The organism is Arthrobacter sp. B055-34 (assembly GCF_059090425.1).
Window position 1 is genome coordinate 1 of record NZ_JBNHFQ010000012.1, and the last position, 115343, is coordinate 115343.

At 65.0% G+C, this 115343-nt stretch carries 97 protein-coding genes and 3 pseudogenes (1 of these 100 running past the window's edge); 51 read left to right on the forward strand and 49 right to left on the reverse strand.

Annotated elements, in window-relative coordinates; translation table 11 throughout:
- Positions 1–151: 151 nt before the first annotated feature.
- Positions 152–280: a hypothetical protein gene (locus AC5RWO_RS18880; RefSeq protein ID WP_498733090.1), complete on the reverse strand. Its 129-nt coding sequence runs from the start codon at positions 278–280 to the stop codon at positions 152–154.
- A 158-nt stretch (positions 281–438) separates the two neighbouring features.
- Between AC5RWO_RS18880 and AC5RWO_RS18885 the strand changes: the two genes are divergently transcribed.
- From AC5RWO_RS18885 to AC5RWO_RS18900, 4 genes are all read left to right on the forward strand, one after another.
- Positions 439–1023 (forward strand): TetR/AcrR family transcriptional regulator, encoded by a 585-nt coding sequence (locus AC5RWO_RS18885; protein ID WP_498733091.1) that lies wholly within the window; start codon positions 439–441, stop codon positions 1021–1023.
- 479 nt (positions 1024–1502) lie between these two features.
- On the forward strand, positions 1503–3710 hold the full coding sequence (betT, locus tag AC5RWO_RS18890; RefSeq protein ID WP_498733093.1) for a choline BCCT transporter BetT: 2208 nt from the start codon (positions 1503–1505) through the stop codon (positions 3708–3710).
- Positions 3707–5203: an aldehyde dehydrogenase family protein gene (locus AC5RWO_RS18895; protein WP_498733095.1), complete on the forward strand. Its 1497-nt coding sequence runs from the start codon at positions 3707–3709 to the stop codon at positions 5201–5203. Before betT ends, AC5RWO_RS18895 begins: the two co-directional genes overlap by 4 nt.
- The gene (locus AC5RWO_RS18900; RefSeq protein WP_498733097.1) at positions 5204–6844 is read left to right on the forward strand and encodes a GMC family oxidoreductase; all 1641 of its coding nucleotides are present in this window, start codon (positions 5204–5206) and stop codon (positions 6842–6844) included. It begins immediately after the preceding gene.
- Positions 6845–6921: 77 nt separating this feature from the next.
- On the opposite strand, the gene AC5RWO_RS18905 is transcribed toward AC5RWO_RS18900, so the two are convergent.
- The gene (locus AC5RWO_RS18905) at positions 6922–7698 is read right to left on the reverse strand and encodes a type 1 glutamine amidotransferase domain-containing protein (RefSeq protein ID WP_498733099.1); all 777 of its coding nucleotides are present in this window, start codon (positions 7696–7698) and stop codon (positions 6922–6924) included.
- A gap of 419 nt (positions 7699–8117) precedes the next feature.
- On the opposite strand from AC5RWO_RS18905, the pseudogene AC5RWO_RS18910 reads away from it, so the two are divergent.
- A pseudogene (locus AC5RWO_RS18910) lies at positions 8118–8282 on the forward strand (GMC oxidoreductase); the annotation flags it as partial.
- Between the two features lie 248 nt (positions 8283–8530).
- On the opposite strand, the gene AC5RWO_RS18915 reads toward AC5RWO_RS18910, so the two are convergent.
- Together AC5RWO_RS18915 and AC5RWO_RS18920 are read right to left on the reverse strand one after the other, a co-directional pair.
- Positions 8531–10333, reverse strand: coding sequence for an alpha/beta hydrolase family protein (locus AC5RWO_RS18915; RefSeq protein ID WP_498733101.1), 1803 nt, complete (start codon positions 10331–10333; stop codon positions 8531–8533).
- A gap of 163 nt (positions 10334–10496) precedes the next feature.
- The gene (locus AC5RWO_RS18920) at positions 10497–11387 is read right to left on the reverse strand and encodes a LysR family transcriptional regulator (RefSeq protein ID WP_498733103.1); all 891 of its coding nucleotides are present in this window, start codon (positions 11385–11387) and stop codon (positions 10497–10499) included.
- An 82-nt stretch (positions 11388–11469) separates the two neighbouring features.
- On the opposite strand from AC5RWO_RS18920, the gene AC5RWO_RS18925 reads away from it, so the two are divergent.
- From AC5RWO_RS18925 to AC5RWO_RS18940, 4 genes are all read left to right on the forward strand, one after another.
- Entirely contained in the window at positions 11470–12420 is a 951-nt protein-coding gene (locus AC5RWO_RS18925; RefSeq protein ID WP_498733105.1) for an EamA family transporter, read from the forward strand.
- Between the two features lie 45 nt (positions 12421–12465).
- Positions 12466–13038, forward strand: a complete 573-nt coding sequence (locus AC5RWO_RS18930) for an MOSC domain-containing protein (RefSeq protein ID WP_498733107.1) — start codon at positions 12466–12468, stop codon at positions 13036–13038.
- A 567-nt stretch (positions 13039–13605) separates the two neighbouring features.
- The gene (locus AC5RWO_RS18935; RefSeq protein WP_498733109.1) at positions 13606–14172 is read left to right on the forward strand and encodes a MarR family winged helix-turn-helix transcriptional regulator; all 567 of its coding nucleotides are present in this window, start codon (positions 13606–13608) and stop codon (positions 14170–14172) included.
- Positions 14173–14313: 141 nt separating this feature from the next.
- Positions 14314–15282, forward strand: a complete 969-nt coding sequence (locus tag AC5RWO_RS18940) for an IS481 family transposase (RefSeq protein ID WP_498733110.1) — start codon at positions 14314–14316, stop codon at positions 15280–15282.
- 54 nt (positions 15283–15336) lie between these two features.
- Here AC5RWO_RS18940 and AC5RWO_RS18945 read toward each other — a convergent pair.
- The 8 genes and pseudogenes from AC5RWO_RS18945 to AC5RWO_RS18980 form a co-directional block, all read right to left on the reverse strand.
- Positions 15337–16536, reverse strand: a pseudogene (locus AC5RWO_RS18945) (MFS transporter); the annotation flags it as partial.
- Complete coding sequence (locus AC5RWO_RS18950) at positions 16463–17701, reverse strand: 2-hydroxyacyl-CoA dehydratase (RefSeq protein ID WP_498733112.1); 1239 nt, start codon at positions 17699–17701, stop codon at positions 16463–16465. The gene AC5RWO_RS18950 and the pseudogene AC5RWO_RS18945, both read right to left, overlap by 74 nt.
- Complete coding sequence (locus AC5RWO_RS18955; protein WP_498733114.1) at positions 17698–18822, reverse strand: 2-hydroxyacyl-CoA dehydratase; 1125 nt, start codon at positions 18820–18822, stop codon at positions 17698–17700. Before AC5RWO_RS18955 ends, AC5RWO_RS18950 begins: the two co-directional genes overlap by 4 nt.
- Positions 18819–20060 carry a CaiB/BaiF CoA transferase family protein gene (locus AC5RWO_RS18960; RefSeq protein WP_498733116.1) on the reverse strand — a complete coding sequence of 414 codons (1242 nt, stop codon included), beginning with the start codon at positions 20058–20060 and terminating at the stop codon, positions 18819–18821. Before AC5RWO_RS18960 ends, AC5RWO_RS18955 begins: the two co-directional genes overlap by 4 nt.
- The gene (locus tag AC5RWO_RS18965; protein ID WP_498733118.1) at positions 20057–21202 is read right to left on the reverse strand and encodes a CapA family protein; all 1146 of its coding nucleotides are present in this window, start codon (positions 21200–21202) and stop codon (positions 20057–20059) included. Before AC5RWO_RS18965 ends, AC5RWO_RS18960 begins: the two co-directional genes overlap by 4 nt.
- The gene (locus AC5RWO_RS18970; RefSeq protein ID WP_498733120.1) at positions 21199–22068 is read right to left on the reverse strand and encodes an amino acid ABC transporter ATP-binding protein; all 870 of its coding nucleotides are present in this window, start codon (positions 22066–22068) and stop codon (positions 21199–21201) included. The genes AC5RWO_RS18965 and AC5RWO_RS18970 overlap by 4 nt, the downstream gene beginning before the upstream one ends.
- Positions 22065–23039, reverse strand: a complete 975-nt coding sequence (locus tag AC5RWO_RS18975; RefSeq protein WP_498733122.1) for an amino acid ABC transporter permease — start codon at positions 23037–23039, stop codon at positions 22065–22067. Before AC5RWO_RS18975 ends, AC5RWO_RS18970 begins: the two co-directional genes overlap by 4 nt.
- A gap of 17 nt (positions 23040–23056) precedes the next feature.
- Positions 23057–23992 carry a transporter substrate-binding domain-containing protein gene (locus AC5RWO_RS18980; RefSeq protein ID WP_498733124.1) on the reverse strand — a complete coding sequence of 312 codons (936 nt, stop codon included), beginning with the start codon at positions 23990–23992 and terminating at the stop codon, positions 23057–23059.
- A 401-nt stretch (positions 23993–24393) separates the two neighbouring features.
- Between AC5RWO_RS18980 and AC5RWO_RS18985 the strand changes: the two genes are divergently transcribed.
- Together AC5RWO_RS18985 and AC5RWO_RS18990 are read left to right on the forward strand one after the other, a co-directional pair.
- On the forward strand, positions 24394–25725 hold the full coding sequence (locus AC5RWO_RS18985) for an alpha/beta hydrolase (RefSeq protein WP_498733126.1): 1332 nt from the start codon (positions 24394–24396) through the stop codon (positions 25723–25725).
- The gene (locus AC5RWO_RS18990) at positions 25722–27869 is read left to right on the forward strand and encodes an alpha/beta hydrolase-fold protein (RefSeq protein WP_498733128.1); all 2148 of its coding nucleotides are present in this window, start codon (positions 25722–25724) and stop codon (positions 27867–27869) included. Before AC5RWO_RS18985 ends, AC5RWO_RS18990 begins: the two co-directional genes overlap by 4 nt.
- A gap of 846 nt (positions 27870–28715) precedes the next feature.
- On the opposite strand, the gene AC5RWO_RS18995 is transcribed toward AC5RWO_RS18990, so the two are convergent.
- The gene (locus AC5RWO_RS18995) at positions 28716–29750 is read right to left on the reverse strand and encodes an AAA family ATPase (protein WP_498733130.1); all 1035 of its coding nucleotides are present in this window, start codon (positions 29748–29750) and stop codon (positions 28716–28718) included.
- A 780-nt stretch (positions 29751–30530) separates the two neighbouring features.
- On the opposite strand from AC5RWO_RS18995, the gene AC5RWO_RS19000 reads away from it, so the two are divergent.
- Entirely contained in the window at positions 30531–31628 is a 1098-nt protein-coding gene (locus tag AC5RWO_RS19000; RefSeq protein WP_498733131.1) for an Lrp/AsnC family transcriptional regulator, read from the forward strand.
- A 260-nt stretch (positions 31629–31888) separates the two neighbouring features.
- A complete protein-coding gene (locus AC5RWO_RS19005; protein WP_498733133.1) occupies positions 31889–34243 on the forward strand; it encodes a hypothetical protein in 2355 nt (784 codons plus the stop codon).
- Positions 34244–34300: 57 nt separating this feature from the next.
- On the opposite strand, the gene AC5RWO_RS19010 is transcribed toward AC5RWO_RS19005, so the two are convergent.
- Positions 34301–34720: a hypothetical protein gene (locus AC5RWO_RS19010; RefSeq protein ID WP_498733135.1), complete on the reverse strand. Its 420-nt coding sequence runs from the start codon at positions 34718–34720 to the stop codon at positions 34301–34303.
- Positions 34721–35058: 338 nt separating this feature from the next.
- Here AC5RWO_RS19010 and AC5RWO_RS19015 point away from each other — a divergent pair, with 338 nt between their 5' ends.
- Positions 35059–35475 (forward strand): TerC family protein, encoded by a 417-nt coding sequence (locus tag AC5RWO_RS19015; protein WP_498733137.1) that lies wholly within the window; start codon positions 35059–35061, stop codon positions 35473–35475.
- Positions 35476–35635: 160 nt separating this feature from the next.
- Here the strand turns inward: AC5RWO_RS19015 and AC5RWO_RS19020 are convergent, their stop codons facing one another.
- Positions 35636–35812 carry a hypothetical protein gene (locus AC5RWO_RS19020; protein WP_498733139.1) on the reverse strand — a complete coding sequence of 59 codons (177 nt, stop codon included), beginning with the start codon at positions 35810–35812 and terminating at the stop codon, positions 35636–35638.
- A 419-nt stretch (positions 35813–36231) separates the two neighbouring features.
- On the opposite strand from AC5RWO_RS19020, the gene AC5RWO_RS19025 reads away from it, so the two are divergent.
- The 3 genes from AC5RWO_RS19025 to AC5RWO_RS19035 all read left to right on the forward strand — a co-directional run bounded on the left by AC5RWO_RS19025 (position 36232) and on the right by AC5RWO_RS19035 (position 39269).
- Complete coding sequence (locus tag AC5RWO_RS19025) at positions 36232–36801, forward strand: hypothetical protein (protein WP_498733141.1); 570 nt, start codon at positions 36232–36234, stop codon at positions 36799–36801.
- 247 nt (positions 36802–37048) lie between these two features.
- Positions 37049–37525, forward strand: a complete 477-nt coding sequence (locus AC5RWO_RS19030; protein WP_498733143.1) for a hypothetical protein — start codon at positions 37049–37051, stop codon at positions 37523–37525.
- Positions 37526–37601: 76 nt separating this feature from the next.
- Complete coding sequence (locus AC5RWO_RS19035) at positions 37602–39269, forward strand: esterase/lipase family protein (protein WP_498733145.1); 1668 nt, start codon at positions 37602–37604, stop codon at positions 39267–39269.
- A 215-nt stretch (positions 39270–39484) separates the two neighbouring features.
- Here AC5RWO_RS19035 and AC5RWO_RS19040 read toward each other — a convergent pair whose 3' ends face one another.
- Positions 39485–40159, reverse strand: a complete 675-nt coding sequence (locus tag AC5RWO_RS19040) for an integrase core domain-containing protein (protein ID WP_498733147.1) — start codon at positions 40157–40159, stop codon at positions 39485–39487.
- A gap of 131 nt (positions 40160–40290) precedes the next feature.
- Complete coding sequence (locus AC5RWO_RS19045) at positions 40291–41106, reverse strand: hypothetical protein (protein WP_498733149.1); 816 nt, start codon at positions 41104–41106, stop codon at positions 40291–40293.
- Positions 41107–41523: 417 nt separating this feature from the next.
- Here AC5RWO_RS19045 and AC5RWO_RS19050 point away from each other — a divergent pair, with 417 nt between their 5' ends.
- Positions 41524–41919 (forward strand): hypothetical protein, encoded by a 396-nt coding sequence (locus AC5RWO_RS19050; protein ID WP_498733151.1) that lies wholly within the window; start codon positions 41524–41526, stop codon positions 41917–41919.
- Positions 41920–42026: 107 nt separating this feature from the next.
- On the opposite strand, the gene pdxR (AC5RWO_RS19055) is transcribed toward AC5RWO_RS19050, so the two are convergent.
- Entirely contained in the window at positions 42027–43475 is a 1449-nt protein-coding gene (pdxR, locus tag AC5RWO_RS19055; RefSeq protein WP_498733271.1) for a MocR-like pyridoxine biosynthesis transcription factor PdxR, read from the reverse strand.
- Between the two features lie 89 nt (positions 43476–43564).
- Between pdxR (AC5RWO_RS19055) and AC5RWO_RS19060 the strand changes: the two genes are divergently transcribed.
- Both AC5RWO_RS19060 and AC5RWO_RS19065 read left to right on the forward strand, forming a co-directional pair.
- Positions 43565–43762, forward strand: a complete 198-nt coding sequence (locus tag AC5RWO_RS19060) for a GNAT family N-acetyltransferase (RefSeq protein ID WP_498733153.1) — start codon at positions 43565–43567, stop codon at positions 43760–43762.
- A gap of 419 nt (positions 43763–44181) precedes the next feature.
- Positions 44182–46356 (forward strand): amylo-alpha-1,6-glucosidase, encoded by a 2175-nt coding sequence (locus AC5RWO_RS19065; protein ID WP_498733155.1) that lies wholly within the window; start codon positions 44182–44184, stop codon positions 46354–46356.
- A 290-nt stretch (positions 46357–46646) separates the two neighbouring features.
- Here AC5RWO_RS19065 and AC5RWO_RS19070 read toward each other — a convergent pair whose 3' ends face one another.
- A complete protein-coding gene (locus AC5RWO_RS19070) occupies positions 46647–47594 on the reverse strand; it encodes a DUF368 domain-containing protein (RefSeq protein WP_498733157.1) in 948 nt (315 codons plus the stop codon).
- 303 nt (positions 47595–47897) lie between these two features.
- Positions 47898–49022 (reverse strand): YkvI family membrane protein, encoded by a 1125-nt coding sequence (locus AC5RWO_RS19075; protein ID WP_498733159.1) that lies wholly within the window; start codon positions 49020–49022, stop codon positions 47898–47900.
- A gap of 414 nt (positions 49023–49436) precedes the next feature.
- On the opposite strand from AC5RWO_RS19075, the gene AC5RWO_RS19080 reads away from it, so the two are divergent.
- From AC5RWO_RS19080 to AC5RWO_RS19100, 5 genes are all read left to right on the forward strand, one after another.
- Positions 49437–49559: a hypothetical protein gene (locus AC5RWO_RS19080; protein ID WP_498733161.1), complete on the forward strand. Its 123-nt coding sequence runs from the start codon at positions 49437–49439 to the stop codon at positions 49557–49559.
- 428 nt (positions 49560–49987) lie between these two features.
- Positions 49988–51541, forward strand: a complete 1554-nt coding sequence (locus AC5RWO_RS19085) for a sodium:solute symporter family protein (protein ID WP_498733163.1) — start codon at positions 49988–49990, stop codon at positions 51539–51541.
- A 131-nt stretch (positions 51542–51672) separates the two neighbouring features.
- Entirely contained in the window at positions 51673–53352 is a 1680-nt protein-coding gene (locus AC5RWO_RS19090; RefSeq protein ID WP_498733165.1) for an amidohydrolase, read from the forward strand.
- A complete protein-coding gene (locus AC5RWO_RS19095; protein WP_498733167.1) occupies positions 53349–54434 on the forward strand; it encodes a CobW family GTP-binding protein in 1086 nt (361 codons plus the stop codon). Before AC5RWO_RS19090 ends, AC5RWO_RS19095 begins: the two co-directional genes overlap by 4 nt.
- 21 nt (positions 54435–54455) lie before the next feature.
- On the forward strand, positions 54456–55736 hold the full coding sequence (locus AC5RWO_RS19100) for a M20 family metallo-hydrolase (RefSeq protein ID WP_498733169.1): 1281 nt from the start codon (positions 54456–54458) through the stop codon (positions 55734–55736).
- A gap of 174 nt (positions 55737–55910) precedes the next feature.
- Here the strand turns inward: AC5RWO_RS19100 and AC5RWO_RS19105 are convergent, their stop codons facing one another.
- From AC5RWO_RS19105 to xsc, 5 genes are all read right to left on the reverse strand, one after another.
- Positions 55911–56630, reverse strand: coding sequence for a class F sortase (locus AC5RWO_RS19105; RefSeq protein ID WP_498733170.1), 720 nt, complete (start codon positions 56628–56630; stop codon positions 55911–55913).
- 27 nt (positions 56631–56657) lie between these two features.
- On the reverse strand, positions 56658–57071 hold the full coding sequence (locus tag AC5RWO_RS19110; RefSeq protein WP_498733172.1) for an excalibur calcium-binding domain-containing protein: 414 nt from the start codon (positions 57069–57071) through the stop codon (positions 56658–56660).
- Positions 57072–57477: 406 nt separating this feature from the next.
- Complete coding sequence (locus tag AC5RWO_RS19115; protein ID WP_498733174.1) at positions 57478–57870, reverse strand: RidA family protein; 393 nt, start codon at positions 57868–57870, stop codon at positions 57478–57480.
- A gap of 96 nt (positions 57871–57966) precedes the next feature.
- The gene (locus AC5RWO_RS19120) at positions 57967–59358 is read right to left on the reverse strand and encodes an NAD(P)/FAD-dependent oxidoreductase (protein WP_498733176.1); all 1392 of its coding nucleotides are present in this window, start codon (positions 59356–59358) and stop codon (positions 57967–57969) included.
- Between the two features lie 142 nt (positions 59359–59500).
- A complete protein-coding gene (gene xsc / locus AC5RWO_RS19125) occupies positions 59501–61309 on the reverse strand; it encodes a sulfoacetaldehyde acetyltransferase (RefSeq protein WP_498733180.1) in 1809 nt (602 codons plus the stop codon).
- A 194-nt stretch (positions 61310–61503) separates the two neighbouring features.
- Here xsc and AC5RWO_RS19130 point away from each other — a divergent pair, with 194 nt between their 5' ends.
- The 3 genes from AC5RWO_RS19130 to AC5RWO_RS19140 are packed head-to-tail and all read left to right on the forward strand — an operon-like array spanning position 61504 to position 65055.
- Entirely contained in the window at positions 61504–62343 is an 840-nt protein-coding gene (locus AC5RWO_RS19130; protein ID WP_498733182.1) for an IclR family transcriptional regulator, read from the forward strand.
- A gap of 2 nt (positions 62344–62345) precedes the next feature.
- Complete coding sequence (locus tag AC5RWO_RS19135; RefSeq protein ID WP_498733184.1) at positions 62346–63314, forward strand: AAA family ATPase; 969 nt, start codon at positions 62346–62348, stop codon at positions 63312–63314.
- 4 nt (positions 63315–63318) lie between these two features.
- Entirely contained in the window at positions 63319–65055 is a 1737-nt protein-coding gene (locus AC5RWO_RS19140; protein WP_498733186.1) for a cobaltochelatase CobT-related protein, read from the forward strand.
- Between the two features lie 199 nt (positions 65056–65254).
- Here the strand turns inward: AC5RWO_RS19140 and AC5RWO_RS19145 are convergent, their stop codons facing one another.
- Complete coding sequence (locus tag AC5RWO_RS19145) at positions 65255–66967, reverse strand: BCCT family transporter (protein ID WP_498733188.1); 1713 nt, start codon at positions 66965–66967, stop codon at positions 65255–65257.
- A gap of 491 nt (positions 66968–67458) precedes the next feature.
- Here AC5RWO_RS19145 and AC5RWO_RS19150 point away from each other — a divergent pair, with 491 nt between their 5' ends.
- The 6 genes from AC5RWO_RS19150 (at position 67459) to AC5RWO_RS19175 (ending at position 73609) form a co-directional block, all read left to right on the forward strand.
- On the forward strand, positions 67459–68859 hold the full coding sequence (locus AC5RWO_RS19150) for an LLM class flavin-dependent oxidoreductase (RefSeq protein ID WP_498733190.1): 1401 nt from the start codon (positions 67459–67461) through the stop codon (positions 68857–68859).
- Between the two features lie 36 nt (positions 68860–68895).
- The gene (locus AC5RWO_RS19155) at positions 68896–70197 is read left to right on the forward strand and encodes a flavin monoamine oxidase family protein (protein ID WP_498733192.1); all 1302 of its coding nucleotides are present in this window, start codon (positions 68896–68898) and stop codon (positions 70195–70197) included.
- The gene (locus AC5RWO_RS19160) at positions 70194–70718 is read left to right on the forward strand and encodes a flavin reductase family protein (RefSeq protein WP_498733194.1); all 525 of its coding nucleotides are present in this window, start codon (positions 70194–70196) and stop codon (positions 70716–70718) included. Before AC5RWO_RS19155 ends, AC5RWO_RS19160 begins: the two co-directional genes overlap by 4 nt.
- Before the next feature lie 13 nt (positions 70719–70731).
- A complete protein-coding gene (locus AC5RWO_RS19165; protein WP_498733196.1) occupies positions 70732–71283 on the forward strand; it encodes a flavin reductase family protein in 552 nt (183 codons plus the stop codon).
- Positions 71280–71720, forward strand: a complete 441-nt coding sequence (locus tag AC5RWO_RS19170) for an ester cyclase (protein ID WP_498733198.1) — start codon at positions 71280–71282, stop codon at positions 71718–71720. Before AC5RWO_RS19165 ends, AC5RWO_RS19170 begins: the two co-directional genes overlap by 4 nt.
- A gap of 296 nt (positions 71721–72016) precedes the next feature.
- Positions 72017–73609 (forward strand): aldehyde dehydrogenase (NADP(+)), encoded by a 1593-nt coding sequence (locus tag AC5RWO_RS19175; protein WP_498733200.1) that lies wholly within the window; start codon positions 72017–72019, stop codon positions 73607–73609.
- 269 nt (positions 73610–73878) lie between these two features.
- Here the strand turns inward: AC5RWO_RS19175 and AC5RWO_RS19180 are convergent, their stop codons facing one another.
- Complete coding sequence (locus AC5RWO_RS19180) at positions 73879–74691, reverse strand: IclR family transcriptional regulator (protein ID WP_498733202.1); 813 nt, start codon at positions 74689–74691, stop codon at positions 73879–73881.
- 120 nt (positions 74692–74811) lie between these two features.
- Positions 74812–74970 (reverse strand): annotated as a pseudogene (locus AC5RWO_RS19185) (DinB/UmuC family translesion DNA polymerase); the annotation flags it as partial.
- 319 nt (positions 74971–75289) lie between these two features.
- On the opposite strand from AC5RWO_RS19185, the gene AC5RWO_RS19190 reads away from it, so the two are divergent.
- Complete coding sequence (locus AC5RWO_RS19190; protein WP_498733203.1) at positions 75290–76372, forward strand: thermonuclease family protein; 1083 nt, start codon at positions 75290–75292, stop codon at positions 76370–76372.
- Positions 76373–76425: 53 nt separating this feature from the next.
- Entirely contained in the window at positions 76426–76800 is a 375-nt protein-coding gene (locus tag AC5RWO_RS19195) for a PH domain-containing protein (RefSeq protein WP_498733205.1), read from the forward strand.
- Between the two features lie 2 nt (positions 76801–76802).
- Here the strand turns inward: AC5RWO_RS19195 and AC5RWO_RS19200 are convergent, their stop codons facing one another.
- The gene (locus AC5RWO_RS19200) at positions 76803–77876 is read right to left on the reverse strand and encodes a DNA polymerase IV (protein ID WP_498733207.1); all 1074 of its coding nucleotides are present in this window, start codon (positions 77874–77876) and stop codon (positions 76803–76805) included.
- Between the two features lie 114 nt (positions 77877–77990).
- Between AC5RWO_RS19200 and AC5RWO_RS19205 the strand changes: the two genes are divergently transcribed.
- The 5 genes from AC5RWO_RS19205 (at position 77991) to AC5RWO_RS19225 (ending at position 82338) form a co-directional block, all read left to right on the forward strand.
- Entirely contained in the window at positions 77991–79415 is a 1425-nt protein-coding gene (locus AC5RWO_RS19205) for a hypothetical protein (protein WP_498733209.1), read from the forward strand.
- 113 nt (positions 79416–79528) lie between these two features.
- A complete protein-coding gene (locus tag AC5RWO_RS19210; protein WP_498733210.1) occupies positions 79529–79948 on the forward strand; it encodes a Fur family transcriptional regulator in 420 nt (139 codons plus the stop codon).
- A 608-nt stretch (positions 79949–80556) separates the two neighbouring features.
- Positions 80557–80742, forward strand: coding sequence for a hypothetical protein (locus AC5RWO_RS19215; protein ID WP_498733212.1), 186 nt, complete (start codon positions 80557–80559; stop codon positions 80740–80742).
- Positions 80743–80891: 149 nt separating this feature from the next.
- Positions 80892–81587: a helix-turn-helix domain-containing protein gene (locus tag AC5RWO_RS19220; protein WP_498733214.1), complete on the forward strand. Its 696-nt coding sequence runs from the start codon at positions 80892–80894 to the stop codon at positions 81585–81587.
- Positions 81580–82338 carry a hypothetical protein gene (locus AC5RWO_RS19225; RefSeq protein ID WP_498733216.1) on the forward strand — a complete coding sequence of 253 codons (759 nt, stop codon included), beginning with the start codon at positions 81580–81582 and terminating at the stop codon, positions 82336–82338. Before AC5RWO_RS19220 ends, AC5RWO_RS19225 begins: the two co-directional genes overlap by 8 nt.
- Positions 82339–82561: 223 nt before the next feature.
- Here AC5RWO_RS19225 and AC5RWO_RS19230 read toward each other — a convergent pair whose 3' ends face one another.
- From AC5RWO_RS19230 to AC5RWO_RS19275, 10 genes are all read right to left on the reverse strand, one after another.
- Entirely contained in the window at positions 82562–83257 is a 696-nt protein-coding gene (locus AC5RWO_RS19230) for a DUF6994 family protein (protein WP_498733218.1), read from the reverse strand.
- Between the two features lie 224 nt (positions 83258–83481).
- Complete coding sequence (locus tag AC5RWO_RS19235; protein ID WP_498733220.1) at positions 83482–84609, reverse strand: PLP-dependent cysteine synthase family protein; 1128 nt, start codon at positions 84607–84609, stop codon at positions 83482–83484.
- Between the two features lie 35 nt (positions 84610–84644).
- Positions 84645–85718 (reverse strand): YeiH family protein, encoded by a 1074-nt coding sequence (locus tag AC5RWO_RS19240; RefSeq protein ID WP_498733221.1) that lies wholly within the window; start codon positions 85716–85718, stop codon positions 84645–84647.
- 76 nt (positions 85719–85794) lie between these two features.
- On the reverse strand, positions 85795–87372 hold the full coding sequence (locus AC5RWO_RS19245; protein WP_498733223.1) for an APC family permease: 1578 nt from the start codon (positions 87370–87372) through the stop codon (positions 85795–85797).
- 43 nt (positions 87373–87415) lie between these two features.
- The gene (gene pta / locus AC5RWO_RS19250) at positions 87416–88501 is read right to left on the reverse strand and encodes a phosphate acetyltransferase (RefSeq protein WP_498733224.1); all 1086 of its coding nucleotides are present in this window, start codon (positions 88499–88501) and stop codon (positions 87416–87418) included.
- Between the two features lie 50 nt (positions 88502–88551).
- Positions 88552–89922 (reverse strand): aspartate aminotransferase family protein, encoded by a 1371-nt coding sequence (locus tag AC5RWO_RS19255; RefSeq protein WP_498733226.1) that lies wholly within the window; start codon positions 89920–89922, stop codon positions 88552–88554.
- 134 nt (positions 89923–90056) lie between these two features.
- Positions 90057–91244 (reverse strand): alanine racemase, encoded by a 1188-nt coding sequence (alr, locus tag AC5RWO_RS19260; RefSeq protein WP_498733228.1) that lies wholly within the window; start codon positions 91242–91244, stop codon positions 90057–90059.
- 223 nt (positions 91245–91467) lie between these two features.
- Positions 91468–93051: a MocR-like pyridoxine biosynthesis transcription factor PdxR gene (pdxR, locus tag AC5RWO_RS19265; RefSeq protein WP_498733230.1), complete on the reverse strand. Its 1584-nt coding sequence runs from the start codon at positions 93049–93051 to the stop codon at positions 91468–91470.
- Positions 93005–93898, reverse strand: coding sequence for a universal stress protein (locus AC5RWO_RS19270; RefSeq protein ID WP_498733232.1), 894 nt, complete (start codon positions 93896–93898; stop codon positions 93005–93007). Before AC5RWO_RS19270 ends, pdxR (AC5RWO_RS19265) begins: the two co-directional genes overlap by 47 nt.
- 140 nt (positions 93899–94038) lie before the next feature.
- Entirely contained in the window at positions 94039–95556 is a 1518-nt protein-coding gene (locus AC5RWO_RS19275; protein ID WP_498733234.1) for a helix-turn-helix domain-containing protein, read from the reverse strand.
- A 131-nt stretch (positions 95557–95687) separates the two neighbouring features.
- Here AC5RWO_RS19275 and aceA point away from each other — a divergent pair, with 131 nt between their 5' ends.
- From aceA to AC5RWO_RS19290, 3 genes are all read left to right on the forward strand, one after another.
- Positions 95688–97004 (forward strand): isocitrate lyase, encoded by a 1317-nt coding sequence (gene aceA, locus AC5RWO_RS19280; RefSeq protein ID WP_498733236.1) that lies wholly within the window; start codon positions 95688–95690, stop codon positions 97002–97004.
- A 97-nt stretch (positions 97005–97101) separates the two neighbouring features.
- On the forward strand, positions 97102–98736 hold the full coding sequence (gene aceB / locus AC5RWO_RS19285) for a malate synthase A (protein WP_498733238.1): 1635 nt from the start codon (positions 97102–97104) through the stop codon (positions 98734–98736).
- 305 nt (positions 98737–99041) lie between these two features.
- Complete coding sequence (locus AC5RWO_RS19290; protein WP_498733240.1) at positions 99042–99968, forward strand: alpha/beta hydrolase; 927 nt, start codon at positions 99042–99044, stop codon at positions 99966–99968.
- A gap of 452 nt (positions 99969–100420) precedes the next feature.
- Here the strand turns inward: AC5RWO_RS19290 and AC5RWO_RS19295 are convergent, their stop codons facing one another.
- From AC5RWO_RS19295 to AC5RWO_RS19305, 3 genes are all read right to left on the reverse strand, one after another.
- Positions 100421–100918, reverse strand: a complete 498-nt coding sequence (locus AC5RWO_RS19295; protein ID WP_074700079.1) for an SRPBCC family protein — start codon at positions 100916–100918, stop codon at positions 100421–100423.
- Positions 100919–100931: 13 nt separating this feature from the next.
- Complete coding sequence (locus tag AC5RWO_RS19300) at positions 100932–101264, reverse strand: ArsR/SmtB family transcription factor (protein ID WP_498733242.1); 333 nt, start codon at positions 101262–101264, stop codon at positions 100932–100934.
- Positions 101265–101328: 64 nt separating this feature from the next.
- Positions 101329–101979, reverse strand: coding sequence for a CG0192-related protein (locus AC5RWO_RS19305; RefSeq protein ID WP_498733244.1), 651 nt, complete (start codon positions 101977–101979; stop codon positions 101329–101331).
- Between the two features lie 148 nt (positions 101980–102127).
- Here AC5RWO_RS19305 and AC5RWO_RS19310 point away from each other — a divergent pair, with 148 nt between their 5' ends.
- From AC5RWO_RS19310 to AC5RWO_RS19320, 3 genes are all read left to right on the forward strand, one after another.
- On the forward strand, positions 102128–103555 hold the full coding sequence (locus AC5RWO_RS19310; protein ID WP_498733246.1) for an amino acid permease: 1428 nt from the start codon (positions 102128–102130) through the stop codon (positions 103553–103555).
- Positions 103556–103571: 16 nt separating this feature from the next.
- Positions 103572–104273, forward strand: coding sequence for a DsbA family oxidoreductase (locus AC5RWO_RS19315; RefSeq protein WP_498733273.1), 702 nt, complete (start codon positions 103572–103574; stop codon positions 104271–104273).
- Between the two features lie 81 nt (positions 104274–104354).
- A complete protein-coding gene (locus AC5RWO_RS19320; protein WP_498733248.1) occupies positions 104355–105569 on the forward strand; it encodes an MFS transporter in 1215 nt (404 codons plus the stop codon).
- A gap of 2 nt (positions 105570–105571) precedes the next feature.
- Here the strand turns inward: AC5RWO_RS19320 and AC5RWO_RS19325 are convergent, their stop codons facing one another.
- The 5 genes from AC5RWO_RS19325 to AC5RWO_RS19345 form a co-directional block, all read right to left on the reverse strand.
- On the reverse strand, positions 105572–106246 hold the full coding sequence (locus AC5RWO_RS19325) for a LytR C-terminal domain-containing protein (RefSeq protein ID WP_498733250.1): 675 nt from the start codon (positions 106244–106246) through the stop codon (positions 105572–105574).
- Entirely contained in the window at positions 106239–106538 is a 300-nt protein-coding gene (locus AC5RWO_RS19330; RefSeq protein WP_498733252.1) for a type II toxin-antitoxin system VapB family antitoxin, read from the reverse strand. The genes AC5RWO_RS19325 and AC5RWO_RS19330 overlap by 8 nt, the downstream gene beginning before the upstream one ends.
- Positions 106539–106611: 73 nt before the next feature.
- A complete protein-coding gene (locus AC5RWO_RS19335) occupies positions 106612–108285 on the reverse strand; it encodes a cell envelope integrity TolA family protein (protein WP_498733254.1) in 1674 nt (557 codons plus the stop codon).
- Complete coding sequence (locus AC5RWO_RS19340; RefSeq protein WP_498733256.1) at positions 108282–109865, reverse strand: multicopper oxidase domain-containing protein; 1584 nt, start codon at positions 109863–109865, stop codon at positions 108282–108284. The genes AC5RWO_RS19335 and AC5RWO_RS19340 overlap by 4 nt, the downstream gene beginning before the upstream one ends.
- On the reverse strand, positions 109858–110421 hold the full coding sequence (locus tag AC5RWO_RS19345) for a hypothetical protein (RefSeq protein ID WP_498733258.1): 564 nt from the start codon (positions 110419–110421) through the stop codon (positions 109858–109860). Before AC5RWO_RS19345 ends, AC5RWO_RS19340 begins: the two co-directional genes overlap by 8 nt.
- Before the next feature lie 227 nt (positions 110422–110648).
- Here AC5RWO_RS19345 and AC5RWO_RS19350 point away from each other — a divergent pair, with 227 nt between their 5' ends.
- The 3 genes from AC5RWO_RS19350 (at position 110649) to AC5RWO_RS19360 (ending at position 113751) form a co-directional block, all read left to right on the forward strand.
- Positions 110649–111560 (forward strand): Cof-type HAD-IIB family hydrolase, encoded by a 912-nt coding sequence (locus AC5RWO_RS19350; protein ID WP_498733260.1) that lies wholly within the window; start codon positions 110649–110651, stop codon positions 111558–111560.
- A gap of 101 nt (positions 111561–111661) precedes the next feature.
- A complete protein-coding gene (locus tag AC5RWO_RS19355; RefSeq protein WP_498733262.1) occupies positions 111662–112690 on the forward strand; it encodes an isopenicillin N synthase family dioxygenase in 1029 nt (342 codons plus the stop codon).
- Between the two features lie 155 nt (positions 112691–112845).
- On the forward strand, positions 112846–113751 hold the full coding sequence (locus AC5RWO_RS19360) for an oxygenase MpaB family protein (RefSeq protein WP_498733264.1): 906 nt from the start codon (positions 112846–112848) through the stop codon (positions 113749–113751).
- A gap of 23 nt (positions 113752–113774) precedes the next feature.
- Here AC5RWO_RS19360 and AC5RWO_RS19365 read toward each other — a convergent pair whose 3' ends face one another.
- The gene (locus AC5RWO_RS19365) at positions 113775–114269 is read right to left on the reverse strand and encodes a DUF4188 domain-containing protein (protein ID WP_498733266.1); all 495 of its coding nucleotides are present in this window, start codon (positions 114267–114269) and stop codon (positions 113775–113777) included.
- A 76-nt stretch (positions 114270–114345) separates the two neighbouring features.
- On the opposite strand from AC5RWO_RS19365, the gene AC5RWO_RS19370 reads away from it, so the two are divergent.
- Positions 114346–114909, forward strand: a complete 564-nt coding sequence (locus AC5RWO_RS19370; RefSeq protein ID WP_498733268.1) for a TetR-like C-terminal domain-containing protein — start codon at positions 114346–114348, stop codon at positions 114907–114909.
- Here the strand turns inward: AC5RWO_RS19370 and AC5RWO_RS19375 are convergent.
- Positions 114897–115343, reverse strand: the final stretch of a protein-coding gene (locus AC5RWO_RS19375) for a GT-D fold domain-containing glycosyltransferase (RefSeq protein WP_498733269.1). Its footprint extends 549 nt past the window's final position; 447 of the gene's 996 nt are visible here — the last part of the coding sequence; its start codon lies beyond the right edge, outside the window — the gene reads right to left on this strand; the stop codon is at positions 114897–114899. The two genes, AC5RWO_RS19370 and AC5RWO_RS19375, sit on opposite strands and share 13 nt — an antisense overlap.

Sequence of the window (115343 nt, forward strand, 5' to 3'; positions counted from 1 at the left end):
GCCCTAGTCGCCGAAGAAGGACTCTGGATCCGCTCCGGATGGGCAGGCAGGCCATGAAACACGCCCGGGTCATACACACTTTTTTGCCTATAAGCCAGCATTGAAGCCCCGCAGTACCCTGCGGGGCTTCAATGCTCTGTACGGTATTCGGCTATGTGGCCCGGTCGCTGGCCGGCTCTTCAGACTTGTCGAGGAAAGCCTTCACTTCGGAGTCATCGGACTTCGTCCAGGTCTCGCCTCCGGCGTCCTGGTCTCCCTGGCGGGTTTCCGGCGTGCGCACGCTTTCCTTTCTGAAGCCCCAACCGAAATCCTTATTCGAGGCGTAGCACATCACGAACCTCCTCTATCTCGGTCCTTTAATCGTCCTCCGGTCAACGGCGGAAGCCAAGTGTCCGACATGCAATTCACTCCACGCGAGTTGCCCAATAGTCTGGTCAAATGAACCCAAGCACCGTGAACTCTGACCAGCAGGTTGATAGGCAGTCCCGCATTCTGGAAGCGGCACTGGACCTGCTGTCGCGGCATGGCATCTCTGGAGTCAACATGCGCGCCGTAGCTCGCGAAGCCGGCGTCGCCTTGGGGCTTGTGAACTATTACTACGAAGACAAGTCGAGTCTGATCCGTGCGGCTTTGCACCGGATCGACGAGGACGACCTTATGCTGGTCGCACCCGACTCGGCGATGACGCCGGACGAACAACTGCGCAAAGCCCTCAGACGCGTTGCCGGCCCGGAATTCCTGAACACGCCATACCTGTCCCTGCGTCTGCACCTTTGGGCGCTCGCGAAAGCCGATGAAGAGTTCGCACTGATCAATGCCGCGGCCTTTGACCGGTATATTGATGGGCTCGCGACTTTGATTGCGAATGCCAAACCAGAGCTTTCGCCCGATAAATGCAGGGAGCGGGCAGCCGACATTGTCGTCATACAAAACGGCATGTGGCTAACGGCGCTCCTCGCCCTGGACGAGGCATCCATCCAAAGGAGCCTCGCCCGCACGGAGGAGATCGCCTTCGCCGCATAGCAGGGCTGCCCTCTTGTAACGGTTGTTTCGCGCCATTATGCACCTTGAACACTTGTTCAAACAAGGTCTTGAACAGATGTTCAACCTCCGCTACTGTGCTACATATGAGTTGGATCACAGTACAAGAAACATTCGAACAAGATGCGGCCGCTACCGCTGCCCCGGGAACTTCGCGGCAGGGACGCGTCATCGGATGGAGCTCCGCAAGCATGCCTGCAGCGCTCTGGCGCCAAGCGGTAAGTAGCACGCCGTCGTGCTTCGGACTCTCGGTCTAGAGCGAGAACTCCACCCTTGCAGAAAACGCACGTACAAGTGATGCCGCTCCATCAAACAGGTATTTTGACCCCTTTTTGGATGTGCTAGGGGCGCGCCGGAACTGATTCCTACTGTTGCCAGCGTCAGGGTTCCGACCCTGATGGGCCATAGCTATCGGCGTGACGCGACCAGCACCAGCTACCGATGCGAGGTACGAGACCAATATGAGCACGCCTCCCGAAATTGTCGAATCCCAGCAGGACGACGCAGACAACAAGCGCCCAGCACCAGACACCGTCCTGCCTTCGTACAAAACCCCGCCCGATCCCGCACCGCGGACGCGGGTGAACAAGACCGTTTTTATCGGCTCGGCAGCAGGTGTCCTCGGCATTGCGCTGTGGGCCATCCTTGACCGTGAATCGGCAGATGCCGTGATCGGCACCGCCGTCACCTGGGTGGGCGAGACGTTCGGCTGGTGGTACTCGCTGATCGTCGTCGCGGTACTCGCGTTCGTCCTCTTTGTAGCTGTATCGAGAGTAGGAAAAACCCGCCTCGGGCCGGACCACTCGCGCCCGACGTTCAACATGTTCACTTGGACGGCGATGCTCTTCGCCGCCGGCATCGGGATCGACCTCATGTTCTTCTCGGTGTCGGAGCCCGTGACACAGTTCTTGGCCCCGCCGGGAGGCGAAGGTTCCACTGTTGAGGCCGCCCGGCAGGCCATGGTCTGGACGTTGTTCCATTACGGCATCCTCGGCTGGGGGCTTTATGCCCTGATGGGCCTGGCACTCGGCTACTTCGCTTACCGGCACAACCTGCCGCTCAGCATCCGCTCCGCGCTGTACCCCATCCTCGGCAAGCGGATCCACGGGCCGCTAGGGCACGCCGTCGATATTGCTGCCTTGCTGGGTGCGATCTTCGGCATCGCTACCAGCCTCGGCATCGGCGTCGCACAGCTCAACTACGGACTCAGCTTCCAGTTCGGCATCCCCGAGAACACCCTCGTGCAGATCGCGCTGATCGCCGTCGCCGTGGTGATGGCGACCGTTTCGGTGCTCACCGGAGTGGAGAAGGGCATCCGCCGGCTGTCGGAGCTCAACATCATCCTGGCCATCGCGCTGATGATCTTCATCCTCGTCACCGGGTCCACACGCTTCCTCTTCGACGGCATCGTGAACAACATCGGTGACACGCTGTCCCGCTTCCCGTCGATGGCGCTGAACACCTTCGCTTATGACCGGCCGGACGAGTGGCTCAACGGCTGGACACTGTTCTTCTGGGCCTGGTGGATCGCCTGGGCTCCCTTCGTGGGGCTGTTCCTGGCCCGCATTTCCCGCGGCCGCACGCTGCGCGAGTTCGTCTTCGGAGTGCTGGTGGTGCCGTTCGGCTTCATCCTGCTGTGGATCTCGATCTTCGGCAACAGCGCCCTCGAGATCGTAATGGGCGGCAACGCCGAGTTCGGCGAAATGGCGATGAGCAACCCGGAACGCGCCTTCTACGGACTGCTCGAGCAGTATCCGATGGCCCCGCTCAGCGCGGCCGTGGCCACCTTCACCGGGCTGCTGTTCTACGTCACGAGTGCAGATTCCGGCGCCCTCGTGATGGCCAACTTCAGCTCGCACCTGAAGGACGCAGACTCGGACAGCCCCAAGTGGCTGCGTGTCTTCTGGGCCGTAGCCACCGGCCTCCTGACGTTGGGAATGCTCCTGGTGGGTGGTGTCCCCACATTGCAGAGCGCCACCGTGATCATGGGGCTGCCGTTCTCCGTGGTGCTGGTCTTCATCATGTTGGGCCTCTACAAGGCGCTGCGACTGGAAACCGCACTGGTGGACAGCTACCAGACAAGCCTGCACTCCGTGCTCAATTCGCGAACGAACGTCCAGGGAGGCGCGGACAGCCGCCGAGGTTGGCGCCAGCGTCTGGCCCGGGCCATGAACTATCCCCGGCACCCTCAGGTCCAGAACTTCGTCTCCACGGTCGCGGTTCCCGCGCTGAACGAGGTGTGTGAGGACCTGCGTGCCCGCGGGCTGAAGGCAACTCTGGAGACCAGTACCGTGGAGGCCTTCGGAATCGATACCGCGGACCTGTGCGTGGAGCTCGACGGCGAGCGCACCTTCAAGTACCAGATCTACCCGGTCCAGCGGAACGTCCCGTCCCACGCCCTGTCCAGCGCCGCGGGCGGGCGGTACTACCGGATCGAAGTGTTCTCCCTTGAGGGCAGCCACGGCTACGACCTCATGGGCTACAGCAAGGACGAGGTCATCGCCGACGTCCTGGACCACTACGAAGTGCATCTCGAGTTCCTGCAGCAGCACTGCGACACCTTGCACTACAGCACCGTCGCCGAAAATGTCCCGCCCAAGGCGGACTGGGAAACCGACTACACCACGGTCGACGAATCCGTCGACGCACCTACAAAGGAGACAACATGACCGATACCGCCTCCACCCTGTTCATCAACGGCGCCTGGGAGCCGGCCGCATCCGGCGCAGTGCGGGAAATCCGCAACCCGGCCGACGGCGAACTGGTCGCCACCGTGTCCGAGGCCGGCAGGCAAGACGCCGAACGCGCCATCGCCGCGGCCCGTGCCGCCTTCGATTCCGGCGTCTGGGCCTCTGTCCCGGCGCCCGAGCGCGGCGCGTTCCTGCTCAAGGTTGCCGCCGGCCTGCGCGAAAGCCGCGAGAAGTTCGCCCGCGCCGAGTCGTTGGACACCGGCAAGCGCATGGCCGAAAGCCGCATCGACATGGACGACATTGCCGCCTGCTTCGAGTATTTCGGGAAGCTCGCCGGGCAGGACGCGGGCCGCGTAGTCGACGCCGGGGACCCCGCCGTCGTTAGCCGGATTGTCCACGAACCGGTGGGGGTTTGCGGCATGATCACGCCGTGGAACTATCCGCTGTTGCAGGCCGCGTGGAAGATCGCGCCCGCGCTGGCCGCCGGCTGCACGTTTGTGCTCAAGCCCTCCGAGCTCACCCCGTCCACGGCCATCCTGACCATGCAACTGCTCCAGGACCTCGGCCTGCCGGACGGCGTCGCCAACCTCGTCACCGGCCCCGGCGCGGAGGCAGGCGCACCGCTCTCGGAACATCCCGACGTCGACCTGGTCTCCTTCACCGGCGGCCTGGAGACCGGCAAGCGCATCGCAGCGGCCGCGGCCGGCACGGTCAAGAAAGTTGCCCTGGAGCTCGGCGGCAAGAACCCCAACGTGGTGTTCGCCGACGCGGACTTCGATGCCGCAGTCGATAATGCGTTGAACGGCGCCTTTGTGCACTCCGGGCAGGTTTGCTCCGCCGGGGCCCGGCTGGTGGTCGAGGAATCGATCGCCGAACGCTTCGTCGACGAGCTGGTCCGCCGCGCCGAAGGCATCCGCCTCGGCGGCCCCTTCGACGAGGCCGCGGAAACCGGGCCGCTGATTTCCGCGGCGCACCGCGAGAAGGTGGACGCGTACGTCCAGCGCGGCGTGCAGGAGGGCGCGCGGCTACGCTGCGGCGGCGCCGCCCCGGACGGTGACAAGTACGACGCCGGGTTCTACTACCAGCCGACAATCCTGGACCGCGTGGAAAGGGGAATGTCCGTCGTCGTCGATGAAGCCTTCGGCCCGGTGGTGACGGTCGAAACCTTCCGCACCGAGGACGAGGCCGTGGCCACCGCCAACGACACGATCTACGGCCTGGCCGGCGCGGTCTGGACCCAGGACGCCGGCAAGGCGCAGCGCGTGGCCGGCCGGCTGCGCCACGGCACCGTCTGGATCAACGACTTCCACCCCTACCTTCCGCAGGCCGAGTGGGGCGGCTTCGGCCAGTCCGGCGTCGGCCGCGAGCTGGGCCCCACCGGCCTGGCCGAGTACCAGGAAGCCAAGCACATCTACCAGAACATCAGCCCGCAGGTGACCGGCTGGTTCGCTGACCACGGCAAGGAGAACTAAATGCACCTCGACAACATCGACAACCTGATCGACCGGGAGTTCGACTACATCGTGATCGGCGGCGGATCCGCCGGCGCCGCCGTCGCGGCCCGGCTGAGCGAAGACCCTGAAGTGAGCGTGGCGCTGGTCGAGGCCGGCCCCGACGACCGCAGCATCCCCGAGGTCCTGCAGCTGGACCGCTGGATGGAGCTGCTCGAATCCGGCTACGACTGGGACTACCCCATCGAGCCGCAGGAGAACGGCAACTCCTTCATGCGGCACTCCCGCGCGAAGGTCATGGGCGGCTGCTCCAGCCACAACTCCTGCATCGCCTTCTGGGCCCCGCGCGAGGACCTGGACGAATGGGAAGCCAAGTACGGCGCCACCGGGTGGAACGCGGAGAACGCCTGGCCGCTGTATCAGCGGCTGGAAACCAACGAGGACGCCGGACCGGCGGCCCCGCACCACGGCGACTCAGGCCCGGTCCACGTCATGAACGTCCCGCCGGCTGACCCGGCCGGCGTCGCCCTCCTGGACGCCTGCGAACAGGCCGGCATCCCGCGGGCCAAGTTCAACAACGGCTCCACAGTGGTCAACGGCGCCAACTTCTTCCAGATAAACCGCCGTGCGGACGGCACCCGCTCCTCCAGCTCCGTCTCCTACATCCACCCGATTATGGAGCGCGAAAACTTCACCCTGCTGACCGGCCTGCGTGCCCGGCAGCTGGTGTTCGACGCCGAGAAGCGCTGCACCGGCGTCGATATTGTGGACTCCGCCTTCGGCCGTACACACCGGCTGACGGCCCGGCAGGAAGTCGTCGTCTCCACCGGCGCCATCGACACGCCGAAACTGCTGATGCTCTCCGGCATCGGCCCCGCCGCGCACCTCGCCGAGCACGGCATTGAGGTCCTGGTCGACTCCCCCGGCGTCGGCGAACACCTACAGGACCACCCCGAAGGCGTCGTCCAGTTCGAGGCCAAGCAGCCCATGGTCCAAACGTCCACCCAATGGTGGGAGATCGGCATCTTCACGCCCACCGAGGAGGGCTTGGACCGCCCTGACCTGATGATGCACTACGGCGCAGTCCCCTTCGACATGAACACCCTGCGGCACGGCTACCCCACCACGGAGAACGGATTCAGTCTCACCCCGAACGTCACGCACGCCCGCTCACGCGGCACCGTCCGCCTGCGCAGCCGCGACTTCCGCGACAAGCCCATGGTGGACCCGCGCTACTTCACCGACCCCGAAGGCCACGACATGCGCGTCATGGTCGCCGGCATCCGCAAGGCCCGCGAAATCGCCGCCCAGCCCGCCATGGCCGGATGGGCCGGCCGCGAGCTGTCCCCGGGCATCGAGGCCCAGACCGACGAGGAACTGCAGGACTACATCCGCAAGACGCACAACACCGTCTACCACCCCGTCGGCACCGTCCGCATGGGCCCGCCCGAGGACGCCATGTCGCCGCTCGACCCCGAGCTGCGCGTCAAGGGCGTCACCGGCCTGCGCGTCGCCGACGCCTCGGTCATGCCCGAACACGTGACGGTCAACCCCAACCTCACCGTCATGATGATCGGCGAGCGCTGCGCCGACCTCATCCGCACCAGCCAAACCCTTCAAACAACGACGGCGGACGCGAACCTCAGCGCGTCCCTCGTCTAAAAAGTTCCCGGCCTGCACGCCAACTGGCGGCCGCCTCCGTCGTCGGAGTGGCCGCCAGTTTCAGTGCGCTGTGGGTGTTAGTGCTCCGCTTCTGCGGCAGCCTTCTTGGCGTTTTTCTCGGCGTCCTTCTCGGCGCGCAGAGTCTCCGTCTCGTGCTGTTCCTCGGCTTTTTCCTGGTGGATGACCTCCGCAAGGAGCTTCTCCATCTCCTTGGCCACGCCGGCGGCTGAAGCCGGGTTCTGGCCGGTCACCAACCGGTCGTCGACCACGACCTTCTCCTCAAAGACATCAGCGGAGACGTGGGTGGCCCCCTGTTCCTCAAGTCGGTCTGCCAAAAAGAACGGGATGACCTTGTCTTTCCCTGCGGCAACCTCCTCCTCGTTGGTGAAGGCGGCCACCCTCCGGCCCTCGACGAGGCGAAGCCCGTTCTCCAATTCCACGTTCAGCAGGCCGGCCGGCCCGTGGCAGACCGCGCCCACCACGCCGCCGGCGTTGTAGACGCTGGCCACCAGATTCTGCAAGCCTTCGCTATCCGGGAAATCCCACATGGTGCCGTGACCTCCCACGAGGTAGACGGCGTCGTACTGACCGGGATCAACAACGTCGACGCGGGCAGTGTTGTAAAGCCCAGCGCGCGTGACCTCGTCCTTCGTGAAGGCAACCTGGATAGGATCTTCCGAGTCCACCTCATCGCGCGGGGGCTGGCCGCCCTGGATGGACGCGAAGTCGACGAAATGCCCGGAATCCTTGAAGACCTTCCAGGGATGTGCCGCCTCGGCCACGTTGTAGCCGGTCTTCTCGCCCGTATCGCCGATCTCGGAAACGCTGGTCAGTACCATGAGGATTTTCTTCATGAAGTGCTCCTATCGTCTAGATTCCACCCTACGCCTAGCCCAGATTCCGGTCCTCCCCGTTTCCTGGAATCGTACCAATTCGTCCGAGTGGAAGCCCACGGCTGGTAGCTGGCACTCGTTCCTCGCGACGGCGGGGAGGGCTCTACCCGCTCCCGGTTCGAGGCGAACAAGAACGTGGCGCAACGACGGCCACGTGGTGCGCCCTGTCCTCGTACGGGTATAGGCGCAAAGCCGGACTTCGGGCTGGGGGAGCGGGAGAATTACGACGCCGGGTGGCGGCTTCCTGTCCGCGGGCAGCAACCGACGCCCATGCCAGCAAGGATGAGGTCTTCGACAAGATCGAGGCTGTCGGCTTCATGGCGCAGGCGGGGTTCGAAGCCTGCGAGAGAGCCTATGGACCGCACCACGACCTCGTCAGCACCGGCCTGCGCATCGCCGACGCCTCGGTCGTGCCCGAGCACGTGACGGTCAACCCCAACCTCACCGTCATGATGATCGGCGAGCGCTGCGCCTACCTCATCCGCGCCAGCCAAACCATTCAAACAACGACGGCGGACGCGAACCTCAGCGCGTCCCTCGTCTAATCGTGTGTGGCGGAAGCGAAGCGTGTCTGTGCCGCGATCTGCATCTACTCGAGCGAGGTGTGTATATTTCAACTCTTAGTGGCGCCCTTTGTGGCGGCTCGGTGTCGCAACCCTCAGGCTGTGATCTTTGAGTTGTCCGTAAAGCGGATTGTGCAGCGGAACAGACCTGCCAGGTTGAGCATGCGTTCTGTCTCAGCCGGGCGGCCTAAGAGAAACTCCTGACGGTGATGCGACCGCTGCTTGCAACTTCAATCCGTCTCGCCAGTATTGCCAAGCGGGACGCCCGGCTCTAGACCGTTCTCTCTCAGATACTCCAGCGCACGCTCGATGGCATCAATCTTCCGCTTCAGCTCTTTGAGGGCCGGCGCTGATTCATCAGAGAACTCATCGAGCCGCTCGTGCTCACGCCGCACCTCGATCTCGGTCTCAACCAGCGTTCTCCAAAGGGCTGTATCTGGCTCTAGGTGTTGCCGTTGCCGCAGAATTGCCGCAGCCAGCCTACGCTCAACAACGGCTTCGAGGGTTTCCGCAGTCGTTCCGGGACTGGCTAGGCTGAATGCGATGCCGCCCCCACCGGCGGTGACGAGGGTGCCCGCAGTTATCAGACCCCCAATCATTCCGCCAGGCCCAAAGCTCGCCAGGGCGCTGGTGATCACTGCGGCTCCGGCAAGACCGGCGCCAGCAGCAAGCGCAAGGCCACCGGTCGCCACGACAATCGCCGCCGTTCCGGCACCTAATGCGCCCCACTTGATCCAGTTCACTCCGCGACCACCGCTCAATGTCTCCTGCGCGCGTTTGGCTGCGAAAAACACATCGGCGCCATACTGGCTTCCCAGTCCCATCTCGGCGGTGAGATTTTTCATGGCATCCTGCCACTTGTCCTTCGAGAGCGAGATCTCGAAGGGTCGAATGACGTTCTCTGCCGCGAGGATCGTTAACAGGACGACGGCCTCGTCCTTCGCGATATGGCTGCTCGGAAGTGGCTCGGGAACAGTCGCGTGTGGATCGGAGAGGTCGAATGCGAGGCGTGCAACCGCTGACGGCATCGCTCTGCCCTCGCAGGCATTTCTCCTCCTAATGTCGTCGACAACCGCCGCTTGCACTTGCCTAAGCGCGCCAGTGAAACGATCCAGTTGATCGCCTTCCAGACTCATCTTCATAAGGTATGCGTACCTCAGCGCCAGAAGAGCGAAGTGTTCCGGGGCGTCCAAAGGGATGTCGAGGCCCGTATTGATATCAGCGAGCTCCGTAGACCTGGACCCGAACAGTGCAAAACCGATGGCCGCGGCCACCGCCTCGTTGGTTAGATACTCGGCCGCATCGTGGACCCGGGGACTTACTTTCGTCTGGATACGAAAATCGATCATCCAAGGGAAGACAGATGACACACCGCGGTGGGCGGCCACAGGGTCGTGGATGTTCCAAAAATTTACCCACCAGGCCAGGTTCGTCGGCGGCTCCTTCAACGTCTCCCGGAGTTTGTCGACGTCGAAGTTTCCGTTCGCCAGGGGGCTCCCGATGGTCAACATGCCGGCAACGTCGAGGCCAACCGGCAAGCGGCGCACGAGGTCGGCAGCGATTACGGAGCCAAGGCTATGACCGACGATCACAAGCCTCCCTGACTCGGGCAGCATCTTAAGGATGCGGTTTAGGACTTGGGCGCGAATTTGAGGATTTTTCATGTAGTTGCGCGCTTGGATGAAGAGAGGCAGCCCGACGACAAAATTGATGACGGCATCTCCGCCGAGGCGTCCATTGCCTTGATCATGACGTCCCAATCTGAACTCCACGGATCCAATGCGACGCTCGAAGTCTCGGCGGTTCTTCTTGGCCGCATCGCGGAGTGGCTGTTTGATCGTCAAGCCTGGCACTGGCTCGTTGTCATCCGAACCCTTTAATGCGTGCGCGTACTTGGGCGCGATAACTCGCACGCCATCCAGATCAGGGTAACCAAGGCGGAGCAGGCTGTCTGTGAGCCCGACTTTCCAGTCGTCATCTCGGTCGCCGTCTCCAACGCCATGCAAAAACAGCAAGATCGGCTCGTTCGACACAAAAACTCCATTCGTCATTGCCCCGTGGGCATGCAGGGCTAAATGCCCGAGGATTCCTGGCAAGCTTAGCGATTCAACTTGGAACTACCTGCGGTGGACTTCCGATGTGTCGGCGAGTCGACGCAGAAGTACCCGTTCGTCTCGACAGGTGGCAAATGTCGACCTAACTCTGTTCTGAGGAGAGGCGGGCTAACACATAACGCAAGGGCGGCCACATGGTGCGCCCTTTCCTTGTATGGGCGTAGGCGCGTAGCCGGACTTCGGGCTCGTCAAGCGGGATGATCACGACGCCGGGGGGCGGCTTCCTATCCGCGGGCAGCAGCCCGACGCCCATGCCGGCAAGGATGAGGTCTTCGACGAGATCAAGGCTGTCGGCTTCGTGGCGCAGACGGGGTTCGAAGCCGGCGAGGGAACCGATGGACCGCACAACGACCTCGTCCGCCCGGTTGCGCGAATTGCCAACCCAGTCCCGGTCACGAAACGCGCTGAAAACCTCCGGGGCGCTGTCGTGGACCGCCTGCATGTCTTGCTCGGGGACGCCCAAGCCCCAAGGCGTGGACCAGAGCGGAAGCCTGTCCAACCGCGGATCCTCCAGCTCCGGGGCGAGGTTGTAGTCGTAGGTCAGCGCGAGGTCCGTCCTGTCTGCCAGGAGCATTTCGAGCGCCTCGGCGGGCTCATGTTCTTGTACGGCGATCCTGAGTGCCGGATGGCTGACCGCGGCCTCCTTGACCGCGGGGATGATGTTCCTGCGGATCGCGGTGGCGAAACCAGCCACGCGGAGGGTGCCCGAGGGCGCGGCCTCCGGGTCAAGATCGGCCCGCGCGGCCTCGACCGCGGCGAGGATAGTGGCGGCGTGCTCGGACAAGCGCCGTCCGGCTGGCGTGAGGCGCACTCCCCTGCCCTCAGGCTCCAGCAGAACCGTGTCCGTCTCGCGGGCGAGCAGCGCGATCTGTTGCGAGACCGTCGAGGTCGTAGTGCCGAGTAGGTCGGCCACTTCCCGCATCGACCCGCTGCGCGAGAGCTCAAGCAGCGTTCGGAGCCGTCGAATATCCACCCCTTAATTGTCCATGTTTTGTGAACGGTATGCACGTGATCATCACGTGGACGTGAATAGAGATTGCGGTTCTACTAGTGGGATGACAACTGCGCTCCGCATCTCCGGCACGACTTCCGGCAGCGCCATGGCGTTCGCCGCCATGTGCTGCGTTCAGATAGGTCTGGCCGTTTCCGTGGGACTCGTCGACCGGCTCGGCGCTGGAGGCGTCGCGTGGCTTCGCCTTGCGTGGGCGGCTGTGATCCTGGTTGCCATCGCACGTCCCTGGCGGATCCGCTTCAGCCCGGTCGCGTTGCGCACCTGCGTCCTGCTCGGCGTCGCCACAGCCGGCATGACCATCCTGTTCATGGCCGCGGCCGAACGGCTGCCCTTGGGCACCGCCGTCGCACTGGAGTTCCTCGGCCCGCTGGGCGTGGCCTTGGTGCGCGGCCGAGGGGTGTCGCGGCTGTGGGCACTCGTAGCCGGAGCAGGCGTCGTCGCGTTGACCGAGCCTTGGCATGGCCAGACCGACGGCGTGGGCGTGCTCTTCGCGCTGGGCGCGGCCCTTTGCTGGGCCGCCTACATCCTGCTGACCCAGTGGGCGGGCGACGCCGCCGAGGGACTGGGCGCTCTGGCAGTGTCCATGCCGGTCGCGGCGCTCGTCGCGACATTCACGGTGGGACCGGAAGCTTTCGCCCACCTCGACTGGCGCCTGCTGCTGGCCGGCGTCGGCCTTGCACTGCTGCTGCCGGTGGTGCCGTTCAGCCTCGAGCTGCTGGCCCTGCGCAGGCTCACCGCCGCGGCCTTTGGCACACTGATGTGCCTGGAACCGGCCATCGGCATGGTCGTCGGCCTCGCCTTCCTAGGCCAGGTTCCCAGTCTCTTCGCGATCCTCGGGATCGCCCTGGTCATCGCCGCCGGCATCGGCGCCACCCGCACAGGAAACCGCCCTCCGGTTGCCTCCAGGCCCGAACCCTGCCCGTCACATAGCCGACTACACCCACCGAATCCGCAGCAGCACACGCCGTATACACAACGCGCTCCCGCCCGATAGGGTCGCCCTAAAGGCACGCGGACCAGTCCGGGAGAGCGCGGTGAAATGACGACGACGTACAGGTACAACGTGGAGATCCTGCACCTGCTGGTGTCGTCGGGCCATGCGTACTTCGGCAGAGCTAACGACGGCGCCGCCAGCGTCCCCACGTCGGACCTCGACCGGGTCGAGGTGGTGGCGGGCAAAGGCATCGTCGGTGACAGGTTCTTCGGCAAGGCAGCGCATATGGATGCAGCCGTCACGCTGATGGCCGTCGAATCCCTCGAAGCCATCGCTGCCGAGCTCGACGTCCCGCCGTTTGACCCGCTTTTGGCTCGCCGCAACGTAGTCCTGCGGGGCGCCCACTTGGCTCCGCTGATCGGCACGGAATTCGCGCTGGAATCCCGTGGGGAAGTGTTACGGCTCCGCGGCGGACGGCATGCCCACCCCTGTGTCTGGATGGACCGGATGCTGGCTCCCGGCACCCACGCCGCTATGCGCGGAAGAGGAGGCCTGCGCTGCCAGCCCTTGTCGGACGGTGCCCTCCACCGCGGGCCTGCGGTTCTGCTCAGCCCAGTGCCGCTCCAGCCTGAACAGGCCGGAAGATCTGCCCGGCTCAGACCCGGGCGACTGCCCTAATGCGCGCTTGCGAGACAGCAGAGCGACCGGTCGCAATTTCAGATGTTCCGTCTCGTGAACCGTGTCCACGATCCATGTATCGGAAGCAGCGTCGTTACACCGGTGAGTGGCTTCAGCTACCGCTGCTCCCGTGAATGGTAACTGAGGGAAACAGCTGCGAAAGCCGGTCCTCCAACGCATCACTCCAAGTGAGAAATGGGACGCTGCAGTTTCCCGCGTTTCCCTGGTTTCCCGATGCGCGGTTACCCCGCCCGCAAAAAAGCCCGTCCAGGTAGCTCAAGTGCTGCATTTGATAGGCCACCTCGTTTACGGGGCACATTGACGATTACTGTGTCCTGGCCCGGTTCGGACATACTCACGGTTAAGGCGAGTGTGTAGGACGAGTTGAAACAGACGAGAGACGTCGTCGAGTTGTGTTTTCGGGTGTTCTTGCAGGTCAGAATCGGGCTGCGACAGATAGGCCCCAGGCATCGGCGGTGAGGTCGGGAGTACACATGGCCGTCCTGGGAGAAAGGCGCAGAACCGAGCCCAAGCAGAGAATCGCAAAGAACTTGATATTCTCGGACGATGGAGCTCGAACGGGACCCGCGCGGTGAACCGGCCACGGACCGCCTGAATTACACGGCCTACCGCTTGGGGCGGGCCCTGGACCGGTTCACGGAGAACCTGGCCCTGGCCCACGGTGTCACGCTGTCCCAGTTCCTCCTGCTCCAGGTCCTCGGGGAGGGCCTGCCGCTGTCCAATGCGCAACTGGGCCGCCGGACTTTCGTCAGTGCCCAGGCGGCGCACCTGGTGGCCAACGAACTCCTGGAGCTGGGTCTGGTGGAACGCGGCAGCCACCCGACGAACCGTAGGATCCGCCTGGTCCAGCTGACCGAGAAGGGCTGGCAGCTGGTCCAGGCCTGCACGGACGAACTCCGCGCGCACGAGAGGCGGCTCACCGATGCGGTGGGGGACGATCTCGGCAACTCGATCGTCGGGGTCCTGGACCGTGCGGCCCGTGAGCTCGCCGGCGGCTACTTTGGTGATGACGAGGCGGAGACGGAAGCAATCTCGCGGCGCCAGATCACCAGCCGCCCGCGTCATGTCCCGTCCCGCCTGGCCGCCGGCCGGCTGCGGTCTCTGGAGAAGTAGTCCTCAGCCGCACCAGCACCGTGCAGGCTAGGTGTATTCCCCACGGACGTTAGTGATATTCGGCGTGGCAGGGTGACGTAAAGAAGACCTCCGGGTGGAGTGGGGCTTGTCTAGAGTCCAGTTCCACAAACGGAGGTCTTCATGTCCCACCCTAACGCCGTTCTCGCTCCCAAGGGACGACTCCAACTGGCCAAATGCGTGGTCGAGGAGGGTTGGACGCTGCAACGCGCCGCGGAACGATTCCAAGTTGCCGTGACTACCGCAGCCCGCTGGGCCAGCCGCTACCGCGACCATGGCGAAGCCGGCATGACCGACCGTTCCAGCCGCCCGCACCGGTCACCGAACCGGATACCCCTGAAGCGCGAACGCCGGATTATCAGCCTCCGGGTGAACCTGCGGTGGGGTCCTGACCGGATCGGCTACCGCCTCGGAATCCAGCCCTCCACCGTCCACCGCGTGCTTTCGCGCTACGGGCTGGCGAAACTCAAATGGCAGGACCGGGCCACCGGCCGCACCGTCCGCCGCTACGAACACGAACATCCTGGTGATCTGGTCCACGTCGATATCAAGAAGCAGGGACGCATCCCCGACGGCGGCGGGCACAAGGTTCTGGGCAGGGCAGCGGGAAAACGGAACAAGACCGGCACCGAAGCCAACCGCCGGCCCGGCTACATGTTCCTGCACAACGCCGTCGATGACTACTCCAGACTGGCCTACGCGGAGATCCTGCCCGATGAGAAGAAGGAAACCGCCGCAGGGTTCTGGGAACGCGCGAACGCCTACTTCGAATCCTGCGGCATCACCGTCAAGTGTGTCCTGACCGACAACGGTTCCTGTTACCGCTCCCACGCCTTCAAAGACGCCCTCGGCAGCGACATCAAACACAAACGCACCCGCCCCTACCGTCCCCAGACCAACGGCAAAGTCGAACGCTTCAACCGCACCATGCTCGAGGAATGGGCCTACGCGAAGCCCTACGCGTCAGAAGCCGAGCGTGTTGCAGCGTTCCCGGCCTGGCTCCATCACTACAATCACCAGCGAGGCCACACCTCGCTCAAAGGTCACACACCCGCCAGCCGCGTACCCAACCTCTCTGGGGAATACAGCTAGGGCGGTCGCGGCGGCCAGGGCCAGGGACACCCGCCCGGAGCTGGCATCGATCACCCAGCCCATCAGCAGGGCACCGAAGGGCACCATGCCGTAGCCGCCCAGAGTCATCCAGGACATCATCCGCCCGATGAATTGCGGTGGCACCGCCTCCTGCGCCGCCGCGTTGATGATCCCCTGGTAGTAGCCGATCCCTACCCCCAGGAGGGGCGCGAACATCAGGAACAGGTTCAGCGTGGGCGCGGCGGCGTTCAGGGCCAGCGTCGCCCCGAATAGGGTGGTGGCCGGAGCCAGGGACCGCACCGTGACCAGCCGGCGCCGGGCTGCGAGGATTCCGCCTGCCACGCCGCCCACGGCGTTCAGGGCGTGCACGGCGCCTACGGCGGCGGCATCCCCGCCGTAACTCAGGTCCACGGTTGAGGTGAGTACCAGCCCGAAGTTCATCGTCAGCAGGGACACCATCACGTTGACCGCCAGCAGGGTGTTGACGTTCCGGTTGCGCTGGAACGGGGCCGATGCCGGCCGGTCGGCTTGTGCGGCCGCCGACGGGTCAGCGTCGCCCGCCTCGGAAGTGCGCGGGTGGAGTGTTGCGGGCCGGATGAGGCGCCGGGAGGCGAAGACCAGCAGGTAGGCGCCGGCGTTGATGAGAATGCACACCGCGGCGCCGAATTCCTGGAAGGCCAGGCCGGCCAGGGCAGGGCCCACCGAACGGGCTGCGGCCAGAGCGATGGTGCTGATGGACGCCGCCTGGGAGAGCCCGGCCTCGCCCACCAGTTCGAAGATAATGGTCTGCGCCGCCACCCGCTCGAAGGCCTGGACGGTCCCGAGCACGCCGACCAGTGCGTAGAGCAGCCACAGCGTCGGCTCCTCGGTGACCACCAGGGCCAGGGCGGCGGTTACGACGGCGGAGGCCAGCGAGGTCACCAGCAGCACCGTGCGGGGCGGCACCCGGTCCACCAGCCGGCCCGCCGTGAGACCGAGCAGGAAGATCGGCAGAAACTGGGCGACAGTGATGCCGCTCAGGGCCTGCCCGCTGCCCATGGCGCCGAGGACCACCAGCTGCAGGGCGAGGTTCTGGAACCAAACCCCTGTGTTGGACACCACCTGCCCGATGAAATACAGGGAAAAGTTCCGCTGCCGGAAGGAGTCCGTCGCACCAGGTGTTTCCGCCACGCCGGTCGGCTCAGACACGGTGCCGGAGGAATTCCGCCATCCGCTCGGGTATGCGGGCCGCCGCGCTCGAGCGCTGGTCGGCATTGTTCGCACGGATCTCCAGCACGGGGATTCCCTCGGCCTCCAGGGCCTCGGTGATGAAACCGCTGCCCGGGGTGTCGTCCGCGACCAGGTGAACCACACCGTCCACGCCATGGCCCAGGGCCTCCTTGACGTACCACTGGGCCGACCACGGCGGCACGTAGAGCTGGTCGGTGATCCCCACGAATCGGGCGGCGAGGGCCCGGACCGGGTCTTCGCCGTAGCGGGCGTAGCCGTCGGCAGCGATGGCCAGGTACATGGACCACACGAAGACGGCCCCGAACTCCTCCTGGAACCGGGTATAGAGACCCAGATCGGACCAGAGCCCCCGGCCGATCCACATCAGCCGCTTCCGCTCGCCCGGGCACACGGCCACACCGTTCGCCACCCGTTCGGCGGTCTCCTCGTAGAGGGACCGGGCGGCGTCCACGGCCCACTGGGTGCCGCGCTGCCACTGGGGCGCCATCACGGCGGGCATGGTGTCGTTGACGAGCACGGGAGTGGGCCGCGCGGAGGCGATCAGGTCACGGGTGCGCCGGTTCCATTCTGCCTGCTCATTGCCCAGGGCCATGATCTGGGCAAGTCGCGTGCGGTCCAGGGTCCGTCCGGTGCGCTCCTCGAGCCAGACGATCAGGTCCTCGATCTCGCCCTGCAGGAGGTCCAGCCGCTCGGAGCCGAAGGCCTGCTCCCAGTCGTGGGGTACCAGCTCCCACCAGTTGTCCGGCACCGGTTCGGCACCGGTGCGGGAGAGCAGGAAGGTCTCGGTGCCGGGCCGGCGGCCCCACTGCTCGAAGATCTTCGCGGTGACATCCCCGCTGCGCTCGGCCACGGCGAAGCGCGGTGCCGGCAGCCCGCCCCAGGGACGGTTTGCGGGATCGAGCTCCTGCTCGCCCAGCGGCATGGCGTCGTACTGCAGGCTGAAGTCCGGCAGCCCTGCCGCCGCCAGCCGCTCCATCGAGGCGGGGCCGGCCCGCTTGGCGGCGATGATCGAGGACCACCACTGGGTGACCACATAGGGGATGTTGAGGGCGCGGAAGACCTCGTGCGGGGCATCGGCGTTCACCAGTGCGATGGGCTCGCCGGCAGCCGCCCGCTGCCGCAACTGCTGGAACCACTCCTTCTGGTGGCGGGTGGCTGCCAGGGCCGCTTGGAGTCGGTACTCGGTCACTGTGCAGCCCTCCTGGCTGGATGGAGTCTGGCGGTGAGATCGGCGGCGGCCTCCGCGGCGCCGTCGGGCGGCACGCGGACGGTCTCGGCCAGCCACGTCCCGGTGCCGGCCAGGGCCCGGCGCTGTTCGGCCAGGTCCCAGACCGGGCCGTCATCGAGGTCCCGGACCAGGGCAACCACCCCGGCGGCCCCGGTGCGCACGAGTTCGGTGAGCAGGTGCCGGGTGCGCTCGGCGGACAGGGAGCGCGCGGCAGAGGGCGGGCGTAGGGCGTGCTGTTCGGCCAGCGACCGGCAGGTGTCTTCGAGCGATGTGGCGTCCACGGTCTCGCCAATCCACGCCGCATCCCCGGCATCGTGGTCCTCACCGACCACCACGGCCCCGGCTGCCTCGAGCTCGGCGTACACGGTGGCGTCCGGATGCGAGCTGCCGGTCACATAGACCGGCACAGTGGCACCGGTCCCGGACGAATACGGCGGCTCGTCCGCTGCGGACAGCAGGTCTGCGATCCGGCCCACGGCCTGGACAGGTGCCGTCTGGGCGGCCAGCCGGTAGGCTTCCAGGGCCGCGGTGCCGCTCAGCGTCCGGGCGCAGCGTCGGTCCCGCAGCTGGGCGAGCGTCCGGCCCAGTGCCGACTCGACCGCCGCAGCCCCGGCCAATGCGGTGGCATCGGCCGGGCGGCCGGTGATGCCGGAGACGAACCAAGCGAGGCGGGCGTACTGGCGGGCCACGAAGCGGCCGCGATGGGCGCCGCCTCCTCGCGGGGCGTCCAGGAGATGGATAGGGAACCGGAGCCGGCCGCGGTCGGAGAGGATGCGCAGGACGTAGAAGAGCCGCAGGTCCGCCATGGAGTCGTTGCAGACCACGACTCCGGCCAGCCCGTCGTGGCGGCCGGAGAGCACGTCGCCGAGGAGGCGGAGGGCCACGGCATCGGCAGCGCCCAGTAACTCGGCAGCCTCCCGTGTGATCTCGCCGCTCCAGGCGCTGTGGAGGCGAACCGGAATCGCCCCGCAGGCCAGGACGAGCTGGCGCGGCACGTCGGCGCCGATGACGCCGATACGGGGCAGGCCGGTGTCATCTCCGTGGGACGCAGGGCCGGGATCTGCCGGGTAGGGTGCCGTCACAGCACGCCGGCGGTGCGCAGGTCTTGGATCCGCGCAGGGCCGTAGCCGAGCTGGGCGAGTACGGTGTCCGTGTGCTCGCCCAGGTATGGGGCCGGGGCGTCCAGGGAGGTGACGCTCTCGGAGAAGACCATCGGCAGGCCGGATCCGTAGAGCCCGTCGAAGTGGCCGAACTTTGGGTGGCTCAAGGGCACTACCTCGCCGCGGGAGACCACCAGCGGATCGCGGACGGCCTCGGCGGTGGTGCGCACCGGCGCCGCGGGGGCGCCGCGGGCGGTGAGTGCCTGGAGCACCTCGGCGAGGGGCTGTTCCGCGGCCCAGCCGGCGATCAACCCGTGCAGGCGGTCGGCATTGGCCACCCGGGCGTCGCGGCTGCCGAAGTCCTCCGACTCCAGGAGGTCCTCCCGCCCGATGGCCTGGAGCACTCCGGCGGCGAACTGGTCGGTCGGGGCGCAGATGGCGAAGTATCCGTCCGCGGCGCGGAAGGTGCCGAAGGGGGCCAGCCGAGGCACATAGTCGCCGGTACGCAGTGGGAAGCCCACGGATTCCAGGGCGTCGAAGGGCTCACAGGCCACCAGCGAGGTCAGGGCTCCGAGCATGGACACGTCCACGTGCTGGCCCTGTCCGGAGTGCTCGGCGTGGAGTACGGCTGCCAGGGTGCCGATGACGGCGAAGAGCGGTGCGGAGAGGTCGCCGATTGGCAGGCCGAAGCGCACGGGCGGCTGGCCTGGCTCGCCGGCTGTCATCATCACGCCGCTGAGGGCCTGGACGATCGTGTCCATGGCCTTGCGGTCCCCGTTGCCGTTGGAGGCGCCGAAGCCGCTGATGGAGGTGTAGACGAGCTTCTCGTTGAGGTGGCGCACGCTGGCGTAGTCGATGCCCAGGCGCCTGGTCACCCCGGCACTGTAGTTCTCTACCAGGATGTCAGCCTCGGTGATGAGGTCGAAGAGCACCTGGCGGCTTTCGGGATGTTTGAGGTTTAGCGTTATGGACTCCTTGCCCCGGCCTCGGAGCATCATGGAGACGGACATGTCCTCATCCGCGGTCCGTCCCAGGCTGATCCCGTCCGCCGTGACGTAGGGGGAGTTGTTGCGGGAGGAGTCCCCGCCGCGGGTGGGGTTCTCCACCTTGATGACCCGGGCGCCGAGGCCGGCCAGCAGCAGCGTCGCGTAGGGGCCGGCCAGCGCGGTCGTCAGGTCGATGATGGTCTTGCCGGCCAGGGGTGCGGTCTCGGTGTTCATTGGGGATGTGCCTCCAGTTTTATGGTCAATCGGTCCCCGTTCCAGGCCAGCACGGTGTCCAGGCCGGCCTCTCGGGTGATGGTCTTCAGGTACTCGCCCACCCGTTCGCCGCCCTCGGTGCGGGTCAGCGGCACGGGTCGGGCGTCGTCGTCGATCCAGCAGGGGATCACTTCCGCCCCCACCCGGCCATCGTCGGCCAGGGTGATGACGGCGATGGCGGTGTTGCGGCTCTCCGGGTGGAACGGGTATTCCGGCATGGCCGGATCGGGTGTGAAGCCGAACAGCCGCACCCGCTCGCGGGCCCAGGCCCGCCGTTCCGGGGAGTCGTCCGGTGCGCCGCCCAAGGCCCGGGTGACAGTGGCGAAGTTGCCCAGGCCGTGGAAGATCGGCCGGCCCCGGTAGGCCTCGATGCCCTTGAGCAGGTGGGCGTGGTGGGCGATGACCGTCACGGCCCCTGCATCGATCGCGGCATGGGCGACCTCGTACTCGTACTGCGTGAGGTCCGCCGGCTGGTGGACCAGCCCCTTGTGCAGTGCCACGACGACGGCAGCGCCCTCGTGCGCGAGTGCCGCCACCCGCTCGGTGAAGGCGGCCAGGGACCGGGGCTCGGCGAAGGTGTAGGTGTGGGGCGGCCCGCCCGGGTTGGCGCCCCGGGGCTCGTAGTGCGTGACGACCTCGATCCAGGCGCAGCCGGCCTTGGCGCTGCCGGCCCAGGACTCCCGGGGGCCGACGCAGTTGACGCTGAGCACCGCGATCCGTCGGCCGCCGTGCTCCACGAGGGCCGGTTCCCAGGCCTCGGCGATGTCGCGTCCGGCACCGGTGGTGCGCAGGCCGCGGTCCCGGCAGTGCCGGCGGGTGTCCTCGATGCCCTCACTGCCGAAGTCGTAGACGTGGTTGCCGGCCAGGGTGAGTACGTGGAATCCTGCGGCGGCCACCGCGTCCAGGGCCGAGGGCGGGGCCGGAAGGGCGGGCACGTCCGTGGACATGGAGACGGTGGAATCGGTGTGTGGGACCTCGAGGTGGCCGATGACCAGGTCGGCGCCGGCCAGGGCCGGGGCCGCGGCGGCGAACAGGGACGTGGCGTCCTCCCGCTCCAGGACCAGGTCCCCGGTGGCCATCAGAGTGGTCATCGCCGTGGTCACCGCCGCTGGTCCTCCTCCGGGCGCTGCCCCTCGGCCTGGCGCTCCTCGTTCTGGCGCTGGGAACGGGCCAGGAAGGCGCGCAGCCGGTCGGTCCTCGGCTCGCGGAAGAATGCCTCGGCCGGGCGGTCCTCGACGACACGGCCGTCGGCCATGAAGACGCAGCGGTCCGCGACCTCGCGGGCGAACTCCATTTCGTGGGTGACGACCACCATGGTCCGGCCGCTGGCGGCCAGTGCCTTCATTGTCTGCAGTACCTCGTCGATCAGTTCCGGGTCCAGCGCACTGGTGGGCTCGTCGAACAACAGGACGCGCGGTTCTACGGCCACGGCGCGGGCGATCGCCACGCGCTGCTGCTGGCCGCCCGAAAGCTGCCGCGGATAGGCGTCGGCCTTGTCCGACAGGCCCACCTTGGCCAGCAGGTCCAGGGCCGCGGCCTTGGCGTGTGCCCGGGCGATGCCGTGGACCGCGATCGGCGCCTCGGTGACGTTCCGCAGCACCGTCCAGTGCGGGAACAGGTTGAACTGCTGGAACACCATGCTCATCCGCCGACGCTGGGCGCGAACCCCGGAGTCGGTCAGCGGTCGCAGGCGCTGGGCGCTCTCGAAGCCCAGGAGCTCACCGTCCAGGTACATGGCCCCGCCGTCGATCTTCTCGAGCTGGTCGATGCACCGCACCAGGGTGGACTTGCCGGAGCCGGAGGGGCCCAGGATGGCCACGACCTCGCCCTCGTTAACGGTCAGGTCGATCCCGTCCAGGGCAAGGTGATCGCCGAAGCGCTTGCGCAGCCCCACGATCTCGAGGACCGGGGCGGTGGTGGCCATTGTCCCTGTCGCGCCGCGTGCGGCGCCGGGATGGGATCCGTTCATGCCTGGTTCTCCTGGTTCCGGTTGTCGATCGGGGTACCGCCCTGACCGGTGTCGGGCCCCGGGGTACCACCGCCCGACGCCGCCGCGCCGCCCGTGGCCTTGGGCGCCGTGCGGGTGGCGCCACGGCTGTAGTAGTCCTCGACCTTGCGCTGGAAGACGGTGAGGACGGAGACGGCTACGAGATACCAGATGACCGCCACGATGAGCATGGGGACCACGTCATAGGTGCGGTTGTAAATGACCTGGACGGCGTGGAGGAGGTCGCCCATCGCGATGACGCTGACCAGGGAGGTGCCCTTGAGGGTGGCGATGACCTGGGAGCCGGTCGGCGGGATGATGACGCGCATGGCCTGCGGCAGCACGACCCGGGTGAAGGCGTGCCAGCGGCTGAAGCCCATGGCCGCGGAGGCATCATGCTGGCCCTGGTCCACGGAGAGGATGCCCGCGCGGATGATCTCCGCCATGTAGGCAGCCTCATGGAGGGAGAGACCGATGATGGCCGCGGTGAGCGGGGTGATCAGGTCGTTTGTGGACCAGCTGAACAGCTCGGGGCCGAACGGCACCCCCACCGAAATCCGCGGGAGCAGGTAGGCGAGGTTGAACCAGAAGATCAGCTGGACGAGGGGCGGGACCCCGCGGAAGAACCCGACGAAGGCTATGCAGGCCATGCGCGCGGGCCAGTAGTCGCTGAGCTGGCCGGCAGCCAGGACCACGCCCAGGGCCGTACCGAGCACCATGGCGACGACCATCAGCAGGATGCTGGTCAGCAGACCGAGCAGTACGCTGGGGTTGAACAGGTACTCGGCCACGATGGGCCATTCGAACCGTTCGTTGGTGACGAGGAACGAGATGATGCCGAACGCCACCAGGGCCAGCAGCGCAGTGCCCAGGATGCGCAGCGGCCTGATCCGGGGGCGGGCCTCGGCCACATCGACGGCATCGATGCGCACGGCGGGTGCGGAAATTGACATACGGTTCTCCGTAACGGTCATGAGCCGGAGTCTGCGGTCGTCATCGGGTTAAGGACCGGCTTCTCCACCGTGACGTCATCGAGCTTCCATTCAGACATGATGCGCTCGTACTCGCCGTTCTCAAAGATGCCCTCGAAGGCTGCGAGCATGGGGGCCGCCAACTCGTTGTCCTTGGGCATGAACATGGCAAGCTGGTCCATGCCCGCGCCCTGCTCATCCGACTGCACGATGAACTCGAAGGTTCCAGGGTCTTGTGCCTGCATGTCCAGCGCCGCGGTTTGAGTGGTGCCAGCGTAGTCCGCGCGGTCCGACTGAACGGCCAGGATGGTGGAGTTGGTATCCTCCAAGCCAATGAACTCTGGGGCCCCGAGGCCCTGCTTCGAGCACCACTCGGCATAGTGCTCCAGCTGGCTCTCGGTGACCGAGCCCGTGACGCCAGCAACGCGGGCACCGCAGACCGCCTCCGGAGAGCCGAGCTCGTCCTGGCGCTCGGCAAGGTAGAGATAGGAGGTCCGGGTGGTCATCCAGACCACGGCGTCGAAGTCCTCCTCACGCTCGGCAGTGGTCCGGACCGGGCCGTTGAACGCGTCGTACCGGCCGGAAAGCATGCCGGTCAGCATCGCGTCCAGACCGGAGGAGGTCTTGATGGAGAAGGGCACGCCCAGCTGCTCCGAGAGGGCGGCCTGGATGTCCGGGTCGATCCCGGTGATCTCCCCGCTTTCCTGCAGGGTGCGGTACGGCGGGTGCGTGTCGCCGGCGATGTTGATGACCCCGGCGGATTTGATGGCTTCCGGCAGCTGGTCGTAGACCGGCGCCTCCGTATTGACAGTGCCGGTGGAGACCCCGGCTGCCGCTTCGCCGGAAGACCCGGCATCGCCGCCGGCGGAGCAAGAGGCGAGGGACAGTGCGGCGAGGCCGGACAGGGCCACGGTGCCGAAACGGCTGAGCTTCATGGTGATCTCCCGAATGAGTGAGGTGTGTCACGTGAGCAGTGTTCGAGGAGAATATCATACTGCTTGATATTCTCACCACCAGTTGAGCGTGTCGCCGTCCGGCCTCATCCCCATCCGGCCTTGCTGAGCGGATACGTCATCGACGCGTGATCCTGCCGCATCTCCCTGTTCAGGAGGGGCAGGCCGCTTTGTCCGAGCCGCGATCGCCACGCTTGAGGCAACAGGGACCCGGCGCCGGGATTACGGTGGCTTCCCTGGAGAGTCGGAGCTTGCGCGCAAACTCCGACCGAGTCGAAGTAGATTATCAAACTGCTTGACATTATTTGTCGACATGGGCAGACTCACCAGAGGCCGGCCGACGGGCCGGAACAACAACGACGTTGGACGAGGGAGCACTGCAGATGCCCAATGCAAACAGGACGACCCATGCCATGATCGCCGCCGCCGCAGCGGTGGCGCTCACGGCAGCCGCCGCACCCGCGGTCGCGGCGGAGGACGCCGACACGATCGTCTCGGGCCGATTGTCGGATTCGACGGCCTACCGATTCGTCGTGCCCGCCGACTGGAACGGCACAGTCTTCGTCAGCCTTGACTTCGCGGGCGGCTCGCCGTCGGCCGCACAACAGGAGCTGATCGACCGCGGCTACGCCTTCGGCGGCACCACAAGGAATGTCACCGGCTGGCACCTGGGTGCCGCGGTCGACAACCAGATCGAAGCGCTCGACGCGTTCACCGCCGCCGCAGGAGAGCCGGACCGCGCGATCGCGATGGGCAACTCCATGGGTGGCATGATCGCCGCCGCGACCGGCGAGCTGCACCCCGACCGCATCGATGGGGTGCTCGCCGCATGCGGTGGCCTCTCGGGAACCGTGTCGCAGTGGAACCAGAAGCTCGACACCGTGTTCGTCCTATCACGGCTTCTCGACCCCGCGGGCGTCCTGCCGGTCGAGGACGTGCCGGCCGATATCGAGAGTGCACGCACCGCGTGGCTCACGCGCCTCGCCGAAGCGCAGCAGACCCCCGAAGGTCGTGCCCGCATCGCCCTCGCCGCGGCAATCGGACAGCTGCCCGCGTGGTCGCAGGCGATCGCCGACCCCGACCCGCACGACCCCGACGCTTACCAAGCGGCCTGGTACGGAGCCCTGGCCGGCGACCCGCTTCCCTACATCGGCCAAGCGATGAGCAGCCGCTACTCGAGCACCTTCGTGTTCGGCGGGATGCCGTCGTGGAACACCGGCATCGACTATGTCGAACAGCTGCGAAAGGCATCGCCCGAGTCGCGTCGGGCCGTCGCCGCACTCTACGACGCCGCGGGGCTTTCGCTCGACGACGACCTCGCGACGGTCAACGTCGGCGACCGCGTCGCCGCCGACCCCGACGCGGTCGAACGGTTCGCCGCGTCGTACCAGTTCACCGGCCAGATCAGCGTACCCACGGTGACCCTCAACAACGTCGGCGACCAGATCTCGACCGTCGCGCAGCAGCAGGAGTACGAGGAGCGCGTCACGCAGGCGGGCAACGCCTCGCTGCTGCGGCAGACGTACGTCGCCTCGGCCGGTCACTGCAGTTTCACCGCAGCCGAGACGGTCGCGGCAACGCAGCTGCTGCTGGACCGCCTCGACACGGGACGCTGGGGCAGCGCGAACGCGGTGCAGATGAACCGCGCCGCGACCGCGCTCGACCTCGGCGAAGCGCGCTTCCTCGGCTTCCACCCGGATCGGTTCAACCGATGATCACGCGCACGAATAGGGCATCCCGGCGGGCTCTGGTCCGTGCGGCCGCGCTGGCGGCAGGGTCCGGCCTCCTCGCCACGCTGATCGCGGCGGTCCCGGCGAGCCCGAGCGACGTCGGCGTCGCACCGCCGGAGATCCCGGCGGCCGCGCCGCCCGCCGCATACTCCGAGGAGCCTTCCCTCGCCGCCCCCGCGGCATGGCCCTTCTCGGAGGACTTCTCACGCACCTCGGGGACGAGCCGGTACGACGACGGCGCGCTCCTGTGGACGGACTGGCTCTTCGATGACGTGGGCGACGGCTCGCTCACGTACGCGGACGAGGCCGCGCACGCGAACGGCGCGGACGTGTTCCGAGCCGGAGTGGGGGTGCGCGGCGATCGCTCATACTGGCGCGTCGACTGGACCACACTCGCCGATCCCGGGCTCCCGATCGCGGTGTGGGCGCTCGATACCGACGCCAACGAGCGGACCGGCACCTCGACGTGGCCGGGCAACGCCGGTGTCACGTCGCCCGGCAGCGACGCGTTCCTGATCGTCTCCGCCGACGGCGTATGGCTCGAGGACGCCGAGGGCAACCGGCGCGACCTGGCCGGACGCGGCGGGCGGGTCAACGTCGACGAGCAGGCGAAGTCATTCGTCGCCGAGGTGCCGCGCGCGGCACTGCGCTTGAACGGCGCCTTCACAGTGCGCCTGGCTGCGGGTGTCGCCGATTCCAGCGGGGCTGGATTCGCCGCTGCGCCACAACGGGATGACATGCGCGTGTACAACGCCACGTTCCGCAGCGCGAAGCAGGAAGGCACGAGAACCGCAAACCGCCAACAGGCCACCGGGTGGGACAACGGTGCACAGAGTGCCGCGCTGGCCGAGGGGGATATGTCGCCCTTCGCGCTCGAACTCGACTGGCGCGAGCTCGCCCGCGGCACGGTCGATCCGCAGCCGTCACCCACGGGCTTCTCCACCCGCTGGTACGTCTCCTCCGTCGACCTCGGTCCGGGCCTGCATCCGGACACGCGTCAGCCCTTCGGGCAGCCGCCCACGACCGCGCCCCGGGTGTACGGTCAGGTGCAGCCGTACCTGGTCTACGTGCCCACGACCTACGATCCGGCTCGGCCCGCACCTCTGACGATCCTGCTGCACGGCGGAGGCAGCAACCACAACGGATTCCGGGGTGCGCAGGAGGACCACCTGTTCGGTCCGGTCTGCGAGGACCGCGGGTCGATCTGCGTCTCACCGCTCGGCCGCGGCGACGGCACCTGGTACGTCAACGAGGCGGAATTGGACGTCTGGGAGACGTGGAACCGTGTCGCCACGGTGTACTCCCTCGATGGCACCCGAACCACGATCGCCGGGCACTCGATGGGCGGCACCGGCGCGACGCGCTTCGCGACGAATTATCCCGACGTCTTCGCGGGCGTCGGCATCGTCTCGGGCGCCGGATACATGCAGGCCGCGGGCATCCGCGACAGCTCCGGCGACATCGCCCGTGTCGAGAACCTCGCAGCGATGAGCGTGTTCCTGGATGCTGGAACCGCCGACATCGCCGAAGGCAACACACGCACTTGGGGGGCGGCCCTCGAGGCAGCCGGTGTGGGACACCGTGTGCACTATTACGGCGGCGCGACGCACGGCGACTTCGGATGGCTGGGGTGGCGCGAGTACGCCGAGCACGTCGCGGGCGCGGAGCTTGAGACGTCGCCTGGTGCGTTTGCGTTCCAGTGGGACCCGCGCGAGAACCGACCCGACCTCGGGCTCGTGATCGACAGCGCGTACTGGGTCGAGGGGCTCGTGGCACGAGATGCCGCCGCGCGCTGGAGTCGTGTCGAGGCTCGCTCCGGAGCCCTCGACGCGATCGTGACCGAGCCGGTGCTGACTACCGACAGCGCGGTGTACGACGGGTTCCCGACCGAGATCCGCGCCCTGGAGCGCCAGTCGGCGGGCAGCATCCCCGCGAGCAGCGAACTCGACCTCGCGCTCGTGAACGTCGCCGCCGCGAACGTCGACCTGTCGGCCGCGGGGTTCGCAGCCGGGTCGCAGGTGCGGCTCCGGGTGACCACTGATGGACCGACTGCGCTGCACCTGCACGGCGCCGACAGGACGCGTCACCTGGACCTGGACGCCGGCACCCACGACGTCCTCTTCGGGTGACACGACGCCCGGCCTCCCGCATCGGCGGGAGGCCGGGCGTCGTCGCGTCCAGGGGACACATCGCGGCGCCGCAGCGCTGCACCCCCGGCACAAGATGTGGTTCCGTATCAGGACAGGTGTCTTTCTCCGAGACGCTTGTGCGTCAGTTTTACGTACAGCCCAACCTGACGTCAGGTGAGTGGGTGAAATCCCGTCAGGATAGAGTCCCATTCTCCTATTTCTGACGTCCTGCGACTCCAGTCTTAGAGTTCACTCTGACACGTCGCGAACTTCCATTGCCTGACCTCCCCCAGCGGTTTTGGCCTCAGCAGTGATTTCACGGCACCTTGGACATACTCACGGTTATCGGCGTCCTGTGCGTGTCGCTGGAGCGTGCCTACCTTGGCCGGGTAAAGGACGTTCCTGGGGCTGGTGCGCGGACCGCCCGGTCAGGGTTTGCCGGGGCAGATGCCGGGCGGGGCGGCTGCGCCCTGCGGGAGCCAGGTTCACCGCATCGGCGATCGCATCCGGGTTCGTTCCGGTATACAGGGCCTCGCCGAAGGTGTCGTCCAAGGCCGCCTGAGCCCGGTCCATGTCGCCCCGGCGCATCTCCAGGGCCGCCGCAGCAGCCCAAACCCGCTTCAGCGCCGCATCCATCTGTCTGACTTAGGGCCTGTCGGCGACGCTGAATTCGGTCACGTCAGTCACCCACCTTTCGTCGGGGCGCCGGCATCAAACTGCCGGTTCAGCAGGTTCGGGGCAACGATGCCGTGCTCGCCCTTGGTAAGAGTTGCAGCGTTTCTTCCGCCGGACCTTGCAGACCAACCGCAGCGAACGCAGCATTCGCCTGAGCCGCCGCAGATCCCGTCAGGCCAGCCAGCGACGCCAGCGTGACTGCTCCGGTTCCGGCGTTGGTTCCGGCTCCGGTTCCTCGCCCAAGGCCAGCGCGGCCTCGACGATGTCGTCCTCGGTGAGCGTCATGACGGCCTCACGATCGAGCGCGTCGAGACTTTGTTCCTCGTCCAGCGACAGCCGCAGCGCCTGGCGGTTGAGCGCCTGCTCGAACAGCGTGCGGGCGAACCGTGCGTTGCCGGAGTCCTCGCCCGCGTGGAGCCCGGTGAAAATGCGGCGCAGCATCTGGTCCGCACCCGGCTCCAGCGTGTACTCGTGTTGGGCCAGCATCTGGTGGAAGATCGTCTGGAGTTCGTCGATGGAGTAGTCGGGGAACGTGATCTCGCGGGCGAAGCGGGAGCGCAGTCCGGGGTTCGAGAGCAGGAAGGCCTCCATCAGCTGCGGGTACCCGGCCACGATCACGACCAGGCGGTGGCGGTGGTCCTCCATCCGCTTGAGCAGGACCTCGATCGCCTCGGGGCCGAAGTCCGCCCGGCCGTCGTCCGGGGCCAGCGCGTAGGCCTCATCGATGAACAAGACGCCGTCCAGCGCACGCCGGATCACCCGGTCCGTTTTGATGGCGGTCGCGCCGACGTACTGCCCCACCAGCCCCGAACGGTCGACCTCGACCAGGTGGCCTTTCTGCAGCAGACCGACCGCTCGGTACATCTCGGCCAGGAGCCGCGCCACGGTGGTCTTGCCCGTGCCCGGGTTTCCGAGGAACACCAGATGCTGTGATGTGGCCACCTCCGGCAGGCCGTGCGCCTTACGGCGGGCCTGGACCTGGAGCAGTGCGACGAGGGCCCGCACCTGTTCCTTCACGGTCTCCAGTCCGACCAGCGCGTCGAGCTCGGCCTGCACCTCGGACAGCGGCCGGGCCGGCCCGGGCCTCGCACCGATGAGATCGCCGACCAGGTCGTCGACGCGCTCAGAACCGTGCAGCTTGAGCTGATCGGCCAGATGGCCGATGGTTTCGCGCAGGTCGTCGAGCGGATTACGGCTGGCAGCCATGCATCCACTGTAGTACCCGGTACCCGACCCGGGGTGGAGTTGACCTCACCAGCATCAACCCCCTTTTGGCCGTAGTTCACACGACACAGGCAGTCTCCATTGGGCAATGCGGGCTCTGGCCGGAGAACAATGAGGAGATCATCCCTGCCGATCAGCTCCGTCCCTGACGGCTTGGCTCTGTAATACCTTCAGATGTCCAAACAGGGGAAACCCTGGACGCAGGTCGTCCGTAGGTCGCAAGCTGCCAACCACCTGCCATACAAGTCTCCGTTACGGAGGAGCATGGTTATCCCAGTTCTAGGTCGAATTCCTTCCCTGCTCAGGCCCAACCCTGCCCACCTCGGCCTGACTGTCCCGCAAACCGGCCCCCACCGCGACACTCGATTGCCACTCCCCCGCCGCGAACAAGAGAAGGTGTAGTGGGTCTGGGCCAGGACTCGCCGCCCCGCAAAAGCGGAAGCCCTGAGGCTTAGCATCGTATCCTGAACTGCGCCCATCCGGACCTCAGTTTTTCTTGAGGTCCCCAGCGAGCATCACGATGATGCCGCTGGGGTCGCGGACGTAGGTCTAGAGACGTCCTTATAGGTGCCATGTCCCGAGGCGGACTGCAACCGTGCCCGCGGCTATCTTCAAGGCTTTGTCCATAGCGTTTCATGCGTTCACACTGCTCATTCCAGCTCCTTTGATTAGTAGATCCTGCCCGCCAAGCATCGCTGCCTGACCGATTCTATTCAAAATTGGACTCTACATGTCACACATCACTCATACTAGACTTGCAATATGCGCAATCGAATTAAGAGTCTGGATGGACCTGATCTCCAGATCGTTGCCGCCCTGCAGCTGGCTCCAAGAGCGGAGATGCGTGAACTGGCCCAGATTCTGGACATATCCGCCAGCACACTCAGCAGGAGGATGAACTTCTTACGGCAGAATCAGCTGCTGCGCATAGTTGCGGAAGTCGACTGGTCTGTGGACAACCAGCCCTTCCCCCGGCATGTTTGGATCAATGCAGTTCCTGGGCAGGCCCGGGACGTAGCACGTGCCCTCGCCCAGTTTCCCGAGGTGCAATTCGTCGCCATAGTTACGGGGCCTTACGACGTCTACGCGATCGTGCACCCCACGGACATGGAAAGTATTGAGGACCTTCTTGCCAACCGGCTGCACGCCGTTCCGGGCGTCTCCCATACGACTTCGGATCTGGCGGTTCGCCAGTTCGCATCCGGGGCCCAATGGAAGCTGGAAATTCTTAGCGAGGAGCAGGAACACTCACTTCGCTCGCTATCTCCCGCCGCCCTCCCCAACGAGGCTCGACAAATTGGCAACGATGAACGGCTTGTAATCAAAGCGATGCGGTGGGATGGCCGCGCTTCATCGGCGCAAATCGCACGAACAACCGGCCTCAGCCCTTCAACGGCTTACCGAATTATGGCATCACTGCTGGGCAGCGGACGCATAAAACCCCGTGTCGAAATTGAACCACCGCTTCTTGGCTACCCGCTGGAAGTCGTCATGCGGCTGACGGTACAACCCGACAAGACAGCCGACGTCGTCGAAACACTAAGAACCTCAAAACGCGCCAGACAAGTCACAAGGACAGCCGGGAGCTCCGATGCACTCTTCCACGGTGCATTCACTAACGAGATCGACCTGTCGGATTTCCTCGAGAATCGCCTTGGGTCCGAAGCAGCAATACACTCCATCCAGGTCTTGACGGTCCTGCGCACCTTCAAACGCTACTGGCTCCTCCGAGATGGGAACCGAATACTGGGACCGGCAACCGAGCTCGCACCGGACACAGGAAGCAGACCCGCAAAAGTCGAGATGGACAACGCAACAATTCCATTCGAGAGAGCAAGTGAGCGGCAGGCGGTGCGGTAAAGCTGTAGGCAACGCCTGCCGATAACAGCGCATATGTCCCACGTGCTCGATGGGCATAAGGGATTACATTTGCCGATGGCCTCACCGGGCCCTGCCGCCGCTCCCAGCCTTGCCTTGGGATGAACGATTTGTGCGGCAGACAACGATGCAGGCGCTTAAACCATTACACTGATCGCGGGGCGAAAACGGGTTGGCCGTCCACCCCGCGAAGCCTTTCATTCTGTTGGGGGAAATAATTGAAAATTAGTCAGTGGAGGCACGTGCACGCCGCCTTCCATGCCATGCTGATCGCCGCTGTCCTGGTGGTCGCCTCGATCGCCGGTGCACTGCCGGCCCGGGCCGCCGACGCCTTCCTTGAAGGCCGCGTCGTCGATGCCGCCGGAACGCCCATCAACGGCATCCGGCTCGACATCTACGCGCAACCTGACGGCAGCGAGATCAGCCAGACGCCGACCAGCGTTGTCACCAACTCGCTCGGCCAGTACAGTGCCGGTGTTGCCAGCGGCGGCTCCTACCGGGTCAAGTTCACTGACCCAATCACAACCCGTGAAGCTGGGCCTTTCCCCGCGGAGTGGCATCTGGACGCTGCTTCCATGGACGCGGCGACGCCTGTACAGGTCCCATCCCCTGGCGTCACCGGCTTGTCGGACACGGTGCTGGTGGCACCTGCGGCCCCCGTGCTGGAAGAATTCACTGAGGCTCCGGTGCCGGTCATATCCGGGACACCGGGCCTGGGTGCACTGCTGACTGCAGACCCGGGCGCATGGGCTCCTGACGCGGCCCTTAGCTACTTGTGGTACCGGGGAAACCAATGGGTTGGCTCGGGCAATACCTATCGTGTCCAGGAAGGCGACGGGAGTTCGGCGCTAACCGTGCAGGTGACTGCCAGCAAGGCCGGGTATAAGAGAACGACGCGCACTTCGGCACCGGCGCAGGTTCATCTCTTCGAAATGGCGCCCGCCGTTCCCGTTATCATCGGCAAGGCCCTCACCGGCAACACCTTGTCGGCTGACCCCGGGACTTGGGTGCCTGCGGTCTACCAGTACTCCTACGAATGGTTCCGCAGCGGCAGCAAAGTTTCGGGGATCACCGGCTCGACCTATAAGCTCACAGCGGCAGACCTCGGCCACGCGATCACCGTTGGGGTGACGGGCGCCAGAGCCGGATACAAGACGACCACAAAAACGGCTTCGCCGACCGTCGTCGTCGCCCGCGGCTCCTTCACCCCCGCTACACCCGTTATCGCCGGGGAGGCAGTTGGCGGCACCTCATTGACCGCCCAGCCTGGGAACTGGGGCCTTTCGGCAGCGTCCTTTGCGTACCAGTGGTACCGGTCCGGATCACCGATCGCGGGCGCAGTACGGCAGTCGCACTATCTCGGGGACGCTGACCTCGGTAAAACACTGACGGTCAAAGTCACGGCCACGGCCTCCGGAGTCACCACGGCCACCAGCACGTCCGCGGTCACAGGCACGGTCGTACCGGGCACTTTCAAGACGCTGGAAGCCCCCGTCGTGTCCGGGGCCCCGTCCATGGCCGCCGGCGAGAAGCTGACCACGGAAATGCCCAACTGGAAGCCTCAATTTTTCGATCACAATTACCAGTGGAACCGCGACGGCATGCCCATCCCCGGAGCAACCCAGACGCATTACACCTTGGGTGCGAACGACTTGGGTACACACGAGTACTCGGTGACCGTCAACGGCTACCTGAGCGGCTTGGCCCCTGGGTCAGCTACCTCATTCCCGGTTGCTGTCGAGGTCTCCCCCGGTTCCTTCAACCCGGGCACCCCGGTTATCACCGGAACCCCGAAGGTCGGGTACGGGTTCACCGTTGCGACTCCCGGCTGGGGGCCCGCGCCCGTTTCGCTGAAATACCAGTGGTACCGGGACGGGCGAGCCGTCAGCGGAGCGACCGCCAAAGCGTACTCCCCGACTTCAAACGATCTTGGCTTCCATACCTACTCGGTGCGGGTAACCGGCACAAAATCGGGTTTCATTACCCTTACCAAAACATCGGCACCGTACGCGGTCACGGTCACCAAGGGGACCCTTGGAACGGACGGTGTCATCTTTGCCCCGACCGGGACCAAGAAGGCCGGGTACACGCTCACCGCCTCATACGGAAACTGGTTCTGGACAACCCCGTCCATGGTGAACCCCAACGAGTCCGCTGTCGTCCGATACCAGTGGTACCGGACGGGAACGGCGATCAAGGGCGCAACGGGCAGGACATACCGCCTCACGGGTGCCGATGCCGGTAAGACAATCACGCTCCGCTATGCAGTCTCGCTGACGGGCTACAACACGTCCTACCGGCACTCTCGTGCAACAACGGTGATTGCCAAGGGCACCTTGAAGACCTCGACCCCGACGATCTCCGGGACGAAGAAGGTCGGCTACCGGCTCACGGCGAACCCGCGGACCTGGACGGCCGGGACCAAGTACAAGTACCAGTGGTACCGCTCAGGAAAACCCATCAAGGGCGCCGTCTACCGCACCTACAAGCTGACATCGGCCGACCGGCACGACACGATGAAGGTCCGCGTCACCGGCTACCAGACCGGCTGGAACACCGCATCCAAGACGTCCTCCTCGACTGCAAAGGTCAAGTAGGACAGCAGCAGGTTGAGGGGCCGGGCATTGTCCGGCCCCCTTCTTCATGCCTTCCGGTCAGTGCCACGGCTCGTCGTCGGGAGGTGTGTCGTGCCGGTCCTCCCGGATCTCCCGCCATGAGCCGTCGTAAATGTTCCACACCGCGTACGGATGGCCTTCCCGGTCCAGGCGTGCGTACCGCGCCGCCACATCGCGGAACAGCTGGGGCATCCCGAAGGCAAGGGTTTTGCTCTCGTACACCCACTGGAAGTTCTGCCCGCCGACGAGCTTGCGCTCCAGAGGCGACTCGGGACCGGGGCGGGCACCGAAGTCGATGTAGGTGAACCGGGGCCGCGGATAGCGGAACCAGTCACCCTTCCAGTGGTTCCAGCGGACCTCCTCGACCTCGGGCTTGCCCAGGACAAAGTTCTCGATGTAAACCTTGAACTGCACGTACTTCGGGTCGACCGGGTCTCCGAACGAATTCTCAAAGGACATGCCCACTCCGATCACCAGATGCGACCAAGGTAGTGCAGCCGGGCCTGTCCGGCCACCCCCAGATGAGGGCCCCGTCAGCCGCAACAATTTCCGGTGAGGGCCTTAGGGAAGCTCAACGGTCGCGCGTCTTCCTCCGCGCACATGAGGAAGATGAGCAGCCCATCCATGTACGAAAACCTTGACGGATCCCCGCGCTACGGCATCCGCACCCTCGAGACGCCCGCTACCGCCGTCGTCGAGGTGCCGCACGCCCCAGCCGGCGTTCTTCGGCCGTATGCGTCCCGGTCGAGTATCCTCCGTTCACTTTCCGGCTCGACGGGGCTTCATCTGCTCCGTCGGTGCTGTCCTCCTTCACCATCATGCTCTTCTCCGCGAAGTACATCTTCGCCTTCGTCAACCGCCACCCCACCGTCAAGATGCTCGCCCTGGCCTTCCTGGTACTGATCGGGGAGTTCCTGATCGCCGACGGGTTCGAGGTCAAGAATGACAAGGCTCTCATCTACGGCCCGATGGCGTTCGCCATCGCCGTGGAAGCACTGAACCTGGCGGCCAAGCGGCGGCAGGAAAAACGCCTGGGCAAGCCCATCGACCCTGTCCATCTGCGCCACGCCTACACGAAAGCCGATGACCGCGATGCCGTCGCCGCCGCAACAGCCCGTGGGCCGGAAGCCGGCGACGTCCACCTGTCCCGCAAACCGGTCACCGGCCGAATCACCGACGACGACGGACACCAGGAACCTGCCGGGCTGGGCTAACCCGATGAGGCCGCCGACCAGGCCGGACGGCGCTTCTGGTCACAGCTACACATCCGATGACCCAACGGCAGGTGCGGAATTTCAAACGCCGATACGGCGCATATGACCAGTGATAGGAGAAGGGATGGTTCGTCGCCTAAGCGCCTGCGGCAGCGCCCCATTAATCCGATGCGACCACGTCATCCGTAAATACCAGTCGTCGCTCGCCCAACCCGTCCTCGCGGATCCAAGCTGCCCCGATTTCCGGCGCGATCTGCTCTACAATGCCGCTGATCCTCGTCCCTGCAAGGTCCAGGGCCTCGACATGCTCGCCTTCGTTCCAGATCATCTCTGCCATGGTGCTCCTCCGGGTCGGTCATCCTATGCTTCTTCCACTTCCGGGACGCCCGTTTCGTTCCCTTATTAGTGAGCCCTAAGCCATGGAGAAGTTTCCCTGGCTTGATGTACGGCTCGGCGACCTGAAAGGCCATGAATGGCCGCCGAGTAACAACTACCGATAACGGCGCATACGACAAGTGGCGGGTTTCGGCCTCGCTGCCCTGTATGACGCCAGGACTATGTCCGCCTGCCTTGCAAGCGCTTGTGTTGATTGTCCAAGGCGTTCGGAATCCGGGGCTACAACGGAATATCGCCGCGAATAGCATCAGATCTGCTGTGGGCTGCAGCAGATGCACCCGTTGTGCACGGTTCAGCATGTGGGTGAGACATCTCATCTGGACACTGGACACGGACAGCATTTTCAGGTTCACTCCCCATATGGACTGGGCGGCCCTCGCAGCGGTTATCTCGGCAATCTTCGGCATTCCTGTTGCCGCACGAGAGCTCACCGCCACGCCCAGGCTTGAGCGTATGTCCAAGGCACTAGGAGAAGCTATTGCCTATATCGGAAAAGATACGTCCAAGGGACAAGTCCTCCTCCGTGTCGCGGAGGATGTCAGTCTGCGGCTGGCTGCTCGCCACATGCTTCCACCGTTGCTGTGGCCTTGGCTGTGGATTCCTGTCCTCCTGCTCCTCTCGTTCCAGTTGGAGCCAACATTGAACTCGCTCATTGGGCCAGAGGGAGCACAAGGTCAGGGCATACGAAGAACTTTGTCCGTGCTCTTGTTCGGCGGCGCAATTCTGACGGGAGTGTTTCTATATCTCAATACGAAGCATCGTCGGCGTGTTCGCAACCGGATGGTTGATGCGGGCAGAAAAGGGATTCTCATGCACGAGACCCACGATCGCGTGCGAGGAGGAGGAAATCAGACGGCACGTCTAACGAATGTAACCACGGAGCCGAAAAGCCTTCGTCACGAACAAGGTAATGGAAATCAGCAAGAGTGAAGGCTAGATTCAATAAACTTCAAATCTAAAAAATGCAGCAAGGAGCCTGCTCCCGGTTTCGGGGACTCAATCACCAAACTGCTCTCCAACCATGCCCCGCAGGCAGAAGTCAGTCTTTGCGCAACTGCTGAATTACAGTGGGAAAGGCAAGTGATGCAGGCGGTCTCAGCCCCCTAGAACTGGTCATTTTCTTCACACCATTGCGGTGCTAGGCTTCGGCCATTCCCGGATGAAGCGGAGACCTGACATGGGAATGCTGGAAAGTCTCAAGAAGTCGCTGTTTGGTGACAAGTCCGCCGAAACGATCAAATCCGGAACACTGGTAACGACGAGGGGCACCGGGGTAATCGCCGTAGGCCTCATAGGTACCTTCTTCATCATGGACGCGCTGGGGGCGGAGCCGTGGGAAGGACTGTCTCCCGAAAACAAACTGGAATTTGTCCTGGCCACCGACGTTATCTGGGCGTGGATTGTGGCTGCCGATTCCATAGCCCGTGGCATCGCGGCAGCGGCAGTCCGGCCAGCCGTCGTGCGGCTTCCTGCCGGTCTGATAGCGACCAGAACGAAAGGCCGCGATAGCACCGGCTGGACAGTAGTGGACGTTGAGATTGCCCCGAAGGCTGGGCAATCGTCGATGAAGTTTCTCGTGGTCAGGGAATCAGAGACGGTTTGGGTCGATAGCGACGAGTTGGAGTTCCAGGATGAACAACGCAAGTTTCAGTGAGTCCGGCCAACAGTCCCCTGTCGGTTCGGCGGCCGGGCTCTTGGTTTACGTACCGAGCATAGGACTGAAAAGCCAGGTGGGCAGACATACCGACCTGTTGCAGCGCCTTGCGTCGGATCCCGAACTTCAAGGCTGGGCTTTCCGCACCTACGACCACGGGATCGGCCCGTGGAGCAGGACTGGAATGCGCGCTGCAGCCAAGCAACTGGCGGTACAGATCCGCACGTGGGCGGGGGAACCGTTCGGGACCGAAGGCCCGAAGGAGATCATCCTCGTCGGCCACAGTCTGGGCGGGCTGCTTCTGCGGCAGGCGTTCCTCATGGACCACGATGCGGCGCACGGAAAAGGCCAGGTCAAAACCTGGACGTCCAAGGTCAAGCGCATTGTTCTGCTGGCCACGCCCAACGCCGGTTTCCGACGCGAAAACCTGCCCTTGCACCTCAGAGCCCTCCTCGCAGCAGTGTCCCTCGGACCTTCGCTGACCATGCAAGAGATAGAGTCCGGCTCGGATTTCATTACCGACCTGCGGCTCCGCTGGTTCTCGCTGTGGGCAGGCGATCACGGGCACAACGGCACTGAGCTTCCGAAAGTGGTCCAAGTTCTCGGCGACCGGGACACACTGATCAGCAGCGAAGACGTGGAAGACACGAAATTCCTTCCCCGTACCGCGCAAATCCACGTCCCCGGCGCCCATCACGGTGATCTGGTGGATCTCTCTTCAGCCTCTGACCCGCACTGTAGGTACAACCTCCTGCGACACGCCATCTGTGGGACGTTGGGCGAGGAGGAATATGCCGAACAGGGGCGCAGTACCGAGCCTGCGTATTTCATCCTGCACGGTATCCGGTCATCACGGTACGGGAACTGGGTGAGGAAACTGGCCGACGCCCTTAGCCAAAATCCCTGTCCCGGAGGCTCCGTCATATTCACCCCGTCCTACGGGTTCTTCAGCGCCCTAGAGTTCGCCATGCCATGGACGCGAAAAAAGAACATGCGGCATTTCCTGCACTGGTACGGCAACTACTTTGTCACCCACCAGTCCGACAACATGTACTTCGCCGGACACAGCAACGGCACCTACATGCTCGGCCGCGCGCTACTCCAAGTACCATCCATCCACTTCCGCAGAATCTACCTGGCCGCATCCGTTCTCCCCCGAAATTTCCCCTGGTCAACAATCGTGGAACGAGGACAAGTCGGGCCAAGCGGATCCTCGGACACCAAGCCCGTCATACACTGCGACCGCGGGAGCAAAGACATCCCCGTGGGCTGGCTATGCTCAGCCCTCAACGGTCTAGGCATGACCGATATCGGCACCGGCGGATACGACGGCTTCGATCAATCGATCCCTGCTCTCGATGAGCACGACCAGGCGTTCCCCGGAGACCACGGCGCGGCCTTCGCCCCAACACCACCCCTACCTCCGGGAACCGACCGCCGCGACGAGGGAGCCACCGCACAGCACAAGGCTTTATTGGACAGACTCAGCCGGGCACGGATCCGGGCCATCGCCGACTTCCTTCGAGACGGAACGCCGGAAACCCCAGGGAGCGACGCATTGCAGACAGTAGAAAGTGATAAACGGTTCGCCAGGATCAGCAGGCTAGCCGGCGTCGTCTCACTACCCGTGGCCCTCGGCGCTGGAGCCGCAACTATCCAGGCTGTCGCCCGCTCACCCCGTTCCCGGAAAATGAAAATCGCCTTCGCGGCGCTAGCCGCATGGATCACAGCACGCTCGTTCTGATCCCCCGGGTCAGGGAACAAGGCATATCATCCGCCTGCTTCTTCACCTCAAGGCCATCAGCTCATGGCAAATACCCGGGGTAGGTGGCCAAACGCAAGAAAACTGCGGACGGACCTCATTCGGTTCGGAGCAAGACACCGATACCGGCAAATACCTCGGCGAGAACCCGGCGACTCACATGTCGCGCGAATTTTGCCGGACTTTTACTGCGGGCGTCACGGCTGCGGGCAATCCCGAAGTCCTCGAGCATGCCTACTATCCGCTTGTACTAGATGTATGAGGACAGGAAGTTGTTGACGGCAACGGGCACAGTTGACGCGGTAGGTTGCTGTCTTGCGCGCCATGGGGCGGTGGTAGTTGTAGTGCACGCTCCAGAGCACGAGACCGTCGGTGCGTTCCCGCTCTGACTGCCAGGTGCGTTCGTAGTGGAACTCTTCGCCGAGGATCCGGTTGTACCGCTCCACTTTCCCGTTGTGACGCGGCGTGTAAGGCGTGATCCCGCTGATATCTGGGCGGGAGCACCGCTTCATCGAACACTTTCGACCGGTAGCACGCGCGCTGTCGGTAACGATGCGCTCGATTGCGGTGATCCCGTGCCCCGCGAACCAGGTCTTCGCGCGTTCGAGGAATCCGGCCGCGGTCGCGCCCTGGCAACTCCTTGCCGGCCGGGCAACAAACCCCAAGCATCGGAAACCAAGGGGATTACGACTGGTTCTCGCAAGCGGCTGGAACAGGAACCGAGCTGGGGTGCGCTTAGGAAACCCCGGACAGCGCGTGAAGAAGCGCACCGGACGGGCAGTGCAATGGGCACCGCGGGCCACCGTTCGGGCTTCTCCCTTTCCGGGGGTACAAGGCTTTGTTCTCGAGGTAGAACCTGCAAAGACCTCCATGGATCCCTAGATGGGGGACTTTGACCGCCCTGGCAAACCTCCTCCCAGGACAGGCCCGGCATCGAAGCTGCCGGCCGTCACGCAGCGGGCAAATAGCAACCGCTCCCTGCCGTTTCCATTCTCTTCAGTGGCTAACGCTGGAAGGCTCCCAGGTGTCGCAACAGCTGTGATTTGGTGCAGATTTCATCTCTTCCATCTTGTCGGCATACGAACGGTCCGCCTTTTTCGTCTTCAATCCTTAGCTCGAACCCATTCGTCCTGCTGAAATCCGGCACAAAAATAACGTCGCTGCGCCCCTCGATGTCGATTTGCATCGATTTTTCGTGGTCACCGCTGAAAACGGTTGCCAGCAGGGAACCCTCAAAGTTCCGGGATGCCTTAAACTCCAGCACAAGGCTGGCTTTCTCACCTGGTTCAAGGTTGAACGCCGCTGGAGCGGTTGGGACTGCATCGGGACCAGAGGTTAGCTGTGCGAAGGATTTTCCATCGGCCTGTAACGCTCCACGCGGTACCTCGATCGTGCCCCCTATTGGGGCGGTGCAGTAGACAGGGATCAGAGGTACCGGTGCAGGTGCTGTTCGCCCCCTAGTGGTGAAATCGCCCACGGTGATAAGAGGCCCCGCCTCTGCGGTGCTGCGAAGGTTAATGAAGGCATTACGAGCGAACGGATCGCCATGCTTGGCCAGCCACCTGCGCTGCTCTTCACTGCACACTTTATAGGGCCCGTCGGGGGAAGGCACTAACTCTGTGGGCAGAGTTTCGAAAGGTGCATCAACGGGCACTGCATACCCCTCCGGACCAAGCATGTTCAGGTGTGCGGTAGCTGTCAACGAGTCAACGCTAGCGTCTGTAGTGCTCCAATCAGCACCGAGCTCTCTCCCGAAAGAGATGATGGGGATGGCCACAGCGGCGACTGCAGCTAAAACAGCCCAAGCTTTCTTACCCATCCCTAGGAAACGTTTCGAGCCTGCTTCCTGGGGCCTGGCTGCGGCTGCGCCACCTTGTTCGTGCTCGCCGTGCATTACGTCCCACCGCCTTCTTGGCGCCTACATATAAGTGTCAGGCCGGGGGCACCCCTCGGACAAGCAAACCTCGGGAGCGTTGACCATCGTCGCAATCGCCGACCCGTTTCGCCTGAAAATGACACCAGGCGGACAAGAGAGTGTCATTACGAAGATAACGACTTGGGAAAAGGGTTTGCGTGTGCGGATTGGGGAGGATCACGATGGGCAAGGTGGGCAATCTTCTCTTCTCTTCTCTTCTCTTCTCTTCTCTTCTCTTCTCTTCTCTTCTCTTCTCTTCTCTTCTCTTCGGAAGATGTTGCCTGACCAGCCACGGTGTTAGAAGTGCCAGGGAGGTTCTGTGTGTCAGAAGTCGTTGAAGGAGCCGAATTTTCCGGCGTTAAAGGCCAGCCCCGATCCGTTGCGGTCGCGGCAGGTCGTGACCTGGCCGAAGAAGACCTGGTGATCTCCGATTTCGTACTGGTTCACGACCGTGCAGTCGGCTTGGGAGAGGGCGTCCTTGACGACGGGCATACCGCTGTCGGCGTAGTGGAATTATCCTCCTTCGAAGTGTTCTCCTCCGCGGGTGGCGAACCTGCGTGCGATGGCTTCCTGTTTGGCTCCGAGGACGGAGATGGCGAACCGTCCGGATTCGAGGATCGCGTTTGTGGTTCGGGCGCCGGACTCGTCAGCGCCCGCGAATCCCAGTTACTCCTTGCCAACGAGACACCAGCTTCCAAAATTCAGGGCAAGAAGTAGCCCACTAGTACCTGCGACCGCCGATAACGGCGCCTATGTTGTCTTCAGGGGGATCCCAGGTGGTGACGTGAACCGGCCTGCCATGCAGGATCGTGGCCCGCTCGTCGCTAAACAGTGTTGACGGCGGCAGCGATCTCCTGCAGGGCGAGCCGTAGCTGCAGGTCGGTTGGAGCGCCATAGCCGAACACGATACCGTACCGCCGCGGCTGAGTATCGGTGTGGTAATAGGTTCCAAGTGAGGCGACCTGGATGCCCCGCTCCGCGAGGAGCGCTACGATGTGCTCGGCTGGTTTCGAGTCTTCCCATGAGAGGGTGGCGTGAAGTCCGCCCTCGATGGCATCCAGTCGGACGTGCGGGGCGAGGTTTGCGGTAGCCGCGATAACGAGGGACCGCCGGTGCGCGTACTCCCGCCCGACGCGAATCAGATGACGGCGCAGGCCGCCATTGCGCAGGAACTCTGCGAGGGCTGCCTGGACGAGACCGGACACGGGCTGCCCGAGGGTTCCGCGGACCTTGAGGACCTGTGCGCGCAGATCCGGGTCCGGAATGACGAGGTAGCCGCAGCGCAGCCAGGGTGTGAGTGTCTTGGAATAGCTGCCGATCAGCACGGCCTGATGCCCGCCGTCGAGGGAGGCGATGGCGGGCAGTGACGTAGCGCCGTGCCGGAACTCGCTGTCGTAGTCGTCCTCGATAATGATCGCGCCCGTCTCTTTCGCCCATGCGAGCATCTCCAGGCGTGCCGCGACTGGCAGCCGGCCGCCGAGAGGGTACTGGTGGCTCGGTGTCAGAAGCACTGCCGCGAACGGCCACTGTTCCCGAGCGAGTGCGTCCGGGTCCATGCCGCCGTCCCTCACCGGGATCGGAATCGGGACTGCTCCAAGATAGGTGATCACCTTCCGCGCCGTGGGATAGCCGGGGTTCTCGGTGGCGATACGCGCACCGGCCAGACCGTCCGGACGCAGCCCGTGAAGCAGCAGTCCGAGTCCGTCGCTCGTGCCTGCGGTCACCACGATGTCGTCGGCGCGGCACTGCACCCCCCGTGCGGCGTGCAGATGATCAGCGATCAGCGAACGCAGACCCTCGTCCCCCGCAGGCGGCGGCGGAAGAGAGGGCAGATCGCGTTTCACCGCGTTGCGCCAAGCCGCGACCCAATCGCGATTCGTACGAAAGCTGGTCGACGGGCTCCCCGGCGAAAGATTGATCAGATCGGAAGCCCGGTCAGGCGGCGAAGCACCGTGATCCCCCGAAGCTTGCGCCGGCTGAACAGATAAGCGCTGGGCTCCGGTGACGGGGAGGCCTTCCGCGACAAACGTGCCGGAGCCGGGCACGCTGACGACATAGCCTTCCCCGGCCAGGTCCTCGTAAACCGAGACGACGGTGCCGCGCGAGACGCCCATCGCAACCGCGAGAGCCCGGGTTGAGGGCAGCGCATCGCGCGGGGGCACCTGCCCCGAGAGCAGCGACGCACGCAACTGCTCAGTCAGATGCCCGCGCGCGGTAAGCTCCGGCGACCTTGCCTTCTGGAGCACGAGGTTGACCGGGAACGCATGGCGCATATCCACATCTTACTGGTCTAACCTTTTGTTCGTTTTCCGGCATTGTGGCCAAACCGGAAACCTTCGTATGGTAAAAGAGTGGCAGCACAATGCCGGCCAGGCGCGCACTCGGGACCCTCTCGCTGATGCGCCACGACCCGGACAACGGGGCGATCGAAGTCGGGTGCGTGGTCTTCTCCCGTGCCCTTCAGCGCACACCGGTCTCCACCGAGGCCCAGTTCCTGCTCATGCGATACGTCTTCGACGACCTCGGATACCGCCGCTACGAATGGCATCGCGCAGACTAGGCGTAGAAACTCGAGGCCCGCTTGCTCGTGACAACACATGGTTCGCTCGCCAGGGCCCTGTCAGGTCGTTCAAGGTCGGGCAAGAAGTCGGAGGCCCCGGCGGGACCTGATACGGAAAAATTGCCCAACCGGCACACGCGTGCTCGATAACCAACATTTTCGTCCCAACTGCACTCACTCATCGAAAGCTCCATTCGTCAGTCGTACCTAAGCTGCCCTGTAAGCACTACCCCGGGCGGAGGTTGTCAAATGAAGCAACATATCCGGATATGCGGAGTTATTAGATGAGTCAACAGTGGGCACTGGCTTCAGGGAACAGACCGGCGTAGCGTCGGTAAATGCACGAAGGCGCGGCGGGCGGTTAACCGGACGGACCCTGCCGTGGCCTGCAGAAGCGCATCCTTGAGAAGGAGCGGGGAATGGCTGGATGGAATGCTGACACCGCCGCCGGGCCACTCGGGTCCGGTACTGTCACCTTGGTGGAGGGCACGTCCTTCTGCATATCCTCGGCGAATGGGGACATGTATCCGGAATACCCGCACGGGGTTTTCTTCCAGGACACGCGTATCCTCTCCCGCTGGAGCATGACAGTCAACGGCCAGCCGCTGGAGCCCCTTGCGGCGACGATGAAGGAGCCCTACCGGGCGCTGTTCGCGGGCCGCGTGCCCCGCTCGGACGGCTATGCGGATACCCCGCTCATCGTGGAGCGGCTGCGCGAAGTCGGGGCTGGAATCCTGGAGGAGATCACCGTCCGGAACTATTCGGCGGACCCCGCCGAGTGCATGATCGCCCTGGCCGTTGAATCGGATTTCGCGGACCTGTTCGAAGTGAAGGAGGCGCGAATCCAGCGGCGCTGGGACGAGACCCGCGAGCCCGGGGACGGTTCCTTGGTCATTCGCGCCAGCTGGCAGGACGTTATCAAAGGTATCGTCGTCAAGGCTGGCGGCGCCGACGTGGCGCCGGAGGGTCTGATGTACCGGGTGGTCATCCCGTCGCACGGGTACTGGCATACCCGACTGAGCGTGGTGCCCACCGTGGACGCAACCGGTCCCGCGGGGCCGTTTGAGCATCCGGTCTCGGGCGAGATGTCCCCGCGCGATAAGCGCCGGCAGGAGTGGGTGGCCAGGATCCCAGTGCTGCACATGAGCAACCGCGCCATTCAACGGACCCTGCAGCGCAGCTACGACGACCTGGGCGCCCTGCGCATCGAGGACCCGGACCATCCGGACCGGATCGTAGTGGCCGCCGGCGCGCCTTGGTTCATGACCCTGTTCGGCCGTGACTCATTGTGGGCCTCGCACATGGCGCTGCCGGTGGACCCATCCCTGGCCCTGGGCACACTCCAGACCCTGGCCGACCGCCAGGGCACGCATGTGGACCCGATGAGCGAGGAGGAACCGGGCAAGATCCTGCACGAAGTCAGGCTCGGGGTCGGCACGGGGCAGGCGCTGGGCGGCAAGTCCGCCTACTACGGCAGCATTGACGCTACCCCGCTGTTCGTGATGCTGCTCGGAGAGGTTAGCCGCTGGGGTTTCGCCCAAGAGACCATCGCCGCGCTGCTGCCGCACGCTGACCGGGCCCTGGACTGGATTTACAACTACGGCGACAAAGACGGCGACGGGTTCGTCGAGTACGAGCGCCTCAACGAGCATGGGCTGCTCAACCAGGGCTGGAAGGACTCTTGGGACGGTATCAACTTCGCCGACGGCACCCTGGCCGAGCCGCCGATCGCCCTGTGCGAGGTACAGGCCTACGTCCACAGCGCTTACACGGCGCGCGCGTGGATGGCATACGACGCCGGCGACCTGGCTTTGGCAGCCGAGCTGCGGGACCGCGCCGCGCGCCTGAAAAAGCAGTTCAACGAGCAGTTCTGGCTGCCGGACAAGGGCTACTATGCCATTGCACTGGACAAGGACAAGCGGCCGGTGGACGCATGCACATCCAATATGGGCCACTGCCTCTGGTTCGGTCTTGTGGACGAGGACAAGGCGCCCCAAGTGGTCGAACGACTCATGTCACCGGAGATGTTCACTGGCTGGGGCATCCGCACGTTGGCCTCCGACATGCTCGCCTACAACCCGGTCAGCTACCACAACGGCTCGGTCTGGCCCCACGACAACGCGATCATAGCGGCCGGTTTGCTGCGCTACGGCTTCGTCGAGGAGGCGCAGCGGATCGCCACGGCCCTGCTGGAGGCGGCCGAATATTCGGAGGGGAGGCTGCCGGAGCTGTTCTGCGGCTTTGGCCGGGAGCAGTTCTCGGAGCCTGTGCCCTACCCGACGGCGTGCTCGCCGCAGGCCTGGGCGGCGACCACGCCGATTCTGCTGGTAACGAGCCTGATGCGGTACGACGCGCACCTGTCCCTCGGCGGCCTGTGGCTGGATCCGGTCCTCCCGGAGTCCTACGGAGACCTGCACATCACCAATGCTCCAATGGCTGCCGGGCGGATCACCATCGAAATTTCCGGTTCCACGGCAACCGTCCGAGGGCTTCCCGAGGGCATAGTCCTCCACCCCGGGCACCGACCTTGGATGACCGAACTCGTGGAGCAGGCCAAACTGCACCGGAAAAAGAGTGGGAACGCTCGGCCCTGACGGTCTGCCCCAGCGACGACGCCAGGGAGAAGTTCGTCAACGACTTCGTCGCGCCTTGGGTGAAGGTCGTGGAGCTCGACCCGCTTCGACCTGCGCAACTGAGGCGTCCGGACGGCTGCAGATGCGGCCGGCCCCGGAGCAGCCGCGGCGTCCAGAGCGCCCCGCTAGCCCATCCAAGAAAAAGCCCCGATTACGGCGCATCCGTCAATCGAGCGGAAAGTGGTCGGGCCCGCTGACCTTCGGCGCGAACCCACGGATTGACTAGCCTGTCAGGTCCACCGGCCGTCGGCTCAACCTCTCGCGGCGGCCTGCCTGGCCCGTCGCTCTCTCAGCCAGAGGACCAACACCAATACGGCGCCGACAGCCCAAATCAACAGCGGCCATCCCCAAGCATGGGATTCGGGAGGAAGGAGCTCGCCGTCCACCTGCCAAGGCCACAAAGCGCGAAGCGAGCCGAGGATCAGGCCGATACTGACCAATAGCGTGGTCCTGCGGTGCGCCTTCAAAAGATAGGCGAGGAGCCGGACAAAAGACCCTAGACCTGCGACCGCCCCAAGGACGAAGGCTCCAATGTATGCGATGTCCCTGTCGCTCACGGCCCCCAGAGTCGGCTCGTACATGCCCACCGTGAGCAGGATAAACGAACCGGACAACCCCGGCAGGACTAAAGCACACACGGCCACGGCTCCGCTGAGTGCAACGACCCACCACCCCGGGTTCTCCCGCGCCGGCGCCGGCAATCCGAGCAGCAGAAACACCGTGCAGGCAACACCCAGCACCATTGCGGCCTCGAGAGCCAAACGCATTCCGCGCACGGGCGCAGTATCTCGGACCATCGAGACTGGCACGAGCAGGCTGGCGGAAACCATTCCCAAGAAAAGCGAATTCGTCAGGATCGGCTGGGCCTCGAGGAGATGGCGGAGCGGGCCGGCGAAGGCGAACAATGCAAGGAACATCCCCAACGCCAGAGGCAGGACCAGCGACCATTCAACGAGCTGGAATCGGGCGCGGGCCTGATCTTTGGTTCCCTTGCGCGTACCGAGTATAAGGGCGTGGACGAGACTGCTGGCCGAAGAGATAAGGCGCTCGTAGAGGCCAAGGACCAGAGCCACGGTTCCACCGGAGACGCCGGGCACCAGTTCGACCAACCCGATGAGCGCGCCGTGAAGGCCGTATCCAATTTTCCGACAGACGGCGGTGAACGGACGCGGACGGACATCAACTGGTTTTGCAGGCATCCCTCCAACTTAACAGCAGCCAGGTTGAGCGCCGGCCCCGCAACAGCGCGGCGACCACATCGTGACACCCCCCACGTCAGCGCTTAACCTTCGCTGCGGACCTTCTTAGGTAGAGCAGCCGCTCAGCGCTTCATTCTGCTGAGAAACTCCGACCACTTCACGCCGATAAAGCGCATACGCGCGCCCAAGGGCTGGTAACAGTCCTTACGTCCGAGTTCGCAATGTTTGGAAGATTCGGACGTATGCGCAGTCCGCCGCACGCCGCCGTCGTTGACCGGACGGGCGTGCCGCGGACTGGGCCAGTCAGAGGGCCTGGCGCCGGGCCAGCCGCGTGCCGGTCTTGGCCAGCATCAGGACCAGCAGCAGGATGCCGACGTAGCCGTTGATCACATACACGAGATTGACCATTTGGGAGAACGGCAGGATCAGGCCGATCACGGTTCCGGCTGCGGCGAGGGCGATGGTCAGGTACTTGAAGCGGAGCGTCTTGTCGGCGGAAAAGCGTGACGAGACGGTCCACAGCAACGGTACCGCCGTCGTGTAGATGCCGGCAAGGATCACGACCGAGATCCCGGAGGCGAGCAGCGGGCTAACGTCGGACGCCAGGACGAGCATCGGAATCTCGGTGCCGCCGACCCGGGTGATGTTCGCGAGCAGGCCCAGGCCGACGATGATGCAGGCAACCGAGAAGGCGAGCGCCCCGACCAGACCGCCGGTGGCCGCTTCCCTGCGGCTGCGCGCCGTTTTGCCCAGCGCGGTGAGGAAGGCTGCCAGCCACAGCATGCAGAAGCCCACATAGGACAGCCCGGACATGAACCAGTTCGTGGACGCCTGGGTCAGCTCCAGCTCGGGCAGCAGTGTGTTGCCCTCGGCGATGCCGGCCGGGTTTTGGACGATCCCGACGATGCCGAGTGCTACCGCTATCACGACGATCAGGGGGCCGATCTTGCCGATGACATCAACCAGGCTTTTCAGGCCGAACCACACACTGATGCCGACCGCCACGGCCAGCCCGACGCCGCCAATGTACTTCGACATGCCGTAGTGCTCTTCGAAAACAGCGCCGGCGCCGGCGACCATCACGGTGAAGCTCAGGAAGACGAAGAGGATGGAGAAGAAATCGAAGAACGTTCCCAGATGCTTGCCGCAGTAGTAGTGGAAGATCAGCGACGGTCGTTCGAACTTCTTCGTCTGGCCGACGGTGAAGAACTCTATCGCCACATACGTCATCAGGACCAGGACCAGGAGGCCTGTGCCGAAGATGCCCCAGTAGCCGTACGAAGTGAAGTACTGGAGAATTTCCTGGCCGGTAGCGAATCCGGAACCGATGAGGAACGCAACAATCGCGCCGGCGTACGTGAGGACGCGCAGGAAGCTTGTCTTCTCGACGGTGGCCAGATGCGCTTTGGTGGGAGATGGATGTGCCATGTCTACTTCCTGCGGGAGCGTGATATATCAGTTGTAAAGGAACGCTATGGCAGGAGTGTGATCCAGTCAACATCTGACAAGCAACGTTTATCCACTCACTGGACTACTCCCCGATTTCTAGGGCATTAAGCGTTGAAATACACGCTTGACTCGGCCGTAACATTCAGGACGCGATTTACCACGAGTAGGATCAGCGCTTGAAGAGCGGGCTTTACCTCTGCCTCCTCAGCGAACAGAAGCCCTCCAACAGCAGCTTCTGCTCCTGAGCATTCACTTGTGCACGGGCAGACTGAGGTGGATCCCGCTCGGACGAAGAGTTCCCTCAGCCGGCCGTTGGACACACCGACGCCCCGACGGCCACCCGCCAATAACGGCGCATAGGACACTAGACCAAAGCAAGGCCAGCTGGCCAGGATGGGATCGGCGACCTTGGTGGGCTCGCGGACCGCGCCGTCGCCAGTGGCAGCGGCGGTCAGGGTGGTGGTGCCGGAAGATGCGCTGCTCCCGGCGCCGCCGGCCGCCGTCGTCGTTGTCTGATGTGAAGTGCTGAGGAGGTTGCCGCCTTGGCGAGTTCGTCGTAGGCGTCCATGCCGATGCGGTTGACCTCGGTGAAGACCTCCATCGTCTCGCGTCATTTGCCCGGTGTGCTGGGCGGGCCAAGCCGATCAGGAAGCGCAGCAGCTGCGGGTTGGCGGACAGCGGGATGTAGAGCGGGGAGGACGGATCGATGACCTCGCGGTCCTGAAAACGGTGGCGCAAAGGTGCTGGTCCCCATTAAAGCGAGGCAATCTGGATCTTTCCCCTGCCCAGAAACACGGCGAAAGTGATTTACAACACATGATGGATGGCTTGCTGGTAAGCCGCGGCACCTACACAGGGACTCCCTGTCGCCCTCGTCAAGAGACTCCGCATCAAGTGTGCGAATTTAGTAAGTTCGAGCTCCCATTGGAACGGCGGTACTGCCCGTGAACTGGTATCTGGTATGGATTGTTGGATTTCTGCTCCTTTTGTTTGCCATCAGCGTGAGGTCGTCGAAGACCGTCAAGACGGCGGACGACTATGCCATGGCCGACTTCAAGCTCGGTTTCTTCCCGATCTGCGGCTCCATTATCGCGACAGTGACAGGCTCCGCCGCGCTTATCGGCGGGGCCGGCAAGGGCTTCGAAATGGGGATCTCGTACTTCGTCACGGTGATTAGCTTCGTGCTGTTCACGATCGTCGGGATGTTGGTCCTAGGGCCGGTCATCCGGAAGCTGCGCCTATTCACCGTCCCGGAGCTGTTTGCCCGCAGGTTCGGCAAGCTCTCGGCCCTGATCCCGGCCCTGATCATCGGCTTCCTCTACATGACCCCTACCTTCGGAATGCAGCTGGTGGGCATGAGCTCGATCCTCTCCTCCATCACCGACCTGCCATTCTTCTGGGGGATCATCCTCGGCTTCGCCGTGACCCTCGCCTTCACCCTCATCGGCGGGATGCCTTCCGTGGCGTGGACGGACGCCATCCAGACCATAGTCATCCTGGCCGGTGTGGTGCTCACGCTCGTAATGGGTATCGCGTACGTGGGTGGTCCCGGCGTCGTCGCCGCTGCGACCCCGCAGCACCTTGTCAGTTTCGGCAGCATCGGCTTCATGGAGCTGCTTAACTGGTTCCTGATCTTCGGCCCCTTCTACCTCGTCTGGCAAACAACTTGGCAGCGCCTCACTGCCGCGAAGTCCACCAAGGTGGGCGTCTCCGCCGTCGTCATCGGCTTTATCATCTCGGGAGTGATCGGCCTCCTGGCGATCGTCATCGGCATCACCGCGGTCCAGGCGTTCCCGGCCGGCACCGCGCCGGACGCCATCTACACCTCGTTTATCGCGGAGATCTTCCCGGGCTCCATCGGCGGTCTGCTCATGGTCTCACTGCTGGCTGCGCTGCTCACAGGCGCCACCTCGTTCCTGCTCAGCGGCGCCATCAACATCTCGAAGGACATCTACGAGGGGTGGATCAACCCCAAGGCCAAAGACGCCCAGATCCTCAAGGTCTCCCGCTTGTCCGTCGGCTTCATGGCCGTCGTCGGCCTCGTGGTCGCGCTGTTGGTCAAGGACATCATCGCCATCTACCAGATAGCCCTCGCCTTCACGGCATCCGCACTGGTCGCACCCGTGCTGGCCGCCATGTTCTGGGAGCGCGCCACCAAGGCCGGCGTCATCGTCAGCACCATCGGCGCCCTGGTCGCCTCCTTGGCGTGGCGCCTCGCCGGGACGCCGTTCGGCATCCATGAGATCGCTCCGGGGCTCGTGGCCTCCACCGCGTTGCTCGTCGTGGTCAGCCTCGCTACGCGCCACTCCGACGACGAAACCGTCATCGCGTACTACCACGCGTTCCGGCGTGGCCGCCTCACCAGCGACAAGGCGACGGCGGAAGGCCAGGTCACCTCGGCCGCCGAAGCCCTCCTAACGGAGGCCGACTCCGCTCCGGCTGCCGCGGCCCACCTCGATTCCGCATCAACAACGTTCGATTCCAAGCCGCGGGGATGAGACGGCGACACCAGTTTCAGAGCGGCCGAGGCGGCCCTTGAACGATCCCTCCGGCGCAGGCTTCTCGCCCTCAATTTATTGAACACGGGCTCATCGTGCTGTTCATCTGGAAACCAACCGATAGGACTATCTTGGAACCCACCACCGTCTACGCTGCCCGCCTCGTCCGCACCATGGACCCTGCCCGCCCGACGGCGGAAGCCATCGCCGTCCGCGCCGGAAGGATCCGCGCCGTCGGCACTGTTGCCGAACTCATGGCGTACCCCGGCGCGGTCCTGGACGAGCGCTACGCCGACGCCGTCCTGCTGCCCGGCTTCGTGGAGGCGCACAGTCACGCGGGCTCGGGCAATGTTTGGGCCAACACTTACGTGGGCCTGGTGGACCGGACCGACCCGGACGGCCGGCGCTGGCCCGGCTGCCGCACCATCGACGAGGTTCTGGACCGGCTGCGCGCGGCCGAGGCCGAGCTGCAAGACCCTGATCAGGTGTTGATGGCGTGGGGCCTTGACCCGATCTACTTCCCGGGCCAGCCGCTGGCCGCCGCGGAGCTGGATCGGGTGTCGGCCACGCGCCCTATCCACATTTCACACACCAACGGGCACGTGTGCGCCGTGAATTCGGCGGTGCTTCGCCGGTTTGGCATCGACGCGTCCACGCGCGTTAGCGGCGTCGTCAAGGACGGCGCCGGCGAACCCACCGGGGAGCTGCAGGAGTTCGCGGCGATGGGGCTCGTCGGTGAGCTCGTCGAAGGCTCGGGCCTGCTGAACATCAGTCCCGAGGCCCTGCGCCAGTTCGCGCAGGAAGGCGTGAACACGGGCACCACGACACTGACGGACCTGGGCTCAAGCCTGCTGATGGACGACGACGGCGTCGCCCTCTACCGCTCGACCGTCGACGAGGAATTTCCCGCCCGTCTGAACGTCTTCCACTTCGGCGCCGGCATCGGCCCGGTCGCGCTGTCCCTGCCGGAGGCCGCGGAGCGGCTGGTGCGGCTGCGCGAGCTCTCCACGGACAAGCTGCGCTTCGGCAACGTCAAGCTCATGCTTGACGGCTCCATCCAGGGCTTCACCGCGCGGCTACTGGAGCCGGGCTACTTCGGCGGGCAGTCGAACGGGATCTGGAACGTCAGCCCGGAGGAGTTCCGCGAGGCGTTCGAGACCTTCCACCGGGCCGGGCTGCTGGCGCACGTGCACTGCAACGGCGACCAGGCCACCCAGCTGTTCCTGGACACGCTCGAGGCCATCCTCACCGTGCACCCGCGCCCCGACCACCGCCACACCTGCACGCACTCGCAAATGAGCACCGCCGCGCAGTACCGGCGGATGGCAGCCCTGGGCGTGTGCGCCAACATCTTCGCCAACCACATCTGGGCCTGGGGCGACCAGCACATCGATATCACGGTGGGCCCGGACCGGGCCGCCCGTATGAACGCGACAGCCACAGCGCTGCGCCTCGGGGTGCCGATCTCGCTGCACTCGGACACCCCGGTCACGCCGCTGGGCCCGCTGCACGCCGTGAAGCACGCCGCAACGCGGCTGACGGTCTCCGGGCGGGTCATGGGCGAGCACGAGCGGATCGGCGTGCAGGAGGCGCTGGAGGCCGTGACGATCGGCGGGGCGTACATGCTGAAGATGGACCACCAGGTCGGCTCGCTCGAAGCGGGGAAGCTCGCGGACCTGGCCGTCCTGGCCGAGGACCCGCTCGCCGTCGAGCCCGAGCACATCGGCGAGATCCATGTCCTCGGCACCATGGTCGGCGGCCGACACCACGCTACGAAGGTGCCGGCTCTCTCAGAGGTGCCCGCACTGTGACCGCACGGCTGGGAATCATTGGCGGCTACCTGGGCTCCGGCAAGTCCACCCTGGTAAACCGGCTGCTAGCAGGCGTGCTGCCGGGGCGCACAGCCGTCGTCGTCAACGATTTCGGAAGCGTCAACATCGACGCGGACCTCATCGCCTCGGCATCCGGAGACACCATTGAACTGACGAACGGGTGCATCTGCTGCCAGATCAGCGACGACGCGTCCCGCACTATGTCGGCGCTGGCCGCGCGCGGTGACCTTGACAACGTGCTTTGCGAGGTCAGCGGCGTCGGCGACCCCGGCCAGCTCGCCATGTGGCGGGACTTCCCGGGCTTCTCCCCCGGCCCGGTGCTGGTGTGCGCGGACGCAACCGCCGTCCGGCGGCTCCTGCACGACGAGTACGTCGGCGACACAGTAGCACGGCAACTCGCCACGGCGGAGGTGGTGCTGGTGACGAAGACCGATCTGGCCCTGACCGCCGAAATCGAGGACGCCGCGGAGGCATGCCATGCAGCGGCGCCGCAGGCTCGGCTGATCCTGCAGGATCCCGCGGATCCTGGGTCGACGGCGGCCGAGGCCCTCGCATCACCGGCGCCGGAGGCGGACGACGACGAGGGCCGCGCCGCTGGGGGGACTCACCAGCACGGCGGGACGGACCACGCAGAGACTCATGTGTCCACGGCGCTTGAGTGCCCGGAACCGGTGGACGTGGACGCGCTCACCCACGCGCTGGGCGCACAAGCGAACCTGCTGGTCCGGGCCAAAGGGGTTGTCCAGAACAACGACGGGACCTGGCACGAAATCCAGCTAGCGGGCGGACGAATAGACGTACGCCTCCGGCCCCACGACCGGCTGCCCCCCGAACGACCGGCCCTAGTGCTCATCGCAGCGGGACCTGACGCTAGCCGGCTGGTCAGTGAGGCTGCAGCAGCGCTTGAGCAGGTGCTGGGGTGCGCACTATATCGCTTGCAGGCGGCCCCTAGCTCAGCAGTCCGGGCGCCTACGGAGGAGACGGCCTCACAGGCTTTAGAGCTTCGGGGCCGCTTTCGAAAGGGCGCCCTGATATCGGCTTCCATAAACCTAATTGGATAAACGAGGAAAGGTTTACGCCCCATGAACGCTCACTCCTTCCTGCAAGACTTCCATTACGTAGCGACCATCGGCGCGACCCCCAACAATGGAGTGGACCGGCAGGCTGCGACGGCCAACGACGCGGCCACCCGAACCTGGTTCGCCCAGTGGATCCAGGACACAGGATTCGAGCTGCGCGTGGACGGGATCGGCAACATGTTTGGACTCGTTGAATGGACCCCGGGCGCCCCCTACGTCCTCATCGGTTCTCACCTCGACAGCCAGCCCTTGGCCGGACGGTTCGACGGGGCCTACGGCGTAGTCGCGGCGATGCATGCTGCCCAGGAGATTAGCCGTCGCATCGCAAGCACGGGACAGGCGCCAAAATTCAACTTCGCCGTCGTCAATTGGTTCAATGAGGAAGGCAGCCGATTCGCCCCTTCACTCATGGGAAGCTCGGTCTTCGCAGGACTCTTCGACCAGGACGAGACGCTCGCCATTGTCGACCCGGACAACATCAGCGTCCGGCAGGCCCTGTCCGAAATCGGGTTCCTCGGGACGGACCCGCGTCCAGTCCCCGCGGTGTACGCCGAGATCCACATCGAGCAGGGACGGATACTTGAGCGTGAAGGCATCGACATCGGGCTGGTCGAACACAGCTGGTATACCCAGAAACTCGATATCGAGGTACTGGGCGAGCAGTCCCACACCGGCGCCACGGCCATGGCCGACCGCCACGACGCGCTTATTGCCGCATCCAAGATCGTCTTGATGGTCCACGACGTAACTAAGGACTACGAGGAGGAGACCCTGGTCTCCTCCATCGGCCGACTCTCCGTAGAACCCAACTCACCCATCGTCGTCGCGCGCCGCGTCCATCTCGTCGCTGACCTGCGCTCCGGCGACCCAGCAACTGTCCGATCAGCCAGGGAAAAATTGCTGCGCGACATCGAAGCACTGGCCCGCGAGCACGACATCGAAATCCGGGTCAATGACTTCGACGTCCGGCAGATCCGGCACTATCCCGAGTCCGGACTGGAGCTGACGGCCAAAACTGCCGCCAATCTCGGCCTCTCCACCCGGCGCCTTGCAACCATGGCCGGCCACGACTCCGTCGCCATGAACTCCATCGTCCCCACGGTCATGCTGTTCATCCCGAGTGTCGACGGCGTCTCTCATTGCGAACGGGAATTCACCACGGACGCTGACATGGTTAAGGGCCTGCATATGCTCACCGAAGTGGCCCAGCAACTTGTCCATGGAAAACTGACGGAAGGCAATGACCCAGATGCTTCGTTCACCCTCCTGAACGAGCTGCCGTAGGCCCTTCGCAGTCTTAGCCTCCGGCAAGGTTGGAGTACCTGACCGAACACTCTGACACTATCCGCTGCCGCCGAATCAACCGGTAGATGCGCCGCACTCCCGGCAGGTTGGATATCGAAGACTAGGGCGTTCTCATAATCCTTCCAGCCAAATCGTGATGGCTCCGCTGGGATATCAAGTGACAAGTTTGGCGTAGATGACGTAGTTGTCGTCGAATCGGCCCGTGTCGGAGTCGTATCCGTCGCAAGTGATCAGGCGGAGTTCGGAGCCGGCAGTGTTCCCGTACACCGTCTCAGTGGGGAAAGTGTCCTTGGAATAGGCCTCAGCGCGGTCGACCGTGAAAACGGCAGTGGTGCCGTCTTCACGGGCGACTTCGATGGTGTCTCCGGCTTTCAGCTCACGGAGGCCGGCGAAGACGCCGGGGCCGTTGCCGTAGGCGTTGACGTGGCCTAGGATCACTGCCGGCCCGCGTTCCCCTGGTGTGGGGGAATGGATGTACCAGCCGGCGGGCGAGCCTGGATCTCCCGGCGGCACTTCAAGGGTGCCATTGTTCTGCAGACCAAGTCTGAGCAGCTGGGACTGCACGCCGAGCGACGGGATTGTCACGGCGACCGGCGGGGATTCCGGCAGGATCGGCTCTTGAACCTTCTCCTGCTTGGGCGCAGCAGAAGGTGCTGATTCCGGCCGTTCTGTTGCAGCTGCGGCGGAGCTTGTCGTTGGTGTTGGTTCTGGGGCCGGGTGTTCTGTTCGGGCAGTTGCCGTCGAGGCTGGGGTGGTCGGGGCGGCTTGGACTGCTGGTTCCGTTGCGGGAGCGGCGCAGCCCGCCAAGAGAATTAATGCGGCCGCCGCGGTAGCCAGGCGGCTTCCGCGGCGGCCGAGTAGTGAATCAGTCATGCCTTGGTGGTTACGACTGAGGTGGTGCTAGGCCCGTACTGCCGCGCGGCGACGCAGCAGGTAGGTTCCGCCGCCTGCCGCTGCCAGGACGAGGCCGCCAGTCAGGGCGATTGCACTGATGTCGGCGGGGTTTTCGGCCGGCACACCGGTGTCGACGCCGCCGACGGGCATCTGGGTGACCTGCTGCCCGGAATCAGCATGGTTCGGCACTGGTGTAACCGCTCCGTCACCGGGGCTGCCCTCTTCGCAGGCGATGCCGTCGAGGTCGCGGTCCAAGTGGGCGCCGTATCCCGGTGCCCCGGTGGGGATGTTGGTCATGCCGGAGGCGGCTGCGTCGGCGCAGCTGTCGAAGGCGGTGCCCACGGCCATGGCAGGTGTCGCGGACAGGACAGAAAACCCGACAACGGTGGCGAGTGAAAGAACTGCGGTCTTCTTCTTCATGCTTACCCCTCAATTGCAAAGAGACATTGTCATGCAGCTAACCGACAAAAGTGGTGCTGCTGAAATTAATGTATAGATTTATCGATCAACTACAAGAGCGATGCTTATTTTGGACGAAAAAAATGTCAGCGCGCCCGTCCTTGCCATGCGCCGGACCTATCGCGAACAACGATCGTCCCCGGGCATCTGCCGGGCGCCGGGCTCAGCGGAAGCCACTGTCTGCGTACTGGTTGAACGCGCGGAACTTGTCCGGCACGCCGAAGATCCCACTGCCCGTCTAGAACCGGTGCACGGGCCGGCCTTTGATGGCCGTGGGCCGGCCGGAAAGGTCACCTCGTCGTTCTCAGACGCTTCATGGACGACAGGGTGCGGGCTCGGGGTTCAAGTAACGCTGGCGCGTGAAGACTCATACAGCGCCGACGGCTGTCACTTCCACTTTCATTCCTTCGACAGCTAGGGCGGACACCTCGACCGCACATCGGGACGGAAAAGGCCGGGGCACGGTGAGTTCATAGACTTGGTTGAATGCTTCGCGGTCCGCAATATCCGTCAGATAGATCGTCAGATGCACCAGTCGGTCCAGTGAGGATCCGGCCTGGGTCAGAACCGCGTCCAGATTGGCGAAGATCTGCTCCGTCTGGTCTTTGGCGTTGCCGGTCTCGACGCTGCCGTCCACCCGGCGGGGAATGACGGTGGCGTACACCAGGCCGCCGGCAACCACGGCACGCGAGGCGAGGGCGCCTGTAGCAGCGGGACCCGCCGCCGGGACGTGGACGAGGTCGGTATCTTGGACGTTCATTCTTTTGTCTCCTGGAAATTGGCATAGGGCGCCGCTGGCGACTGAACCCGGGAATGGGAGACCAGCCGCCAGCGTCGCCGGTTGTATGGGAGTGGGTCAGCGCAATGGGTCGAAGCGGCGCATGACGCCGGGGGTGCTGTCGCCGGTGATGGAGGCGGCGAGCATTTTGCCGGTGAGCGGGCCGAGGGCGACGCCCCACATGCCGTGGCCGCCGGCGACGTGGACGCGGGAGGACTTGGTGGTGCCGATGAGTGGCAGTCCGTCGGTGGTGCAGGGGCGGGAGCCGACCCATTCCTCCTTGCGGTCCTGCCAGTCGATGCCCTTGAACATCGGCGTGGCGGCGTCGATGATGGCCTTGATCCGGCGCGGGTCCAGTGGTGCGTCGGCGTCGCGGAATTCCATCATGCCGGCCACACGGAAGCGGTCCCCGAGCGGGGTGCAGGCTACGCGCTGGGCCGGGAAGTAGATGGGGTGCGTGGGCATGACTTCGGGGACCACTGTGAAGCTGTAGCCGCGGCCGGCCTGGACCACGCGTTTAACGCCGAAGCGGCGGGCGAGTTTGCCCATCCAGGCGCCGCTGGCGATGACCACGTTGTCGGCCTGCAGCAGGCGGCTGTCGGCGGCGATGACGCGGACGCCGGTGCCGTCGTCCCGGATGTCCACGACGTCGAAGCCGCTGACGATCTCGGCGCCGCGCGCCTTGACGGCCTCGGCGAGCGACTCCATGAACTTGGGCGGGTTGATGAAGCGCTGGTCGCGGATCTGCACGCCGGCCCGGACGCCGGAGCCCAGCGTCGGTTCCAGGGCGCGGAGCTCGTCGCCGTCCACCAGGTTGTAGTCCACGGTGCCGCCGGCGCGACGCACCGCGTCAAACTCGTGGACCAGGGCATCGCGGTGCTTGTGCGAGACGAAGCCGGCGAGGAAGGGATCGGCGACCTTGGTGGGCTCGCGGACCCCACCGTCGGCGGTTGGAGCAGTGGCGGTCATGGTGGTGGCGCCGGCGAAGGTGGTCCCGGTAGTGCCGGAGGCCGCGCTGCTCCCGGCGGTGCCGGCCGCCGTCGTCGTTGTTTGATGTGATGTGCTGAGGAGGTTGCCGCCGTCGGCGAGTTCGTCGTAGGCGTCCATGCCGATGCGGTTGACCTCGGTGAAGACCTCCATTGCCTCGCGCCATTTGCCGGGGGTGCAGTGGCGGGCGAAGCCGATCAGGAAGCGCAGCAGCTGCGGGTTGGCGGAGAGCGGGATGTAGAGCGGGGAGGACGGATCGAGCATGGCCTTGAGGCCGTAGCTCAGGACGGCCGGTTCGCTCAGGGGCAGGGTCAGCGCGGGGGTCAGCCAGCCGGCGTTGCCCCAGGAGGATCCGGCGGCGATGCCTTCCTTATCGACGACGGTGACCTGCACGCCGCGTTCCTGCAGGTACCAGGCGGTGGAGAGTCCCACCATGCCCGCGCCTACCACCACTACTTGCTCAGGCGCCTTCGAGTTGCCCATTGTGTTCTCCGATCAGTGCGTCAGTTGGTGCCAATCCTGTGTTGTGTGCGCGGCAGGCCGGTGCCACCCTCATGGGGCACCGGCCTGCCTGTCCTGCTAGATGGAGCTGCTTCGGTCCGGCTGCTTCAGACCGGTGCCCGGTTTAGACGTAGTCCTTGTACTTCTCGAGCATCCGGACCGGCTTCTTCAGGGCGTCACGGCGGAACGGGTCGCCCAGTTCGCGCGTGCACATGACCTCGATGACCGTGGTGACGCCGTCGTTCATTTGGGCGTTCAGGGCGTCCTTCAGCGCGGCGCCGACGTTCTCCAACTGGTCCACCACGATGCCCTCGGCCCCCATGGAACGGGCCATCTCGGCGAAGCTTTCGCCGTCGTTATCGAGCTCGCCGGCGACGAAGCGGCGGTTGTAGAACTCCACCTGGTTCTTCTTCTCCGCGCCCCACTGGCGGTTGCGGAAGACGACGGCGGTGACCGGAATGTTGTGCCGGACGGCGGTGAGGACCTCGCCCATGCTCATGGCCCAGGCGCCGTCGCCGGCGTAGGCCACGGCGGGACGCTCCGGGGCGGCTGCCTTGGCACCGATGATGGTGGGCAGGGCGTAGCCGCAGTTGCCGAAGCTCATCGGGGCGAAGAAGCTGCGCGGCTTCTCGAAGCGCAGGTAGCTGTGCGCCACCGAGTTGATGTTGCCGATGTCGGTGGAGATCATGACGTTCTCCGGCATTGCCAGCTCCAGCTCGCGCAGGACCTGGCGCGGGTGCAGCCAGTTGCCCTCCTCGTGCTTGGCCTCCTCGATGACGTCCAGGCTGTACTCGTCCTGCTCATGGGTCCAGGCGCTGAGCTCCTGCTCCCACGCGTCCTTCTCCGCCTTGATCCGCGCGGCGCGCTCGGCCTTGGTGGCGTCGCTGGTGAGCTTGCGGTCGGCGAGGAGCTGGGTGAGTTCGGTGGCGACGGCCTTCGCATCGCCGCAGATGCCGACGTCGATCTTCTTGACCAGGCCGAGCATGGTGTGGTCCGCGTCCACCTGGATGATCTTGGCGTTCTCGGGCCAGTAGGCCTGGCCGTACTGCGGCAGCGTGCCGAACGGGCCCAGCCGGGTACCGAGGGCAATAACGACGTCGGCCTCCGAGATGAGCTTCATGCCCGCCTTTGATCCCTGGTAGCCCAGCGGGCCGCACCAGAGCGGGTGGCTGGCGGGGAAGGAATCGTTGTGCTGGTAGCTGTTGACCACCGGGGCGCCGAGGCGTTCGGCGAGCGCCTTGCACTCTTCCACGCCGTCGGCCATGACCACGCCGCCGCCGGAGACGATGACCGGGGCCTTGGCCGTGGCGATCAGCTCCGCCGCCGCCTCCAGGCTTTCCTTGCCGCCGGCGCCGCGGTCCACCCGGCGGGGCTTGGGGATTTCGGTGGTGATCTCGCCGTAGAAGTAGTCGCGCGGGATGTTCAGCTGCGTGGGGCCGTTCTCGCTCATGGCGCGGTCGAAGCAGCGGGCGGTGAACTCGGCCATGCGGGCGGGGTTGACCACGTGGCCCTGGTACTTGGTGAACTCCTGGAACATGGGCAGCTGGTTGGCCTCCTGGAAGCCGCCCAGGCCGATGCCGTTGGTGCCGGCCTCCGGGGTCACGATGACCACCGGGCTGTGCGCCCAGTAGGCGGCGGCGATGCCGGTCACGCAGTTGCTGATGCCGGGGCCGTTCTGGCCGATCACCACGCCGTGGCGGCCGCTGGCCCGGGCGTAGCCGTCCGCCATGTGGGCGGCGCCCTGCTCATGGACCACGGGGACCAGCCGGATGCCGGCGGGGGCGAAGATGTCCATGGCGTCCATGAAGGCCGAGCCCATAATGCCGAAAATGTCCGTGACGTCGTTGGCGACCATGGTCTCGACGAAGGCCTCCGACGGGGTCATCTTCTGCACGCCCTGGACGACCTCCCGGCCCGTGTTCTGCTCGCTCATAACAACTCTCCTTTGAATCGTGCCGCCGCATTGGGCGATAGGAAGTTCCAAAAAATGGTTCGGATTGCTCCCGAAAACGGGACTGGCACCAACATATGCGGTCTGCATCACATTGGTCAACACATATTCCGTTTTTTCTTCCCGATGATACTATTTTTTGAAACAGCGGAACATTATCTCGGCAAGGAGGCATCATGGAAGGCTTGACGGAGCCGGACCTCGGTCCGGTAGGCAGCGTCCAGGGCGAGACGCCGGCACTGCGGCTGTTCGCCCTGCTGGAGTTCATCACCACGCGCGACCAGCTCTTCACCCTGCAGTCCCTGGTGGACCAGACCGGGATCCCGAAACCCACCCTGCACCGCATGCTGCAGCAGCTGGAAAGCGCGGACCTGCTGATGCGCCAGAGCGACGGCAAGCACTACGGCACCGGTGCCCGGATGCGGCGGATGGCCGAGGACGTGCTGCTCAACGACACCCGGCACGGCTCCCGGCACGCAGTGCTGAAGAGCCTGGTGGACGAGATCGGCGAAAGCTGCAACATCACCTCGCTCTCCGGCAACGAGGTGATCTACCTGGACCGGGTGGAAACCACCGAGCCGCTGCGCATCCACCTGGGCCCAGGCTCCCGCGTGCCGGTGCACTGCTCGGCCAGCGGCAAGATGATCCTGTCCCAGTTCGGCCCCGCGCAGCGCGAGCGCGTGATCGCCATGCAGCCGCTGAAGGTTTTCACCCGGCATACGCAGACCAATCCGGCGCTGCTGGAGGAGGAACTGCGGCAGATCCGGCTGGACGGCTACGCGCTGGACCGCGAGGAATTCCTCGACGGTCTGGTCTGCATCGCCGTCCTCGTCCCGAACGCAACCACGCGTTCCAATATGTGCGTGGCGGTCCAGGCGCCCATTGTCCGGATGTCCTCGGAGGACCTGGTCGGCCTGCTCCCCTCGCTGCGCGCCGCGGCGGAAACGCTGGGCCGGATCGAAGAACAGCAAATGTCCGATGGGCCCTCCCTCGCCCTCTCACTGGCAGGAGGATGAGCATGGAGTTCCGCCCCGGCCTGATGGTCTCGGCCCGCGACGCCTTCGGCATCGACAGCGGCCTGATGGCGCCGATGTTCCCCGAGCCCAACGAGCACGTGCCGGAGATCGATCCGGCCTACCGCTTCAACCACGATGTGACGCTGGCGCTGCTGGCCGGCTTCGCGCACAACCGCCGGGTGCTGCTCCAGGGGCTGCATGGCACCGGCAAGTCCACGCACATCGAGCAGGTGGCCGCGCGGCTGAACTGGCCGTGCATCCGGGTGAACCTGGACGGGCACATCAGCCGGCTGGACCTGGTGGGCAAGGACACCGTGGTGATCGAAGACGGCCGGCAAGTCACCCGCTTCCAGGAGGGTGTGGTGCCGTGGGCCTTGCAACAGCCCATGGCACTGATCTTCGATGAGTACGACGCCGGACGGCCGGACGTCATGTTCGTCATCCAGCGATTGCTCGAGCGGGACGGCTCCTTCACGCTGACGGACCAGAATCGCGTGCTGCGCCCGCACCCCGGCTTCCGGCTCTTCGCCACCTCCAACACGGTGGGGCTGGGCAACCTGAACGGGATGTACCACGGGGTCCAGCGGCTCAACCACGCGCAGATGGACCGCTGGAACATCGTGGCCTCGCTCAACTACCTGCCCGCCGCGGAGGAGATCGCCATTGTCCAGTCCCGGGTTCCTTCCCTGGCGGACGGACCCGGCACGGCGCTGGTGGCGTCGATGGTGGAGGTGGCCAACCTGACCCGGCAGGGCTTCCTGGCCGGCGACGTGTCCACGCTGATGTCCCCGCGGACCGTGATCAGCTGGGCCGAGAACGTGGCGGTCTTCCGCGACCCTGCGCTGGCCTTCCGGCTCTCCTTCGTCAACAAGTGCGACGAGTCGGAGCGGACCGTGGTAGCCGAATACTTCCAGCGCTGTTTCGACGCCGAACTCGAGGAATCCTTCGAGCTCGCCCCCGCGTACGCCTGATCCTATGCTGACGGCAGATCGCACGGGGACATCAGATACGGCCGCCCGGCGCCGGCAGCAGCAGATCCGGCAGCTTTGCGCGGCGAGCATCCGCGCGCTGGCCGCAGACCCGGCCCTGGACTTCCGCGGCGACCACCTCTACCGGGGCCGCGCCGTGCTCCCGCTGAACGCGCCGCATTTGTACCCGGACCATTCTTCCGACGGCTTCGGTTCCTTCCGCGGCGCGGCGGACGGGATGGCGCTGCGGCTGCTGCACTCGGACGCTTCGCTCCACGCCCGGCTACGGCCCGCCGGCCAGACGTCCCGGCTGGTGTTCGAGCTGCTTGAGCAGTTCCGGGCGGAGTCCCTGGCCAACCAGCCTGGCGTGGTCCGCAACCTGCGGGTGCGGCACGAGGCCTGGTCCACCCAGTTCCACCGCTCCGGCCTGACCGAGACGTCCCTCGGCCTGCTGCTCTACACCGTGGCCCAGGTCTGCCGGTCTCGCGTGACCGGCGAGCCCGTTGTCGCCGAGACCGAGGACCTGATCGAGCAGACCCGCGGCAGACTCTCGGCCCTGCTCGGCGCGGACCTCGCCCTGCTGCGGCGGACGCGCACCCGCCAGGCGGACTACGCCGAGGCGGCGCTGGCGATCGCCGTCGTTATTGACTCCCTCGCCGATTCCGTGCAGGCGGACAACGACGGCGGCGCCGAACGCTCCGCGCGGAAGACCCGCGAGCAGTTCAGCCTGCTGGTGGATGCCGAAGAAGATGCCTGGCTGCCGGAGACCGCGGCCTCGGGTGCCAGCCCCACCTTGGCGGACGACGGCGGGGCCTACCGCGCCTTCACCACCGCCTATGACCGGGTCCAGCGCGCCGCCTCGTTGGTGCGGCCCGAGCTGCTGCACGACTACCGCCGCCGGCTGGATAAGCGGATCGCGGACAACGGCGTGAACGTGGCCCTGCTGGCGCGGCGGCTCGAGCCGCTGCTGTGCGTGCCGGTGACCTCGGGCTGGAACAGCGGACAGGAAGAAGGAATGATCGATGGCGCCCGGCTCAGCCAGCTGGTCTGCTCCCCCGCCGAACGCCGTCTCTTCCAGATCGAGCGGCACGAGGCTAGGCCCGCCACCGTGGTCAGTTTCCTCATCGACTGCTCCGGCTCCATGAAGCAGCACGGCGAGGGCATCGCGGCCTACGTCGACGTTTTCCTGCGCGCGCTGGAGCGGATCGGCGTGGCCACCGAGGTCTTGGGCTTCACCACCGGGGCGTGGAACGGCGGAAAGGCCGCGCGCGACTGGAAACGCGCCCGCTCCCCGCGCCGCCCGGGCCGGCTCAACGAGGTCAACCACCTCGTCTTCAAGGACGCGGACACCAACTGGCGCAAGGCCAGGCCCGGCATCGCGGCCCTGCTGAAGACCACGCTCTACCGCGAGGGGATCGACGGCGAGGCGGTCCAGTGGGCCGCGCGCCGGCTGGCCGACCGGGCGGAGCAACGCCGCATCCTGATTGTCCTCTCCGACGGCAGCCCAGCCGACGGCGCCACTGCGCTGGCCAACGACGAGCACTACCTGCAGCAGCACCTGGCCACCGTGGTCAGGGAACTGGAGGACTCCGGCGCGGTCAACGTCTTCGGCGTCGGCCTCGGTCTGGACATGAGCCCGTACTTCTCCCGCTCGCTGATCCTGGACACCGAGCGGCTGGGTCAGTCCGAAGGTGTGCGCGAACTGACCGGCCTGCTGGAGCGGTCGCTGCCGCCGCTGCGGTAAGGACTGGCCATCAGCGCTCTAACGCGGAGAATCCCTGACAGGGCCGAGCCACAACCAGCACCGGAGTCTGGCCACGACTAAGCCGTACAGAACATACGCGCCGCTATCGGTTTGTCGGGCTGCTGTCTAAATTCCGTCAACTAGTTACCGCGCTTTGGGGATGGGAGTTTGCTGCTTCCACCCCCAAAGCGGCAGTCAATTATGCCTGGAGATCCGGCAGCGGCTCTCTGCGCCGGCTGTCGTATTCATCGGGTACGGTTTGGTCGGACAGACTTCCATCGGTTGTTTGGGCAGGTGTCGTTGCATGGGTAGCGTCTCTATGCTGAAACGCCGCGGGTGAGGGAAGTTCGCGCCGAAAAGCAATGTAGGTTGCGACGCACATCAGCAGCATGATGACGCTGAACGGCACGGAGATGAGTATGGCCGCTGTTTGGATGGTGGATAGGCCGTCGTTGCCGACGAGCAGAAGTACGGCTGCGATGACGGCAACGAGTGCGGCCCAGAAGACGCGGATCCAGCGGCGAGGTTCGGGATCTCCTCCGGTGACGATGACGCTCATGACGAGCGCTGCTGAGTCGGCGGAGGTGATGAAGAAGATGGCGATGAGAACGATTGCTCCCACGATCAGTGCGGGGCCGCCGGGCAGTGCGGAGAGCATGCCGAACAGCGCGTTTTCGGTTTCTACGCTGCCGTCGGTAGCGATGAGTCCGCCTGCACCGAACATTTCCCGGTGGAGAGCGGTGCCTCCCATGACGGAGAACCAGAGAAGGCCGATGCCAGCCGGAATCAACAGCACTCCGAAAATGAACTCGCGGACTGTTCGTCCCCGGGAAATGCGGGCAATGAATATTCCGACGAATGGAGCCCAGGACATCCACCAGCCCCAATAGAACGTAGTCCAGGCAGCTTGCCAGTCCGCGCCTTCAGCGCCGTTGAAGGCTAGCGTGTCGAAGCTCATGCCGACAACGTTCTGAAGGTAGCTGCCCGTCGCATCGATGAAGGTCCGCAGAATGAAGAGGGTTGGTCCGGTGAAGAGCACGAAAAGCATGATGACCCCGGCAAGGATCAGGTTGGTGTTGGAGAGCCATTTCATGCCACGGTTGAGACCGGACAAGACGGATATGAGAGCCAGTCCCATGATGCACACGATCAGCGCAACCTGGGTGGACTCGGTGGCTTGGGCGATGTTGGCAGAATCCAAGCCGGAGGAAATCTGCAGGACGCCCACGCCGAGGGAAGTTGCTACACCGAAAACGGTTCCCACCAGGGCGATAACGTCGATGGTATCGCCCCATTTGCCGTTGATCCGCTTGCCCATCAGGGGCTCCATCGTCCATCTGATGGAGATGGGCCGGCCCTTGCGGTGCACGGCGTAACCGACGGCCAATCCAACAACGGCATAGATGCTCCATGCGTGGATTCCCCAGTGCAGAAAGGTCCGCGTCATGGCGTCTTGGGCGACCATAGCGGGTTCCTGCGAGGTGCCTGGCCGGGGGGAGGCGTAGTGATTAAGGGGTTCGGCAACTCCCCAAAAGACAAGGCCGATTCCCATGCCGGCGGCAAAGAGCAGGGCTATCCAGGACATTCTTGAAAACTCAGGCGCTTCGCCGTCTTTGCCGAGTCGTATTTTGCCGAAGCGGCCGAAGCCCATCCAGAGGGAAAACGCCACGAATACCGTCACGGCCACGACGTAATACCACCCCAGGGAATCGATTGCACCTGTCTGCGCACTTGCCAGTGCCGCAGCTGCTGCATCGGGAAAAAGGATGGCAAAGAGGAGCAGTCCGGAGATGATTGCGAATGCCGGTATTGCAACGCCCAGCTTAAGCGCTGCCTGCCTTCGGGGCTTCGGCGTACGGTTCAGCAGGCCGGTGGATCGCAGGTCGTCCTGCGGATTTTGATGAAGGGACACAGTTGTTCTCTTTCCTGACGAACACGGTAGGCGGTGGTTGTCGGCCGCCTGTCCGGTTCCGGGTGGCTGCAGTGCTGTTTTATGGCGTTCGGAATTGTGGGATATGTACACGGGGGACGTCCCTAGTTCGTAAACCAACAGGCGCACGCGGCGCCAACGCTGTCATGAACGGGAATCGTTGAATGGTCGAGCTGAGGTGTTCATTTGATGAACGTGATGCTCAAATATGGCATGGGTCACAACTCTTAGTCAACGACTTCTAAAATATTTCCCGCCGATGCCTACAGGCGCGCGACCCCTTGCGGCTCCGTGGTTCCCGAGGGCCGGACGAGGACATTCGGGCCGGATCCCGCCAGGGCATGACAAGAGCAAAAGTAACTCAAGTCACTCTTGACAGTGACGGGGACGACATATAAATTGAACGCAACGTTCATCATGTGAACATCGCCGTTCGCGTCATCCGTTCCCCTGTCCTAAGGAAGCACCTCGCTATGAAAAACCGTCCAATGAGCCTGTTCGCTTTTGACGTTTTCGCCCCGACGCATCTGACGTCCGGTACCTGGCGGAATGAAGGCGACCAAGGCCACCGCTACACCGACCTGCAGTACTGGACCGGTGTCGCGCAGATGCTTGAGAAGGCCGGTTTCGACGGCATTTTCTTTGCCGACAATGTCGGCTACCACGATGTGTTCCGCGGGAACGGGGATGCTGCACTGCGCGACGGCGCACAGTTCCCGATCAACGACCCGACTGTCCTGATCAGTGGCATGGCTGCAGTGACGAAGCACCTCACGTTCGGGGTGACCTGCTCAGCGACCTACGAGCCGCCTTACCTGCTGGCACGCAAGTTCAGCAGCCTGGACCACCTCACCTCTGGGCGAGTGGGTTGGAACATCGTGACCTCGTATTCAGAGGCAGCCGCCCGCAACCTCGGCAAGCAGCAGCAGCTCACCCCGCTGGAGCGCTACGACATGGCCGACGAGTACATGGACGTCGTCTATAAGCTCTGGGAATCCTCCTTCGAAGAGGACGCCGTGGTCCGCGACAGCGAGTCCGCCACGTACATCGACCCGGCCAAGGTGCACCCGATCAACCATGCCGGAGAGCACTTCACGGTGCCCGGCTTCCATTTGTGCGAACCTTCCCCGCAGCGGACCCCCGTGCTGTTCCAGGCCGGCTCCTCCTCCCGGGGCATGGAATTCGGCGGCAAGCACGCCGAAGCAGTCTTCATCCAGAGCACCTCCGTAGAGGGCGCCAAGCGCACAGTGGCCAAGCTCCGCCAGGCAGTGGTCGACGCCGGCCGCGACCCCCGCGACGTCAAGGTGATCATCCTGCTCACCGTCGTGGTGGCACCCACCGACGAAGAAGCCCAGGCCAAGTACGGCAAGGCCGTGGAGAACGCGCCGATCGACGGAATCCTGGCGCGCTTCAGCGGATGGACCGGCATCGACATGTCCGACTACGAACTGGACACCCCGCTGCGGTCGGTCGGAACGAAGGCGGGACAGTCCATGGTGGACATGTTCTCCAAGGCCGACCCGGATCGGGACTGGACCCCGCGCCAGATCGCCGAATTCCTCGCCGTCGGAGGCACCGGCTCCACCATCGTCGGCTCGCCCCAGACGGTCGCCGCCGAGCTGCGCCGCTGGCGCGACGAGGCCGACATCGACGGCATCAACCTCAGCTACATCACCAAGCCCGGCGGCTGGGAAGAGTTCATCGACTTGGCGCTGCCGGAACTGCGCGCCCAGGGACTGGTTTCCCCGGCCCCTGCCGAGGACCAGGAGCCGGTGACCCTGCGCGAAAAGCTCTTCCCAGGCCACAAGTACACACTGGAATCCCATCCCGCTACGGGGCACCGCGCCCAGCACCTCAGCCAAGCCGCCCGCTGATCCAGCAACAATTTCCAATCAACGGAGAGAATTTCAATGACTGAACACACCGACGTCGTCGTTATCGGTGCCGGTATCGCCGGCCTCATCACAGCCCGCGAGCTCACCAGCCGCGGCCACAAGGTGGTCGTCCTGGAAGCCCGGGACCGCATCGGCGGCCGCTTGTGGACCGACCACCGGCTGGGCCGGAACCTGGAACTCGGCGGCAACTGGCTGCACTGGACCCAGCCGCATGTCTGGGCCGAAGTCACCCGCTACGGCCTCGAGGTCTCCCGCGGCCCCCGATCGGAGGAAACGTTCTGGCTGGCAGGGAACGAAGTGCGCCGCGGCACCCTGGACGACTTCATGAACCTGATCGACCCGGGCATGACCCGGCTGCTCGAAGACACCATGAAGTGGCTGCCCCGCCCGGACGCCCCGCTGACCAACCCGGACCTGGCCGAGGCCGACCAGTACAGCCTGCAGGAGATGCTGGACAAGCTGGACCTTTCCGAGGACGAGCGCAACGCGAATGAGGCCGCCTGGGTCGGCCACTTCAACGGACCCCTGGACCAGTGCGCCTACGTCAACGCCCTGCGCTGGACCGCGGCGTCCTCCGGCCACTGGCATCTGATGCACGAGGCCTCGGCGATCTTCCGCATCAAGAACGGCAACGACACGCTGCCCAAGGCCATCGCCGCAGACACCGAAACCGACATCCGCCTCAACGTCCCGGTCACCGCCGTCCGACACACCAACGAAGGAGCCACCGTCTCCTACGGCGACGGCCAGGAAATCCAAGCCAGGAAGGTCGTCATCACGCTGCCGCAGAACATCCTGCACAAGCTCGATGTCCAGCCCGCCCTGTCCGAAGGCAAACTCGCCGCCAGCCGCGAAAAGACCGCCTCCCAGGGTGTCAAGGCCTGGATCCGGGTCAAGGGACCGATCAAGCCGTTCTTCGCCTACTCGGCCCAGGACAAGCCGCTGTCGGTGATCCGCACCGAATTCGTCACCGACACCGACGCCGTGCTGGTCGGCTTCGGCGCGGACTCGACCCGGATCGACGTCACCGACAAAGACCAGGTCCAGGAAGCCGTCAAGGTCTGGCGCGACGACCTGGAGGTCCTCGAGGTCGCCGGCCACCAGTGGATGGACGACGAATACGCCGGGGAAACCTGGCAGATCCAGCGCCCCGGCCAGCTCACCAAATACCACGCCGCACAGCAGGCCAGCGAAGGCGCCCTGCACTTCGCCAGCAGCGACATCGCCAACATCTGGGCCGGCTTCTTCGACGGCGCCATCGAATCCGGCCTCCGCGCTTCGCGCAACATCCACGCAGAACTGAAGGAGGAATCATGACCGCCACAGCAGTAGCAACCCGACCGATCACCCCGGACCACTACCGGGCCGTGATGCGGCACCTGCCCACCGGAGTCGCCGCCATCTGCTCCAGCGACCCGTTCACCGGGAGCCGTAACGGCATGATCGTGGGGACCTTCGCCTCGCTGTCCATGGACCCGGCCCTGGTGACGTTCAGCGTCACGCACACCTCCACGAGCTGGCCGAAGATTGCCAAAGCCGACCGCTTCGGCATCAGCCTGCTCGCCGAAGGCCAGCAGCACATCTGCCGCACACTCTCCGCCAAAGGGGAGGACAAGCTCAGCACCCTGGACTGGTCCGAATCCGAATGGGGAACCCCGCATATCCACGGCTCACTGGCCTGGTTCGACTGCCGGCTAGAGCAGCAGATCACTGCCGGGGACCACCTGATCGTCATCGCCAGCGTGCTGGACATGACGCAGGGTGAGGGCAACCCCCTCATCTTCCAGGGCGGCCGCTTCGGAAGCATCAGCGAAATCAACGCCTCTCCGTCCTACTAAAAAGGAAGCCGACATGGATATCACCCCCACTACCGAGAAAACCCCCGACAACGACATCACTCCTGCTTACTACCGCCAGGTCCTTGGAAAACTGCCGACCGGCGTTGTTGCCATTACCGGTATCAACGACAACGACGAGAAACTCGGTCTGGTCGTAGGTACTTTCCAGTCCCTGTCGTTGGAACCGCCGCTGGTCATGTTCTGCGTTGACAAGTCTTCGTCAACCTGGCCGAAACTGCGCAAGCTCCAGAACTTCACCGCGAACATTCTTGCCGATGACCAGATCAGCATCTGCCGGTCCCTCTCCCGCAAGGGGCCGCAGAAGTTCGAAGGCCTTCCTTGCGCTGCAGGCCCTCTCGGAACACCACACTTGACCGGCGCGACCGCCTACATCGACTGCGTCGTCACCGCCGAAGTCGTCGTCGGAGACCACTACATGGTGGTCGGAGCCGTAACAAACATGGACGAAGGCGACGGCGACGCCCTGCTGTTCCGCGGCGGCAAGTTCGGACAGTACCAGCCCATCGAAATCCCCGTCCCCGAACCAGCCAGGAGCGCATCATGACCACCCGACGTGAAACCATCCTCAAAGCCTGGAACGGCGCCTGGGGCAACGGAGACCTAGCCGCTTTTGAGCAGATTCTCGCTCCCGGCTATGTCCGCAAATCCAAGTCAGGCAGCGAAGACTATGCCAGCCTGCAAAAGACCATCGAGGCCATGCACACCGCGTTTCCGGATTCCACCACGGAAATACAGGAGATCATCGAAGACGGCACGAAGGTAGCGGTTCACTGGCAAACCATGGGCACCCATGAGGGCAGCTTCATGGACGTTCCGGCCACCGGCCGCCGCGTTACCGTCACCGGCGCATCCTTCCTCCGCTTCGAAGAAGAAAAACTCGCAGAGGAATGGGTCGTCTGGGACCCCCGCGACCTGCTCTCCGCACTCGGCATCTGGCACTTGGGAAGCGGCAACACTACGGACACACGCCTCGCACGTTAACAGCCCGTCCGCAGTGTCTGCGCACCGGCTTGATGCCGAAGAATAGAAGGAACAACGCAACAAAAATGGCCACCCTTCTTAACACGCGCCGGCACCGGCCAACCGGCCGGCCGGTTCCCACTGGGACGGCAGCACCCTCTGGATCATCCAGGACCACGGGCTTGGGCGCATCATGATCAACCAAAGCGGCGGACTGGCCGTATACCGGCGTCCCCGCTGAACAAGCGTTTCCGCACGGCCCCCGTCACGCGTGTGGCCGTAGCAGATATCAACCATCAACCGCGAGGAGAGAACACATGGCACTCACCGGACATTCAATCATCGCCGGGCAACAGGCCGTCGGCGAACACGGCACAACCTTTGGCTTTGACCCGGCCACCAATGAACAGCTCGAACCCGCCTACACGCTGATCTCCGAGGACCAGCTGAAGACCGCCACCCGGGCTGCCGCCGAAGCCTACGAATCCTTCAGCACCCTGGATCCCGACACGCATGCGAACTTCCTGGAAGCCATCGCCGAGAACATCGACGCCCTCGGTGAAGAACTGATCACCCGCGCCAGCCGCGAAACCGGCCTGCCCGCCGCGCGGCTGCAAGGCGAGCGGAACCGCACCACCGGCCAATTGCGGCTCTTCGCCGACGTCGTCCGCAAGGGTGACTTCCGCGGCGTCCGGATTGACCCGGCGATTCCCGACCGGGCCCCGTTGCCGCGGCCGGATATCCGCCAGCGGCAGATCCCGCTCGGCCCGGTCGCCGTTTTCGGCGCCAGCAACTTCCCCATGGCCTTCTCGACCGCCGGCGGCGACACCGCCTCGGCCCTGGCTGCCGGATGCCCCGTGATCTTCAAAGCCCACAACGCCCACCCCTGCACCGGGGAACTCACGGGCCAGGCCATCGCCAAAGCCGTCAAAGATACAGGACTGCACCCCGGCGTTTTCTCACTGATCTACGGCCCCGGCATCAGCATCGGCCAGGCCCTCGTCGCGGACCCCGTTATTAAGGCTGTCGGCTTCACCGGTTCCCGGGCAGCCGGCCTCTCCCTGATGCAAACCGCTGCCTCCCGGCCGGAGCCCATTCCCGTGTATGCGGAAATGTCCTCCCTCAATCCCGTTTTCGTCTTCCCCGGTGCACTTAGAGGCGACGTGGATGCCCTGGCACAGCAGTATGTCGCCAGCGTCACGGGAAGCTCGGGACAGCTGTGCACATCCCCCGGGCTGCTGTTCGCCCCAGACGGTGAGACCGGCGATAAACTCGCCGCCGCCGTCGGGCGCGCCGTCTCGGCATGCCCGGGCCAAACGATGCTCACTGAAGCGATCGCCGGATCCTGGAAATCCGGCACCGCGGCCCTCGGGTCAGCCGACAATGTCAGCCTCGTGGGCAACGGCACCGAAGGCACAACCCAGAACGCTCCCGCGCCTACCATCTACGGCACCGACATCACCGACTTTATGACCAACCCCGTCCTGCACGAGGAGATCTTCGGCGCCGCCAGCCTGGTCATCCGCTACTCGACGGCAGAAGATCTCATCGACGCCATTAACCGTTTGGAGGGCCAGCTCACAGCATCGCTGCAGATCACGGAAGAAGACTATCCGACGGCAGCACGCCTCATCCCTGCCCTGGAACAAAAAGTGGGTCGGATCCTTGTCAACGGCTGGCCTACCGGCGTCGATGTCGGGCACGCCATGGTCCACGGCGGTCCCTTCCCCGCAACCTCCGACTCCCGGACGACATCCGTAGGAAGCCTGGCCATCAACCGCTTCCTACGTCCCGTCGCGTACCAGAACCTTCCACAGGACCTCCTGCCCGCCGCGGTGCAGGACAACAACCCCTGGAACCTCAACCGTCTGATGGATGGTGTGGTAGAAACGGTCGATGCAAAGGTCTGACCGGCCTTGGGCAGTCCGAAGAATCTGTGTGAACAGCACTAAGGGCGTGCTAAAGCGCTGCAGGTGATTCAGTTGACGGAAGGCGCCGTCTGCTGCACCATTCCGCGCCTGCGGTAATGGGACCCGACTAGCCATGGCCCCCTCCCCTGCATCGGGGTGGGGGCCTGCTTCTGGTCAGCCAAGGCCGGAACTGCCCAACATTGGCAAGACTGAGCCCCGGGACCGGCCGGGACAGATGCCCGGCGCTGTCTGAGCAGACTCTGGCCTGCTTATACCAAGGCTGCCGAAATCCTTTCTGCTGCCTCGCGCAGGGTTTCGACTGCTGCAGGTAACCGGCCCGTTTTCATTCTTTGCGAGGGTCCGTTCGCGGTCAGGACTCCGAATAACTTTCCCGAACCGTCGTTGACCGGGCAACCGACCGCAAAAAGCCCCTCTTCGAGCTCATTATCGATAGTCGCGTACCCCTGCTGCCGGACTTCGTTCAGTTCCCTCAGGAGTTCATCACGGTTCGTGACGGTGTTGCGTGTATAGGATTCCAACGTTTCAGGCAGAACCTCGGTGATCCTGTCCTCGGTCAGCTGGGCCAGGACCATCTTGCCGGTCGCGCTGGCATGCAGCGGATAGGTACGGCCGATGTAGTCCTGGGAGACATTGAGAAGATGGGAACCCGAAGCCTGTGCTACCAGGTCAAAGTCCAACTCGCCCCTGACCACGGCGAAGCCGACGGTCTCGTTCAGCGCGGCAGCGACATCCGCCAAAATGGGCTGAACTCTGGACGTCAAACTCGTATGGGGGTCCGCCAGCCGCCCCAACCGCACCAATTCCCAGCCCAGTACATACCGGTTGTCGAGCCGGTCTATGAAGCCGGTCTGTTCCAAGGTCAGGAGCAGCCGAAAGGTCGTCGGGCGGGTCATCCCGACCTTCTGCGCGAGCTCGGTGGCGGTGACCCCCTGCGGATGCCGGCCCAGCTCACGGAGCAGGACGGTTGCCTTGATCACCGACTTGTTGGTCAAGTCCGGTTCCTGTTCCACCGACTCTTCCGCTTCGGGATTGGTTCGGCCGCTGTTACTAGTAGCAGTCATGCTCACTCCCCGTTCGGTTGAACCGCGGATCCAGGGTTCCCCGTTCCCACCGTTGCTGTCTCAACCATCTTAGGGTCAACGAATAATAAATGAACGGCACGTTCGAGATGCTTCGCTCATCGCCGCCGTTTGGTCCTCAGAGAGTGTCTCGGGAATCTTTCTCGCGTGGGTTTTGGTAAAGAACGGCGCGTACCGAACCTTGAGAGTCAGCCCGACCACGGGGCGTCCTTCAGCGACAACATCCTTGAGGACTCGTGCCGTCAGTTCCCGCACGGCGTCTGGACATGAGCCAGCACTTCTCCCGCTCGCTGATCCTGGACACCGAGCGGCTGGGTCAGTCCGAAGGTGTGCGCGAACTGACCGGCCTGCTGGAGCGGTCGCTGCCGCCGCTAAGGTAGCCGGTCCGGGCCTAGAACAGAACAGCCCAACCCCTTGGTGAGGCGAAAGCTTAAAGGTACAATCAAGTTCTGGCCCGGCCGCTCGCGCCGCCAGTAATTCGTTGTTGGGGGAAATAACAATGGCACGTCTATCAAGGCGCCTTCTATCCGCGCGCCTTCGCTCGTTTCCGGCTTTTGCCATCGTCGGAGCCTTGGCCGTCATGGGCCTTTCGGCTTGTTCGCCGGACGATTCAGTGGAGGCGGAAGTCGTCCGCGTGGTCGACGGCGACACGTTCGAAGCGCAGTATGGCGGAGCCACGAAGATGGTCCGCCTGCTGAACATCGACACTCCGGAAACGAAGCACCCGAACAAGATTGTGGAGTGCCAAGGTCCGGAGGCCACGGAGTTCCTGCAAAACAAGCTGCCGCCGGGATCGACCGTCACGCTGCGCTTCGACGAGGAGAAGACGGACCGGTTTGATCGCGTCCTGGCAGCAGCATTTGTCGGCGACGAACTGGTGAACGCCTCGATCGCCCGCGTCGGACTCGGCACGGCTGTCACGTTCGGCGCAAACGACAAATACTACGACGACGTCAAAGCCGCCCAGGACGAGGCGGCGCAAAACAAGGCCGGGCTGTTCCAGGAAGGGCTGGCCTGCAGCCCTGCTGTCCTCGCGGAAGCGCAGATCGCTGCGCTTGCCGCACCGGTGGAGCCGGGGGACGCAGCGACGTCGGCCGAGATTGCGGCGGCGGCAGCGGCGCTCGGAACGACCGTTGCCGCCGCTTCAACGGTACGGGGCCTCGTCAACGATGCGAAAGCCGCGGTGGTGGTCGCAGCTCTGGGCGCAGCGGCTGCCGCTGACTCCGAGAAGAAGCTGGGACGCTCCCTCGCCACGGCCGATAAGCAGCACAAGGCACTCGAGGAACGCGCCGCCGAGGTCAAGGCGGAGGAGAAGCGGAAGGCTGCTGCTGCCAAGGCCAAGGCGGCCGAGAAGACACGGCTGGCAGAGGAGAAGCGCCGCGCTGAAGAACGGGCGGAAAAAGCTGCCGCACAGGCAGCCGAGGAAGCCGCCGCACGCGCGGCCGCGGAGGCAGAAGCTGCAGCTCGAGCGGCAGCCGAAGCGGAAGCTGCTCGGCGCGCCGCACCCCCTGCTGCACCGCCAGCGCCACCAGCACCGGCTTACGAAGCGCCGAAACAACATAATGTCGCGCCGGCTCCGGCTCCTGCTCAGCAGGATCCATACCCGCGATACAACGGTCCGCGCTGCTATGCACCGGGCGGCAAGAGCTGGAAGCCCTGCTAGCCAGTAGCCATGCCTAATTCCACCCAAACGCTGACTTTTACGGGAGAAACCTCATGATCGACTTTGCGAACGGCTCGCTCTTCAAACTTCAAGCAGCCAACATGCAGGACTTCTTCGGCGACATCCAACCGCTGCTCATTCAGGGCGAAAATGCGATTGCCGCTTTTCGTGGCATCCGCGATTTCGTGGTCTTCACCGACAAGCGCTTGATCGCCGTTAACATTCAGGGCATGACGGGCAAGAAGCGGGACTTTACCTCTCTGCCCTACTCGAAGGTCCAGTCGTTCTCCGTGGAAACTGCCGGTACGTTCGATCTCGACGGCGAGCTTGACCTGTGGTTCAGCGGCCTTGGCAAGGTCCGCCTTGAGTTCAAGGGGAACGTCAATGTCCAGGGGCTCTCGCAACTCATAGCCCAGTTTGTCCTGTAGCTTCACCAGCCGCCACGCGTTGGCGTATGTCCCTTTCGGGCGTCGTCGGGCATTGTCATTTCGGCCCGCAGACCAAGGAGCCGGATCGGCCGGCCCGCTTCGATTGCGCATGCGAGGTCCAACGCCCGCGCGAGGATTTCGTTCCGGTCGAAGGTCTCAGGAATCTTCTTCGCGTGGGTCTTGGTGAAGAACGGCGCGTAGCGAACCTTGAGTGTCAGCCCAATTACGGGGCGTCCTTCGGCGACAACATCCTCGAGGACTCGCGCTGTCAGTTCCCGCACGGCGTCGTCGACTTGGGCGGGCTCGGTCAGATCGCGCTGGAAGGTCGTCTCCCGGCTATGGCCACGGGCAACCCACGGGGTATCGTCCACAACGCTCGCGCCGTCCCCGCGTCCGAGCTCCGCGTACCAAGGACCCATCCTGGGGCCGAACTCCGGGACCAGGTCCTGCGGGTCGGCCGCGGCGAGCTCGGCGACGGTATAGATGCCGAGCTTGGCCAGCCGCCCAGACACTTTGGTTCCGACGCCCCACAGGTCCTTGGTGGGCCGGCTGCCCATGACGTCGAGCCAGTTTTTGGCAGTAAGGCGGAAGACGCCGGCCGGCTTACCGAAACCGGTGGCGACCTTGGCCCGGACCAGGGTGTCGCCGATGCCCACGCTGCAATGCAGCTGCGTTCGCTCCAGGACAGCGGCCTGCACCTGCCGGGCGTAGGCTTCCGGATCCTCTGTCTCCGTGCCCACAAAGGCTTCATCCCACCCCAGCACCTGCACGGTGGCGGCCGGCTGCGCCCGCAGGGTAGCCATCACCGTTTCGGAGGCTCCGAGGTAAGCCTCCTGATCGACGGGCAGAATCACAGCGTCGGGCACTTTCCGGGCCGCAATTCGCAAGGGCATGCCGGAACCCACGCCGAACGCCCTGGCTTCGTAGGATGCCGTCGACACCACGGCTCGTTCCGTGGGATCGCCCCGGCCGCCGACAATGATCGGCTTGCCCGCAAGCTCCGGCCGCCGGAGCACTTCGACCGCAGCGATGAACTGGTCGAGATCGACGTGCAGCACCCATGGGATTCCGCTCACGCCACCAGTCTGCCTTAAACGTCCCTTGCACGCATCGGTTGTGCGCTGATGAGCCCCACGACCCAATGTGTCTTTTATTGCGAACGACTCTCAATACTAATTAGAATCATTCGCATGACCAATTCGCTTTCGCCTTTACCATCCTCTAACCGTGTCTCGACCTCCGCCTCCCGCCTGCGGCTGCAGCGCACCCGCCACCTAGGATCTGCTGCCTCGCTGGCAGTCCTGGCCCTCGCCGTTTCGGCCTGCGCCCCCGGGGCGGATGCGTCAGGCCCTGCCGCCGAGTCCGCGGCCGCCGGGAGCCCTGTCAACGAAGAACAGCAGGCCTCGCGAACCGAGGCCGCGTCCATCTCCCCAAGGGTCGTACTCAGCCACGACGGCGGGCTGGTCACCCTGGATGCCGAGACCGGCGAGGTGGTCCACAAGGAGGACCTGCCCGGCTTCCTGCGGTTGAACAACGCCGGGGACGGCCAGCACGTCATCGTCACTAACGGCAACAGCTTCGAGGTTTACAACACCGGAATCGATGCCCAAGGCCATGGCGAGCATTTCCACTACTACGAGTCGGATCCGGGTATGAGCGGGATTAGCTTCCAGGCACCGCATGCCGGCCACGCGGTGGTTCACAACGGGCTGACCACACTGTTCGCCGACGGCGACGGCTCCATCCAGACGTTCACGTCCGAGCACCTGAAGGACGGCCAGCCACTGACCGAGAAGACGGCCACCGACGCTGCCCACCACGGGGTGGCCCTGCCGTTGGTCGACGGCACCCTGTTGACCACGCAGGGGACCGAGGATGCCCGGGACACAGTCCAGGTCAAGGACGGCGATGAAGTGGTCGCGGAGACATCGGACTGCCCGGGCGTGCACGGCGAGGCAGCAGCGGCACCCAACGGGAACGGCGACGTGGTGGTGCTGGGTTGCGAGAACGGTCCGGTTATCTACCGCGACGGCGGGTTCCACAAGGTCAAGGCGGAGCACGATTACCAGCGCAACGGCAACCTGGCCGGTTCGGAAGAATCGCACATCGTGCTCGGGGACATGAAGACCGATGCCGAAGCTGAGCTGGAACGTCCTACCCAGGTTGCCTTGATCGATTCCCTGGAGGACTCGCTGACAACCGTCGAACTGGGCTCCTCCTACTGGTTCCGCTCCCTGGCACGCGGCGCTGAGGGCGAGGCCCTGGTACTGACCTACGACGGCGAACTCAACGTCATCGACGAGGAGTCCGGCAAGATCACCGCTGAGATCCCTGTCATCGAATCCTGGGAGGAGAAGGAGGAGTGGCAGCGGCCTGGCCCCATCCTCAAGGCTGCCGGCTCAATGGCGTACGTGACCGACGCGGAGAACCGGAAACTCGTGATTGTGGACCTGGAAGCCGGCAAGATCGTCAACGAAATTGATCTAGAAGTCGCCCCAGTCGAGATGACTGTGGTCACCGGACACCCGGAAGCCCCGGAAGCCCCCGCTGACGACGCCGCTGCAGGAGACCAAGGCGAGGAACACGACCAGGACCACGACGGGCATGACCACTGATAACCACGGTGTGAGCCGTTGACGCAGAGGGTGTCCGCCGGTTTCCGGCCGGGCATCCTCTGCATCCGAGGCGGGAATGATGTTTGGAGTCCGATTGGAAGGAGGGCGGCACGGTGCAGCCAAACGGTGCAGCTATTCGGGCCAAGGGCCGGTCCACGCGCCAGAAGGCGGCGGTTAACCGGGTGCTCGACGAGCTCGACGGCTTTGTCAGTGCGCGGGAACTGCACGCCCGGCTCCGGGAGCGCTGTGAGCCGGTCTCGCTGACCACTGTTTACCGCATTCTCCAGCAGCAGCAGCAGAACGGTGCGGTCGATGTGCTTCATCGGGAGGACCGTGAAGCGGTGTTCCGGCGCTGTGCGGCCAAAGAACATCACTATCATCTGGTCTGCCGCTCATGCGGGGCCACCATCGAGATCCAGGCGCCCGCGGTGGAACAATGGGCCACCCAGGTCGCCGGGGAGAGTGGATTCACCCGCGTTGGGCACACGGTGGAGATCTACGGCGTGTGCCCGGCATGCTCTTCCTGCCGCTGAACCAGGCCGTCGTCCGCATCCGGACGTCCCAGCGCGACCCCACGGGCGCCCGGTATGGCACGGACCACGGAGTTTTCCGGATTGGCAACGCAGATGCCTGTGGCCCGCCCGGTATAACGGATGTAGCGGGCGAGCGTGGCTGACGTTCCGCCGGAGCACTTCGACGGCAGCGATGAACTGGTCGAGATCGACGCGCAGCACCCATGGGATTCCGCACACCCACCAGTCTGCCCCAAACGCCCCTGGCAAGCATCAACTTTCCACCGAACTGGCCGGGAGCGTAGCCGCTGGACCTTGCCAGTCCAGATGAAAGCCTCATCGTTCGCTGTCTTGTTGGCTGATGGCGTCGATGATGATCCGGTGGCCCTGCATGCTCCGTTGCCTCAGTCTGGTCGTTGAACTGGTACGGGGCGGTTTGAAATTTGTACATCTCGACGCCGTCCTCCTCGGCCAGCAGGACATGCTCAGCCTCGGAGTAGTCGAACTCAGGGACGGATGCTAGTCGCAAACCTCTGGGCGAATTTTCGGCACCCTCCCGAGCGACGCTCCGATCGACGGGCGCGACGATGATAGAGACAATGAAGATAAGGCGATGGAGGAGGGCACGAATGGCAGTCGCAACACACGCTGACCGTTCGCGTGTCACAACCCGCCACGGGCGCACTCCCGAGCAGCAGGCCCGAGCCGAGCGGCGCGTCAAGGTGGAAGCAGCCAAGCTGCGCGAAGAACTCGATGCCGATCTGGGCCGCGAGACGCCCGCCCGGGTGATCAAGCTGGCGCGCGAAAAGGTCTGACAAACGATCGACGAGGGAGGGCGCCGGAAGGCGGCCTCTTTTATTCGCCCTGCATCAACGGTTACCACTATCCCGATGATATCGTCGGGTATCTGGTAAATTACCACTAACCCGTTGATAAGAAGGTGTTTGTGGTAATCATGGACGGAATGACCTCATCAGAGGCAGCGGAGCAGCTAGGCATTGATCAAGCCCGCGTGCGAGACCTGGTGGCATCCGGCCGCCTCATCAAACTCGGCCACACCGGGCGTTCCATGATCATCGATCCAGCCTCGGTCCAACGGGTCAAGTACCAGGGCGTACAGCGTGGCCGGGTCTGGGCTCCACACACGGCATGGGCGACGCTGAGCATGCTCTCGGGTGACAACCCGGAATGGCTGATCCCGCCACGCCGGTCGCGGATCAAAGCATCCCTTCGCGATCACGAGCTGACCGCACGCCACATCCACAGTCTGGCCCGGCACAAAGACAAGGTCAAAAGGTACCGCACTCCCCCGGCCAGTATTCCGGCGGTAGCCGAAGAACTGGTGGCTACAGGCCCTACGGCTATGACTAACAAGCACACGGCCGCCCGTTTCGGCCTGGCAGCCGGCGGCGGAATCGCGGAAGGCTACGTCGGCATCGGCGATGCTGATGCTCTCGCCGAACACTATTTTCTCGCCCCGGACCCAGCCGGCAACGTAGTGATCCATGAGATCGAGGTGTTTGACGCCTTCGCCGCCGCCAACGGTCGGCCGCCGCTGGCCGCCATCGCCGTCGACCTGATGGACTCCCTGGCCACACGGGAGCGCAGTGCTGGAGAACGGGTCCTGACCGAACTGCTCGAGGAGTTCCGCCGTGCGTGAGCTGTGGGAGGTAGCCTCCCCTCCCGGTGGCTGGGACTCGCCCTGGCCCCAGTGCGTAGAGCTGGCCAGACATCTGCCGGCCGACCAGTGGACTTTGGTGGGCGGGCTTATGGTGCAGCTGCATTCGGCAGCCGCCAATCTGGCCGTTACGCGGCCGACCGCCGACGTCGACATCGTGCTGCACATCGAAACCGGGGCCGCGACCACCGGCCGCGTCCAGCAGGTACTCGGCGAGCTCGGGTACACGCTGCATGCTTCGGTGGACAGCGAAGCGCCCGCGCACCGCTTCGTGCGGGGCGATGAGCAGATCGACGTCATGATCGCCGACCACGCGGCACCGAAAATGATTTCCCGCCTCGGCGGCCGCCAGCCCTTCAAGCTGCCTGCCGGAACCCAGGCACTGCAGCGCACCGTGAACTGTCGCATCATGCTGCCCCACGAGGAGCCCGTGCTGGTCAGCATCCCCAACGCCTTGGGCGCACTGGTCCTCAAGGGCGCCGCCTACCAAGAGGACTCCCGGGACAAATCCCGCCACCTCGATGACGCAGCGGTCCTGCTGGCAACGGTAAAAGACCCACTGGGCACCGCCAAACAAATAAAGGGCAGCGACCGGTCCCGGATCCGGATGCTCGAAAAGCCGCTGTCTGATCCGTCGCACACGTCATGCTGTTGCTGGAAGCAGCCGACCGGCAACCGGCCGCCGATGCCCTCCGCATCCTGGCAGCAGATCCGCCGTCGCCGCGGCCGCTGAACAGGCTCAAGCTCAAATAAGAACGCCGACGACGCCCACCCTTATCGCCAGTCCTGAACACCGCCTACGCCGCCCAACTCGCCCGACGTTCTTAGGTTCGGCCTCCTGCGCGTTAGGACAGGGTCCCTGTGTTCACGAAGGTTTCCAACCGGCGGCAGTACGGTCCGACGTCGATGTTGTTCTTATTGCCGGACTTGGTGATGAGCCGAGCGCGCAGCGGCTGCTATCTGGTCGCGTTCAGGATGCGCAGGCGGCGTGCCTCGAATAGTTCCAGGCTGTCCAGGCGATAACGCGCGTACGTTGGCAGGTCGGAGGGCAGCGCCGGTGGCTCGAAGTCGTCGAAGGGGAGCAAGAAGCGCACAGCGCCACGCTCATCCACGAAGTCGTCGAGAAGGAAATGCTTGACGTATCCCTGGAACGAGCCGAAGAGCTCGAAGAAGTCGGCATGACGGTCCATGACTGCAGCCAAGGGATTCGTGCCACCCTCGTAAAAGCGCCGGATCGCTTCGAGAGTCAAGTCCCATCGGTCTTGGATCCGCGGATGAGTGCCTCGTCTCTGATTGATACTGCCCTGCGAGACCGGGAAGATCATGAAGCCGCAGATCGTGTAGGAGCGCCGCAGGAACGCGTCATTGACCTCGTCCGGGAGCTGCGTGTAGAGGTGGTGCAGTTTCCTTCGATGCCGCGTCGCGATCGTGTCGCTCCCGAGAACAACTCTCGTGCCGTCTGCATCATACACAAGATACGGCGAAAGTGCGCGCGCAGCCTGGAGCTTGAACGGCCGCCCGTCGGGGAGCGGCTTGCTCCATAGGAGCTGATGGTATCGCCGGAGTGTGGGGCTGTGACTGTCGGGGTCCTTACCTGCCGGAGTGTCATCGAAGAAGTTGTAGTCGACGTCAATCTCATTAGGCTCGCCCATGAACTGAAACTAGCAGGAGCGGCCGACGTTCGCTGCCCTCCACACGCTACGCGCCTTCGCCTGAGCGCAGCCACCTCGCCGCCGCGCAGGAAACGGGTGCTGCGTCCGCAGTCAGGCAGACCGGGAACGGATCCACCCACTCATGCCCGGGCGGCAGACCTACCCGCTGCTCTGGCTCGAGGTTGCGGAATTTGCGGTTTTTGGCGCAGTTTCTTGCCCGTCGTTTAGGAAAGGATGCCTGTGTTCATGAAGGTTTCCAACCGGCGGTAGTACGGTCCGACGTCGATCTTGTTCTCCGCCAGCCATTCGTCCGAGTAGTACTTGTCGAGGTATCTGTCCCCCGGGTCGCAGATCAACGACACGACGCTGCCCTGCTGGCCGGTGCTGATCATTTCGGAAATGATCCGGAATGCTGACCACAGGCCCGTTCCGGTCGACGCGCCGGTCCGCCGGCCCAGCAGTTCTGCCAGCATACGGATGGACGCCATGGCCGCGGCGTCGGGGACGCGCATCATCCGGTCGATCGCGGACCCGATGAAGCTGGCTTCAACGCGTTGGCGGCCGATCCCTTCGATCCGGGAGCCGGTGGCCGTGGTGACGCTGGCATCCTGCTCGCGCCAAGCCGGGAAGAACGCGGAGTTTTCCGGATCGGCAACGCAGATTCCCGTGGCCCGCCCTGTGTAGCGGATGTAGCGGGCGAGCGTGGCCGAGGTGCCGCCGGTGCCGGCCGTGGCGACGATCCAGGCAGGCTCCGGGTGCCGTTCCTGCGACATCTGGTCGAAGATCGATTCGGCGATGTTGTTGTTTCCCCGCCAGTCGGTGGCCCGCTCGGCGTAGGTGAACTGGTCCATATAGTGGCCGCCGGTTTGCCGGGCCAGGGCCGCGGCCGCCTCGTACACCTCGTTCGGGTTCTCCACGAAGTGGCACTGGCCCCCGTAGAACTCGATGAGCTGGACCTTCTGCTGGCTGGTGGACCGGGCCATGACCGCGATGAACGGGACGCCGATGAGGCGCGCGAAGTACGCCTCGGAGATCGCGGTGGAGCCGCTGGAGGCTTCGATGACCGGCTTGCCCGGCCTGATCCAGCCGTTGCACAGGGCGTGTAGGAACAGGGATCTGGCCAGCCGGTGTTTCAGGGAGCCGGTGGGATGGGTGGACTCGTCCTTCAGGTACAGGTCCACGCCCCACTGTTCCGGCAGCGGCACGGCAAGCAGATGCGTGTCGGAAGAGCGGTTGGCGTCCGCCTGGACCTTCGCCAGCGCCTCGGCCAGCCAACTGCGGTAGCCGACGTCGTACCGGTCGACGTCCTCTTCGGCGTGGACCTGTGGGGTGGCTGGGGTGGGGACGGTCATCGCTTCCTTCCAAAGTGTTGCTCGGCGAAAGAAGCTTACTGCAGCAGCAGGATCCCACCGTAGGCCAGGCCGGCGATCAGCGCCCAGGAACACAGGGCCATCAGCACGGCGCTGCCGCGGGAGCTGAACAGTTCGCGCATGCGCACGGCCGAGCCCAGCCCGAAGAGCGCGGCGGCCAGCAGCACGTCCTGGACGATGGTCGCCGCCTCCAGCACGCCCTCGGGCACCGGCAGCAGGGAGCGCACGGCCACCAGCGCGACGAACCCGAGGATGAAGGCCGGCACGATCGGCGGCAGCTTCAGGTGCTCGGAGCCGGCGGTCCCCTTATGGCTGCGGCGGCTGATGATGCCGGTGACGGCCACCATGGGCGCCAGCGTGAGCACTCGGGTCAGCTTGATGACGATGGCGACGGCGAGCGCCGCGGTTCCCGCGGTCTGCGCGGTGGCGACTACCTGGCCGACGTCGTGCACTGAAGCGCCCACCCACTGGCCGAAGGCCAGCGGACCCAGACCCAGCGGCTGCATGAGCAGCGGCAGCACGGCGATGGCCAGCGTGCCGCACAGGGTCACCAGCGCCACCGGAATGACGGTGTCCTGCTGTTTGGACCGGCGCACCGCGCTCATCGCGCCGATGGCCGAGGCGCCGCAGATGGAGAAGCCGGTGGCGATCAGCAGCGGCTGGTCGCCCGGCAGCCGGAAGGCCTTGCCCAGCAGGTACGTACCGCCGAAGGCCAGAAGCACGACGGCGACAATCACCGCGAACGTGGCCCAGCCCAGTTCCAGCACGTCCACCACGCTGAGCTTCAGGCCCAGCAGGACGATTCCGGCACGCATCAGCCGCTTGCCGGCAAAATCCAGTCCTTTCCGCCATGGGCCGACGGTGAGGCGGGAGATGCCGGGGATGTTGGCGGCCAGCACGCCCATGATCACGGCCAGGGTCATCACCGGCACGGCCGGCATCAGCAGGTGCAGGGCGAACGCCGCCGGCACGGCAACGGCGCAGGCAGTGAGGCCGGGCCAGTTCCGGCGCAGCCACTCCGCCAGCGAGCGCAGCCGCGATTGCTTCCCGGCCGGACCGCCCTTTACCGTCTGTGTCACGGTGTTCACCATAGTCGTTTTCCTTTCCGTTCATGGCGGCCGGTGCGCCGCGGGGAGTGCCCGCGGCACATCGGCCTTGCAGCGTTGGCTAGACCGACGTGGTGTCGCCCTGGGCCCGCCGCGCGTTCTTGTCTTTGATGGCGAATCCTTCCGGCCGGGGCTTGCCCAGCACCAGCAGATCCACCTGCTCGTTGGTCAGCGTCCGGTTGTGCTTGCGCCGCAGCAGGAAGAACACCACTCCCACCACAATCCAGATCAGCAGGGCGGTCATGGACTCCGGGCCGAGCATGGCGGGCGAGCCGGGCAACAGCAGCAGCGCCATGAAGGACACCGAGATGACCGCGCCGACCATGCTGAGCACCTTCTTCGTCGTCGAACGTGTGCCCTCCAGGTCACCCGGGCGGGGTGCCGAGCCGGAGCTGCGGAAGAGCTTGAAGGCGCACAGGCAGGTGTACAGGTAGGCCACGGTGACGCCGACGGCGGACATGTTGACCACCCATTCCAGCGCGGCCCGGCCGAACCACGGGGTCACCAGGCAGAAGGCGCCGACAAACAGGATGCCCACGTACGGCGTCTTGTGCTTCGGGTGCAGCTTGGCGAAGACCTGCGGGACCATCTGCGCCCGGCCCATGGCCAGCAGGATCCGGCTGGCGGAAACGTAGAAGCCGTTCAGGCCGGTGGTCACGCCCATGGTGATGCCGATGGCCAGCAGCAGCATGCCGCCGCCGCCCAGCAGACCGGTCACCGCGTCCGCCGTGCCCCAGGCCGACTGGCCCGAAACAAGCGCTTCCCACGGCTCGGCAACAGCGACGGCGGCGATCATGGCCGCGTACAGCACGGCCGCGGCCAGCAGCGCCAGCACGATCAGCTTCATGGCCTTGCTGGCCGGGAAGTCGAACTCCTCGGCGGCCTGCGGCACGTTGTCGAAACCGATGTAGGCCCAGGGCGCAATGGCGACGATGGCCAGGATGGCGGTCAGCGGCGAGACGCCCTCGGGAAAGGCCGGTGCGGCGTTGCTGACCAGGCTCTCCGGGTGGATCAGCACGGCCGTCAGGATGCAGCCCACGGCGATCAGCATGATCACGCAGGCGATGAACTGGACCCGGCCGGACAGCGCGGTGCCGCGGATGTTCAGGTAGGCGAAGACCACCAGCGCGGTGATCGAGATCAGCACTTCCACCATGTACACGTCGAAGCCGGCGATGGTGTAGAGGTAGCCCTGCTGGACCACTCCGGGCAGCAGTTTCCGGAACAGCAGCGCCAGCGCCGAGGCGTTCAGCGCCACGATGCAGGTGTAGCCCAGGGTCAGGAACCAGCCGCAGAAGAAGGCGTGGGTCCGGCCGAAGCCGACCAGCGCGAACGCCAGCTCGCCGCCGGAGACGGGGAAGCTGCGGATGAGGAAGCCGTAGCTGACGGCGATCAGCACCATCAGCCCGCCGCCGATCAGGAAGCCGCTCATCGCGCCCACCGGTCCCGCCGCGGCGATCCAGTCGGTGGGCAGGATGAACGCGCCCCAGCCGACGGCCGAGCCAAGCGCGATGGCCCAGACCCAGCTGGGCTTGAGGGTCTTGGCCAGCCGTTCGGGCTGGTCGGGTCCGGGGGTTGCCGCCGGTCCGGTTGAAGCTCCGCTGCCGGCCACGTTGCCGGTCTCAGTTGTTGCTTTCATGTAAACCTCATTCTCCAGGGGCAGAAGTCTCTGCCCGTGCTGGCTACAGTCCGAAGGGACCGGGCCTGGTGACGCTGGTTTGGGATTGCAAAACGCTGATGATCGCTACATTCACGACGTCGGCCGCGGTGCAGCCGCGGGAGAGGTCGTTGACGGGCAGGGCGAGCCCCTGCAGGATCGGCCCGTAGGCCGCCGCTCCGCCGAGCCGCTGGGTGATCTTGTAACCGATGTTGCCCGCGGCGAGATTGGGAAAGATGAAAACGTTGGCGTGCCCGGCGACGCCGGAGTCCGGCGCCTTGCTGCGGGCCACGGATTCGAGCAGGGCGGCGTCGAACTGCAGTTCGCCGTCGACGGCCAGCCCCGGCTCCCGCTCCCGCACGATGTCGGTGGCCTCGCGGACCCGGGACACGCTGGCATGGTCGGCGCTGCCCATGGTGCTGAAGGACAGCATGGCCACCTGCGGCTCCTCGCCGGTGAGGGCCGCGAACGTGCGGCTGGTGGCGACCGCCACCTCGGCGAGCTGGCCGGCGTCGGGCTCCGGCAGCACGGCGCAGTCGCCGTAGCCGAACGTCCGGCCGTCCTGCAGGTGCATCAGGAAGCTGCTGCTCACGCAGTCCGATCCCTCCGCCGTGCCGACCACGCGCAACGCCGCGCGCAGGACGTCGGCGGTGGGCCGGTTCGCGCCGGCAACGCAGGCATCGGCGTCACCCGCGGCCAGCGCCGCCATGGACAGGTACAGCGGATCCGCCAGCCACCCCTCGATCGTTCCGGGTTTGCGTCCGGCGGCGCGCTCGGCGAGAAGCTCCCCCGCCCCGGAGCGGCTCACCTGCTCCGGGGCCAGGATAACGACGTCGGCAGGTAGCCTGACGCCGGCGGCCGCGGCCGAGCGGCGGATTTCGGCCGGCTCGTCGACCAGCACGGGCACAATGCCCAGGCCGGCCAGCTCCGCGGCGGCGGCGAGGACGCGTTCGTCCCGCCCGTCCGCCAGCACCACCCGGTTCCGGTCCCCGGCGAGCCGGGCGACCCAGCCGGCCTGCAGCTGGTTGTCCGCCAGCTGCTGGTCATCGGCCAGCTGGTTGTCCGCCAGTTGCTTCTCCGCCAGCCGGCGGCCGGCCACCTGCGTGGTCATGCCGTGCACCGCCCCACCGCCGGTCCGGAGACCCTAATCGACATCATTGCCTAGAGCCCCAGATGCTTGTCCGTGGCGGACATGACGTGGTCCACCTTGGTCAGCAGGTCATCCAGCACGGCCTGGTCGGCGACGAGTGGCGGCGAGAGCACCAGCATGGTGGCGCCACGGTTGTCCGGGCGGGTGATGAGGTTGACCTCCCGCATTGCCTTGGGCATCACGCTGCCGAGGAGCTCCTTGGACTGTTCGGGCGTCAGGGTCCGTCCGGTCTCGCGGTCGCCGGTGAGCTCGATGGCGTAGAAGAAGCCGGTGCCGCGCCACTCCAGCACACTGCGGTGCGCGTCGCGGATCTGGTTGAGCCCTGCCTGGAAGTAGGGTTCGAGGCTGCGCACATTGCCGGGGATGTTCTCTTCCTGCAGGGCGCCGAGGTTGGCCACCGCCACCGCCGTCGATACCGGGTGTCCGCCCCAGGTGGCGCCATGGGTGAAGATGCCGGCGGCCGGGGAATCCAGCAGCGCGTTGGCCAGCGGGGTGCGGATGAGGACTCCGCCCAGCGGCGCGTAGCCGGAGGTGGAACCCTTGGCGAAGGTCAGCAGGTCCGGAACGACGTCGTACTTTGTGCTGCCGAACCACTCGCCCAGACGGCCGAAGCCGCAGATGACCTCGTCCGCGACCAGCAGGATGCCGAAGCGGTCGCAGATGGCGCGCAGTTCCTGCCAGTAGCCCGGCGGCGGGACCAGCGCGCCGCGGGAGTTCTGCACCGGCTCGGCGAACAGGGCGGCGATGGTGTGCGCGCCCTCTTCCTCGATGACCTGCAGGATGGCCTGGATGCTGGGCAGGTCCGCCGCCGTGCCACCCTCGGGGATGGTCTCGCCGAGCGTGTTCGGCACGTGCCGCACGCCGGGCATCAGCTCGCCGAAGGCTTCCTTGTAGGCGGGGATGCCGGTGACGGCGAGCGCGCCCAGGGTGGTGCCGTGGTAGGCCATGTTGCGGGCGATGATCTTGGTTCGCTCGGGCTGGCCCTGGCTGCGGTGGTACTGGCGGGCAAACTTGATCGCGGATTCCACGGCCTCGGAACCTGAGTTGACGAAGAACGTCACGTCCAGGTCGCCCGGCGCCAGGCTGGCGATGGTGGTGGCGGCCTCGACGGCTGCCGGGTGGGCGGAACCCCAGTTGGTCCAGTACGCCAGCTTGGACATCTGCTTGGTGGCGGCGGCGGGGATGTCGGTGCGGCCGTGGCCCATGTTCACGCAGAACAGACCGGCCAGGCCGTCCAGGAAGCGGTTGCCGTCCTCGTCGATGAGGTAGCAGCCCTCGCCGCTGACGATGATGGGCAGGTTAGGGTCCCGCCAGGCTTTACCGGTGGTGAAGTGCGGAAACAGGTGCCGCTGGGCAAGCGTGCGGTTCTCTGAGTTAGTCACGGGACCCTCCAGTCGAATTCTTTACGATGCATCAGCACTGGGCTGATCGGACCACCATGACCGGATCATGGTGTGGTGTGTATCACTCTGGACTATTGCCAGGACCCACCAAAGACCCAGAATGGGATGACTTTTTAGGTACCAGATCCGCGGTAGACCCGCGGCACCCGCGCCGCGATGCGGGTCAGCACCTCGTACGGAATGGTTCCGGCCGCGTCAGCCCAGTCATCGGCGCTCGGCTCGCCGTCGTCGCCCGGGCCGAACAGGACCACCCGGTCCCCCGCCGCAACCGCGTCATCGCCGACGTCGATGATGAACTGGTCCATGCAGACCCGCCCCGTGACGCGGTAACGCCCGCCGCCCACCTGCACCTGGCCAGCACCGCTGGCACTGCGGAAAACGCCGTCGGCATAGCCCAAGGGCACGACGGCGAGAGTGGTCTCCTTGGGCAGAATCTCGGTGTGGCCGTAGGAGACGCCGGACCCGGCCGGGGCGCGCTTGGTCTGGACGATTGCTCCGGCCAGGGTCATCGCCGGGCGCAGGCGCGGCATGCCCTTGCGATGTTCCACGGGAATCGGATTGATCCCATAGGTCGCGATGCCGGGGCGGACCATGTCGAAATGGCTCTCGGGCAGGGACAGCGTCGCCGCCGAATTGGCGATATGTCGCAGCGTCGGGCGCAGGCCTGCGGCACGGGCTATGTCGGTGGCCTCCTTGAAGACGCGCAGCTGGGCCGCCAGGGACGGATGTCCGGGCTCGTCTGCGCAGGCCAGATGGGACCAGAGCCCCACCACCCGGACCAGTCCGTCCGCTTCCGCTCTCCGGGCGGCTGCCACCAGCTCGGGCCAGTCCGCGGGGGCCGCACCGCCGCGCCACATTCCGGTATCCGCCTTCAAATGAACGACGGCGGGAGTGCCTGCCGCCTGGGCCCCCTGGATGATTTCGGCCAGCTGGTCCGTGCCGTAGGCCGCCAGTTCGATGTCCCGCCGGATTGCCGCGGCATAGTCCGTTCCCGGCGAGGCGAGCCACGAAAAGATCGGCGCGGTGACGCCGGCGTCGCGCAGGGCGAAGGCCTCTTCGAGCACGGCGGTTCCCAGACGAGTGGCACCGCCGGCCAGCGCTGCCTGGGCCACGGGTACCAGGCCGTGGGCGTAACCGTCTGCCTTCACCACGGTCATCAGCTCGCCGGACCGGGCCACCGATCGCAGCATCGTGACGTTCTGGCTGATGGCGTCCAGATCGATGATGGCGACGCGCTGCGGATGCGGCTGCGGCTGCGAAGGGATTTCAGCAGGGGGCCGGCTTGCCAGTGTTTCTGTCATGATTGCTCCTTTTGTGTGGAGGTTCGCTGGAATTGCGGGTGTATTAGTGGGTCTGTCTTGGGTGGGTCGGGCGCGCGGGAGCGCACCCGGTATCAACACTGTGGGTCACTGGGATCGGCCACGGACAGGGCCAGTCCGGCCCCATTGTTCAGGTACCAGCGGGGCAGCCCAGGACGATCCTCAGTCCGCCGGGAAACGGTCCGTCAGTGTCAGCCCGCTGGCTTTAGTACGTCAGTTCGGCGATGACCTTGCCAAGCCGCTCGACGCCCGGCCGGATGTCGGCGATGTCGATGGCGGCGAAGCCGAGCCGGAAGCATTCGCGGTTGGCCAGCGGATCGGCGAAGAACACGTCGCCGCGCTCGATCACCACGCCAGCCTCGAGGGCCTTTTCGGCGAGCTGGACGCAGTCGAGCCCCTCGGGTCCGCGGAGCCAGATGCTCACGCCGCCCGGCGGTGCGTTGACGTTCCAAGGCAGCACCTCATCCAGTGCCTCGGTGAGGACGACCCATTTGCGCTGCAGCTGGGTCCGCCGTCGTCGGATGGTCCGGCGGTACTGGCCGGATTCGATGAGCAGGGCCATCGCCCGCTGCAGGTGTCCGGAGATATGCCGCAGCCGGTAGCGGCGCTGGTTCCGCAGCTCGGCCACCAGCTCCGCGTCGGCCACCAGGTAGCCCAGCCGCAGCCCCGGCGCAAGGAACTTCGTGAAGGATCCGAGGTAGATGACGCGTTCGCTGTTGGGCAGCGCCTTGAGTGCCGGCGTCGGCTTTCCGCGGTAGCGGAACTCGCTGTCGTAGTCGTCCTCGATGATCAGGGCGTCCGCGGCACGGGCGTCGGCGAGGATCTGGTGCCGGCGCGCGCCGGACAGCGTCACATTGGTGGGGCTGTGGTGGCTGGGCGTGAGGTACAGCAATCCGATGCCGTCCAGCCGCTCCGGCGGTACCAGGCCGGCGTCGTCCACCGGCAGCGGCCGCAGCTCGGCGCCGGCGCGGACAAAGGTGTGCCGGGCATCCGTGTAGCCCGGGTCCTCCACCCCGACGACGGTTCCGGGCTCCATGATGGTGTGCGCCAGCAGGTCCAGCCCCTGCTGCGACCCCGAGGTGATCAGGACGTTCTCCGGAGCTGCTTCGATGCCGCGGGCGGGCAGGACCTGCTGGCAGAGCATCCGGACCAGCAGCGGATCGTCCTCGTCGACGCCGTCGCGCAGGCTGTAGTGCAGGTGCGGCGGATCCAGCGCGTCGCGCAGCGCCTTGGCCCAGCCGAGCCGCGGAAAGTCCTTCTCGTCCACCTGGCCGGCCACAAACGGATACGGATAGGAGACCCAGTCGCGCACCTTGGTGATCTCGGGCATGCCGGCATCCAGGCGGCGGCCCAGATGCCGGGACCAGTCCACCTTCTCGGCGCGCGCAGCCGTGCCGCCGTCAGCCGGAGCGGCGCCGTGCAACATCTGCAGGTTGACGAAAAACCCGCGCCGGGCGTGTGGCTCGATGATTCCCTGCGCCTGCAGTTCCTGGTACGCCGCGTTGACGGTATTGCGCGAAAGCCCCAGTTCACGCGCCAACTCCCGCGAGGAGGGCAGCGGCAACTCGGGGTTCAGGCCGCCGCTGATGATCTGGTGCTCCAGCGCCTCGCGCAGTTGCCGGTAGAGCGGCGCGGTGCTGTCTTCGTTGATGGAGATCGGCGTTCGTACGACGGCGGACGCGACGGCGGATACCTGCGCCTGCGCCGCCCGTGCCTGCCGGTCCGTCTCCCCGCTCCCGGCGCTAATCACTGTCTGCCGGCAGCCCGGGATCCTCATCCAGCCGGACATGGTCGCGGGGCACCACTACCATCGGGACCGGCAGAGCACGCAGCATCTTGTTCGCCGTCGCGCCCAGGAAGATCCTGCTGCGTGCCGCGAGCCGGCTGGAACCGATCACCACCACTTCGCTCTCGTCCCAGTCCAACCGTTCGATGGCGTCCTCGATGGAGTCGCCGCTTGCCACTGCCGCGGTCACCAAAGTCCGCTTGGCTACGCCCTCCACGGCCTTAGCCAATGCGATCTCCGCGTGGCTCTTCGCCCAGCTCTCAACGTCTGCCGCCGACCGGCCAGATCCGGCGTCGAGCGTCACCAGGGAAATCACCCGCAGCGGGACGTGGCGCATCGCCGCCGCCTCGATAGCCACGTCGAGCAAGGTCTCGGCGCCGGGCCGTGTCCCGAGCGCGCACGTGAGCCGAGTGATGTCGCGGGGCGGGCGGTAGCCGGAGGGAGCCAGCGCCACCGGCACCGGGGAGGCGTGCAGCAGCGCGTTCGCTACCGACCCGACAGTGAATCGCTTGAACAAGCCCTTGCTGGCGGCGCCGACCACGATCAGCCTCGCCCCGAATTCCTCCGCCGCTTCGATCAGGCCCTCCGCGAAAGAATCCGCGGTCCGGATGTGCTTGCGCGCGGTGACGTCCGCCGGCACGAGCGCCAGCGCCTTGTCCAGCCAGGCGTCGGCCTGTCCGGCAAGGTACTGCTGGTATTCGCGCTCCTGCGCCAACCGGAGCTGGTCTCCCGGTCCGGGGAGGACATGCACCAGATCAAGCTCCGCGCCGGGCGCCCGGGCGAGGGCACGCGCCAGGGCAATGGCTTCGCGGCCGCGTTCGTCCTCGGTACAGCCGACCACGTATCGCATCTATCCAGCCTCCATTGGCTCAGGCCGCGCGCGACGGCACCGTTGCATCGTGTCCGCCCATCACTACCAGCCGAGGGTGTGGGTTGGAAACACCAGCACCCATTATGACGTACGTCACCGCCACTAACGACGGCGCAATTTTAGTCCTCCGGGGAGTGCTGGGCGAGGAAGGAATACACTTCCGTCTCGTCCACGCCGGGGAACGCGCCCTGGGGCATGGCGGCGAGCAGGTGGGTCTGGGCGCGGGCGCTGGGCCAGGCGTGGCCCGACCACTGGTCCAGCAGCGACTTCGGCGGCCGGCGGCAGCACTGCTCGTCCGGGCAGGTGGAGGTGGAGCGCTCCGTGGTGTCCCGGCCGCGGAACCACTTCACGTGGACGTAGGGCACCCCGATGCTCAGCGAGAACTTGCCGGCGGCGGACCGCTCGGTGCGGGCGGTGCACCAGAACGTTCCCACCGACGTGTCCGTGTACTGGTTGTAGGCGCTGAACTGGTCCGGCACCTCGAACACCGCGCGCGAGGTCCAGTAGCGGCAGATGCTCTGCCCCTCGATCGCGCCGATGTGATCCGACGGGAAGTTCACGCCGTCGTTCTCATAAGCCTTGTGGATGATGCCGCTTTCATGGACCTTCTGGAAGTGCACCGAAATGCCCAGGTGCTCGGTGGCGAGGTTGGTGAAGCGGTGCGCCGCGGTTTCATAGGAAACCGCGAACGCGTCGCGGATGTCCTCCACAGCCAGTTCCTTGGCGTTCTTCGCCTGCTGCAGAAAGTCCACCGTGGCCTTCTCCGGCATCATCAGCGACGCGGCAAAATAGTTGGTCGCGACGCGCTGCCGGAGAAATTCGGCATAATTTTCCGGCGTCTCGTGGCCGAGCACGTAGTGGCCCAGGGCCTGCAGGAGGATGGAACGGGTACTGTGCTCGGAGCGCTGCGACTGCGTGAGGTAGATCCGCATGTTCTTTAAATCCGTCACCGAACGGGTGGAATGCGGCAGGTCTGACACGTCGTGCAAGCTGAAACCCAGGTGGGCCGCGATGTCCGCGACGAGGTGGTGTGACAGCGGGCCGGTGGTGTGGCCCACGGCCTTGAGCACCCGCTCGGCCTCCTGCTCGATCTCCGGGAAGTAGTTGTTCTGCTCGCGCATTTTCTTCCGCAGCTCGGCATTGGCGCGGCGGGCTTCCTCCGGTGTGGCGAGCTGTTCATTGAGCCTGCGCTCCAGCTCGCTTTGCAGGCCCAGGAGCGATTCGAGCACATCCATGGGCAGCCTTGAGCTGATGCGGACCTTGGGCAGGCCGAGCGACTGGTAGAGCGGCCCGCGCTGGGCGCGTTCCAGCTCGATTTCCAGGGCAGCGCGGCGGCTGGGCGGTTCGGTGCCCAGCAGCTGGTCCATGCTGACTTCGAGGGCCTTGGCGAGCGACTGCAGCAGGCCGAGTTTGGGCTCGCGCTTGCCGTTCTCGATCAGCGACAGCTGCGACGGCGCGGTGCCGACGGCGGCGCCCAGGTCGTCAAGCGTCTTGCCTTGCGACTTACGCAAGTGCCGCACGCGGCGACCGAGGCTGATCAGGTCGATGTCGCCGTCGTTGGTTGGCTCGACGGGGGCCTTCGCGGGACGGTGCCAGCTGGTAGAAGTCATTTCTTGAGGATACGCGAAGAAATGCAAATCTTTCCAGCATTTTGGTCTAGATAACCCCTTGCAAGGTACGGAATAGTCGTTTTCACGAAGAAGTTCGGCATTCAAGCCGTAACTGAAGTCACCCGGCAGGGACGTCGGGGAAACCAAGGAGAAGCGCAATGACAGCATCATTTGAGCCGGCACCGCAGACAGCTGAAGAAGCAGCCAAGGCACTGGAGCTCGAGTGGGCCGCCAATCCCCGCTGGGAGGGCATCACTCGTGACTATTCCGCAGCGGATGTCGTCCGCCTCCGTGGCCGTGTGCAGGAAGAGCACACCCTGGCCAAGCGCGGTTCCGAGAAGCTGTGGAAGCAGCTGACCGAGGAAGCCAAGACCGGGCAGTACACCAACGCCCTGGGCGCCCTGACCGGCAACCAGGCCGTGCAGCAGGTCAAGGCCGGGCTCCGCGCCATCTACCTTTCCGGCTGGCAGGTCGCCGCCGACGCCAACCTTTCCGGCCACACCTACCCGGACCAGTCGCTCTACCCGGCGAACTCGGTGCCGCAGGTGGTCCGCCGGATCAACAACGCGCTGCTGCGTGCCGACCAGATCGAATACTCCGAGGGCATCCAGAGCGTTGAGGACTGGCTGGTCCCGATCGTTGCTGACGCGGAGGCAGGTTTCGGCGGCCCGCTGAACGCCTACGAGCTGATGAAGTCGATGATTTCCTCCGGCGCCTCCGGCGTCCATTGGGAAGACCAGCTCGCCTCGGAGAAGAAGTGCGGCCACCTGGGCGGCAAGGTCCTCATCCCGACGGCCCAGCACATTCGGACGCTGAACGCCGCACGCCTGGCCGCCGACGTCGCCGGCACCCCGAGCGTCATCATCGCCCGGACCGATGCCGAAGCAGCCACGCTGATTACCTCGGACGTGGACGAGCGGGACCGCGAGTTCATCACCGGCGAGCGCACCCCGGAGGGCTTCTACAAGGTCCGCAACGGCATCGAGCCGTGCATCGCCCGGGCCAAGGCCTACGCCCCGTACTCCGACCTCATTTGGATGGAGACCGGAACGCCGGACCTGGAGCTGGCCCGCAAGTTCGCCGAGTCCGTCAAGGCGGAGTTCCCGGACCAGATGCTCTCCTACAACTGCTCCCCGTCCTTCAACTGGAAGAAGCACCTGGACGACGCCACCATTGCGAAGTTCCAGCGCGAACTCGGCGCCATGGGCTTCACCTTCCAGTTCATCACGCTTGCCGGCTTCCACGCCCTGAACTACTCGATGTTCGATCTGGCCCACGGTTACGCACGTGACGGCATGAGCGCCTACGTCGAGCTGCAGGAAAAGGAATTCGGCGCAGAAGACCGCGGCTACACCGCAACCAAGCACCAGCGCGAAGTAGGCACCGGCTACTTCGACCAGATCGCAACTGCCCTCAACCCGAATGGCAGCACCCTGGCTTTGGTGGGTTCCACCGAAGAAGGCCAGTTCCACTAAACAGTTTTCCCATCGACGAAGCAGCTGATGCCCCTTTCGAGGGCCGAATAGGGCATCAGCTGCCCACTCGATGGACATTTCCTTAGGAGTAAGTGCCATGAACGATCCGATCACCTTGAACGGCATCACGCTGACCGCTACGCCCGTACGGCGCCAGGAGGAAATCCTGACCCCGCAGGCACTGGACTTCGTCGCCCGCCTGCACAAGGCCACCGCCGGCCGCCGCGAGGAACTGCTGCAGCTGCGCAAGGACCGCCGCCGCTGCATCGCCAAGGGCCACGACCCGAAGTTCCTGCCCGGCACCCGGAGCATCCGCGAGGACGAGTCCTGGCAGGTTGCCCCGCCCGCACCCGGGCTGGAGGACCGCAGGGTGGAAATCACCGGGCCGGTGGAGAAGAAGATGACCATCAACGCGCTCAACTCCGGCGCGAAGGTCTGGCTCGCGGACATGGAAGACTCCTCCACCCCGTCCTGGTCCAACGTCATCAACGGACAGCTGAACCTCACCGACGTGCTGGACCGGAAGATCGACTTCACTTCGCCCGAGGGCAAGGAGTACAAGGTTCATGGCACGCGGCTGACCGACCTGCCCACCATTGTGGTCCGGCCGCGCGGCTGGCACCTGCCGGAGAAGCACATGCTGGTCGGCGGTGAGCCGGTGGCCGGCGGGATCGTGGACTTCGGGCTCTACTTCTTCCACAACGCCCAGCGGCTGATCGCCCAGGGCCGCGGACCCTACTTCTACCTGCCGAAGATCGAGAACCACCTCGAGGCACGGCTGTGGAACGACATCTTCATCCTGGCGCAGGACATGCTGGACATCCCGCAGGGCACCATCCGGGCCACCGTCCTGATCGAGACCATCACGGCAGCGTTCGAGATGGAGGAGATCCTCTACGAACTGCGCGAGCACGCTTCGGGCTTGAACGCCGGCCGCTGGGACTACATCTTCTCGGTGATCAAGAACTTCCGCACCCGCGGCGCCCGGTACGTCATGCCGGACCGCACGCAGGTGACCATGACCGCACCGTTCATGCGCTCCTACACCGAGCAGTTGGTGCGCGCCTGCCACCGCCGCGGCGCCATGGCGATCGGCGGCATGGCGGCCTTCATCCCGAACCGCCGCGACCCGGAAGCCAACTCCATCGCGATGGAGAAGGTCCGCGCGGACAAGACCCGCGAGGCCAACGACGGGTTCGACGGCTCATGGGTGGCCCACCCGGACTTGGTGCCGGTGGCCCGCGACGTGTTCGACTCCGTGCTCGGCGGGCAGCCCAACCAGATCGAACGCCAGCGCGACGACGTCACGCCCGATGACCGCGGCCTGCTGAACATCGCCGGCACGGAGGGAAAGATCACCGAACGCGGCATCCGCACCAATATCGAGGTAGGCATCCGCTACATCGAGTCCTGGCTGCGGGGCAACGGCGCTGTCGCCATCCACAACCTGATGGAGGACGCCGCCACCGCGGAGATCTCCCGCTCGCAGATCTGGCAGTGGATCCGCCAGTCCGCGATCACCGACGAAGGCGAGATCATCAGCCTGGACTGGGTGCAGCGACTGCTGGACGAAGAATTCGCCAAGCTGCCGCGCTTCGAGGACGACCTCTTCGACGACGCACGCGAGATCTTCGAGGAAGTGGCCCTGGGCGAAGAGTTCCCGGCCTTCCTGACCGTCCCCGCCTACGAGCGCTACCTGCACGAAAAGCGCGAAGAGCTCGTCGCCGCCTAACCCGTCCGGCGGCCGGGGAGGACCATCGGCCAGCAACTGCCCTCCCCGCCGCCGGCCTGAACTTTCCGCAGAGCCGTCCGGCCCCTCATTCGCCACAGTTTGCCCGAAAGCCGGGCGGGCCGGATGGCTGTGCGGAAGCACTGGCTAAGTAAATAGGCAACGATGCCCCGGACCACTATGGTTCGGGGCATCCTCCTGTCCTGTCGTGAAGGTTCGCCCGCCCCTCGCGACTCAGCGCCCGTCCCGGCCGTCGCCGTGACGGGTACATCCTTGATCCCGGCTGGCCGCAGTAACAGGATGGAAGCATGGTTCGGTCGCTTACCTTCGATTCCGGGGGAACTTCCTGTGCCGCAACCTTCTACCCATCCGAACAAAGGGGCGTGGGCCCCTGCGTCGTCATGGGGCATGGGTTCACCGGCACCCAGGACCAGCTGGCCGGGTACGCGGCAGCGTTCTCGGAGCAGGGCCTGCATGCACTTACCTTCGATTACCGCCATTTCGGTGCAAGCGACGGGCAGCCTCGCCAAGTCGTCAACGTCTCCCGGCAGATCGAGGACTGGCGGGCCGCCCTGGCGTTGGTCCGCTCCTTATCAGGTGTGGATACGGACGCAATAGGGCTGTGGGGCAGCTCCTTCTCCGGGGGTCACGTCCTGCGATTGGCCGCCGAAGACGCCCGGATCCGGGCAGTGGTAGTCCAAGTACCGGAATTCGGCCTGGGATCCGGAAGTCTGCTCGAGGAGTTCCGAGCCAAGCGGCAACGCAAGAACCTACCGCTGCGGATAATCCTGGGCGTTGCCTTCAAACTGCTCGGCGCTGCTGCCCGCGACGAGCTGCGGGCCCGGCGAGGGCTCGAGCCGCATTATCTGCCGGTCTTCGCACCACCCGGACAAGCGGGTGCTGTGATTGATGCCGACTATGAACGGTTCCTGGCAAGGGCTGCCGAGACAGGACCGACCTGGCGGAATGAGTTTGCACCCAGATTGTTCTTCCGTCCTCCCAGGTACCATCGCGGCACCGCCGAGCGCGTGACAGCACCCCTGCTAGTCTGCGTAGCTGCATACGACATCGAGACGAACCCGCTCGCCGCGGAGTCCGTGGCCCGGGCTGCGCCCCACGGGTATCTCCTAAGCTACCCGGTCGGTCACTTCGGCATCTATGAGGACCCAGTACAGTCAACGGTGATCAGCGACCAGGCCCGATTCCTGCGGCAACACCTGACGTCGGCCCAATGACGCCTGCGAAGGCCTCGTGGATTGCACACGGCAACCCAAGGTCTGGACAGAGAGTGCTGCCCTGCGCCGACTGGGGACCAGAAACGGCGATGGAAAGTCCCCACCCTTATCAGGGCGATTTCAGTTCCGACCGGCTCGTGTCAGGACAAATGCCTGAATTCACCCGGCCTGAGCTCCAGGTAAATCGGCAATACCATCTGGATATGAGTAGTGCCGACCGGCTCGTCGAGCAATTCATTGATCGAGGTCTGCCCCTCTAGCTCGCAGATCTGGCCTCTATCCATCAATTGAGCATAAACGCGGCTAGCGTCCGGAACCCCTAGCCACGCTTTCCTAGGAATAGGGGTGCCCCGGACCATTGCGGTCCGGGGCACCACCGTGTCGACTGCCTGATCTATCCACTGCGCCGCGTGCCGGAAGTTGCCAATCGGCAGGGTCTTGCCGATTCTGGATCAGGCGGGGGCGGGCGCGGCGATGACGGCGTCGATCTGGCCCATAGCCTCCTTCATTCCTTCTTCCATGCCCATGGCGAGCATCTTCTGCAGCTGCTCGGCGGACTCGAAACCAGACACTGTGGTCATTCGGGTCTTGCCGTCGATATTTTCCAGGGTCACGGCGGCGTGGGTAATGCCCATGTCCTCCACGGGTGCCCAGTTCTCGTCGGCGAACCCGTCGTCGAACTCCAACCGGTTCGGAGCCTCGATGGCGGTGAACTTCCACCACCCGCGGGCCTTCTCTCCTTCGGGTCCGGTCATGTAGTAGTTGGCCTTGCCACCGGGCTCGAACTCATGCTTTTCGAAGGTGGCGGGCCAGGTGGGCGGGCCCCACCAGCGCTCGAGCTGGCGCGGATCCTCCCAGATCTGCCAGACGCGCTCAACACTTGCGTCGAACTCCGCGACGATGGTGAAGCGCAGCGCCTCGACGTCCTTTTCCGAACTGATAACCGGCATGATGGTGCCCTTTCTATCCCTCAGCGAGAATGTCGTCGATCCGGGCAACACGCTGTTGCCAGATCTCCTCATAGTCATCGAGCAGCCGCCGCGCCCTTCTCAGCCCTTCGAGATGAATCCGCACCATCTGCTCTCTTCCGCGCTTCTCCTTGGTGACAAGGGAAGCCCGCTCCAGCACCGCCACATGTTTCTGTACGGCGGCAAAACTCATGGCGTATTCGGCAGCCAAGCCCGAGACGGAATACTCGCCGGTGAGGACCCGCGCGACAATGTCGCGGCGGGTGGCGTCGGCGAGCGCCTGGAACAGGCGGTCCAACTCGGCATTGGAAACTTGATCTACAACCATTTGGTTGTAGATTAGTCCCCTACAGCATCAGGGTCAATAGGTAGTGTCTGCCGAAAATTAGGGGTTACGGGATGGAGGCCAGAACCACCGGAGCATGACTGCCCCAGGTGCCGGTGAGAGTGTTGCCGTGGGTGCCAGGTTCATCGGCAACGGGGATGCGGTACAGGGAAAGGGCCAGCAGCCCGGCCGTAATGGTGGTGACCGCACCCACGGTGGCGGGCACCGCCGTCGTAATTTGCGGGACCTCGGTGCCGGGCGTGCCGCTGCCGCGCACACTGACCGAACGCTCGAGGGGTTCGAGCGTGCCGTCTTTGTCGAGAAACAGCTCGGCCTCGGTACCGCCCTGCAGGATTGCCGTGGCGAGTGCCGCCGCGAAGACCGGGTCGCCGCAGGCGTCGTAGATCCAGCGCTTGCCGAGCACGGAGTGTTCCATGGTGCCAGCGAGCCACGGTTCGGCGCCGTCCAGCGGTGCGCCGCGGTAGCTCAGCGGCACTTGCAGGACGGTGCCGTCGTCGAGGCGCAGCAGGTGGACCTCCATGCCGATGTCGCCGATGGGGTCGTCGAAGCGGAATGCGCCGATGGGCTCCAACGCCGGCTGCTCTCCTGATTCCGAACGCTGCTCCCCTATCTGCGGGAACCACGGCTGATCCGGCAGCCATGATGCCAGGAGGTCGATCTTGGAGGGATTCAGGACTGCGTCGTAAATAATGGCCATTCCAGAAGCGTACGAGACTTGGCTAGCGCTGTGGGGTTGGCCACTGGAACCGCCGTGTGTGAGATTGGCCCATCAGCTCGGGCGTAAGATTAACCGGCCGCTTTTTTCTTTCCGGCCCTCCCCTTTCGTGAAACTAGGTACGTTTCCCATGGCACAATTTGCCCAGGCACTCGCGCGCGGTCTGACTGTCCGCCACATCCGGTTCATGGCCCTCGGCTCGGCCATCGGCACAGGCCTGTTCTACGGCTCGGCCGCCGCCATCCAGGCTGCCGGTCCGGCCGTCCTGCTGGCCTACGCGATCGGCGGCGCGGCCGTCTTCCTGGTCATGCGGGCACTGGGCGAGATGGCCGTGCGGCATCCGGTGTCCGGCTCCTTCGGGCAGTACGCGAGCCGTTACCTCGGCCCGTTCGCCGGGTTCATCACCGGCTGGACCTTCGCCTTCGAGATGGCGATCGTGGCCATTGCCGACGTGACGGCGTTCGGCATCTACATGGGCTTCTGGTTCCCGGAGGTCCCGCGCTGGATCTGGATTCTCGCCGTCGTCTGCCTGATCGCGGCGCTGAACCTGATGCGGGTCAAGGTGTTCGGCGAGACGGAGTTCTGGCTGTCGATCATCAAGGTCGCCGCCATTATCGCGATGATCGCTGGCGGTGCCGCGATTGTGGTGTTTGGCTTCGGGCTACCGGACGCGGCGAACCCCGGGCTGGGGACGATGCTCGCCTCGGGCGGTTTCTTTGCCAACGGTTTCTGGGGCCTGCTGGCTTCCTTCTCGATTGTGATGTTCGCGTTCGGCGGGATCGAGACCATCGGCATCACGGCGGGCGAGGCGGAGAACCCGAAGAAAGCCATTCCGGCGGCGATCAACACGGTGCCGGTGCGCATCCTGCTCTTCTACGTCTGCACGCTCGGTGTGCTCATGATGATCTTTCCGTGGAACCAGATCGACGGCGAGACCAGCCCGTTTGTGCAGATCTTCGACGCGCTGGGCATTCCGGCCGCCGCGCACATCCTCAATGCCGTGGTCATCACGGCCGCGATTTCGGCCATAAATTCGGACACGTTTGGGGCCGGCCGGATGATGTACGGCCTGGCGCAGCAGGGCCACGCGCCGGCGTCATTCGCACGGATCTCCCGTCACGGGGTGCCGTGGATGACGGTGGCGACGATGACCGCGGTGCTGCTGGTCGGCGTCGTCCTCAATGTGCTGCTGCCCGACTCCCTATTCCTGATCATCGCGTCGATCGCCACCTTCGCCACCGTGTGGGTGTGGCTGATGATCCTGCTCTCGCACATCGCGATGAAGCGCGAGATTGCGCGGAAGAAGCTGCCGGCCTCGGAGTTCGCCGTGCCGTTCTGGCCCGTGGCGTCCTACGCGGCACTGGCGTTCATGGTGTTCGTGGTGGTGCTACTGGGCATCATGCCGGACACCCGCGTGGCGCTGGTTGTCGGAGTGGCGTGGATCGCGGTGCTGTTTGTGGCGTACCACTTCGGCATCAAGGGCAAGGGCCATGTGCGGGCCGAGCTGGTGGACGAGACCGCCACCGGCACCGTCCAGCCGGAATACATCGACCGTTAGAAATGTTGACGTGTCCATGAAGATTGAGATCTGGTCCGACATTGCCTGCCCCTGGTGCTTCATCGGAAAGCGCCGTTTCGAGAAAGCCCTCGAGAAGTTCGAGCACAAGGACCAGATTGACGTCCAGTGGCGCAGCTACCAGCTGGACCCCAGCCTGCCGGCGCACTACGACGGCACGGAGACCGAGTACCTGAGCCAGATGAAGGGCATGCCGCAGGACCAGGTCCGCCAGATGTTCGCGCATGTCACCGAGCAGGCGGCCGGCGAAGGCCTGGCCTACGATTTCGACAAGATCGTGGTGGCCAACAGCTTCACCGCGCACCGCTTCCTGCACCTGGCCAAGGCCCACAACCTGGACGCGCAGGCCAAGGAAGCGCTGCTGTCCGGCCATTTCGAACACGGCGAAGACATCGGCGACGTGGAGTATCTGATGCGCACCGGCGTCGTACTTGGTCTGAACGAGGCGGAAATCCGCGAGTCGCTCGAGGGCGACCGCTACACCGAGGACGTGCAGGCGGACATCGCCGAGGCCCGTGCGCTCGGCGTGACCGGCGTACCGTTCTTCGTGCTGGACCGCAAGTACGGCATCTCGGGCGCCCAGCCCACCGAAAGCTTCAGCCAGGCGCTGGCGCAGGCCTGGGCGGAACGCAATCCGGTGACCGTGCTCTCCGGAAACAACGACGACGGCGCAATCTGCGGCCCGGACGGCTGCAACTAACCGCACCCCTGGACCGGGGATAATTGCTGATGGGCCGGGAGCTTTCCCGGCCCATCAGCGTGTGGGCGAAGGGATCAGTGCATGAGCGGGAACGGCCGGCAGTCCGGAAGGCTCTGGACCAAGGACTTCGTTCTCGCAATCGCCGTCAACCTGTTCATCTCGATGGTCTTCTACCTGCTGATGACCTCGATGGCGCTCTACGCGGTGGACCGTTTCCGGGCCTCGGACACGCTGGCCGGCTTGGCCTCCAGCTCGTTTATTATCGGCTCGGTGTTCGCCCGGATCTTCGCCGGCTGGCTGCTCGATGTGGTGGGCCGGCGCCGGTTGCTCCTGGCGGCCCTGCTGGTCTTCGTGGCCGCCTCCCTGCTCTACATTCCGGCGGGTTCGCTGCCCCTGCTGCTGGCGCTGCGCATCATCCACGGCATGGCCTTCGGCGCGGGGAGCACCGCCGTCGCCGCCTCGGTGCAGACGCTGATCCCGCCGGCCCGGCGGAGCGAGGGGACCGGCTACTTCGGCTTGTCCACCACGTTGTCCATCGCGCTGGGGCCGTTCCTGGCCGTGATGCTTTCGGCCGGCGGAAGTTACGCGGGCCTGTTCTTTTTCTGCGCGGCGTGTTCGGTGGGCGCGTTCCTGATCGCCCTCGCCATCCGCCTGCCGGAGCTACCCAGGCGGCGCGCCGGGTCCGGGCGGAAGCGGCGAACCGGCCGGCGACGAATCTCTCTGGCGGCGGTGCTCGAGCCAGGCGCGCTGCCCGTCTCGACGGTCATTCTGGTCTGCGGCGTGGCCTACTCCGGCTTCCTGGCCTTCCTCACTTCCTACGCGCTGGAGCAGGGAATCGCCTCCGCTGCGAGCATGTTCTTCCTGGTCTACGCGGTGGCCGTGCTGGTCTCCCGCCTGTTCGTGGGCCGGATCCACGACCGCCGGGGCGACAATGCGATCATCTACCCCGCGCTGGCCGTCTTCGCGGCGGGCCTCGGCTTGCTCGCCCTGGAGCCGGCGGTATGGTCCATCGCCGCGGCCGGCGTACTCAGCGGCTTAGGTTTTGGTTCCCTCACGCCCAGCGTCCAGGCCATCGCGGTCACCGAGGCACCCGAAATGCGCCTAGGCACGGCAACGTCCACGTTCTACCTGATGCTCGATCTGGGAGTCGGCGTGGGCCCTGTGGTCCTCGGCGCCCTTCTGCCACTGACGGGCTACCCGGGAATGTTCGGCGCGCTGTGCGTCCTTGTGCTTGCCGCCGTCGTACTTTATTACGTTGTCCACGGCCGCAAACACCGTCCGCCGCGCGCTGGCTAAACCTACTTGGCGACTTCACTGGGTGCGGGCGAAAGCCGCGGGCAGCTCAATGCCCCCGCGGTCTGTTCGACGCTGTCCGGCGGGACGAGTTGCTTAAACTGCGACCCGAGCACTACGTCCACGCTGGCATCGGCGCGCTGATCCGCCACGTATTCCGTCTCTGGAATATTCCGCTGCAGGTTGAAGGCGTTGGCCTCCCCTGCGGGCCCGGAAATGATGACGGCGGTGAGGCCGGTACGACTCATGCGTTTCGATGCGACTTCGCCGATCTGGTAACCCCGTTTGGCTAGCAGCCCGGACGTCTGGCTGGCCAGGCCTTCCTCCTGCGTGCCGTTATATACGTTGACGGTAATGGAATCGTTCGGCGGGTATTCGTGCACGGCTGCAGGGCAGGTCGCCGCCGGAGCCGGAGTGTGGGACCAGCCCGGAATCTTAAGGTCGCCGCGGACCACCGCCAGAGCAGTCAGGACGGCGGCGATGATGAGAGCTACCAGCAGCGTCAGGACAACACCGTGCAGGATCTTCCGGTGGCTGTAGATCTCCGGTTTCTCCACGTTGCCCTCGTCGGGAAAGACTTCGTCCAGATCGTCCTCGGTGATGATGTTGCGTCCCTGCAAGCGCAGCGTTTCCGTTGGTTTCCGCTTCGGCTTCTGCGGCAGGTTCGAGGGCTTAGTCATCGATCACGAGCACCCGTGCGTGCAGAACGGCCCGCTGGTGCAGGGCGGTGCGGACGGCCCGGTGGAGTCCGTCTTCGAGGTACAACTTGCCCTGCCACTGGACCACATGCGGGAACAGGTCGCCGAAGAACGTGGAGTCCTCGGCCAGCAGTGCCTCCAGATCGAGCGTGCTCTTGGTGGTGATGAGCTCATCGAGCCGGACCTGGCGCGGCGGTACGCTGGCCCAGTCTTTGGGGCTCTCGTAACCATGGTCAGGATATGGGCGGTTGTCGCCTACGGCTTTGAAGATCACCAATCCAGCGTAGAGAAGACACGCGCCGAACAAAACATTTCATCCGGCGCGTGCCTTTCTTGTACCCAAAAGGTTACGAGGCAGTCAGCGGGATAATTCGCTGGCCGATCACCTCGTCGGTGATCCAGTCCTTGAAGTCCAGCACCACCTGATACTCCCCCGCTGCCGGGGGAAAGAGCAGCAGGTCATAACGCTCGGCGGAACCGGACGCCAGCAAACTGGTCATCATCGGATAGCCGGCCGCCCCACAGGGCGGGGAGTACCCGTCCTTCGCGTGCGTATCGCGGTACGGCCTGCCGTCATGGGCGATGACCTCGGCCATGGCCACAGGTTTGCCCGACTTGTCCTGGAACCGCAGCATCGTGGGCAGGTAGTTGGCGTTCAGCAGCCGCAGCAAGGTCGGCTTGCGAGTATCACCGTCTTTGTACACGTTGGCGCGGAGTGACTTCATCGACCAAACCTTTTCCTTCCCGCTAGGACGGCGTGCAAGCTCCCCTCCCAGCGCATAGAAATGTTTGGGCTGGAAGTGGTTCAGGCCCGCGTCCTCGCCCGACAGGCCGGCGGCATGGTTCATGCCGTGCCAGCGCGTATCCATGCTGTACGGGATCAGGAGCGCTTCGGTGTCGATGTCGTATTCCGGTCCGTCCACAAACGCCCGCCGCGCGCCCGGCGTGACGGGAAAGTCCGGATGCTCGATCGGATCGATGATGAGCGGTCCGAACATGCCCATCTGGACATGGAGGGTGGTGTTCACATGGCAGTGGTAGAAGTACGTTCCGGCCGTCCCGTAGTCGGCGACGCCCGGCCTGCCCTTCTCGGGCTGCCACTGGTAGGTGTAGTCCCCGGCGATCTCAAAAGAGGTGTGCCCCACGCCGTCGTTCCGGGGGTCCGGTTCCATGCCGTGCCAGTGGATGGTGTGGTTGCCTTTGCTCGGGCTGAAACTGGCGTGGAAAATCTGGCCTTCCTTCGGCCTGATCAGTGGGCCCGGGAAGCACTTGCGCTGATCGTCGGTTTCGAAGCTCCACATCTCCACTTCGGCACCGTCATCGAACCTCAGGTCAGTGCCGTAGAAGTCGAGTTCGTAGCTGATGTTCGGGGTCATCTTGAATTCGGTGACCGGTTTATCCTGCTCGTTCTGGTTCGAGCTGAAGTCCACCTGGCTATCGAAGATGTGCCGGGCTTCCTCCTCCACGACGGGAGGCTCCGGCACCGGCTCAGGTTCGGGGTCCGGCTCGGGTTCCGGTTCCGGCTCGGCCCCATCCGTCGGCTCCTCGTCCGGTTCGGTCGGCTCAGTGCTGTCTTCCGGATCGGTCCCGGTGTTGTCCTCCGGGCCCTTGGGCTCGGTTGGCTCCGTCGGCTTGTCTACTGGAGGCGGCGTGGTCGAAGTCGGTGGCGGCTTGGGCTTGCTAGCCTCTTCCTCCTCGCGGCGGCGCTTTTCCTCGGCCGCCTGCTTCCGGCGCGCATCCTCCTCGCGACGGCGCTTAGCCTCTTCTGCACGCTTCTTGGCTTCCGCCTCGCGCCGCTTTTTAGCCTCATCCGCCTTGCGCTTTGCTTCGGCAGCGCGCTTCTTCGCTTCAGCTTCCCGCTTCTTCTTCGCCGCCGCGGCCCGCTTCTTTGCCTCGGCCTCGCGCTTTCGCCGAGCCTCCTGTTCCCGCTTCTTCTTCGCCGCGGCTTCCTTCCGCTTCTTTTCGGCGGCCTTCCGCTCCTGGAAGCTCAGCCTTCTGCCCGGGAGCAATGTTTCCATCATGATGTCGCTCCTTCGAGAGGCGCTTTAATGATCCAGTGGGAGGTCAAACCGCCCGGGTACATGCCGCCAGCGGCGGTCTGGGAAGATTCGGAGTGGCAGTGCATGGGGTAGGCCCAGTCGGTTTTCCTATTTGCCCAGACTTGGTCCACCGCATCCGGCGGCCGCTTGATCGGAATGATGGCGTCTTTGGACTCCATCCCCCTGACCTTGATGACGTCTTCCCACTGCTGGATGCAGACGTAGCCGTCCTCACCCACGTGCCCTTCGTCGCGGCTCCAGTCCTCGTTATCGCAGCGCACGGTCCACAGGTGGTTGCCGTGGAAGTGCATCTGATGAAAGACAATCCCGCAGTTGACGATGCGGACCAACTGCCCGCCGCGCAGTGAGCCGATGACCGAGCCCTGGGCGAACTCCCGGGCGTCGAACTGCCGCGGGTACCCAGAAATGGTGGTCTCTTCATCGGCTGCCCGGTTCAACGCATCGTTGCGGGTCATGCCCATGGACTCGTAACCGCTGCGGCCATTGAGCGTAAAGTAGCGCGGCACGGCTTTCTGCCGGACCGGGTCCACCGTACCGCCCTTGGCCTCGATGTTCGCCCACACCGGATCGACAGAGTGGCAAAGCCAGACCCACTGGCGTTCGAATTCGGCACCGTCCGGCGAGATGCACCAGGCGTCCGACGGATCCATGACGACCAGCGCGCCGTACAGGCCCAGGGTCCGTTCCACCGGCTGGTTGCCCGGGTCGCTGTAGATGTAAACCCCGGGTTCCGGCGCTTTCAGTTCCAGCATGCCGACCTTGCCGGGAGCGATCTTGCCCGTGCTGACATCTTCGCCGTCGTCGCCGGCCTTGTGGATGGCCAGCTCGTGCTCCTTAGCCAGCCGGTTGTGCACGCGCAGCGTGATCGTGCTGCCGGTTTCGGCCACGATCACCCGCTCGGGCATGAAGCTGCCCCAGTGGGCCCTGCGGACATAATATTGGCCGGGATTATGCGGATCCGGCCCCAGCGGAGTCGGCGTACCACGTGGCGGTTCCGGTGCCCCTACCGGGTAGATCCGGCTCTCCACCCAGGTGTCGTCCTTCAGGAAGACCTTGGGCTTGATGGTGAGGCTGGGATTGGCGTCGTTCTTCTCGGTGGGGCGGTCGCCGAACCCGCGGAAGTAAACCAGCGAGTCATCCACCATCTTGAGGTAGCCCTCGTTGATGTAGACATCCAGCACTTCCCGGTCCGATTCCAACAGCTTTGCATCCGGAGCTTCCGCTTCATCGGTCGCCTCGTCAGTGGGCTCCACGTCCTCAGCTTCGTCGGTCGCCTCGTCAGTGGGCTCCAGATCCTCAGCCTCTTCGGTAGCCACGCCGGTCGCAACACCCGTCGCTAGATCGGTGGGCTCGGGCGCCTCAGCCTCTTCGGTCGGCGTCGCGGTCCGCGCGTGGGCCGGCTGCGCACCGGCCAGCGCCAGCGCGCCGAGCCCCGCGGCAGCCCCGTATTTCACAAAGCTCCAGCGGCTCACCGGCGCGTCCTCGCCCAGGAGGGCCCCGCCGCCGTCGTTTTGCTGGCCGTTGTTTTCGAACTCATCCATGATTGTTCTCCAGCCATCCGGGCCGGTGAAGGACGGTGGGCAGTTCCAGGGCCAGCGGCGCGCCGTCCGACCACGGATCCGTGAATTCGGCAGAGAGCCGCTCAATGTCGGAGGGCACCAGGAAGCTGATCCAGAAGTTGTTGGTGGCGCCCGGGTCCAAGGCGCCCTTGCCGGCGCCGGATGACCTGTTGGTGACCGTGGGTCCGTCGGGGCCCACCTTCAGCCGCAGCTGGCCGGGCGAGAAGAGGACCGGCCGGTCCAGGCCGTTGTGGACTTCCAGCTGCAGCACCACATGGTCGCCCCAGGTGAAGTTGGCCGGCTGCGTGCCGGACACAGCTGCGCCGCCATGGTCGTGGCCGGTTGATGCGGCACCGGTAGCGGACGCGGTGGAACCCCCCGCGCCGGGCGTCTGCGGCATCCGCGACTGTCTTTCCGCGGCTACGATGCGCACGCTTCCGAAGGACGTCCATACCCCGGATCCGCGGCTGATGCCTCCGGTATCCGCGGCCTTCTTCGAGGCTGAGAGAAGGCTGCCTCCGCCGATAATGCCGGCCACGCCGGCGCCTACTAGGACTCCAAATACTCTGCGCGTCAAGCCCGTTGGAACCTCGGTTCCTTCGGACTCAGGCGCGACAGTATGTTCCCCAACTACTGTCATCATTTCCGTATCCCCAACTACGTCTGGATGGTGTGGTTCCAACAGCTTGCAACCAAAACCTTGGAGAAAACGTAGGGTCACCCGGCTGCCTTCGACTCAGCGGGGCAGATAGAGATAATGAGAGCATGACTCTCACCGCCGGCACACCACATCGCCCTGCCCAGCCACCTATCGGTCTCCTGCTTGATGTGGACGGTCCGATTGCCAGCCCGGTCAGCCGCACCGTGCCGACGAGCATTCTCGAGGCCCTGCTGACCATGGCCTCGAAAGGCTGGCCAGTGGTCTTCAATACCGGCCGCTCCGATGCCTTCATCCGCGAGCAGGTCATGGATCCGATGCTGGCCGCCGGCATCCCCAGTGGCGTCCGGTTCCATGCGGTGTGCGAGAAGGGCGCGGTGTGGTTCAGCTTCGGCGCCGAAGGCCCGGGCACCATCCACGTTGACCGCTCGCTGTCCGTCCCGCAGGACTATGCCGCGGAGATCCGGCAATTGGTGGCGACCCGCTACTCCAGCCACATGTTCTTCGACGAGACCAAGCACGCCATGGTCTCCGTGGAACAGGTCGTCGAGGCGGACAACCTCGAATACCGGCGGCTGCAGGAAGAGTTCGACGCCGAGGCGCTGGCTTTGATGGGCAAGTTCAACTTGGGTGCCAGCCGGCTGGATCACCATGAGCCGGACAGCGACGACCAGGTGGACTACAGGCTGGATCCGACCATTATCTCCACCGATATCGAATCGATCCGGCTGGGCAAGGACCTCGGCGCCCAGCGCGCCCTGGAGATGCTCGCGGCGGAGGGGGTCATCCCGCACGCGTGGCGGACCATGGGCGATTCCCGCACCGACTACGCGATGGCGGACACCCTGCACTACAACGGGCATGCGGTGGTCCATGTGGACGTGCGCCCCGCAGACGGCATCCCGCAGAAGCCGTACCCGGTGCTGACCGCCGCGCATCTGGGCTTTCCGGACTCCATCCACGAGTATTCCGGCGGCGCTTTCCTGCGCACCTGGGCCGCCATCGCCAAGACGCTCTAAGCCGGGACACCGGGGCAGCGGCCGGGGTCCATTTGGGGCAGAAAAACACATTTCGTAACCGACGCGCGGATGTCAAGTATGACGAGTGCTAGTCTGCGAGCATGTCAAACAACCAGGGGACCATACCTGTTCTAGACCTCCGAATTGCACGCCTCGAAGACGGCTCTTTCAACCCCGTCTTCGTCGACCAGTTGCGCGACGCCGCTCACCGGGTCGGCTTCTTCCAGGTCACCGGCTACGGCGCCGGCGAGCACCAGGTGGCCGAGCTCTTCGACGCCATGCAGCGCTTCTTCAACCTGCCGCTCGAGGAACGGTTGAAGCTGGACAACCGCAACTCGCCGCACTTCCGCGGCTACACCCGGATGGGCACGGAGCGCACCCAGGGCAAAGCGGATGCCCGCGAGCAGCTGGACTACTCGCCGGAGTCCGAACCGGTTGCCGATTACTCCGAGGACCAGAAGTACTTGCTGCTGCGCGGCCCCAACCAGTGGCCGGACCAGGCCCAGCCGGATCTGCGCGAGAAGGCCATGGCCTGGGCGGACCTGATGTCCACCGTGGGCCGGGAACTGCTCTCCGGTATCGGTGTGGGCCTCGGCCTGCCGGAGGACTACTTCGACGCAGCGTATGCCGGCAGCCCGCACTGGATGGGCAAGCTGGTGCACTACGTAGGCGGCGTGGTCGAGGATGCCGGGGACCAGGGCGTGGGCATCCACGCCGACTACGGCTTCATCACGCTGCTGCTGCAGGACCAGGTGGGCGGCCTTGAGGTGCAGCCTCCGGGCACCACCGAATGGCTGCCGGTCGAGCCGATCGAAGGCGCGCTGGTGGTGAACCTGGGCGAGATGCTGGAGGTGGCCACCGAAGGCTACATCACCGCCACCATCCACCGCGTGCAGGCCCCGCCGCCCGGCGTGGACCGCTACTCGGTACCGTTCTTCTGGTCGCCGCGCCTGGATGCCATGATCGACCCGATCCCGCTGCCGGACGAGCTGAAGTCCGAATCCCGCGGCCTCTCGGACGATCCCAACAACCCGATGCTGGCCCAGTTCGGCGCCAACATGCTCAAGGGACGCGCGCGCGCCCACCCCGATGTGACGGAAAAGTACTACCCCGAGCTGCTCGCCAAGTAGCTTCCCGCGCGCCCTTCACTGGCGCTTCAATAACCCGCGTACGACGCCGGGTGCCCGGCTCAGATTCGCCGGTCACCCGGCGTCGTGCTTTGGCTATACAGGGCAATCCGCCCGACGGCGATGACAGTTGCAGCCGCCCGTTCAATAATGAAGGCATGGGCGCACTCAAGGCGCTGCGGCGCGAACTTCGGAGGACCTTGTCGGCTACCGACGGGGAGGTGCCGCAGTGGGCTCTGGATCTCGCCGAGGGAAAGGACGAAGGTTTCTTTGCCCCGGGCTCGGCCGTTTGGACTGTCCACGGCTCCGTCACCACGCTGGTCGGAGGGATCAGGGCGCTGCTGGTGCAGTCACTGCATCCGGGCGCTTTGGCCGGCGTGGACGATTTCTCCATGTACCGTGAACGGCCGCTGGTCCGTTTGGCGTCCACCAGCCGCTGGATCATGACGGTCACCTACGGAGACACGGCTGCGGCGCACACCGCCTGCGAGCGCATCCTGAAACTGCACGAAAGGGTCCGCGGCACCTACTTGGATACCCACGGAGCAACGCGCAACTACTACGCCAATGATCCTGATCCGCTCAGCTGGGTACATGTGGCCTTCGTGGAGGCCTTCCTGGCCGCGCATACCGCATATGGAAAACCGATACCGGGTGGTCAGGACCAGTACGTCGCCGAGTGGGCCAAAGCCGGAGAGCTCATGCAGGTTCCCCATCCGCCCCGGACCCGGGCAGAACTGGATGAGCAACTGGCGGCCTTCCGCCCGGAACTGCTGCATGACGCCAAGGTGGCGGAGGCAGTGGAGTTCATCCGCCACCCACCGCTCCCCCGCTCCCAGCGGCTCGGCTACCGGATCCTGTTCGCCGGCGCGGTCAACACGCTGGAACCGCATTATTTGGAACTGCTCGGCCTGAAGAAACCTTCGCTAGGCCCATTACCGCTTCCGGTGCGTCCTGCCACTCGGTTGGTGCTGGCGTTTGTGAGACTGGGATTGGGCCCAAAACCACCGAGCGAAGTCTCTGCCCGCCGCCGGATCTCCCGGCTGTCCCAGCAGAATGCCTGAGTGTCAGGCCGGAGCGCAGGACCTCAGACCTTGGCCGGCTTCTGCCGCCCCAGCCGCTGCCGCGCCGTGTTGCCGCCGCGGCCGATCGGCGCGCTCTTGGTCGCGGCGCCGAGGCCGAAGGGCGGCATGTCGCTGTACACGGACTCCTGGTCGCGTACGGCAACCTGGTAGGTCTCATGCCACACGCCGATGTCGCCGCTGCCGGCCGATTCCCGCATGAATTTGCGCCAGGGCTCCAGATGCGGTGCGGTCCGGTCCGCGGCGAAGCGCTGGATGTGCTCGGGGCTTTCCCAGTAGCTGAGCATGATGGTGGTCCTGCCAAACCATGAATGGAAGCCCAGCAGACCCGCTTCCGGCGTGGCCACCAGATGGTTGAGCATGCGCGCCATGGCCGTAGACATGGGCAGCAGTTTGCCGAACTTCCACCAGCGGTTGGCCCGCATGCCGATCAGGAAAACCGTCACGGTCTCTGTCTCCGGGACCGCGGTAAACCTGCCGGAAATAACGCTCTGGCCCATGGCCTTCTCCTACGTTCTTGGTGCCGCTTCATTTTATAACGACGTTATAAAACAATGTTATGGAACAATGGGAGCCATGGCAAGACCTACTGTTTACGATTCCGAGCTGCGGCAGCGTTTGATCGAAACGACGGCAATCCTCATGGCCGAGCAGGGCCCCAGTCGGGTGGCGTTGCGCGATGTCGCAGCAGCAGCGAACACCTCGACGACGGCGGTCTACTCGCTTTTCGGCGGCAAGTCGCAGTTGCTGACGGCGGTGGTTGACGACGCCTTCCGCTCCTTCGGGGATTCCCAGCGCGCGGCCTCTCCCGGGGGCCTGGCGGCACTGGGCAGGGCTTACCGCCAGTGGGCGCTGGAGCACCCGGCGTTCTACACATTGATGTTCGGCTCTACCGCGGCGCAGATCCCTTGCGAACCAAGTCCCGATGCGTCCTCGAACGCTATCCAACCCCTCTACGAGGCGGTGGCCAAGGCACTCGCCGCGGCCGGATCCGAAGAGCCAGTGCCGCTGGTTGCCGCAGCCATTTGGGGCCAGGTCCACGGACTCGTCAGTCTCGAACTCGCCAATGTTCCCGGCACCGATTGGGCCGCCGCCTACGAAACAGCCCTGCGCGCCATCGAGCGCACCTACCCCGCCTGAACCTTGTCCTCGACCCGACGTGCAGTCGGCATTTCCTCCGGCAGGGCAGCACCCTCAAGGACGTTCAGGTAACTCGCCGAAAGGTGTCCGATATCCAGAGCCTGCACTCCGCGCGCGGCGAGCATGTCTGCCGCCACCGTCGCGGCGGGCCCCAGCGAGAGCAACGCCAGATCCAGCCCGGAGGCAACAACCTGGTCCACCAGTCGGGGCAGATCATCAAAGGCGTCCGTCGGTTTCGAGAAGAATTCCGTAGAACTGCGCAGTGAGCCAAACAAGGGGTCGATCAGGTCGAAGCGGGAACCTTCGCCGGTGATGACGGCTGCATCCCGACCGGCCCAGACGGACCGCCACGCTTCCACGGCGTCCTGACCGTATTCGTCGAACATGGCAGGGCGGGTCACATGGCTGTTGCCGAAACGTTCCTGTGTCGCCAC

Excerpts from the sequence above, each read along its gene's own strand:
- AC5RWO_RS18885 (WP_498733091.1), top strand. The coding sequence starts at position 439 with ATGAACCCAAGCACCGTGAACTCTGACCAGCAGGTTGATAGGCAGTCC.
- betT (WP_498733093.1), top strand. The coding sequence starts at position 1,503 with ATGAGCACGCCTCCCGAAATTGTCGAATCCCAGCAGGACGACGCAGAC.
- AC5RWO_RS18895 (WP_498733095.1), top strand. The coding sequence starts at position 3,707 with ATGACCGATACCGCCTCCACCCTGTTCATCAACGGCGCCTGGGAGCCG.
- AC5RWO_RS18900 (WP_498733097.1), top strand. The coding sequence starts at position 5,204 with ATGCACCTCGACAACATCGACAACCTGATCGACCGGGAGTTCGACTAC.
- AC5RWO_RS18905 (WP_498733099.1), bottom strand. The coding sequence starts at position 7,698 with ATGAAGAAAATCCTCATGGTACTGACCAGCGTTTCCGAGATCGGCGAT.
- AC5RWO_RS18925 (WP_498733105.1), top strand. The coding sequence starts at position 11,470 with ATGACAACTGCGCTCCGCATCTCCGGCACGACTTCCGGCAGCGCCATG.
- AC5RWO_RS18930 (WP_498733107.1), top strand. The coding sequence starts at position 12,466 with ATGACGACGACGTACAGGTACAACGTGGAGATCCTGCACCTGCTGGTG.
- AC5RWO_RS18935 (WP_498733109.1), top strand. The coding sequence starts at position 13,606 with ATGGAGCTCGAACGGGACCCGCGCGGTGAACCGGCCACGGACCGCCTG.
- AC5RWO_RS18940 (WP_498733110.1), top strand. The coding sequence starts at position 14,314 with ATGTCCCACCCTAACGCCGTTCTCGCTCCCAAGGGACGACTCCAACTG.
- AC5RWO_RS18960 (WP_498733116.1), bottom strand. The coding sequence starts at position 20,060 with ATGAACACCGAGACCGCACCCCTGGCCGGCAAGACCATCATCGACCTG.
- AC5RWO_RS18970 (WP_498733120.1), bottom strand. The coding sequence starts at position 22,068 with ATGAACGGATCCCATCCCGGCGCCGCACGCGGCGCGACAGGGACAATG.
- AC5RWO_RS18975 (WP_498733122.1), bottom strand. The coding sequence starts at position 23,039 with ATGTCAATTTCCGCACCCGCCGTGCGCATCGATGCCGTCGATGTGGCC.
- AC5RWO_RS18980 (WP_498733124.1), bottom strand. The coding sequence starts at position 23,992 with ATGAAGCTCAGCCGTTTCGGCACCGTGGCCCTGTCCGGCCTCGCCGCA.
- AC5RWO_RS18985 (WP_498733126.1), top strand. The coding sequence starts at position 24,394 with ATGCCCAATGCAAACAGGACGACCCATGCCATGATCGCCGCCGCCGCA.
- AC5RWO_RS18990 (WP_498733128.1), top strand. The coding sequence starts at position 25,722 with ATGATCACGCGCACGAATAGGGCATCCCGGCGGGCTCTGGTCCGTGCG.
- AC5RWO_RS18995 (WP_498733130.1), bottom strand. The coding sequence starts at position 29,750 with ATGGCTGCCAGCCGTAATCCGCTCGACGACCTGCGCGAAACCATCGGC.
- AC5RWO_RS19000 (WP_498733131.1), top strand. The coding sequence starts at position 30,531 with ATGCGCAATCGAATTAAGAGTCTGGATGGACCTGATCTCCAGATCGTT.
- AC5RWO_RS19010 (WP_498733135.1), bottom strand. The coding sequence starts at position 34,720 with ATGTCCTTTGAGAATTCGTTCGGAGACCCGGTCGACCCGAAGTACGTG.
- AC5RWO_RS19020 (WP_498733139.1), bottom strand. The coding sequence starts at position 35,812 with ATGGCAGAGATGATCTGGAACGAAGGCGAGCATGTCGAGGCCCTGGAC.
- AC5RWO_RS19025 (WP_498733141.1), top strand. The coding sequence starts at position 36,232 with ATGGACTGGGCGGCCCTCGCAGCGGTTATCTCGGCAATCTTCGGCATT.
- AC5RWO_RS19030 (WP_498733143.1), top strand. The coding sequence starts at position 37,049 with ATGGGAATGCTGGAAAGTCTCAAGAAGTCGCTGTTTGGTGACAAGTCC.
- AC5RWO_RS19040 (WP_498733147.1), bottom strand. The coding sequence starts at position 40,159 with ATGGAGGTCTTTGCAGGTTCTACCTCGAGAACAAAGCCTTGTACCCCC.
- AC5RWO_RS19045 (WP_498733149.1), bottom strand. The coding sequence starts at position 41,106 with ATGGGTAAGAAAGCTTGGGCTGTTTTAGCTGCAGTCGCCGCTGTGGCC.
- pdxR (WP_498733271.1), bottom strand. The coding sequence starts at position 43,475 with ATGCGCCATGCGTTCCCGGTCAACCTCGTGCTCCAGAAGGCAAGGTCG.
- AC5RWO_RS19060 (WP_498733153.1), top strand. The coding sequence starts at position 43,565 with ATGCCGGCCAGGCGCGCACTCGGGACCCTCTCGCTGATGCGCCACGAC.
- AC5RWO_RS19065 (WP_498733155.1), top strand. The coding sequence starts at position 44,182 with ATGGCTGGATGGAATGCTGACACCGCCGCCGGGCCACTCGGGTCCGGT.
- AC5RWO_RS19070 (WP_498733157.1), bottom strand. The coding sequence starts at position 47,594 with ATGCCTGCAAAACCAGTTGATGTCCGTCCGCGTCCGTTCACCGCCGTC.
- AC5RWO_RS19075 (WP_498733159.1), bottom strand. The coding sequence starts at position 49,022 with ATGGCACATCCATCTCCCACCAAAGCGCATCTGGCCACCGTCGAGAAG.
- AC5RWO_RS19080 (WP_498733161.1), top strand. The coding sequence starts at position 49,437 with ATGGGATCGGCGACCTTGGTGGGCTCGCGGACCGCGCCGTCGCCAGTG.
- AC5RWO_RS19100 (WP_498733169.1), top strand. The coding sequence starts at position 54,456 with ATGAACGCTCACTCCTTCCTGCAAGACTTCCATTACGTAGCGACCATC.
- AC5RWO_RS19105 (WP_498733170.1), bottom strand. The coding sequence starts at position 56,630 with ATGACTGATTCACTACTCGGCCGCCGCGGAAGCCGCCTGGCTACCGCG.
- AC5RWO_RS19110 (WP_498733172.1), bottom strand. The coding sequence starts at position 57,071 with ATGAAGAAGAAGACCGCAGTTCTTTCACTCGCCACCGTTGTCGGGTTT.
- AC5RWO_RS19115 (WP_498733174.1), bottom strand. The coding sequence starts at position 57,870 with ATGAACGTCCAAGATACCGACCTCGTCCACGTCCCGGCGGCGGGTCCC.
- AC5RWO_RS19120 (WP_498733176.1), bottom strand. The coding sequence starts at position 59,358 with ATGGGCAACTCGAAGGCGCCTGAGCAAGTAGTGGTGGTAGGCGCGGGC.
- xsc (WP_498733180.1), bottom strand. The coding sequence starts at position 61,309 with ATGAGCGAGCAGAACACGGGCCGGGAGGTCGTCCAGGGCGTGCAGAAG.
- AC5RWO_RS19130 (WP_498733182.1), top strand. The coding sequence starts at position 61,504 with ATGGAAGGCTTGACGGAGCCGGACCTCGGTCCGGTAGGCAGCGTCCAG.
- AC5RWO_RS19135 (WP_498733184.1), top strand. The coding sequence starts at position 62,346 with ATGGAGTTCCGCCCCGGCCTGATGGTCTCGGCCCGCGACGCCTTCGGC.
- AC5RWO_RS19140 (WP_498733186.1), top strand. The coding sequence starts at position 63,319 with ATGCTGACGGCAGATCGCACGGGGACATCAGATACGGCCGCCCGGCGC.
- AC5RWO_RS19150 (WP_498733190.1), top strand. The coding sequence starts at position 67,459 with ATGAAAAACCGTCCAATGAGCCTGTTCGCTTTTGACGTTTTCGCCCCG.
- AC5RWO_RS19155 (WP_498733192.1), top strand. The coding sequence starts at position 68,896 with ATGACTGAACACACCGACGTCGTCGTTATCGGTGCCGGTATCGCCGGC.
- AC5RWO_RS19160 (WP_498733194.1), top strand. The coding sequence starts at position 70,194 with ATGACCGCCACAGCAGTAGCAACCCGACCGATCACCCCGGACCACTAC.
- AC5RWO_RS19165 (WP_498733196.1), top strand. The coding sequence starts at position 70,732 with ATGGATATCACCCCCACTACCGAGAAAACCCCCGACAACGACATCACT.
- AC5RWO_RS19170 (WP_498733198.1), top strand. The coding sequence starts at position 71,280 with ATGACCACCCGACGTGAAACCATCCTCAAAGCCTGGAACGGCGCCTGG.
- AC5RWO_RS19175 (WP_498733200.1), top strand. The coding sequence starts at position 72,017 with ATGGCACTCACCGGACATTCAATCATCGCCGGGCAACAGGCCGTCGGC.
- AC5RWO_RS19180 (WP_498733202.1), bottom strand. The coding sequence starts at position 74,691 with ATGACTGCTACTAGTAACAGCGGCCGAACCAATCCCGAAGCGGAAGAG.
- AC5RWO_RS19190 (WP_498733203.1), top strand. The coding sequence starts at position 75,290 with ATGGGCCTTTCGGCTTGTTCGCCGGACGATTCAGTGGAGGCGGAAGTC.
- AC5RWO_RS19195 (WP_498733205.1), top strand. The coding sequence starts at position 76,426 with ATGATCGACTTTGCGAACGGCTCGCTCTTCAAACTTCAAGCAGCCAAC.
- AC5RWO_RS19205 (WP_498733209.1), top strand. The coding sequence starts at position 77,991 with ATGACCAATTCGCTTTCGCCTTTACCATCCTCTAACCGTGTCTCGACC.
- AC5RWO_RS19215 (WP_498733212.1), top strand. The coding sequence starts at position 80,557 with ATGGCAGTCGCAACACACGCTGACCGTTCGCGTGTCACAACCCGCCAC.
- AC5RWO_RS19220 (WP_498733214.1), top strand. The coding sequence starts at position 80,892 with ATGACCTCATCAGAGGCAGCGGAGCAGCTAGGCATTGATCAAGCCCGC.
- AC5RWO_RS19230 (WP_498733218.1), bottom strand. The coding sequence starts at position 83,257 with ATGGGCGAGCCTAATGAGATTGACGTCGACTACAACTTCTTCGATGAC.
- AC5RWO_RS19235 (WP_498733220.1), bottom strand. The coding sequence starts at position 84,609 with ATGACCGTCCCCACCCCAGCCACCCCACAGGTCCACGCCGAAGAGGAC.
- AC5RWO_RS19240 (WP_498733221.1), bottom strand. The coding sequence starts at position 85,718 with ATGGTGAACACCGTGACACAGACGGTAAAGGGCGGTCCGGCCGGGAAG.
- AC5RWO_RS19245 (WP_498733223.1), bottom strand. The coding sequence starts at position 87,372 with ATGAAAGCAACAACTGAGACCGGCAACGTGGCCGGCAGCGGAGCTTCA.
- pta (WP_498733224.1), bottom strand. The coding sequence starts at position 88,501 with ATGACCACGCAGGTGGCCGGCCGCCGGCTGGCGGAGAAGCAACTGGCG.
- alr (WP_498733228.1), bottom strand. The coding sequence starts at position 91,244 with ATGACAGAAACACTGGCAAGCCGGCCCCCTGCTGAAATCCCTTCGCAG.
- pdxR (WP_498733230.1), bottom strand. The coding sequence starts at position 93,051 with ATGTCCGGCTGGATGAGGATCCCGGGCTGCCGGCAGACAGTGATTAGC.
- AC5RWO_RS19270 (WP_498733232.1), bottom strand. The coding sequence starts at position 93,898 with ATGCGATACGTGGTCGGCTGTACCGAGGACGAACGCGGCCGCGAAGCC.
- aceA (WP_498733236.1), top strand. The coding sequence starts at position 95,688 with ATGACAGCATCATTTGAGCCGGCACCGCAGACAGCTGAAGAAGCAGCC.
- aceB (WP_498733238.1), top strand. The coding sequence starts at position 97,102 with ATGAACGATCCGATCACCTTGAACGGCATCACGCTGACCGCTACGCCC.
- AC5RWO_RS19290 (WP_498733240.1), top strand. The coding sequence starts at position 99,042 with ATGGTTCGGTCGCTTACCTTCGATTCCGGGGGAACTTCCTGTGCCGCA.
- AC5RWO_RS19295 (WP_074700079.1), bottom strand. The coding sequence starts at position 100,918 with ATGCCGGTTATCAGTTCGGAAAAGGACGTCGAGGCGCTGCGCTTCACC.
- AC5RWO_RS19300 (WP_498733242.1), bottom strand. The coding sequence starts at position 101,264 with ATGGTTGTAGATCAAGTTTCCAATGCCGAGTTGGACCGCCTGTTCCAG.
- AC5RWO_RS19305 (WP_498733244.1), bottom strand. The coding sequence starts at position 101,979 with ATGGCCATTATTTACGACGCAGTCCTGAATCCCTCCAAGATCGACCTC.
- AC5RWO_RS19310 (WP_498733246.1), top strand. The coding sequence starts at position 102,128 with ATGGCACAATTTGCCCAGGCACTCGCGCGCGGTCTGACTGTCCGCCAC.
- AC5RWO_RS19315 (WP_498733273.1), top strand. The coding sequence starts at position 103,572 with ATGAAGATTGAGATCTGGTCCGACATTGCCTGCCCCTGGTGCTTCATC.
- AC5RWO_RS19320 (WP_498733248.1), top strand. The coding sequence starts at position 104,355 with ATGAGCGGGAACGGCCGGCAGTCCGGAAGGCTCTGGACCAAGGACTTC.
- AC5RWO_RS19325 (WP_498733250.1), bottom strand. The coding sequence starts at position 106,246 with ATGACTAAGCCCTCGAACCTGCCGCAGAAGCCGAAGCGGAAACCAACG.
- AC5RWO_RS19335 (WP_498733254.1), bottom strand. The coding sequence starts at position 108,285 with ATGATGGAAACATTGCTCCCGGGCAGAAGGCTGAGCTTCCAGGAGCGG.
- AC5RWO_RS19340 (WP_498733256.1), bottom strand. The coding sequence starts at position 109,865 with ATGGATGAGTTCGAAAACAACGGCCAGCAAAACGACGGCGGCGGGGCC.
- AC5RWO_RS19350 (WP_498733260.1), top strand. The coding sequence starts at position 110,649 with ATGACTCTCACCGCCGGCACACCACATCGCCCTGCCCAGCCACCTATC.
- AC5RWO_RS19355 (WP_498733262.1), top strand. The coding sequence starts at position 111,662 with ATGTCAAACAACCAGGGGACCATACCTGTTCTAGACCTCCGAATTGCA.
- AC5RWO_RS19360 (WP_498733264.1), top strand. The coding sequence starts at position 112,846 with ATGGGCGCACTCAAGGCGCTGCGGCGCGAACTTCGGAGGACCTTGTCG.
- AC5RWO_RS19365 (WP_498733266.1), bottom strand. The coding sequence starts at position 114,269 with ATGGGCCAGAGCGTTATTTCCGGCAGGTTTACCGCGGTCCCGGAGACA.
- AC5RWO_RS19370 (WP_498733268.1), top strand. The coding sequence starts at position 114,346 with ATGGCAAGACCTACTGTTTACGATTCCGAGCTGCGGCAGCGTTTGATC.